General features: G+C 73.3%; 68 protein-coding genes and 1 tRNA gene. 53 read left to right on the forward strand and 16 right to left on the reverse strand.

Translation table 11 applies throughout. From position 1 onward, the window contains the following. Window positions 1–4 precede the first annotated feature (4 nt). Window positions 5–77 (reverse strand) — tRNA-Arg (locus AC4H2G_RS20415). Window positions 78–237: 160 nt separating this feature from the next. Here AC4H2G_RS20415 and argS point away from each other — a divergent pair. The 26 genes from argS to AC4H2G_RS20545 all read left to right on the forward strand — a co-directional run bounded on the left by argS (window position 238) and on the right by AC4H2G_RS20545 (window position 26987). Then, complete coding sequence (argS, locus tag AC4H2G_RS20420; protein ID WP_494367572.1) at window positions 238–1923, forward strand: arginine--tRNA ligase; 1686 nt, start codon at window positions 238–240, stop codon at window positions 1921–1923. Window positions 1924–2009: 86 nt separating this feature from the next. Further along, a complete protein-coding gene (gene lysA / locus AC4H2G_RS20425) occupies window positions 2010–3365 on the forward strand; it encodes a diaminopimelate decarboxylase (protein WP_494367631.1) in 1356 nt (451 codons plus the stop codon). A 143-nt stretch (window positions 3366–3508) separates the two neighbouring features. Then, on the forward strand, window positions 3509–4864 hold the full coding sequence (locus AC4H2G_RS20430; protein ID WP_494367573.1) for a homoserine dehydrogenase: 1356 nt from the start codon (window positions 3509–3511) through the stop codon (window positions 4862–4864). A gap of 13 nt (window positions 4865–4877) precedes the next feature. Continuing rightward, on the forward strand, window positions 4878–5981 hold the full coding sequence (thrC, locus tag AC4H2G_RS20435) for a threonine synthase (RefSeq protein WP_494367632.1): 1104 nt from the start codon (window positions 4878–4880) through the stop codon (window positions 5979–5981). Beyond that, window positions 5981–6916, forward strand: coding sequence for a homoserine kinase (gene thrB / locus AC4H2G_RS20440; RefSeq protein ID WP_494367574.1), 936 nt, complete (start codon window positions 5981–5983; stop codon window positions 6914–6916). The genes thrC and thrB overlap by 1 nt, the downstream gene beginning before the upstream one ends. Before the next feature lie 268 nt (window positions 6917–7184). After that, window positions 7185–9314: a transcription termination factor Rho gene (gene rho / locus AC4H2G_RS20445; RefSeq protein ID WP_494367575.1), complete on the forward strand. Its 2130-nt coding sequence runs from the start codon at window positions 7185–7187 to the stop codon at window positions 9312–9314. A gap of 148 nt (window positions 9315–9462) precedes the next feature. Then, window positions 9463–9681, forward strand: a complete 219-nt coding sequence (rpmE, locus tag AC4H2G_RS20450; RefSeq protein ID WP_494367576.1) for a 50S ribosomal protein L31 — start codon at window positions 9463–9465, stop codon at window positions 9679–9681. A 185-nt stretch (window positions 9682–9866) separates the two neighbouring features. Beyond that, the gene (gene prfA, locus AC4H2G_RS20455) at window positions 9867–10958 is read left to right on the forward strand and encodes a peptide chain release factor 1 (RefSeq protein WP_494367577.1); all 1092 of its coding nucleotides are present in this window, start codon (window positions 9867–9869) and stop codon (window positions 10956–10958) included. Between the two features lie 148 nt (window positions 10959–11106). Then, window positions 11107–12042: a peptide chain release factor N(5)-glutamine methyltransferase gene (gene prmC / locus AC4H2G_RS20460; RefSeq protein ID WP_494367578.1), complete on the forward strand. Its 936-nt coding sequence runs from the start codon at window positions 11107–11109 to the stop codon at window positions 12040–12042. Continuing rightward, window positions 12039–12827 carry an L-threonylcarbamoyladenylate synthase gene (locus AC4H2G_RS20465; protein ID WP_494367579.1) on the forward strand — a complete coding sequence of 263 codons (789 nt, stop codon included), beginning with the start codon at window positions 12039–12041 and terminating at the stop codon, window positions 12825–12827. The genes prmC and AC4H2G_RS20465 overlap by 4 nt, the downstream gene beginning before the upstream one ends. After that, window positions 12824–14038 carry a glycosyltransferase family 4 protein gene (locus AC4H2G_RS20470; protein ID WP_494367580.1) on the forward strand — a complete coding sequence of 405 codons (1215 nt, stop codon included), beginning with the start codon at window positions 12824–12826 and terminating at the stop codon, window positions 14036–14038. The genes AC4H2G_RS20465 and AC4H2G_RS20470 overlap by 4 nt, the downstream gene beginning before the upstream one ends. Window position 14039: 1 nt before the next feature. Continuing rightward, complete coding sequence (locus AC4H2G_RS20475; RefSeq protein ID WP_494367581.1) at window positions 14040–14567, forward strand: Cg1360 family ATP-synthase-associated protein; 528 nt, start codon at window positions 14040–14042, stop codon at window positions 14565–14567. A gap of 218 nt (window positions 14568–14785) precedes the next feature. Beyond that, complete coding sequence (gene atpB / locus AC4H2G_RS20480) at window positions 14786–15580, forward strand: F0F1 ATP synthase subunit A (RefSeq protein WP_494367582.1); 795 nt, start codon at window positions 14786–14788, stop codon at window positions 15578–15580. A gap of 108 nt (window positions 15581–15688) precedes the next feature. Then, on the forward strand, window positions 15689–15919 hold the full coding sequence (locus AC4H2G_RS20485; protein WP_494367583.1) for an ATP synthase F0 subunit C: 231 nt from the start codon (window positions 15689–15691) through the stop codon (window positions 15917–15919). Further along, window positions 15919–16524, forward strand: coding sequence for a F0F1 ATP synthase subunit B (locus tag AC4H2G_RS20490; RefSeq protein ID WP_494367584.1), 606 nt, complete (start codon window positions 15919–15921; stop codon window positions 16522–16524). Before AC4H2G_RS20485 ends, AC4H2G_RS20490 begins: the two co-directional genes overlap by 1 nt. Continuing rightward, entirely contained in the window at window positions 16524–17339 is an 816-nt protein-coding gene (locus AC4H2G_RS20495; RefSeq protein ID WP_494367585.1) for a F0F1 ATP synthase subunit delta, read from the forward strand. The genes AC4H2G_RS20490 and AC4H2G_RS20495 overlap by 1 nt, the downstream gene beginning before the upstream one ends. A 116-nt stretch (window positions 17340–17455) precedes the next feature. After that, window positions 17456–19087 carry a F0F1 ATP synthase subunit alpha gene (gene atpA, locus AC4H2G_RS20500; protein WP_494367586.1) on the forward strand — a complete coding sequence of 544 codons (1632 nt, stop codon included), beginning with the start codon at window positions 17456–17458 and terminating at the stop codon, window positions 19085–19087. A 2-nt stretch (window positions 19088–19089) separates the two neighbouring features. Beyond that, window positions 19090–19986, forward strand: a complete 897-nt coding sequence (locus tag AC4H2G_RS20505) for a F0F1 ATP synthase subunit gamma (protein WP_494367587.1) — start codon at window positions 19090–19092, stop codon at window positions 19984–19986. Between the two features lie 97 nt (window positions 19987–20083). After that, complete coding sequence (atpD, locus tag AC4H2G_RS20510; protein ID WP_494367588.1) at window positions 20084–21568, forward strand: F0F1 ATP synthase subunit beta; 1485 nt, start codon at window positions 20084–20086, stop codon at window positions 21566–21568. Between the two features lie 169 nt (window positions 21569–21737). Further along, window positions 21738–22007, forward strand: a complete 270-nt coding sequence (locus tag AC4H2G_RS20515; RefSeq protein ID WP_494367589.1) for a F0F1 ATP synthase subunit epsilon — start codon at window positions 21738–21740, stop codon at window positions 22005–22007. A 19-nt stretch (window positions 22008–22026) separates the two neighbouring features. Continuing rightward, entirely contained in the window at window positions 22027–22446 is a 420-nt protein-coding gene (locus AC4H2G_RS20520) for a DUF2550 domain-containing protein (protein ID WP_494367590.1), read from the forward strand. Window positions 22447–22488: 42 nt separating this feature from the next. Beyond that, the gene (nucS, locus tag AC4H2G_RS20525; RefSeq protein ID WP_494367591.1) at window positions 22489–23184 is read left to right on the forward strand and encodes an endonuclease NucS; all 696 of its coding nucleotides are present in this window, start codon (window positions 22489–22491) and stop codon (window positions 23182–23184) included. A gap of 333 nt (window positions 23185–23517) precedes the next feature. Then, the gene (locus AC4H2G_RS20530) at window positions 23518–24204 is read left to right on the forward strand and encodes a TetR family transcriptional regulator (protein WP_494367592.1); all 687 of its coding nucleotides are present in this window, start codon (window positions 23518–23520) and stop codon (window positions 24202–24204) included. A gap of 25 nt (window positions 24205–24229) precedes the next feature. Next, entirely contained in the window at window positions 24230–25123 is an 894-nt protein-coding gene (locus AC4H2G_RS20535; protein ID WP_494367593.1) for a YndJ family protein, read from the forward strand. Further along, window positions 25120–25641, forward strand: coding sequence for a DUF1990 domain-containing protein (locus AC4H2G_RS20540; RefSeq protein ID WP_494367594.1), 522 nt, complete (start codon window positions 25120–25122; stop codon window positions 25639–25641). The genes AC4H2G_RS20535 and AC4H2G_RS20540 overlap by 4 nt, the downstream gene beginning before the upstream one ends. A gap of 47 nt (window positions 25642–25688) precedes the next feature. Then, entirely contained in the window at window positions 25689–26987 is a 1299-nt protein-coding gene (locus AC4H2G_RS20545; RefSeq protein WP_494367595.1) for an N-acetylglucosamine-6-phosphate deacetylase, read from the forward strand. Window positions 26988–27072: 85 nt separating this feature from the next. Here AC4H2G_RS20545 and AC4H2G_RS20550 read toward each other — a convergent pair whose 3' ends face one another. Beyond that, entirely contained in the window at window positions 27073–30084 is a 3012-nt protein-coding gene (locus AC4H2G_RS20550; RefSeq protein ID WP_494367596.1) for a glycoside hydrolase family 3 C-terminal domain-containing protein, read from the reverse strand. A gap of 296 nt (window positions 30085–30380) precedes the next feature. Between AC4H2G_RS20550 and AC4H2G_RS20555 the strand changes: the two genes are divergently transcribed. The 3 genes from AC4H2G_RS20555 to AC4H2G_RS20565 all read left to right on the forward strand — a co-directional run bounded on the left by AC4H2G_RS20555 (window position 30381) and on the right by AC4H2G_RS20565 (window position 34079). Beyond that, window positions 30381–32027, forward strand: a complete 1647-nt coding sequence (locus AC4H2G_RS20555; RefSeq protein WP_494367597.1) for an extracellular solute-binding protein — start codon at window positions 30381–30383, stop codon at window positions 32025–32027. 148 nt (window positions 32028–32175) lie between these two features. Further along, entirely contained in the window at window positions 32176–33084 is a 909-nt protein-coding gene (locus tag AC4H2G_RS20560) for an ABC transporter permease (RefSeq protein ID WP_494367633.1), read from the forward strand. After that, a complete protein-coding gene (locus tag AC4H2G_RS20565) occupies window positions 33081–34079 on the forward strand; it encodes a carbohydrate ABC transporter permease (protein ID WP_494367598.1) in 999 nt (332 codons plus the stop codon). Before AC4H2G_RS20560 ends, AC4H2G_RS20565 begins: the two co-directional genes overlap by 4 nt. Before the next feature lie 110 nt (window positions 34080–34189). On the opposite strand, the gene AC4H2G_RS20570 is transcribed toward AC4H2G_RS20565, so the two are convergent. Further along, on the reverse strand, window positions 34190–35191 hold the full coding sequence (locus AC4H2G_RS20570) for a LacI family DNA-binding transcriptional regulator (protein ID WP_494367599.1): 1002 nt from the start codon (window positions 35189–35191) through the stop codon (window positions 34190–34192). Window positions 35192–35689: 498 nt separating this feature from the next. On the opposite strand from AC4H2G_RS20570, the gene AC4H2G_RS20575 reads away from it, so the two are divergent. From AC4H2G_RS20575 to nrdF, 7 genes are all read left to right on the forward strand, one after another. After that, window positions 35690–37720, forward strand: coding sequence for a beta-galactosidase (locus AC4H2G_RS20575; RefSeq protein ID WP_494367634.1), 2031 nt, complete (start codon window positions 35690–35692; stop codon window positions 37718–37720). After that, the gene (yicI, locus tag AC4H2G_RS20580) at window positions 37717–40020 is read left to right on the forward strand and encodes an alpha-xylosidase (protein WP_494367600.1); all 2304 of its coding nucleotides are present in this window, start codon (window positions 37717–37719) and stop codon (window positions 40018–40020) included. The genes AC4H2G_RS20575 and yicI overlap by 4 nt, the downstream gene beginning before the upstream one ends. 101 nt (window positions 40021–40121) lie before the next feature. Further along, window positions 40122–41618 carry a GH1 family beta-glucosidase gene (locus AC4H2G_RS20585; protein ID WP_494367601.1) on the forward strand — a complete coding sequence of 499 codons (1497 nt, stop codon included), beginning with the start codon at window positions 40122–40124 and terminating at the stop codon, window positions 41616–41618. A gap of 911 nt (window positions 41619–42529) precedes the next feature. Continuing rightward, window positions 42530–42775 carry a glutaredoxin-like protein NrdH gene (gene nrdH / locus AC4H2G_RS20590; RefSeq protein WP_154798230.1) on the forward strand — a complete coding sequence of 82 codons (246 nt, stop codon included), beginning with the start codon at window positions 42530–42532 and terminating at the stop codon, window positions 42773–42775. A 112-nt stretch (window positions 42776–42887) separates the two neighbouring features. Continuing rightward, window positions 42888–43319, forward strand: coding sequence for a class Ib ribonucleoside-diphosphate reductase assembly flavoprotein NrdI (gene nrdI, locus AC4H2G_RS20595; protein WP_494367602.1), 432 nt, complete (start codon window positions 42888–42890; stop codon window positions 43317–43319). Between the two features lie 32 nt (window positions 43320–43351). Continuing rightward, entirely contained in the window at window positions 43352–45493 is a 2142-nt protein-coding gene (gene nrdE / locus AC4H2G_RS20600; protein WP_494367635.1) for a class 1b ribonucleoside-diphosphate reductase subunit alpha, read from the forward strand. 107 nt (window positions 45494–45600) lie between these two features. Next, window positions 45601–46581, forward strand: coding sequence for a class 1b ribonucleoside-diphosphate reductase subunit beta (gene nrdF / locus AC4H2G_RS20605; RefSeq protein ID WP_435736603.1), 981 nt, complete (start codon window positions 45601–45603; stop codon window positions 46579–46581). 110 nt (window positions 46582–46691) lie between these two features. On the opposite strand, the gene AC4H2G_RS20610 is transcribed toward nrdF, so the two are convergent. Further along, the gene (locus AC4H2G_RS20610; protein WP_494367603.1) at window positions 46692–47282 is read right to left on the reverse strand and encodes a phosphoribosyltransferase; all 591 of its coding nucleotides are present in this window, start codon (window positions 47280–47282) and stop codon (window positions 46692–46694) included. A gap of 129 nt (window positions 47283–47411) precedes the next feature. After that, a complete protein-coding gene (locus tag AC4H2G_RS20615; RefSeq protein WP_494367604.1) occupies window positions 47412–48359 on the reverse strand; it encodes an FKBP-type peptidyl-prolyl cis-trans isomerase in 948 nt (315 codons plus the stop codon). A gap of 192 nt (window positions 48360–48551) precedes the next feature. On the opposite strand from AC4H2G_RS20615, the gene AC4H2G_RS20620 reads away from it, so the two are divergent. From AC4H2G_RS20620 to AC4H2G_RS20630, 3 genes are all read left to right on the forward strand, one after another. Continuing rightward, window positions 48552–48857, forward strand: coding sequence for an Rv1322 family protein (locus AC4H2G_RS20620; protein WP_494367605.1), 306 nt, complete (start codon window positions 48552–48554; stop codon window positions 48855–48857). A 77-nt stretch (window positions 48858–48934) separates the two neighbouring features. Beyond that, entirely contained in the window at window positions 48935–49831 is an 897-nt protein-coding gene (locus tag AC4H2G_RS20625) for an alpha/beta hydrolase (RefSeq protein ID WP_494367606.1), read from the forward strand. 105 nt (window positions 49832–49936) lie between these two features. Continuing rightward, window positions 49937–50737 (forward strand): alpha/beta fold hydrolase, encoded by an 801-nt coding sequence (locus AC4H2G_RS20630; RefSeq protein WP_494367607.1) that lies wholly within the window; start codon window positions 49937–49939, stop codon window positions 50735–50737. A 31-nt stretch (window positions 50738–50768) separates the two neighbouring features. On the opposite strand, the gene AC4H2G_RS20635 is transcribed toward AC4H2G_RS20630, so the two are convergent. Beyond that, window positions 50769–51221, reverse strand: a complete 453-nt coding sequence (locus tag AC4H2G_RS20635; RefSeq protein WP_494367608.1) for a hypothetical protein — start codon at window positions 51219–51221, stop codon at window positions 50769–50771. 3 nt (window positions 51222–51224) lie between these two features. Further along, on the reverse strand, window positions 51225–52664 hold the full coding sequence (locus AC4H2G_RS20640) for a hypothetical protein (protein WP_494367609.1): 1440 nt from the start codon (window positions 52662–52664) through the stop codon (window positions 51225–51227). 307 nt (window positions 52665–52971) lie between these two features. Between AC4H2G_RS20640 and AC4H2G_RS20645 the strand changes: the two genes are divergently transcribed. From AC4H2G_RS20645 to AC4H2G_RS20655, 3 genes are read left to right on the forward strand one after another with little or no spacing between them, the layout of a single operon-like run. Beyond that, window positions 52972–54171 (forward strand): hypothetical protein, encoded by a 1200-nt coding sequence (locus tag AC4H2G_RS20645; RefSeq protein WP_494367610.1) that lies wholly within the window; start codon window positions 52972–52974, stop codon window positions 54169–54171. Further along, on the forward strand, window positions 54168–55196 hold the full coding sequence (locus tag AC4H2G_RS20650) for a DUF8094 domain-containing protein (RefSeq protein ID WP_494367611.1): 1029 nt from the start codon (window positions 54168–54170) through the stop codon (window positions 55194–55196). The genes AC4H2G_RS20645 and AC4H2G_RS20650 overlap by 4 nt, the downstream gene beginning before the upstream one ends. A gap of 19 nt (window positions 55197–55215) precedes the next feature. Continuing rightward, window positions 55216–56163 (forward strand): tetratricopeptide repeat protein, encoded by a 948-nt coding sequence (locus tag AC4H2G_RS20655; RefSeq protein WP_494367612.1) that lies wholly within the window; start codon window positions 55216–55218, stop codon window positions 56161–56163. Window positions 56164–56458: 295 nt separating this feature from the next. On the opposite strand, the gene glgB is transcribed toward AC4H2G_RS20655, so the two are convergent. Both glgB and AC4H2G_RS20665 read right to left on the reverse strand, forming a co-directional pair. Continuing rightward, window positions 56459–58684, reverse strand: coding sequence for a 1,4-alpha-glucan branching protein GlgB (gene glgB / locus AC4H2G_RS20660; protein WP_494367613.1), 2226 nt, complete (start codon window positions 58682–58684; stop codon window positions 56459–56461). Between the two features lie 77 nt (window positions 58685–58761). Continuing rightward, on the reverse strand, window positions 58762–60162 hold the full coding sequence (locus tag AC4H2G_RS20665; RefSeq protein WP_494367614.1) for a maltokinase N-terminal cap-like domain-containing protein: 1401 nt from the start codon (window positions 60160–60162) through the stop codon (window positions 58762–58764). Window positions 60163–60309: 147 nt separating this feature from the next. On the opposite strand from AC4H2G_RS20665, the gene AC4H2G_RS20670 reads away from it, so the two are divergent. Then, the gene (locus AC4H2G_RS20670) at window positions 60310–60492 is read left to right on the forward strand and encodes a hypothetical protein (RefSeq protein WP_251151858.1); all 183 of its coding nucleotides are present in this window, start codon (window positions 60310–60312) and stop codon (window positions 60490–60492) included. Here the strand turns inward: AC4H2G_RS20670 and treS are convergent. Further along, on the reverse strand, window positions 60453–62165 hold the full coding sequence (treS, locus tag AC4H2G_RS20675) for a maltose alpha-D-glucosyltransferase (RefSeq protein ID WP_494367636.1): 1713 nt from the start codon (window positions 62163–62165) through the stop codon (window positions 60453–60455). The genes AC4H2G_RS20670 and treS overlap by 40 nt on opposite strands. A 119-nt stretch (window positions 62166–62284) precedes the next feature. Further along, on the reverse strand, window positions 62285–64402 hold the full coding sequence (locus AC4H2G_RS20680) for an alpha-1,4-glucan--maltose-1-phosphate maltosyltransferase (RefSeq protein ID WP_494367615.1): 2118 nt from the start codon (window positions 64400–64402) through the stop codon (window positions 62285–62287). Between the two features lie 149 nt (window positions 64403–64551). On the opposite strand from AC4H2G_RS20680, the gene glgP reads away from it, so the two are divergent. Continuing rightward, entirely contained in the window at window positions 64552–67206 is a 2655-nt protein-coding gene (gene glgP / locus AC4H2G_RS20685) for an alpha-glucan family phosphorylase (protein WP_494367616.1), read from the forward strand. Between the two features lie 207 nt (window positions 67207–67413). After that, window positions 67414–68418 (forward strand): hypothetical protein, encoded by a 1005-nt coding sequence (locus tag AC4H2G_RS20690; RefSeq protein ID WP_494367617.1) that lies wholly within the window; start codon window positions 67414–67416, stop codon window positions 68416–68418. Between the two features lie 53 nt (window positions 68419–68471). Here AC4H2G_RS20690 and AC4H2G_RS20695 read toward each other — a convergent pair whose 3' ends face one another. The 3 genes from AC4H2G_RS20695 to AC4H2G_RS20705 all read right to left on the reverse strand — a co-directional run bounded on the left by AC4H2G_RS20695 (window position 68472) and on the right by AC4H2G_RS20705 (window position 74357). After that, window positions 68472–69728, reverse strand: coding sequence for a hypothetical protein (locus AC4H2G_RS20695; RefSeq protein WP_494367618.1), 1257 nt, complete (start codon window positions 69726–69728; stop codon window positions 68472–68474). Window positions 69729–69990: 262 nt separating this feature from the next. Continuing rightward, window positions 69991–71745, reverse strand: coding sequence for an FAD-binding dehydrogenase (locus tag AC4H2G_RS20700; protein ID WP_494367619.1), 1755 nt, complete (start codon window positions 71743–71745; stop codon window positions 69991–69993). 251 nt (window positions 71746–71996) lie between these two features. Then, window positions 71997–74357 (reverse strand): glycogen debranching protein, encoded by a 2361-nt coding sequence (locus AC4H2G_RS20705; protein ID WP_494367620.1) that lies wholly within the window; start codon window positions 74355–74357, stop codon window positions 71997–71999. 110 nt (window positions 74358–74467) lie between these two features. Between AC4H2G_RS20705 and AC4H2G_RS20710 the strand changes: the two genes are divergently transcribed. The 3 genes from AC4H2G_RS20710 (at window position 74468) to AC4H2G_RS20720 (ending at window position 78629) form a co-directional block, all read left to right on the forward strand. Next, the gene (locus AC4H2G_RS20710) at window positions 74468–75283 is read left to right on the forward strand and encodes an electron transfer flavoprotein subunit beta/FixA family protein (protein ID WP_494367621.1); all 816 of its coding nucleotides are present in this window, start codon (window positions 74468–74470) and stop codon (window positions 75281–75283) included. A gap of 12 nt (window positions 75284–75295) precedes the next feature. After that, the gene (locus tag AC4H2G_RS20715) at window positions 75296–76339 is read left to right on the forward strand and encodes an electron transfer flavoprotein subunit alpha/FixB family protein (RefSeq protein ID WP_494367622.1); all 1044 of its coding nucleotides are present in this window, start codon (window positions 75296–75298) and stop codon (window positions 76337–76339) included. Window positions 76340–76499: 160 nt separating this feature from the next. Continuing rightward, window positions 76500–78629, forward strand: a complete 2130-nt coding sequence (locus tag AC4H2G_RS20720; protein ID WP_494367623.1) for a PhoX family protein — start codon at window positions 76500–76502, stop codon at window positions 78627–78629. Window positions 78630–78701: 72 nt separating this feature from the next. Here the strand turns inward: AC4H2G_RS20720 and AC4H2G_RS20725 are convergent, their stop codons facing one another. Further along, on the reverse strand, window positions 78702–79754 hold the full coding sequence (locus AC4H2G_RS20725) for a phosphotransferase (RefSeq protein WP_494367624.1): 1053 nt from the start codon (window positions 79752–79754) through the stop codon (window positions 78702–78704). A 252-nt stretch (window positions 79755–80006) separates the two neighbouring features. On the opposite strand from AC4H2G_RS20725, the gene AC4H2G_RS20730 reads away from it, so the two are divergent. Together AC4H2G_RS20730 and mnmA are read left to right on the forward strand one after the other, a co-directional pair. Then, window positions 80007–81347: a cysteine desulfurase family protein gene (locus AC4H2G_RS20730; protein ID WP_494367625.1), complete on the forward strand. Its 1341-nt coding sequence runs from the start codon at window positions 80007–80009 to the stop codon at window positions 81345–81347. Then, window positions 81344–82594, forward strand: coding sequence for a tRNA 2-thiouridine(34) synthase MnmA (mnmA, locus tag AC4H2G_RS20735; RefSeq protein ID WP_494367626.1), 1251 nt, complete (start codon window positions 81344–81346; stop codon window positions 82592–82594). The genes AC4H2G_RS20730 and mnmA overlap by 4 nt, the downstream gene beginning before the upstream one ends. Here mnmA and AC4H2G_RS20740 read toward each other — a convergent pair. After that, window positions 82564–83028, reverse strand: coding sequence for an ester cyclase (locus AC4H2G_RS20740; protein ID WP_494367627.1), 465 nt, complete (start codon window positions 83026–83028; stop codon window positions 82564–82566). The two genes, mnmA and AC4H2G_RS20740, sit on opposite strands and share 31 nt — an antisense overlap. Window positions 83029–83189: 161 nt before the next feature. Between AC4H2G_RS20740 and AC4H2G_RS20745 the strand changes: the two genes are divergently transcribed. The 3 genes from AC4H2G_RS20745 (at window position 83190) to AC4H2G_RS20755 (ending at window position 87614) form a co-directional block, all read left to right on the forward strand. Next, window positions 83190–84236 (forward strand): uroporphyrinogen decarboxylase/cobalamine-independent methonine synthase family protein, encoded by a 1047-nt coding sequence (locus AC4H2G_RS20745; RefSeq protein ID WP_494367628.1) that lies wholly within the window; start codon window positions 83190–83192, stop codon window positions 84234–84236. Between the two features lie 160 nt (window positions 84237–84396). Continuing rightward, the gene (locus AC4H2G_RS20750) at window positions 84397–85140 is read left to right on the forward strand and encodes an HAD family hydrolase (protein WP_494367629.1); all 744 of its coding nucleotides are present in this window, start codon (window positions 84397–84399) and stop codon (window positions 85138–85140) included. After that, window positions 85137–87614 carry a glycoside hydrolase family 65 protein gene (locus tag AC4H2G_RS20755; RefSeq protein ID WP_494367630.1) on the forward strand — a complete coding sequence of 826 codons (2478 nt, stop codon included), beginning with the start codon at window positions 85137–85139 and terminating at the stop codon, window positions 87612–87614. The genes AC4H2G_RS20750 and AC4H2G_RS20755 overlap by 4 nt, the downstream gene beginning before the upstream one ends. Window positions 87615–87675: the final 61 nt, after the last annotated feature.

Genomic DNA, 87675 nt, shown 5'->3' on the forward strand with positions numbered 1-87675 from the left:
GAGGTGCCCTCGATAGGATTCGAACCTACGACCTTCTGCTCCGGAGGCAGACGCTCTATCCACTGAGCTACGAGGGCGTGCGCCGTGTGCAGGACGACTGCTGGGACGACCCGGCGGCGCGATGCACGAGACTACCAGCCGCCGGAGTGAAGTCGGCAACAGGTTCGCGCGCGCCGGCCGACAGACGCCCATCGCGACGGCGACGGGCGCCGGGTGGCGCGTCGGTAGGATTCTCCCGTGACCCCCGACGAGCTCTCCGAAGCGCTGAGCGCTGCCCTGGCCGCCGCCGTCGCCGACGGCACCCTCGCCCTGCCTGCCGAGGCCGTCCCGGCCTCCGTGCACGTCGAGCGACCCCGCCAGCGCGAGCACGGCGACTGGGCCACCAACGTCGCGCTGCAGCTCGCGAAGAAGGCGGGGACGACGCCGCGCGCGCTCGCCGAGGACCTCGCGACGCGCCTCGCCGCGACGCCGGGCGTCAAGGCGGTCGACGTCGCCGGGCCGGGCTTCCTCAACATCACGCTCGAGGCCGGCGCCGCGGGCGAGCTCGCGCGCACGATCGTCGAGGCGGGCGTCGCGTACGGCCGTGGCGGCTCGGAGGCGGGCAAGCACGTCAACCTCGAGTTCGTCTCCGCGAACCCGACGGGGCCGATCCACATCGGCGGCGTGCGCTGGGCGGCGGTGGGCGACTCGCTCGCGCGCGTGCTCGAGGCGAGCGGCGCCGACGTGACGCGCGAGTACTACTTCAACGACCACGGTGCCCAGATCGACCGGTTCGCCCGCTCGCTGCTGGCCCGGGCGCGCGGTCTGGAGGCCCCGGAGGACGGCTACGGGGGCGAGTACGTCACCGAGATCGCGGACGCGGTGATCGCCGAGGCGCTCGCCGCGGGCGAGCCGGACCCGCGCACGCTGCCCGACGCCGAGGCCCAGGAGGTCTTCCGCTCCCGCGGCGTCGAGCGCATGTTCGGCGAGATCAGGAAGGCCCTGCACGACTTCGGGGTCGACTTCGACGTGTACTTCCACGAGGACTCGCTGCACGAGTCCGGCGCGGTCGAGCGCGCGGTCGAGCGCCTGCGCGAGGCCGGGCAGATGTTCGAGCAGGACGGCGCGACGTGGCTGCGCACGACGGACTTCGGCGACGACAAGGACCGCGTCGTCATCAAGTCCGACGGCGAGGCCGCGTACATCGCGGGCGACATCGCGTACTACCTCGACAAGCGCGAGCGGGGCTTCGACGAGGTCATCATCATGCTCGGCGCCGACCACCACGGGTACGTCGGTCGCATGATGGCGGTGTGCGCGGCGTTCGGCGACACCCCGGGGAAGAACCTCCAGCTCCTCATCGGGCAGATGGTCAACCTCGTCAAGGACGGCCTGCCGGTCCGCATGTCGAAGCGCGCGGGCACGGTCGTCACGCTCGAGGACCTCGTCGACGCGGTCGGCGTCGACGCCGCGCGCTACTCGCTCGCGCGCTCGTCCGTGGACTCGAGCATCGACCTCGACCTCGACCTGCTCACCCGCGCGACCAACGAGAACCCCGTCTACTACGTGCAGTACGCGCACTCGCGCACGTGCGCGGTGGACCGCAACGCGGCCGACCGCGCGGTGGCCCGCGCGGACGGGTTCGAGCCGTCGCTGCTCGACCACCCGACCGAGGCGGCGCTCATCGGGCGCCTCACGGAGTTCCCGCGCATCGTGGCCCAGGCCGCGGAGCTGCGCGAGCCGCACCGCGTCGCGCGCTACCTCGAGGCCCTCGCCGGCGACTACCACACGTGGTACCAGCAGAAGGACCGCCGCGTCCTCCCGTACCCGGACGAGGAGGTCACGGACACGCACCGCACGCGGCTGTGGCTCAACGACGCCGTGCGCCAGGTCCTGGCGAACGGCCTGGGTCTGCTCGGCGTGTCCGCGCCGGAGCGCATGTGACCACCGGCGGCCCGACGGGGCAGCCCGGCCACGCGACGTCGGGCAACTGGGGAGCGGGGCACCCGGGCGAGCCGTGGTCGCGCGGCGTGCGCCGTCGCGACGACGGCGTGGTCGAGGTCGCGGGCCTCGGCGTCCACGAGCTCGCCGCGCAGGTCGGCACGCCCGCCTACGTGCTCGACGAGGCGGACTTCCGTGCCCGCGCCCGGGCCTACCGCACGGCGTTCGAGACGGCCTTCCGCGCGGTCGGGACCGACGTCGACGTGTACTACGCGGGCAAGGCGCTGCTGACCGTCGCCGTCGCGCGCTGGGCGCGCGAGGAGGGCCTGCGCGTCGACACGGCGTCCGGCGGGGAGCTCGCCGTCGCGCTGCGCGCGGGCGTCCCGGGCGCCGAGATCGGCCTGCACGGGAACAACAAGTCCGACGCGGAGCTCGACCGGGCGCTCGAGGTCGGCGTCGGGCGCATCATCGTCGACTCGCTCGTCGAGATCGAGCGCGTCGCGCGCGCCGCCGCTGCCCGCGGCGTCGTCGCGCCCGTCATGGTCCGGGTCACGACGGGCGTGCACGCGGGCGGGCACGAGTACATCTCGACCGCGCACGAGGACCAGAAGTTCGGGCTGTCGATCGCAGCACCGCATCGCGCCGGGGACGCCGCCGAGGAGTCCGACGCGACCGCCGACTCGCCCGCCATGACCGCGCTGCTCGACGTCGTGCGCCGCCCGGAGCTGCACCTGCTCGGCATCCACTCGCACATCGGGTCCCAGATCCTCGACCCGACGGGGTTCGAGGTCGCGGCCCGCGCCGTGCTCGAGCTCCGTGCCGACCTCGCGGCCCGCACCGGCGTGCTCGTCGACGAGGTGGACATCGGCGGTGGGTACGGCATCGCCTACCTCCCGGGGGATGTCGCGCTCGACCCCGAGCGGATCGCGCAGGACGTCGCCGGTGCCGTGAACGCCGTCGCGGCCCGTCTCGGCACGCCGCTCCCGCGGTTCTCCATCGAGCCCGGCCGCGCGATCGTCGGGCCGGCGGGACTGACGCTCTACACGGTCGGCACGGTCAAGCCCGTGACGCTCGACGACGGTCGCGTCCGGACCTACGTGTCCGTCGACGGCGGCATGAGCGACAACATCCGTCCCGCGCTGTACGGCGCGCAGTACCACGCCGAGATCGTGGGTCGATCCTCCGGGGCCGAGCCGGTGCTCGCGCGCGTCGTCGGCAAGCACTGCGAGAGCGGCGACATCGTGGTGCACGAGGTGATGCTGCCGGGCGACGTGCGGGCGGGGGACCTCCTCGCCGTGCCGGCGACCGGTGCCTACGGTCGGTCGATGGCGTCGAACTACAACCTCCTGACGCGGCCACCCGTCGTCGCCGTCGCGGACGGCACGGCACGCGTGCTCGTCCGGCGCGAGACGGTGGACGACCTCCTCGCGCTCGACCTGGGCTGAGCACGCTCGTGCCGGCGCGGTTCCCGACCCGTGGGCGCAGGCGCGCCCGGCGGCCGGGCGCCCGTATCCTGTCGGCGCGGTGCCGGCGCCCGCTCGGTGCGCCGGACCTGCTTCGCCCCCTGACCGCCTGAGGAAGGTCCGTCGTGCCCGCTGCTGCCGTGCCCCACCCGCCCCTGCGCGTCGCCCTCCTGGGCTGCGGCGTCGTCGGGACGCAGGTCGCGCGGCTGCTGACGCAGCAGGCGGACGACCTGGCGTCGCGCGTCGGCGCCCGCCTCGAGCTCGTGGGGATCGCGGTGCGGAACGCGTCCGCGCCGCGCGACCCCGCGATCGACCGGTCGCTGCTCACCGAGGACGCCGTGGCGCTCGTCGAGCGCGCGGACATCGTCGTCGAGGTCGTGGGCGGGATCGAGCCCGCGCGGGACCTGCTGCTCCGCGCGATCGGCGCGGGGGCCGCCGTCGTCACGGCGAACAAGGCGCTGCTCGCCGAGGACGGCCCGACGCTCTACAAGGCCGCCGACGACGCCGGGGTCGACATCTACTTCGAGGCCGCGGTCGCGGGCGCCATCCCCATCGTGCGGCCCGTCCGCGAGTCGCTCGCAGGCGACCACGTGCGTCGCGTGCTCGGCATCGTCAACGGGACCACGAACTACGTGCTCGACCAGATGACGACCACGGGCATGAGCCTCGAGGAGGCGGTCAAGGAGGCGCAGGACCTCGGGTACGCCGAGGCCGACCCGACGGCCGACGTCGAGGGCTACGACGCCGCCGCCAAGGCGGCGATCCTCGCGAGCCTCGCCTTCCACACGCGCGTCGCGCTGGACGACGTCGCGCGCGAGGGCATCATGTCCGTCACCGCCGACGACGTGGCCTGGGCAGCGCAGACCGGCCACGTCATCAAGCTGCTCGCCATCGCGGAGCTGCGCGACGGCGCGACGGCGGCCGGTGCGCCGGGAGTCTCCGTCCGGGTCCACCCCGCCCTCGTGCCCACGTCGCACCCGCTCGCGAACGTGCGGGGCTCGTTCAACGCCGTGTTCGTCGAGGCCGATTCCGCGGGTGAGCTGATGTTCTACGGCCGCGGCGCGGGCGGCGCCCCCACCGCGTCAGCGGTCCTCGGCGACGTCGTCTCCGCCGCGCGCCACCGCGTGCTCGGCGGCAAGGGCCCGCAGGAGTCCACCTACGCCGAGCTCGCGATCCTGCCCCCGAGCGCCGCGCTCACGCGCTACCAGGTGCGGCTCGAGGTCGACGACCGTCCCGGCGTCCTCGCGCAGGTCGCGCACGCGCTCGCCGCGCACGGTGTGTCGATCGAGGCCGTGCGGCAGCCCGGCACGCCGGAGGCCACGGAGACCGTCGAGGGCGGCGAGGCCGAGCCCGCGGTCGCCCAGCTCGTCATCACCACGCACACCGCGCCGGAGTCGGCGCTCGCGGCGACCGTCGAGGCCGTCGCGAGGCTCGAGCCCGTCCGCACCGTCACGTCTGTCCTGAGAGTCGAAGGAGCCTGAGATGACCGGCCGGATGGCCCACCAGTGGGGCGGCATCATCGCCGAGTACGCCGACCGCCTGCCCGCCCACGTGTCGGAGCGCGTCGTGACGCTGGGGGAGGGCGGCACGCCGCTCGTCGAGGCGCCCGCGCTGTCCGACCGCACCGGCGCGCAGGTCTTCGTCAAGGTCGAGGGCATGAACCCGACCGGGTCCTTCAAGGACCGCGGCATGACGACGGCGATCTCGGCAGCGGCCGGGCGCGGCGCGAAGGCGGTCGTGTGCGCGTCGACGGGCAACACGTCGGCGTCGGCCGCGGCGTACGCGACCCGGGCCGGGATGGTCTGCGCGGTCCTCGTGCCGGACGGCAAGATCGCGATGGGCAAGCTCAGCCAGGCGATCGCCCACGGGGCGCGCCTCCTGCAGGTCGACGGCAACTTCGACGACTGCCTCGTCGCGGCGCGCAAGCTCGCCGAGGCGTACCCCATCGAGCTCGTGAACTCCGTGAACCCCGACCGCATCGAGGGCCAGAAGACCGGCGCGTTCGAGATCGTCGACGCCCTCGGCGACGCCCCGGACATCCACGCCCTGCCCGTCGGCAACGCCGGGAACATCACCGCGTACTGGAAGGGCTTCCGGGAGTACGCGGGCCAGGGCGCGCCGGGCCACGCGGGGGAAGGCCTGCCGGCCGTCGCGACGCACGTCCCGCGGATGTGGGGCTTCCAGGCCGCCGGTTCGGCGCCCATCGTCGCCGGCCACCCGATCACCGAGCCCGAGACGATCGCCACGGCGATCCGGATCGGCAACCCGGCGTCGTGGGAGCTCGCCGAGGAGGCGCGCGACCACTCGGGCGGCGTGATCGAGGCCGTCACGGACGAGCAGATCCTCGCGGCCCACCGGGTCCTGTCGAGCGAGGTCGGCGTCTTCGTCGAGCCCGCGTCGGCGGCCGGCGTCGCCGGGATCCTCGCTCGCGCCGAGCGCGGGCTCGTCCCGGCCGGCGCGCGGATCGTCGTCACGGTGACGGGCCACGGACTCAAGGACCCGCAGTGGGCGCTGCGGACGGCCGACGGCGGCGAGGTCGTGCCGACGCGCGTGGGCGCCGACGTCGTGTCCATCGCCGACGCGCTCGGCCTCGGCTGATGCAGCTCGGCGCCGACCACGTGCGGGTCCGCGTCCCTGCGACGAGCGCGAACCTCGGGCCCGGCTTCGACGCGCTCGGCCTCGCGCTCGCGCTCCACGACGTGATCGAGGTGCGGGCGCTCGCGTCCGACGGGGTCGTGGTCGACGTCGTGGGCGAGGGCGCGGGCGAGGTCCCCGGCGACGAGAGCCACCTCGTCGTCCGGGCCCTGCGTGCCGCGCTCGACGTCGCGGGGGCACCGCAGACCGGCCTGCACCTCTCGTGCGTCAACCGGATCCCGCACGGCAGAGGGCTCGGTTCGTCCGCCGCCGCCGCGGTCGCGGGGATCGTCGCGGCACGGGCGCTCGTCGCCGACCCGACCGTGCTCGACGACGCCACCGTCCTCGGCCTCGCGAGCGAGCTCGAGGGCCATCCCGACAACGCCGCGCCCGCTCTCCTGGGCGGGGCGACCGTGGCCTGGCTGGCCGGCGCGACGGGCGGGGCGCGCGCCGCGCGCCTGGACGTGCACCCCGACGTGCGCGCGACGGTGCTCGTCCCCTCGTCGCGCCTCGCGACGAGCCGCGCCCGCGGGGTCCTGCCGCCGACGGTGCCGCACGCCGACGCCGCGTTCAACGCCGGCCGCGCCGCACTCCTCGTCGAGGCGCTCACCCGCAGGCCCGACCTCCTGCTCGAGGCGACCGAGGACCGGCTGCACCAGGGCTACCGGTCCGACGTCATGCCGTCGACACACGAGCTCGTGCAGGCGCTGCGCGCCGAAGGGCTCGCGGCGACGGTCTCCGGGGCGGGGCCCACGGTCCTGGTCCTCGAGGACGCGGCCGGTCCGGACCGCGCAGGCCGGGTCGCGGCCGATCTCGTCGGTGGCGCCGCCGACTGGGAGGTCCGCGCGATCGAGATCGACCAGCGTGGCGTGGTGGCCGAGCGTCTCCGGACGGCGTAGTCCCGGTGCTAGGATGGGGTCAGCCTTCGGTCACGTTCTCCCGTACCGTCGGGTGCCCCGTCAGGTGGCCCGCCGCGCACATCTCGACCGCCATCTCGTGCGGTCGAGGCGAGGACCGTCCGAGAGAAGGCCATCCAGCCCACGTCAGCTGACGTCGTCGTACCACTGACGCGTGGTAACACCTGCGCTCCGGCCGTCACGCGCCGGGCGTCGACCACCCGCGTCCACCCTCTGAGAGGTGGGCGCAAACGAGGGGGAAGGGTCCTTCGTGACAGACACCATCGACACCGCCACGAGCAGCGCGACCGGTACGGCCGCTGCAGGCGGTCAGGCCCGGACCGGCGCGCTGAGCGCGCTGCGTCTCCCGGAGCTCCAGGCGCTCGCCTCGCAGCTCGGGGTCAAGGGCACGTCCAAGATGCGCAAGAGCGATCTCGTGGACGTCATCCGTGCTCGCACCGGCGAGCAGAGCGCCCCCGCGCGTGCCGCGGGCGCGGCGCCCCAGAACGACACGCCTCCGGCTGCAGCGTCCCAGGACGGCGCCGAGGCGCGTCCCGCGCGGAGCCGCAGCCGCCGTGCGGACCGGCCCGCGAGCGCCGCGGCCGAGACCGCCGACGCGCGCTCCGACGCGCCCGCCGCGGCGAGCCGCGAGGACCGCAGCGCCGCCCCGGTGCTCGACCTGCCCGTCCGCGCCGACGCGGCGCGAGCCGACGACGCGCGCACCAACGGCTCGCGCCGTGACCGCTCGCGCGACGTGCGTCCCGAGGCCGCCGCGGCGGTCGCCGAGGCGCTCGGTGAGCAGGGCGTGCGCACGCGGGACGACGGCGAGACGCCCGACGAGCGTGCCGCCCGTGCCGCGGCAGCGGTCGGCCTCGTGACGGGCGAGCGCGGGTCGCGCCGCTCGGGCCGCGGTGCCGGCGCGCCGTCGGGCGACGACCTGGCGGAGCCGACCGGACAGCGCGGCGAGCGCCAGGTCGAGCGGCAGCAGGACCGTCAGCCCGAGCGGCAGCAGGCGTCGCGCCAGGGCGAGCAGGCGCCGCGCCAGGTCGACCAGGCGCAGCGCGGCGAGCGCGCCGCCGACCGTCAGGCTCTGCTCGACGACGAGCGCGGCGGGCGCCGTCGCCGTGGTCGTGACCGTGGCCGGGAGCGGGACCGCAAGCGCGGTCGCGGCCGTCAGGGCCCCGACGTCGCGGGCCTCGACGACATCGAGGTGCACGACGACGACGTGCTGCTCCCCGTGGCCGGCATCCTCGACATCCTCGACAACTACGCGTTCGTCCGGACGAGCGGCTACCTGCCCGGCGCGAACGACGTCTACGTCTCCCTCGGCCAGGTCAAGAAGTCGGGCCTGCGTCGCGGCGACGCGATCGTCGGCGCCGTGCGCCAGCCGGGCGAGGGCGAGAACGCGGGCAACACGGCCCGCCAGAAGTTCAACGCGCTCGTGCGCCTCGACTCGGTGAACGGCATGTCGCCGGACGAGGCGCGCGAGCGCCCCGACTTCACGAAGCTCACGCCGCTGTACCCGCAGGACCGGCTGCGCCTGGAGAACGCGGAGGCCACGCGGCTCACCCCGCGCGTGATCGACATCGTCGCCCCGATCGGCAAGGGTCAGCGCGGCCTCATCGTCGCGCCGCCCAAGGCCGGCAAGACGATCATCATGCAGCAGATCGCGAACGCGATCACGGCGAACAACCCCGAGGTCCACCTCATGGTGGTGCTCGTGGACGAGCGGCCCGAAGAGGTCACGGACATGGAGCGGACGGTCAAGGGCGAGGTCATCGCCTCGACGTTCGACCGCCCCGCGTCCGACCACACGATCGTCGCCGAGCTGGCCATCGAGCGCGCGAAGCGCCTCGTGGAGCTGGGCCAGGACGTCGTCGTGCTGCTCGACTCGCTCACGCGCCTGTCCCGTGCGTACAACCTCGCGGCGCCCGCCTCGGGCCGCATCCTCTCCGGTGGTGTGGACGCCTCGGCGCTCTACCCGCCGAAGCGGTTCTTCGGAGCCGCGCGCAACATCGAGAACGGTGGCTCGCTCACCATCCTCGCGTCCGCGCTCGTCGAGACCGGGTCCAAGATGGACGAGGTCATCTTCGAGGAGTTCAAGGGCACGGGGAACATGGAGCTCCGCCTGTCGCGCAACCTCGCCGACAAGCGCATCTTCCCGGCCGTGGACGTCAACGCCTCCGGCACGCGCCGCGAGGAGGTGCTGCTCTCCCAGGACGAGCTGCGCATCGTCTACAAGCTGCGCCGCGTCATGGGTGCGCTCGACCAGCAGCAGGCGATCGAGCTGCTGCTCGGCCAGCTGAAGAAGACGGCGACCAACGTCGAGTTCCTCCTGCACGTCCAGAAGACGACGCCCAGCGGTCTCGCAGACGACGAGAACGTGGGTCGCACGATCTGATCTCACCGGGACCGTGCCGGGAAGATTTCGGCACGGTCCCGCGTTCTGGCACAATGGTTCGTCGGCCTGCGTCACGCAGGCCCGCCTGCGGTTCACAGGCACGGGGTGTCCCGTCCTGACCCGGAGGCATCTCACCCAAGGAGCAACCGTGAAGTCTGGTATCCACCCCGAGTACGTCGTCACCGAGGTGACGTGCACCTGTGGCAACACCTTCGTGACGCGCAGCACCGAGACGTCCGGCAAGATCGGCTCGGACGTGTGCAGCGCCTGCCACCCGTTCTACACGGGCAAGCAGAAGATCCTGGACACCGGTGGCCGCGTGGCCCGGTTCCAGGCGCGCTACGGCAAGAAGGACGCCGACAAGTAGCACCCCCGCAGCGCCGGTGGTCCGAGCCCGACAACCTCTCCAGGGGCAGTCGACGAGCTCGGACCACCGGCGCTGTCGCGTTGTCCGGGGTCTTCCCGCGATTTCGCTCGCACGCCCGCACGTGCCAGCACGACGTCTGCACGTCTGCACGGCCCTGTACGTACCTGCCGCCCCGAGGAGCCCTCGTGACCGACCAGTTCGCCGCGACGCGGCCGCTCCTCGCCGAGCACGCGGAGATCGAGGCCCAGCTCGCCGACCCGGCCGTGCACGCGGACGCCGCACGCGCCCGCTCCCTCGGCCGGCGGTACGCGGAGCTCAACCAGGTCGTGGGCGCCTACCGGGCGTGGCGCGACGCGTCCGACGACGCCGGGGCCGCGGCCGAGCTCGCCGACGAGGACGAGGGCTTCGCCGCGGAGCTGCCGGCGTTGCGCGAGATGGCCGACGCCGCGGCCGAGCGCCTGCGGCGAGTGCTCGTCCCGCGCGACCCCGACGACGGCCGCGACGTCATCCTCGAGATCAAGGCGGGCGAGGGCGGCGAGGAGTCGGCCCTGTTCGCGGGCGACCTCCTGCGCATGTACCTGCGGTACGCCGAGCGGCGCGGTTGGAAGACCGAGGTCATCGAGGCGACGGAGTCCGACCTCGGTGGCTACAAGGACGTCCAGGTCGCGGTGAAGGCGAAGGGCACGCTCTCCGACCCTGCCGACGGTGTCTGGGCGAACCTCAAGTACGAGGGCGGCGTGCACCGCGTGCAGCGCGTCCCCGTCACGGAGTCCCAGGGGCGCATCCACACGTCCGCCGCCGGCGTGCTCGTGTTCCCCGAGGTGGAGGACGCGGGCGAGGTCGAGATCGACCCGAACGACCTGCGCATCGACGTCTACCGCTCGTCCGGTCCGGGCGGGCAGTCCGTCAACACGACGGACTCCGCGGTGCGCATCACGCACGTGCCCACGGGCATCGTGGTGTCGATGCAGAACGAGAAGTCGCAGCTGCAGAACCGCGAGCAGGCGATGCGCGTCCTGCGGGCGCGGCTGCTCGCCGCGCAGCAGGAGGCGGCCGCGGCCGAGGCTGCGGACCTGCGTCGGTCGCAGGTGCGGACCGTCGACCGCTCGGAGCGCATCCGGACGTACAACTACCCCGAGAACCGCATCGCGGACCACCGGACGGGGTACAAGGCCTACAACCTCGACCACGTGCTCGACGGCGACCTCGACCCCGTCGTCCGCTCGGCGATCGACGCGGACGAGGCCGCGCGCCTCGCCGCCGCCGGCGAGGTCTGAGGTGGTCGAGGGTGGACACGGCGCCGACGGTGGCTCGGACGGACGGGGGCCCGACGGCGGCGGCTCGCCTCGCTCACGCTCGCTGCGCTCGCTCCGCTACGGCTTGACGGCTTCGCCTCCGCCGTCGGACCCCCGTCCTTCTGCGTGGGTGCGCTGGGCGACCGCTCTGCTCACCGACGCGGGGGTGGCGTCGGCGCGCGCTGATGCCGAGATCCTCCTGGCGCACGCTCTTGCGGTGCCCACCGGCGAGGTGCGGCGGCTCGTGGTGCTCGACCGGCCGCTGCCCGACGACGCGGTACGGGCCTTCGCGGACCTCGTCGCCCGGCGTGCGGAGCGCGTGCCGCTCCAGCACCTCACGGGGAGCGCGCCGTTCCGGCACCTCGAGCTCGCCGTCGGGCCGGGCGTCTTCGTGCCGCGGCCCGAGACCGAGCAGGTGGCGCAGGTCGCCGTCGACGAGGCCGCCGCGGTCGTCGCGCGGGAGGGTCGCGCCGTCGTGGTCGACCTGTGCACGGGTTCCGGCGCGATCGCGCTCGCCGTGGCGAGCGAGGTGCCGGGCATCGAGGTGCACGCGGTCGAGCTGGACGCTGCGGCGCACGGGTGGGCCGCGCGCAACGTGGCCGCGGTGCAGGAGGCGACGGGCGCCGTCGTGCACCTCGTGCGGGGCGACGCCCGGCGCGCGCTGGCGGGGGAGCCGGCCCACGGCGGGCTCGACCGCGCGTGCGACGTCGTCGTGTCCAACCCGCCGTACGTGCCGTCCGACGCCGTCCCGCGCGACCCCGAGGTCGCGGAGCACGACCCGGCGGTCGCGCTCTACGGGCTCGGCGCTGACGGGCTCGAGGTGCCGCGCGGGATCACCGCCGCGGCCGCGCGCCTCCTGCGGCCCGGCGGGCTCTACGTGATGGAGCACGCCGAGGTGCAGGCCGCCGCGGCCCGCGCCATGGTCGAGGCGACCGGGGCGTTCGTCGAGGTCCGCACGCTGCCCGATCTCACCGGGCGCGACCGGATGGTCGTCGCCCGCCGGGCGGACACCCCCGTGACCGACGGCACGGAGCGGACCGACCGGCGTGGAACACTGGACCCGTGAGCTCCGTCCACCCCGTGACCGACCCGAACAGCTGGGGACCCGGGATCGACGAGGCGGTCAACGCGGTCTCCCGCGGCGGCCTCGTGGTCCTGCCCACCGACACCGTCTACGGCATCGGCGCCGACGCGTTCGACGCCGACGCCGTCGCCGCGCTCCTCGCGGCGAAGGGCCGCGGCCGGCAGATGCCGCCTCCGGTCCTCGTGCCCGACGCGCGCACGCTCGACGGCCTCGCGACCGAGGTGCCCGACGACGTGCGCCGTCTCGTCGAGGAGCTCTGGCCGGGCGGTCTCACGATCATCCTCAAGGCGCAGCCGTCGCTCGCCTGGGACCTCGGGGAGACGCACGGGACGGTCGCGCTGCGCATGCCCGACCACGAGGCGGCGCTCGCCCTCCTGCGGCGCACGGGGCCGCTCGCGGTGTCGTCCGCGAACAGGACCGGAAGTCCCGCCGCGCTCGACGCCGACGACGCGCGCGCCCAGCTCGGCGATGCGGTCGCCGTCTACCTCGACGGCGGTGTCGTGCCCGGGGGAGTGGCGTCGACGATCGTCGACGCGACGTCGGGCACCCTGCGCGTCGTGCGGGCCGGCGCGGTCTCCCTCGACCGCCTGCGCGAGATCGCGCCCGTCGACGGGCCGGACGACACGGGTCGCGCGACCCCGGAGGCCACGGGCGCCGGGACCCCGGAGGCCACGGGCGCCGGGACCCCGGAGGCCACCGGCGACGAGACCTCGGAGGCCACCGGCGACGAGACCAGCCAGAGCGCGCCGGAGGCGAACGGCGGGTGAGGGTCTACCTGCTCGTCATGCTCGTCGCCGCAGCGGTGACGTTCCTGACGACGCCCTTCGCCCGGTGGGTGGCGATGCGGACGGGCGCGATCACGGCGGTGCGCGCGCGCGACGTGCACACGATCCCGACGCCGCGGCTCGGCGGCGTCGCGATGCTGCTCGGGCTCGTCGTCGCCGTCGTGCTCGCGTCGCAGATGCCGTTCCTCGAGGGTGTTTTCGTGCGCGACGTCGGCGGCGTGCCCTACGTGGACAGCCGCGTGTGGGGGATCCTCGGCGCCGCGGCGATCGTGTGCCTCCTGGGCGTCGCCGACGACATCTGGGACCTCGACTGGATGACCAAGCTGGCCGGGCAGGTGCTCGCCGCAGGACTCATGGCGGCGCAGGGCGTCGTGCTGTACACGCTCCCGACGGGGGACCTCCTCACGCTGCCGTCGTCCCGCATGCAGCTCGCCGTGACGATCCTCGTCGTGGTCGTCGCGATGAACGCGGTGAACTTCGTCGACGGGCTGGACGGTCTCGCCGCCGGCCTCGTCGCGATCGGCGGGACCGCGTTCTTCCTCTACTCCTACGTGCTGACGCTGCGCACCAACCCCGACGACTACTCGAGCCTCGCGACGCTCGTCATGGCGGCCCTGGTGGGCGTGTGCATCGGCTTCCTGCCGCACAACTTCAACCCCGCGCGCATCTTCATGGGGGACTCGGGGTCGATGGTGCTCGGTCTCGTGATGTCCGGCGCGGCCATCGTCGTCACCGGGAACATCGACCCGGGGGTGACGTCCGGGGCCGCGACGCTCCCCGCGTACATCCCGCTCCTCCTGCCGCTCGCCGTGATCCTCCTGCCCCTGCTCGACATGGGCATGGCCGTCGTGCGGCGCGTGCTCGCGGGCAAGTCGCCGTTCCACCCCGACCGCATGCACCTGCACCACCGCATGCTCGCGATCGGGCACTCCCACCGGCGCGCCGTGCTCATCCTCTACGTGTGGACCGCGGTGTTCGCGTTCGGCGCGGTCGCCCTCGTCTACTGGGACGTGCGGACGGTGGCGAGCGGCCTCGGGGTGGCGGCCGTCGTCGCGCTGCTCCTCACGCTCGGCCCGCTGCGCACCCGCGGGCGGTTCCTCGACGACCAGGAGCCGACGACCGCCGCGCAGCCCGCGGTGCCGACCAGCCCGACCCTCCCGACAAGCCCCACCGTCCCCTCGAAGGAAGCCTGAGATGTCCACGAACCTGCCCGAGCCCGCGCGCCCCGACGACGAGACCGCCCGCTCCGCGCAGGGCCCTGCGGCCCCGGGCGCCGAGGCGCAGGGCCGTGACGAGCAGACGGTGGGCCTGCACGGGCAGGCGGTGCGCGCCGTCTTCCGCACGGCGCTGCGCGACGTCCTGGTGCTCCTCGGGGGGCTGACGGTGCTGGGCGTCGCGATCGGCGCGCTGGTCGCGGGCGTGCCGGGGGTCTGGGGCGCTCTGCTCGGCGTCGCGGTGGCCCTCGTCTTCTCGGCCACGACCGTGTGGACCATGCTGCGCACCGTCGACTCGACCCCCGCGACCACGGCGGCCGTCATCATGGGGAGCTGGCTCGCCAAGATGATCGTGCTGATCGCCGTCCTCGTCGTCCTGCGCGGCCAGGACTTCTACGACCGGTGGGTGTTCGCGGGCGTCCTGCTCGTCGGGGTGATCGGTTCCGCGGTGCTGGACTACCGGGCCGTGAACCGCGGTCGCATCCCGTACGTCGAGCCGCGCGCCTGACCGCCGAGAAGCGGCCGGACGTCCCGCCGCACCGGTTGCCCGGGGCGCATGAGCAAAAGGTCACAAGCGGCCCAGGATCGGCGTGAGCACGCCGATCCATACGTTAGGCTAGCCGCGAATCCATGACGGCCAGGTCCGACGGCGTGCCCACGATCGCGTGGTGAGTGCCCGGGCCACACGACCATTGGGAGTCCACCCTGTCCACGCTTGCGACCCCCGTGCTCCTCGCTGCTTCAGAGAGCGAAGGTGGCTTCCACGCGCCGTCCATCGCCGACTTCTTCCCGCCGGCGATCCTCTTCGAGGACACGATCTTCCAGATCGACCGCATCTGGATCCTCCGCATCATCGCGACCGTCGTCCTGCTGACGATCTTCGTCATCGGTGCCCGCCGCGCGCGGCTCGTCCCCGGCCGGTTCCAGAACGCCCTCGAGATGCTCATCGACTTCGTGCGCGTCCAGATCGTCGAGGAGATCATGGGGAAGGAGAACGCGCGCCGGTTCGTCCCGATGATCGCGACGATCTTCTTCGCCGTCCTCGCGTTCAACATCACGAGCGTGATCCCGTTCCTGAACCTGGCCGGGACGTCACGCATCGGCCTCCCGCTCGTGCTCGCCCTCTGGGTGTTCGTCACCTACTGGGCGGTCGGCATCAAGAAGCACGGCCTGGGCGGCTACCTGAAGAACAACCTCTTCCCGCCGGGCATCCCGTGGCCGATCTACCTCATCGTGGCGCCGATCGAGCTGCTGCAGATCCTCATCATCCGGCCCGCGTCCCTGGCGATCCGGCTCGCGGCCAACATGATCGCCGGGCACATCATGCTCGTCCTGTGCTTCGCGGCGACGCAGTACTTCATCTTCGAGGCGGTGCCCGCGATGAAGGCCTTCGGTGCCCTGACGCTCGTCGGCGGGTTCGCGATCACGCTGTTCGAGATCCTCGTGGCGTTCCTGCAGGCCTACATCTTCGCGCTCCTCGCGGCCGTGTACATCAACATGTCGCTCGAGGAGGAGCACTGACCCGCGGGTCCGTGCACCGACTCCGCTCCACCAGACACATCATCAAGCGCAGTACCAACGCGACGCCCGGTCACCCGGTCGGGCGCCCAACGGAAGGAACGAGCAATCGTGGACGTCACCACTCTCGCTGAGGTCACCGGCAACATCGGCACCGTCGGTTACGGCCTCGCCGCCGTCGGCCCGGGCATCGGCCTCGGTATCCTCATCGGCAAGACCATCGAGGGCATCGCCCGCCAGCCCGAGGTCGCCGGGCAGCTCCGCGCCACCATGTTCATCGGTGTCGCGTTCGTCGAGGTGCTCGCGCTGCTCGGTCTCGTCGCCGGCTTCCTGTTCTCGTGATGACGGCGCTGGCTGACGCCGCGCTCGTCGTCGCGGCGGAGACGGGTGAGGAGCACTCCGGCATCGAGCTCTTCCTGCCTGCCGGGTACGACCTGCTCTGGTCGTCCGTGATCATGGTCGTCATCGCGGCCGTGTTCTACAAGGCGATCCTGCCGAAGTTCCAGGCCGTGCTCGACGAGCGCACGGCCAAGATCGAGGGTGGCCTCGCCAAGGCGGAGTCCGCCCAGGCGGAGGCCGCGGCGGCGCTGGCGGAGTACCACCAGCAGCTCCAGGAGGCTCGGGCCGAGGCCGCGAAGATCCGCGAGGAGGCGCGCGCCGAGGGTGGAGCCATCGTGGCCGACCTGCGGGTCAAGGCGTCCGACGACGCCGCGCGCATCGTCGAGACGGCGCACCGCCAGATCGAGGCCGAGCGTCAGCAGGCCGCGATCTCGCTGCGCAACGACGTCGGCCTGCTCGCGACCGAGCTCGCGTCGAAGATCGTCGGCGAGTCGCTCGCCGACTCGGCGCGCCAGAGCCGTGTGGTCGACCGCTTCCTCGACGAGCTCGAGGCCGCGGGTCCCGCGGCGGCGAGCGCCGTCGGCGGTCGGGCCGCAGAGGAGAGCTGATGCGCGGTACCAGCGGAGAGTCCCTGAACCGGGCCCGGGAGCGGTTCGAGCCGGTCCTGCGGTCGGCCGGGGAGGACGGCCTCACCCTCGGTGAGCAGCTGTTCGCGGTCACCGCGGCGCTCGACGCGTCGGCGCCGCTGCGGCGCGGTCTCGCCGACCCCTCGCGCTCGGGCGACGACAAGGCCGCGCTCGTGACGGCGGTGCTCGGCTCCGGTTTCGACGGCCGTGTCGTCGACCTCGTGGCGGGCGTCGTCCGGTCGCGCTGGGCGCACGAACGCGACCTGGGTGACGCGATCGAGCGCCTCGGCCTCGACGCGGTGCTCGCGTCCGCCGAGTCGCGGGGCGCTCTTGAGAAGGTCGAGGACGAGCTCTTCCGCGTGTCGCGCTCGCTCGTCGGGCAGCGCGACGCCCGGCAGGTCCTCTCCGACGCCGCGACCGACCCGGCGCGCCGCGCGGCCTTCGTGGCCGCGCTGCTCGACGGCAAGGTCGACCGCGTGACGGCGGTGCTCGCGCAGCACGCGACGCGCGCCCTGCGCGGGCGGCGGTTCGTGCCGACGCTCGGCTGGTTCGGCGAGATCGCGGCCGAGCGGCGTCAGCGCCTCGTGGCCGCGATCACGTCGGCCGTCGTCCTCGACTCCGCGCAGCTCGAGCGTCTCGGCGGGCTGCTCGAGCGGGCCTACGGCCGCGCGGTGCAGCTCAACGTCACGGTCGACCCGGCCGTGCTCGGCGGGCTGCGCGTGCAGGTGGGCGCCGACGTCGTGGACTCCACCGTCCTGTCCCGTCTCGCCGACGCTCGTCGGCGACTCGTGAGCTGACGCCCGCGAGCCGACGATCTCCCGACCGACGACCGACCGCCGGCCACCGGCCGCACAACCCACACACGTTCGACCGCACCCGAACCACGAGGCGCGGTTACGACAGGAGAAGAGCAATGGCTGAGCTGACGATCCGGCCGGAGGAGATCCGGGCCGCGCTGGACAGCTTCGTGAAGTCCTACGAGCCCGAGGGCGCCGTGTCCGAGGAGGTGGGCAGGGTCACCCTCGCCGCCGACGGCATCGCCAACGTCGAGGGTCTGCCCGGCGCGATGGCCAACGAGCTGCTGCGCTTCGAGGACGGGACCCTCGGTCTCGCCCTGAACCTCGACGTCCGCGAGATCGGTGTGGTCGTCCTCGGCGAGTTCACCGGGATCGAGGAGGGCCAGGAGGTCCGTCGCACGGGCGAGGTCCTGTCGGTCCCGGTCGGTGAGGGCTACCTGGGTCGCGTCGTCGACCCGCTCGGGAACCCGATCGACGGTCTCGGCGAGATCGCGACCGAGGGCCGCCGCGCGCTGGAGCTCCAGGCTCCCGGCGTCATGGACCGCAAGTCGGTCCACGAGCCGCTGCAGACCGGCCTCAAGGCGATCGACTCGATGATCCCGATCGGCCGCGGTCAGCGCCAGCTGATCATCGGCGACCGCCAGACCGGCAAGACGGCGATCGCGACCGACACGATCATCAACCAGAAGGCCAACTGGGAGTCGGGCGACCCCGAGAAGCAGGTCCGCTGCATCTACGTCGCGATCGGCCAGAAGGGCTCGACGATCGCCGCCGTGCGCGGCGCGCTCGAGGAGGCCGGTGCGCTCGAGTACACGACGATCGTCGCGGCTCCCGCGTCCGACCCCGCGGGCTTCAAGTACCTCGCGCCGTACACCGGCTCGGCCATCGGCCAGCACTGGATGTACCAGGGCAAGCACGTCCTCATCGTCTTCGACGACCTGTCGAAGCAGGCCGAGGCGTACCGCGCCGTGTCGCTCCTCCTGCGCCGCCCGCCGGGCCGCGAGGCGTACCCCGGTGACGTCTTCTACCTGCACTCCCGCCTGCTCGAGCGTTGCGCGAAGCTCTCGGACGAGCTCGGCGCGGGCTCGATGACGGGTCTGCCCGTCATCGAGACCAAGGCGAACGACGTCTCGGCGTACATCCCGACGAACGTCATCTCCATCACGGACGGGCAGATCTTCCTCCAGTCCGACCTGTTCAACGCCGACCAGCGCCCGGCCGTCGACGTCGGCATCTCGGTGTCCCGCGTCGGTGGTGCCGCGCAGGTCAAGGCGATGAAGCAGGTCTCGGGCACGCTCAAGCTCGAGCTCGCGCAGTACCGCTCGCTCGAGGCGTTCGCGATGTTCGCGTCCGACCTCGACGCGGCGTCCCGCGGCCAGCTCAAGCGTGGTGCGGTGCTCATGGAGCTGCTCAAGCAGGGCCAGTACTCGCCGTACCCGGTCGAGGAGCAGGTCGCATCCATCTGGTCCGGCACCAAGGGCAAGCTGGACGACGTCCCGGTCGAGGACGTGCGTCGCTTCGAGTCCGAGATGCTCGACCACCTGCGTCGCAACACGGACGTGCTGTCCGTGATCGCCGACACCGGCAAGCTGGCCGAGGACACCGAGGCGCAGCTCGCCTCGGCGGTCGACGCCGTGCGCGCCGGCTTCCTCAAGGCCGACGGCTCGCCGCTCGTGGGCGGGGACGAGGCCGAGGACGAGGGCGTGGACGTCGAGCAGGAGCAGATCGTCCGCCAGAAGAGGTCCTGAGCATGGCCGGATCCCAGCGCGTCTACAAGCAGCGGATCAAGTCGACGCAGTCGCTGAAGAAGATGTTCCGTGCTCAGGAGCTCATCGCGGCGTCGCGCATCGGCAAGGCCCGGGCGCGGACCGCGGCGTCGGTCCCGTACGCGCGCGCCATCACGCGCGCCGTGTCCGCGGTGGCGACGCACTCCTCGACAGCGCACCCGCTGACGAGCGAGCGCAGCGACACGAACCGCGTCGCCGTCCTCGTCGTGGCGTCGGACCGCGGCATGGCCGGCTCCTACTCGGCGTCGATCCTGCGCGAGTCCGAGCGTCTCGTGGAGCGGCTGACGGCGGAGGGCAAGGACGTCGCGCTCTACGCGTCCGGTCGCCGGGCGATCTCGTACTACACGTTCCGCGGGCGCGAGCTCGCCGGGACGTGGTCGTACGGGTCCGACGCGCCGGACGCCGAGGTCGCGGCCGAGATCGCGGACTCGCTCCTCGGGGCGTTCCTCGCCCCGGCCGCCGAGGGTGGTGTGAGCGAGCTGCACATCGTGTACACGCAGTTCGTCAACATGGTGACGCAGCGCCCCCGTGTGGTGCGCATGCTGCCGCTCGAGGTCGTCGAGGGCGTCGCGCCCGCAGGCAAGCACGACGTGCTGCCGCTGTACGACTTCGAGCCCTCGCCCGAGGCCGTGCTCGACGCGCTGCTCCCGCGCTACGTGCGCAGCCGGATCTTCAGCTGCCTCCTCGAGGCGGCGGCGTCCGAGCTGGCAGCCCGCCAGCGCGCGATGCACACGGCGACGGACAACGCGGAGGACCTCATCCGCACCTACACCCGTCTGGCGAACCAGGCGCGGCAGGCCGACATCACCCAGGAGATCAGCGAGATCGTCTCGGGTGCTGACGCGCTGGCGGCTTCATGACAGCGCGCATCGTCGCCCGAGGTGGCGACACCACTCCCCAGACCATCTCCATCGAGACCGCCGGACCCCGCTCCGGCACTGCGAAGCGAGGCAAGCAATGACCGCCACCACCGTGGAAGCAGCACAGGGCGCGGACCCGACTGAGCCGGGAACTGGCCGTGTCGCCCGCGTGATCGGCCCCGTCGTGGACATCGAGTTCCCCGCGGACGCCATCCCCGACATCTACAACGCGCTCCAGGTCGACATCGACCTCTCGGGGCAGGGCGAGGACGAGAACAGCTTCACGCTCATGCTCGAGGTCGCCCAGCACCTCGGCGACTCGCTCGTGCGCGCCATCGCGCTCAAGCCCACGGACGGCCTCGTCCGCGGCGCCCAGGTGACCGACACGGGTGCGCCCATCAGCGTCCCCGTCGGCGACGTCACCAAGGGTCGCGTGTTCAACGTGACCGGCGACATCCTCAACGCCGAGCCGGGCGAGACCATCGAGATCACCGAGCGCTGGCCGATCCACCGCCGGCCCCCGGCGTTCGACCAGCTCGAGTCGAAGACCACGATGTTCGAGACGGGCATCAAGTCGATCGACCTCCTCACCCCGTACGTGCAGGGTGGCAAGATCGGCCTCTTCGGTGGTGCGGGCGTCGGCAAGACGGTCCTCATCCAGGAGATGATCCAGCGCGTCGCTCAGAACCACGGCGGTGTCTCGGTGTTCGCCGGTGTCGGCGAGCGCACGCGTGAGGGCAACGACCTCATCGTCGAGATGGAGGAGGCGGGCGTCTTCGACAAGACGGCCCTCGTCTTCGGCCAGATGGACGAGCCGCCGGGCACGCGTCTGCGCGTCGCGCTCTCCGCGCTCACGATGGCGGAATACTTCCGCGACGTGAAGGGGCAGGACGTGCTCCTGTTCATCGACAACATCTTCCGCTTCACGCAGGCGGGCTCCGAGGTCTCGACGCTGCTCGGCCGCATGCCGTCCGCGGTGGGCTACCAGCCGAACCTCGCCGACGAGATGGGTCTGCTCCAGGAGCGCATCACCTCGACGCGTGGTCACTCGATCACGTCGCTCCAGGCGATCTACGTCCCGGCGGACGACTACACCGACCCCGCCCCGGCGACGACGTTCGCGCACCTCGACGCGACCACGGAGCTCTCCCGCGAGATCGCGTCGCGTGGTCTGTACCCCGCGATCGACCCGCTGGCCTCGACGTCGCGCATCCTCGACCCCCGCTACGTGGGCCAGGATCACTACGACGTCGCGACGCGCGTGAAGTCGATCCTGCAGCGCAACAAGGAGCTCCAGGACATCATCGCGATCCTCGGTGTGGACGAGCTCTCGGAGGAGGACAAGACGGTCGTGGCGCGTGCGCGCCGCATCCAGCAGTTCCTCTCCCAGAACACGTACATGGCGGAGAAGTTCACGGGCGTCGTCGGCTCGACGGTGCCGCTGAGCGAGACCATCGAGGCGTTCAAGAAGATCGCGGACGGCGAGTTCGACCACATCTCCGAGCAGGCGTTCTTCAACATCGGCGGTCTCGAGGACCTCGAGCGCAACTGGGCCCGTATCCAGAAGGAGTACGGCGCCTGACCTGACGTGCGTCACGGGGTCGGGCCGAGCGGCCCGACCCCGTGGCACCGTCATCACACGGTCCGTCCACGGACCGTGGGGAACGTCGACGGACGTCGTCCCGGCCACGGAGCGCCGGGACGACGTCCGGACCCGATCCGGACCGAGTGCCGGGCATGGAGGAGTTGCAGTGGCAGAGCTGAACGTCGACCTCGTGTCGGCAGACCGCAAGATCTGGTCGGGCACCGCACAGCAGGTGAGCGCACCCGCGGCGGACGGCGAGATCGGCATCCTCGCGGACCACTCGCCGTTGCTCTCGGTCCTGCGCGAGGGCCAGGTCCGGATCAAGGGTGGCCAGGGTGCCCCGGTCGAGGTCCACGTCACCGGTGGGTTCATCTCCGTGGACTCGAACCACGTGACGATCGTCGCGGACTCCGTCGAGTCCGTACCGAGCCGCTGACCACCGGGGCCGTACGACCATGACGCTCCCCGCCTGGATCGCTCTCGGACTGCTTCTCGCGGTCCTGGTGGTGGCCGGGCTGGGAGCGTTCCGTCTGCGCGCGCTCTCCCACCGCGTGGGCTCGTTCGAGTGCGGTGCTCGCCCGGCGGGCGGGGACGGGTCGTGGACCCTCGGGATCGCCCACTACGGCGTCGGACGCATCGACTGGTGGCGCTCCTGGTCGCTCTCGCTGCGTCCCGCCCGGACCTGGGCGCGCCACGACCTGCTCATCACCGGCCGGGAGCCCCTGACGACCGCCGAGTCCCGCCCCGACACCTACCTCGTGCGCTGTCGCTACCAGGACCAGGACTTCGAGCTGTCGATGTCCCGCGGTGCATACGAAGGCCTCGCCTCCTGGCTCGAGGCCGCCCCGCCGGGCCGGCGCGACGTCGTCGTCTGACCTCGTCCGTCCTCGCCCCCGACCTGGAGGACCCGCCGTCCCATGCGCCTCGTCGTCGCCCGCTGCTCCGCCCGCTACACGGGCCGGCTGTCGGCCCACCTGCCCCTCGCGACCCGAGTGCTCCTCGTCAAGGCCGACGGGAGCGTGCTCCTGCACTCCGACGGCGGCTCGTACAAGCCGCTGAACTGGATGAGCCCGCCGTGCTCGCTCGCCACGAGCGAGCCCGACGAGGAGGCGCGCGAGCGCGGCGTGAGCGAGATCTGGGCCGTCCAGCACGCCAAGAGCGACGACCGGCTCGAGATCGAGCTGCACGAGGTGCTGCACGACAGCCGGCACGACCTCGGCGTCGACCCCGGGCTCGTCAAGGACGGCGTCGAGGCGCACCTGCAGGAGATGCTCGCGGCGCAGATCGAGCTCCTCGGCGGCGGGCACACCCTCGTGCGCCGTGAGTACCCGACGGCGATCGGGCCGGTCGACATCCTCGCCAAGGACTCCACGGGGGCGACGGTCGCCGTGGAGATCAAGCGCCGCGGCGACATCGACGGCGTCGAGCAGCTCACGCGCTACCTCGAGCTGCTCAACCGCGACCCGTTGCTCGCGCCCGTGCGCGGGGTGTTCGCGGCGCAGGAGATCAAGCCCCAAGCCCGGGTGCTCGCGACGGACCGGGGCATCGGGTGCCTCGTGCTGGACTACGACGCGATGCGCGGTGTCGACGACGTGGACTCACGCCTCTTCTGAGCCGGCGTCGAGCAGTCGGCCGGCAGTCGGGTGAGCCTGTGGCTGGGTGGGCGGACGGGACGGGTCCCGGCGGGTCTACCATCCGGACCCTCGTTCCTCGGGTCCTCCCGCCAGACCCGCCACGACCCGCCGGAACCCGTCCCGTCCGCCCTGCTGCGACCTCACCAGGACGTGCCTCGCCGTTCGCGTCTCATGCCTCGCGCCCTCGCGCCTTCGTCGCCTCGACCGGTCGTTCTCCTTGACGCGAGAGGTGCACTCCCTTCCGCGTGGCGGAAGGGCTTCGTTCGTCTGCTAGATTTTGAACATGTTCAGAAAGATGGTCGGGGTGGGGCGATGAGCGGGTCGACGGCCAAGTCCGAGCGGACGCGGGCGCACGTGCGCGAGGTCGCGATCCGCATGCTGCGTGACGTCGGCTACGAGCGCACGACGATGCGCGCGATCGCCACCGAGGCCGGGGTGAGCACGGGGAACGCGTACTACCACTTCCCGTCGAAGGACGCGCTGGTCCAGGAGCTCTACCTCGACGTGCAGCGCGAGCACGCAGCGCTCGCCGCTCCCGTCCTGGCGGCCGGAGGGACACTCGCCGAGCGGCTGCGCGGTGTCTGGGGCGCGTCGGTGGACGCGTTCGCCCCGTTTCACGCGTTCGGCGCCGAGTTCGTGTCCGTGGCGATCCGGCCCGGTTCCGACGCGAGCCCGTTCTCTGGGGCGTCGACCGCCGCCCGTGAGCAGTCGCGGGAGCTGTTCGAGGAGGTCGTGGCGGGGGCCGAACCTGCGGTCCCGGCGCGGCTGCGGGCGGACCTGCCGGAGATGCTGTGGCTCGCGCAGCTCGGCGTCACGCTCTTCTGGGTCCACGACACCTCGCCAGGCTTCGCCCGCACGCGCCGGCTCGTCGCCGGAGGCTCGGGCCTCGTCGGCAACGTCGTCCGGCTCGCCCGGCTCCCGGTCGCGCGCGGGGTGGTCGACGACGCGCTGCGCCTCGTGCGGTCGGTCCACCCCGGCGTCGCGGGGGACCGGACATGAGCGCCGACGGGCTGGCGGTGAACGAATGAGCGACGGAGGCATGGCGGTGGTCACGGCGCTCGTCGTGCTGGGGATGGTCGTGGTGCTCCCGCTGGGGCTGCGGCTGCTCGGCGCGCCGACGGTGCCCGCGCCCCGCAGCGTCGCGTGGCCGCTCGCCGGACTCGTGGGTGCGGCGAGCCTCGCGCTGCCGCGCGGCCCCGTGGCCGTGGTGCTCGCCGGTGTGTTCGCCGTGGCGACCGCCGTCCTGCTGGGCGCGGCGGCCCGCAAGGCCGTCGGCGGTCGGTCGCGTCGTCTGTCGGCCGTCGGGGCGGACCTCGCGACGGTCGTGGCGCTCGCGACCCCCGCCGTCGGTGCGTGCGCGCTCGTCGCGGAGCGAGGCGGCTGGGGGCTGCTCGGCTTCTCGGGGACCTACCTCGCGCTGACCGTGCCGCACATGCTGTACGCGGGCTTCGGTGCGGCGCTCGTCGCGGGCACGGTCGCGCACCTCGCGCCCGACGACGTCGGCGCCGTCGTCGGCGCCTGGGGCGTCCCCGTCGGCACCCTGTTCGTGCTCGTCGGCTACTTCGTCGGCGACACCGCCGAGCTCGTCGGCGCGCTCGTGCTCACCGTCGCGCTCTGGGCGACCGCCCTCGCCACCGTGCGGTCGCTCGCCCTGGGCCGGCGCGACCGGTCCGCTCGGGCTCTCGTCGGGGTCGGCGCCGTCGTCGTCGCGCTCTCGATGCTGCTCGCCGTGTGGTGGGCCGCGGGCGAGGCGCTCGACCTCCCGCACCCGGGCCTCGACGTCATGGCCGCGACGCACGGGGTCGCGAACGCGCTGGGGTTCGTGCTGTGCAGCCTGCTCGGACTGCGACTTCTCGTCCGCGACCGCGCGACGGACCATCCCGCCCCGGACGGGGCAGATACTCGGAGGACACGATGACCTTCACCTACCCCGAGGTCGGGGCCACACGCACGGGGGACCGTCCCGGGGGCTACCGGCACCTCACCGTGCGCCGACGGCTGTCGCGGCGCGCGCACCCGGCGCAGGACCTCGCGTGGCTGGGTGAGCAGCTCCTCGCGTGGCAGGTCCACGCGGCCGCGCGGGTGCGGGTCGAGGCAGACGCCCCCGTCGCGGCCCCCGGTGGTCGGGTGACCACTCTGCTCGGCGTCGGGCCGCTCGTGCTGCGGGAGTGCTGCGAGGTCGTGTGGGTCGAGCGCGGCCAGGACCGCGTCGCGTTCGGCTACGGGACTCTCCCCGGTCACGCGTTCGTGGGGGAGGAGATGTTCGCCGTCGAGCGCGACGACGCGGGCGACCTGTGGTGGCGGGTCGAGGTGTTCAGCAGGCCGGTGCTGTGGTGGCTGCGTCCGATCTCGTGGGCGGTCCCGACGTTCCAGCGCGTGTTCGCGCGTCACCTCGGACGGGGTGCGGCGCGGCTCCTGCGGTCTCCCGGCGCCTGACCGGAGGGTTTGTGCGCCGGGTGTACGAAGTGCGTCACAATGGCCGCATGGCTCACGAGCATCCCGCGCCGCCTCCCGACGAGCGCCCGGTCCCGATCGTCCTCACCGGCCGCGTCGTCACCCCGGACGGGGTCCTCGACGACGGCGTCGTGGTCGTGGAGGGCGAGCGCATCGCCTGGGTGGGCGCGCGCGCGGACGTCGCGGCGGCCGGGTTCGGAGAGACCGAGCCGGAAGACGGGGTCACGGTCCTGCCCGGCCTCGTCGACCTGCACGACCACGGCGGCGGCGGCGCGAGCTTCCCCGACGCGACGAGCGCCGACGAGGCGCGCGTCGCCGCGCACGAGCACCTGCGCCACGGCACGACGAGCCTGGTCGCGTCGCTCGTCACGGCGCCGCGCGACGTCCTGCTGGAGCGGGTCGCGACGCTCGCGGACCTCGCGGACGCGGGCGAGCTCGCCGGGATTCACCTCGAAGGTCCGTTCCTGTCCGTGGTGCGCTGCGGTGCGCAGAACCCGCACGACATGCTCGACGGCGACCCCGGCCTCGTCCGCGCGCTCGCGGCCGCCGCACGGGGCCACCTGCGGACGATGACGGTCGCGCCCGAGGTGCCGGGCGTCGTCGGGCCGGGCGGGGTGATCCAGACGCTCGTCGAGGTCGGCGCGGTCCCGTCGATCGGGCACACGGACGCGAGCACCGAGCAGACCGATGCCGCGATCGCCGCGGCCCGCGCGGCGTTCGCAGCCGCCGGGCGCCCGACCGCGCGCCTCACCGCGACGCACCTCTTCAACGGCATGCGCCCGCTCCACCACCGCGAGCCCGGCCCCGTCGCCGCGTGCCTCGCGGCCGCGGCCCGGGGGGAGATGGTCGTCGAGCTCGTCGCGGACGGCACGCACCTCGCGCCGGGCACGACCCGCAGCGTCGTGGACCTCGTCGGCGCCGGCGTCGGCGGCGGGACGGCCACGGGTCCGGACGCCGTCGCGCTCGTCACCGACGCCATGGCCGCCGCCGGGATGGCCGACGGCGCGTACGAGCTCGGGCCGATGCACGTCACCGTCGCGGGCGGCGTCGCACGGCTCACCGACGGCGGGGCGATCGCGGGCGGGACCTTCCACCTGCTCGACGTCGTGCGCGAGACGGTCGCGTCGGGCGTGCCCCTCGTCGACGCCGTCCGCGCAGCGTCCTGGACGCCAGCGGGAGTGCTCGGGCTCGACGACGTCGGCGGGCTCGTCGCCGGCCGGCGGGCCGACGTCGTCGTGACCGACGCGGACCTGCGCGTCCGGCGCGTCCTGCGCAGCGGCGCGGACGTCACAGAGGTCACGCACGGCACAGACGTCACCGACCGCTGACCGGAGCGCCAGGAGGGAAGCGGGTCCCTCCCGGCGCATCCTGCTCGTCGGCCGTTCGGCGCGCCGTACGGCTCAGACGGCCGGATCAGGCGTCCGGCGCGGTCTCCGCGAAGCGGACCGCCCCGAGCCGCACGCCCGCGGGCACCACCACGCGCACGTCGTGCACGCCGGCCCGGGCATCGGCATGTCCGGCGACCTCGTGCCACCGGTGGCGCACCGGGGTGTCGCCGTCGTTCCCCGCGACCTGGCCGGGCTCGACGGCGGTGAGCGCGACCCACGCGTCGTCCGTCCCCGACGCCCGCACCTCGACCCGCACCGGACGTGCCGCACCGGGCCCGGTCCGGGCGACGTCGAGCACGACCGTCCCCACGCCCGTGAGGTCCACCCGGTCGAACGCGACCCACCCGTCGCGCCGTCCCGGAGCCACGTCGACGGCCCAGCCCGCCTCGGCCGTCCTCTCGGCGGTCACCACCCCGTCGTACGCGCTGAACGCGTGCGCCGGGAGGCGCAGGTCCGGACCGTGGCGGGGAGCCGGGTCGACCCCGTCGACCCGCAGCGTCGCGCGGACGGGGAGCTCGGCGCTCGACGGGCCCGCGGCGAGGACGTACGTGCCCGCCTGCACGCGGAACGCCCCGACGTGCAGGTCGGGGTCGGCACCGGCGAGCAGGTCGGCGAGCCGGTCGTCGGCCGGGGTCGCCGTGACGTCCCACACCGCGAGGCGCGCGAGGTCGACGGCGAGCGCCACCTCTCGGTGTTCGCCGACGTCGAGCCGAACACGGGTGTGCGCGACGAGCACGCGACGGGGCGCCGGCACCGGCAGGCCTGCCGGTGCGAGGGCGTAGAGCTGGACCAGCTCCTCCGCGGGACGGTCGCCGTCGTTGTGCACGACGACGCGCGCCACCACCCGCCCGGCGTCCGGCACGGTGCGCGCCGACCAGGCGGCCGGGGCGTCGACGCGGTCGCGGTCGAGCGCGACCGCCGCGTACGTCACGTGCGAGTAGGTCAGGCCGTGCCCGAACGCGAACGCCGGCTCGCCGTCCGCGTACCGGTACGTCATCCCCGCACGCTGGACGTCGTACTCCAGCAGGGGGCCGGGCTGGTCCGCGTCGGCGGGCCACGACTGCGCGAGGCGACCCGACGGCTCGGCGTCGCCGGACAGGACGTCGACGAGCCCGAGGCCGAGCTCCTGGCCGCCGTGCGACGACCAGACGACCGCGGCGGCGTCGTGCGTCGCCGGACCGAGCACGTACGGGTAGCTCGAGACGACCACGAGCGCGGCGCGTTCGTTGACGTCCCGCGCGGCGCGCCACACCTCCTCCGCCGCCGATGGCAGCGCGAGGTGGGGGCGGTCCTCGGTCTCGCGGCCCGCGAGGTGCGGGTCGTTGCCCACGACGACGAGGACGGCGTCCGCGTCGCGCGCGGCCTGCGCGACCGCCTCGTGGCCCGCGCGCACCGTGCGCCAGACGAAGCGCTCGGACCCGCCCGGCCCGGACGCCTCCGCGACGAGCAGGCCCGAGCCGTGCTGCACGCGCAGCCACCGGCCCGAGGCGACGTGCTGCAGGGACCACGTGCCGTCGTCGTGCAGGTGGCGCCGGATGCTCTCCTGGACGACCCAGCCGCCCACGCGCTCCGCGTCGGCGGACACGATCCACGACGCCCCGCTCAGCAGGCGGCCGGTCGCCACCGAGCGCAGCGTGAGCACGCCGTCGCCCCAGTCCGTGACGTCGAGGTGGGCGCTCGGGCCGGCGGTCGCGGAGCTCGCGGTGACGACCGCCGGGTCGTCGCCGACCTCGAGGTAGGCCCCGGTGGTGGTCGAGCGCAGCGCGACGCGGTCGGCGCCGTCGGCGACCGCGACCTCGGCGTCCGGGTACCGCGCCGCGACGGCCGCGGCGACCGACGTCGTGTACGGCGGGGTCCCGGAGTACCAGTCGTGCAGCACGCGGTCGGCGAGCGGTCCGACGACCGCGATCCGTGCCGGGGCCGCCGGGAGCGGGAGCACGGGCGCGCCGGTCCCCCCGGGATCGTTGCGCAGCACGGCGACGGAGCGGGCGACGGCCTCGCGCGCGAGCGCCCGGTGGGCCGGCACGTCGATCGCGTCGGCGCCGATCGCGGACCAGGGGTCGTCCGCGACGTCCAGCTCGCCCGTGCGCAGGCGCAGCTCGAGGACGCGCAGCGCCGCCCGGTCGACGTCGTCCTGGGAGATCAGCCCCTGCTCGAGCGCGACCCGCAGGCGCTCGAGCGTGAGGTGCGGGTCGGCGTCGTTGTCCGTGAAGGAGTCCACGCCCGCGCGCAGCGATGCGGCGTGCGAGGCGACGTGGTCGGGGAAGTACCGTTCGCCGACGACGAGGTTCGTGGGAGCCGCGGCGTCGGAGACCACGGCGACCGAACCGTCGGTCCACGAGCGCAGCTCGTCGAGGAGACCGCGCGCGACGTGGTTGGGCCGCCCGTTCGTGAGGTTGTAGCCCGGCATGACCGCGCCGGCCGTGCCGTCGGCGATCGGGCCGCGGAACGCCGGCAGCTCCCACTCGTGCAGGAGGCGCAGCGGGACGTGCGAGCTCGTCACGGCGCGGTCGGTCTCGCTGGAGTAGGCGAGGAAGTGCTTGAGCGTGGGGACCGTCCGCCACACGCGCGGGTGGTCCCCGCGCAGGCCGCGCGCGTAGGCGCTCGCGAGCCAGGCCGTCACGTGCGGGTCCTCGGAGAAGCCCTCCTCGGTGCGGCCCCACCGCGGGTGCCGCAAAGGGTTGACGACGGGGGCCCACACGTTGAGGCTCACGGTCGGGTCCGCCGCGTGCTTGGCGCGCACCTCGGTGCCGACGGCCTCGCCGACCCGGCGCAGCAGCTCGGTGTCCCACGTGGCCGCGAGGCCGACGGGCTGGGGGAAGACCGTCGCCGTGCCCAGCCACGAGACGCCGTGGAGACCCTCGGTGCCGGTGCGGAACGGCGCGAGCGCGAGGCGGTCGACGGCCGGTGCGTGCTGGTGCAGCAGGGCGAGCCGCTCGTCGGGCGAGAGGCGCTCGAGGAGGTCGGCCGCCCGGACCGGGACGGGCAGCTCCTCGCGCAGGTACGGGGGTACGTCGGTGATCGCCTCGGGCGGCACGGCATCGTCCTTCCTGGCAGGGGAGTTCACGTCGAATTCGCGTTCGAAACGGTTCGACGCCGCGTCGCGACCTTGCGACGCATTCGGCCCATGGTGCCACACGTGCCGAGCCGGACGGCGGCGGTGGTACCGAGACCGGACGGTGACCTGGCGAGCCTTGCACTGGGCCGAGCCAGCCCGTACTCTCCGTTGAAGCGCTTCGACATCACCGAGCATGTCGAGGCGGCCCGGGGGCCCGGGCACCGGAGGGCGGCAGAGCGGCAGCCCTCCCGAGGTCACGAAGGAGTGCGACGTCGATGAGGGCATTCAGGCACGGAAACGGCCGGCGCTGGGGCGCCGTCTTCGCGGCTGTGGGAGCGATCTCACTCACGGCAGCGTGCAGCGGCGGAGGGGGCGGCGGCAACGTCGCCGACCCGGACCAGCAGGTGGGCAACGACGCCGCGCTCCCGAACCACGTCCCGGTGGAGTACGTCGAGCCGGACTTCCCGAGCGTCGAGGGCTCGACGGCCGGCTTCGAGACGGTGCCCGACGAGTTCGTGCAGGTCTTCGACTCCCCGCCCGGCTCCGGTGGCTCCTACACCGTGATGACGCCGCTGTGGGGGACCATCCCGCCGACCGAGGGCAACCAGTACTTCGACGCGGTGAACGAGGCGATCGGCACCGACCTCACCTTCCAGATCTCCGACGGCAACACCTACGGGGACAAGCTCGCCGCCGTCCTGGCCTCGCCGAAGGACGTCGCGGACTGGGTCACCATCCCGTCGTGGAACGTCCCGCCGCGCTTCGGCCAGGCCGTCGACACGATCTTCACGGACCTCACGCCGTACCTCGAGGGCGACAAGGTCGAGGACTACCCCAACCTCGCGAACATCCCCACCGACGCCTGGCGCGCGTGCATGTGGAACGGCAAGCTCTACGGCCTGCCGCTCCCGGGCGAGCTCGTCAACGACGCGACGTTCTACCGGGAGGACCTCCTGCCCGAGGGCACCGAGCTCCCGACGAACGCGGACGAGGCGCTCGATTTCGTGTCCTCGCTCACCGACGCCGACGCGCGCCAGTGGGGCAGCAACGACCTGTGGATCCTCGCGACGCAGATGTTCTCCGTCGTGCCGAAGTGGACGCAGGACGAGGAGGGCAACCTCGTGCACCGCGTCGAGACGCAGGAGTACCGCGACGCCCTCGAGTGGATCTCGACGCTCTACGCGTCCGGCGCCGTGCACCCCGACGCGGTCGCGGAGTCTGGCGACGGCAAGGAGCGGTTCGAGTCCGGCCAGGTCCTCGTGACCTCCGACGGCGTGGGTGCGTGGCACGAGGCGCTCGGCCGCAACCTGCCGTCGAACCCCGAGTTCTCCCAGCAGCCCCTCCCGCTCATCGCGGCCGACGGCGGCGAGCCGAAGATCTTCAAGGGCGGCGCCGCGAGCATGTGCTCGTACCTCAAGAAGACCGACACCGAGGGCGCGATCGAGGAGCTCCTCTCCGCAGCCGACTTCCTCGCCTCGCCCTTCGGCACCGCCGAGTACCAGCTCGTCAACTACGGCGTCGAGGACGTGCACTACACGCTCGACGAGAACCGTCTCCCCGTCGCCACCGAGCTCGCGGCGACCGAGGTGCAGCCGTCGTACATCTTCCTCGTCGGCCCGCCCATGGTGAACGCGAAGGTCCAGTACCCGGGCTTCGTCGAGGACTTCACGACGTGGATGGCCGACGCCGCCCCGTACGTCGAGGAGCCGCTCTTCTACGGCATGCAGATCACCGAGCCGGCGCAGTACGCGTCGCTCGGCCAGCCGTTCGAGGACCTGGAGAAGGACATCGCCCGCGGGCGCAAGTCCCTCGACGACCTCGACGCGGCGGTCGAGACCTGGCGGACCTCGGGCGGTGAGGAGCTGCGCGCGTACTACCAGGAGATCCTCGACGGCGGGTCGGCCGAGACCGACGGCGAGTGAGCTCGTCGTGAGCACCAGGATCTCCGACGCCACGGACGCGCCGAGCGCGGACGCGGCGACGAAGGACCCCTCCGGCCCGGCGAGCACGCCGGGCCGGAGGGCCCGCACGGCACGGCCGGACCGACCGGACTCTGCCGGGCAGCGTCGCCTGTCGTGGCGGGCGCGCCTGCGTCGCGATCGGTCGCTGCTCCTCATGACGCTGCCGGGCGTGCTCCTGCTCGTCGTGTTCGCCTACGTCCCGATGCTCGGGAACGTCATCGCGTGGCAGGACTACTCGCCCTACGTCGGCATCCTCGACTCGCCGTTCGTCGGCTGGTGGAACTTCGAGCGGGTCTTCACGAACCCGCTGTTCCTCGAGGCGGTGGGCAACACGCTCGCCATCACGGCGTTCCAGCTCGTGTTCTACTTCCCGATCCCCATCGCGCTCGCGCTCCTGCTCAACAGCGTCATCACGCCCGCGATCCGGACGACGATCCAGTCGATCGTCTACCTGCCCCACTTCTTCTCGTGGGTGCTCGTCGTGACGATCTTCCAGCAGCTCTTCGGCGGCGCGGGGCTCCTGAACTGGGTGCTCGCCGAGCACGGGTACGCCGGGTTCGACCTCATGACGAACCCGGACACCTTCCTCGTCCTCATCACCATGCAGTCGGTGTGGAAGGACGCGGGCTGGGGGATCATCATCTTCCTCGCCGCCCTGAGCACCGTCGACCCGGCGCTCCACGAGGCGGCGGCGATGGACGGTGCGGGCCGGATGCGCCGCACGTGGCACATCACGCTGCCCGCGCTGCGGCCGACGATCATCCTGCTGCTCATCCTGCGCCTGGGCGACTCGCTCACGGTCGGGTTCGAGCAGCTCATCCTCCAGCGGGCCGCCGTCGGCGCCGAGGTGTCCGAGGTCATCGACACGTTCGTCTACTACCAGGGCGTCGTGAACGGCGACTGGGCCTTCGCCGCGGCAGCCGGGCTCGTCAAGGGTCTCGTCTCGCTCGCGCTCGTCCTCGGCGCGAACAAGCTCGCGCACGTCTTCGGTGAGGCAGGGGTGTACAAGAAATCATGAGCATCACCAACGACACGGGGCAGGGGCCCCTGAGCCACCCGGACGCGGTGCCGTTCCCGGCACCGCCGGCATCGGGCCGCCGTCGTCGGCGGCGCCGTTCGCCGCACCGCGCCGCGTGGGAGGGCACACCGAGCCCGATCGGCCAGGCCGGCAAGGGGCTGGCTCTCCTCCTCATCGTGCTGGTCGTCCTCTTCCCCCTCTACACGGTCGTCCTCACGTCGTTCTCGACGCAGGCCGACATCAACCGGTCGGGCGGCATGGTCGTCGTCCCCGGCGACTTCACGACGGCGGCCTACCAGCAGATCCTCTCCGGCGGCATCGTGACGCGCGCCGCGATGGTCTCGATCGTCGTCACGACGATCGGCACCGTCCTCTCCACGGTCGTGTCGGTCCTCGCGGCGTACGGGCTCTCGCGGCCGTCGAGCCTGGGGCACCGGACGATCCTCTTCGTCTTCCTCATCACGATGTTCTTCGGCGCCGGCATGATCCCGACGTACCTGCTCGTGAGCAACCTCGGCCTCATCGACAGCCTGTGGGCGCTCATCCTCCCGGGCGCGGTCTCGGCGTTCAACGTCCTCATCCTGCGCAACTTCTTCATGAACATCGACGCGTCCATCACGGACGCGGCCCGGATCGACGGGGCCGGGGACTGGCGGATCATGGGGCAGATCGTCGCCCCGATGTCGAAGGCGGCGATCGCCGTCGTCGCGCTGTTCTACGGGGTGGGCTACTTCAACGCGTTCTTCAACGCGATGCTCTACATCAACGACAACGCGAAGTGGCCCCTGCAGCTCGTCCTGCGCTCGTACGTCCTGCAGGGCGTCACGCTGCCGGGCAGCGGCACGGGTCAGGTCGACGTCGCGACGGGCGCCGTCACGGGCCTGCCGGTCAAGATGGCGATCATGGTGCTCGCCGTCGTGCCGATCCTGCTCGTCTACCCGTTCGTGCAGCGCCACTTCACCAAGGGCGTGATCTTCGGGGCCATCAAGGGCTGAGCACGGACCGAGAGGCCGACCGGACGGCGCACGCGCTGCGCCGCCCGGTCGGCCCCTCGTCGTGTGGTCCGCCCGCGGCGGCGGCAGCACGCGTCAGGGGGCAGCACGCGTCAGCGGGCCGCGTGTGTCGACCCGCGCTCGGTGAGGACCGGCGTGAGCAGCCGGGTCTCGGCCGGCTCGTCGTCCTCGATGCGCGCCATGACCATGTCGACCGCGACGTGGCCGATGCGCTCCGCGGGGATGTCGATGCCCGTGACGGGGACGACCTGGGCCGCCGCGACGTCGGCCGGGCTGATGGTCACGACCGAGAGGTCGTCGGGCACGCGGCGGCCGCGCTCCGCGAGGCGGGCGAGGACGTGGGGCAGCGCGGCCTCGTTGTGCACGAGAAGGGCGGTGAAATGCGGTTCCTCGTCGAGCAGCGCGTCGACGGACGCGACGACCCCGTCGCGCGTCGTCGGGGTCTCGACCGTGCGGGCGTGCACGTCCTCGTCGCGCGCGGCGACCGTGAACCCGCGCAGCACGCGGTCGGCGTACGAGGTGTGGCGCGCGACGACCTCGGGCGGCGGCCCGAGGAACGCGACCCGGCGGTGGCCCAGGCGGGCCAGGTGCTCGAGGCCGAGCCGACCCGCGGCCTCGAAGTCGAGGTCGACGCAGCTGAGCGTCCCCGGGTCGGCGGGCAGCCCGATGAGGACCGCGGGCTGACGCAGGCGCGCGAGGCTCGGCAGCCGCTCGTCGTGCGCCTCGACGTCCATGACGACGATGCCGTCGACCATCGACCCCGAACCGACGCGCTCGGCACCCGACACGTCGTCCTGGGTCAGCAGGAGGACGTCGTGGGAGTGCTCGCGGGCGCGCAGGAGGACGCCCGAGACGAACTGCATGATGACGTTGACGTCGACCCCGGCGCGCAGCGGCGCCATGAGGGCGAGGACGTTGGTCCGGGACGAGGCGAGGGCGCGGGCGCCCGCGTGGGGGCGGTACCCGAGCTGCTGGATCGCCTTCTCGACGCGGCGGCGCGTGGGGGCGGAGATGCTGCGCTTGCCCGACAGCACGTAGGAGACGGTCGACGCGGAGACCCCGGCCGTCCGTGCGACGTCCTCGATGGTGGCCACTGCTTCTCCTCAGCTGACGGGATCGCGGCGGTCGGGACCGGCTCGACCGCGCGACCGCTCGGGGGACACCGTAGCGCCTGGCGCGGCGCTGGGTGCGCCGGGCCTGGGCCGTCGGCGCGCTCGGACGGTGCGCCGACCGGTACCGATGCCTCCGTGACGGGCGCTGATGGACGCAAGCGCTTCGATGCGCCAGGGGTGCGAGCGTGCCGGAGCGGGCCCGCCGTCCGGGCGCGGCGGCGCATCGTCCGGGCGTGGTGGGAGGTGGTCGGCGACGGCGCCGTTCATGGGGCGGATCCTCTGATGGTCGGGTGATCGCACCGTTCCGGGGTCGGGCCGTGACGACGACGTCGCGGCCGGCAGGGATCCCGGGGGATCGCCCGCCGGTGTCCTGGACAAGCGCGTAGGTCACAGGTTAGCGTGTTGAAACGCTTCGACGATGGCGCCCTGCCGCGTCGTCGCGAGACACGACGGAGGTAGGCGACGGTGCCGACGAACGCGATCCACGCGTCCCCGCGCGACGGGAGGTTCGCGGATCTCACGACGGGCGGGATCCGCTTCGGGGGTGACTACAACCCGGAGCAGTGGCCCGCGCACGTCTGGCGCGAGGACGCGCGGCTCATGCGCGAGGCGCACGTGAACCTCGTGACCGTGGGCGTCTTCTCCTGGGCTCGCTACGAGCCGTCGCCGGGGGTGCGCGACTTCGCGTGGCTCGACGAGGTCCTCGACGTGCTCGGCGAGCACGGCGTCGGCGTCGACCTCGCGACGCCCACGGCCTCGCCGCCACCGTGGCTCGGCGTCCTGCACCCGGACACGCTGCCGGTCGACCCGGACGGCGTGCGGCTCGTGGCAGGGTCGCGCAACCAGTTCAGCCCGGCGTCGCGCGTCTACCGCGAGCACGCGCTCGCGATCACCGACGCGCTCGTCGCCCGGTACGCCGCGCACCCCGCGGTGCGGATGTGGCACGTCGGGAACGAGTTCGGCCAGGTCTGCTACGGCGACGAGTCGGCCGCCGCGTTCCGTGCGTGGCTCGTTGCGCGCTACGGGACCGTCGAGGCGCTCAACGCGGCGTGGGGCACGACCGTGTGGTCGCAGCACTACGCCGACTGGTCCGAGATCGTGCCCCCGCGCCGCACGGTCTACCACGTCAACCCCTCCCAGGCGCTGGACTGGCGCCGGTACTGCTCCGACCAGCTCCGCACGCTCTACCGCGAGCAGCGCGACCTGATCCGCACCTACGACGCCGAGCGGCCCGTGACAACCAACTTCATGGGCTTCTTCCCGGGGATCGACCCGTGGACGTGGGCCGACGACGTCGACGTGGTCGCGGACGACGCGTACCCCGATCCGGGAGACCCGCGCGCACCGGTCGACGCCGCGCTCACGCAGGACCTGATGCGGTCGCTGGGCGACGGCGCGCCCTGGCTGCTCATGGAGTCCGCGACGAGCGCCGTGAGCTGGCGTCCCCACAACCTCCCGAAGTCGCCCGAGCGGTCCCGGCTCGAGTCGCTGCAGGCGGTCGCGCGCGGTGCGGACGGCGTGTGCTTCTTCCAGTGGCGCGCGTCGCGCAGCGGCGCCGAGCGCTTCCACTCGGCGATGCTGCCGCACGCCGGTCCCGAGACCCGCGTGCACCGCGGCGTGCGGCGCCTCGGCGCCGACCTCGCCCGGCTCGCGCCGGTCGTCGGGGGACGGGTCGCGGCGGACGTCGCCGTCGTCGTCGACTGGCCGTCGTGGTGGGCCAGCGGCGAGGTCGCCCGCCCCACGGACCGTCTCGACGCGCTCGAGCAGGTGCGCCGCTGGTACCGCGTGCTGTGGGCGCGCGGCGTCGCGTGCGACCTCGTCCCGGCCGGCCGTGACGTGTCCCGCTACCGCGCGGTGCTCGTCCCGCAGCTCTACCTCCTCGACGAGCCCGGTGCGGAGGCGCTGCGCGCCGCGACGCACGGCGGGGCGACGCTCGTCGTCGGGCCGTTCACCGGCGTCGCGGACGAGAACGCGCACGTGCGCACGGGGCGGTTCCCGACGCTCCTGCGCGACGTCCTCGGCGTCAGCGGCGAGGAGTGGGTCCCGCTGCCCGACGGCGGTGTCGGCCTCGACGTCACGGCACACCCCGATGCCCGCGCCCAGGTGCTCGGCGAGCTCCTCGACGCGGACGGCGCGACGGTGCTCGCGACGTTCGCGGACGGGCACCTCGCCGGCGGGCCCGCGGTGACCCGGCACGCGCACGGGACGGGCGAGGCCTGGTACGTCGCGACCGTCCCCGACGAGGGTCTTCTCGGCGACGTCCTGGGTGCCGCTCTCGACCGCGCCGGCGTCGCGCCCGTCCTCCCGGGGGCGGACGACGCCCCCGGTGTCGAGGTCGTGCGCCGCGGCGACGTGCTCTTCGTCCTCAACCACACCGCCGGGCCGGTCACCGTGCCGGTCGCCGGTCACCACCTCGACCTCCTCACCGGGCGCCCGGTCGACGACGCCGTGCGCCTCGCCGCGCACGACGTCGCCGCGCTGGTCGACCACCCCACCGAAAGGACGCCATGAAGTTCACCGACGGGTACTGGCAGCTGCGACCCGGGGTCAGCATGCTGCGCCCGCGCTCGATCGACGAGGTCGTCGACGACGGCGAGCGTCTCGTCGTGCACGCGCCCACGGCCGTCGTCGCCTCGCGCGGCGACACCCTCAACCAGCCGGTCGTCACCGTGACCTTCGACGCGCCCGCGGAGGGCGTGATCGGCGTCCGGATCGAGCACCACCGCGGGCGCCGCGACCGCGGGCCGCACTTCGGCCTCGAGCGCTCGACGGCTGGCGCCAAGGTCGCGCTCCCCGAGCTCATCGGGGCTCCCGAGGCCACGATCACCTCGGGCGGGCTCACCGCGCGCGTGCGGACCGACGGCCCCTGGCACGTGGACTTCGAGGCCGACGGCACGGTGCTCACGTCGTCGCTCGACCGCAGCATCGGGATCGCGACGACGGCCGACGGGAGCACGCACGTGCACGAGCAGCTCGCCCTCGGCGTGGGGGAGCACCTCTACGGTCTCGGCGAGAGGTTCGGCGCGTTCGTCAAGAACGGCCAGAGCGTCGACGTGTGGAACGAGGACGGCGGGACCGCGAGCGACCTCGCGTACAAGAACGTGCCGTTCTACCTCAGCGACAAGGGCTACGGCGTGCTCGTGGCCCACCCGGAGCGGGTCTCGTTCGAGCTCGGGACCGAGGTCGTCTCGCGTGCCCAGTTCTCCGTCGAGGGCCAGGCCCTGCAGTACTACGTCATCCAGGGCCCGACGCCCAAGGACGTGCTGCGCCGCTACACGGCACTGACCGGGCGGCCCGCGCGCGTCCCGGCCTGGTCGTACGGGCTGTGGCTCTCGACGTCGTTCACGACCGACTACGACGAGGCCACCGTCACGAGCTTCGTCGAGGGCATGTCCGAGCGCGACATCCCGCTGAGCGTCTTCCACTTCGACTGCTTCTGGATGCGCCAGTTCCACTGGTGCGACTTCGTGTGGGACCCGAAGACCTTCCCGGACCCCGAGGGGATGCTCGCGCGCCTGCGGGGGCGCGGCCTGCGCGTCAGCGCGTGGATCAACCCCTACATCGCGCAGCGCTCCCACCTGTTCGACGAGGGCCGCGAGCGCGGCTACCTCGTGACGACCGCGGCGGGCGACGTCTGGCAGTGGGACCTGTGGCAGGCGGGCATGGCCCTGGTCGACTTCACCAACCCCGACGCGCGGGCCTGGTACCAGGAGAAGCTGCGCGGTCTGCTGCGGCAAGGCGTCGACTGCTTCAAGACGGACTTCGGCGAGCGCATCCCGACCGACGTCGTGTGGCACGACGGCTCGGACCCGCAGCGCATGCACAACTACTACTCGCACCTGTACAACGAGGCCGTGTTCGAGGTGCTCGAGCAGGAGCGGGGGAGCGGCGAGGCGGTCCTCTTCGCGCGGTCGGCCACGGCCGGCGGGCAGCAGTTCCCGGTGCACTGGGGCGGCGACTGCGAGTCGACCTTCGTCGCGATGGCGGAGTCGCTGCGCGGCGGTCTGTCGCTCGCGCTGTCCGGCTTCGGGTACTGGAGCCACGACATCGGCGGCTTCGAGGGGACGCCCGACCCGGCGGTGTTCAAGCGCTGGGTCGCGTTCGGCATGCTCTCGTCGCACTCGCGCCTGCACGGCTCCGACTCCTACCGCGTCCCGTGGGCGTTCGACGACGAGGCCGTCGACGTCACACGACGGTTCACGCGGCTCAAGATGTCGCTCATGCCGTACCTCGCGCGGCTCGGCGAGGAGGCGCACACCGACGGCGTGCCCGTCATGCGCCCGATGGTGCTCGAGCACCCCGCGGACCGCACCGCGGCGCTCGTCGACACGCAGTACATGCTCGGGGACGCGCTCCTCGTCGCCCCGGTGTTCCGCGCCGACGGGCAGGTCGAGTACTACGTCCCGGAGGGCACCTGGACGCGGCTCGTCGACGGCGCGCCGGACGGACCCGCCGGGACCCTCCCCGCGACCGTGACGGGCCCGCGCTGGGTCACCGAGACGCACGGCTTCGACTCGCTCCCCGTGCTCGTGCGCGCGGGGTCGGTGCTTCCCGTCGGGGCGCGCGACGACGCGCCCGAGTACGACTGGGCGGACGGGGTCACGCTCCGGGCGTTCGCGCTGCCCGACGGGCACGAGGGCGACGTCGTCGTCCCGCGGCCGGGCGGCGCGTCGGCCACGTTCCGCGTCCGGCGGGAGGGCCGGCTGCTCACTGTCGCGTCCGACGACGCCCCCGGCACCTGGTCCGTCGAGGCGGACGGCGTGACGGCGGCTGCGACCGGCTCCGGGTCGGTGACGCTCGCACTGCCCTGACCGAGGTACCCTGGGGAGGTCGGCGTGGAAGCGCTACCACGCCGACTCCCACCGCCCCCGCACGGGGCCGCCAGGCCCCGCACCCGATCAGCGAGGATCTCGTGACGACCGACACCCCCACCCGTGCCGCCGAGGCGACGCCCGGCACCAGCCCCGAGCCCGCGCCGTCGGGCCGCGCGTTCCCCCCGGACTTCGTCTGGGGCTCGGCCACCGCCTCGTACCAGATCGAGGGGGCCGCCGCCGAGGGCGGGCGCACCCCGTCCATCTGGGACACCTACTCCCACACGCCCGGACGCATCCTCAACGGTGACACCGGCGACGTCGCCGACGACCACTACCACCGGTGGGTCGAGGACGTGCAGCACATCGCCGACCTCGGTCTCGGTGCGTACCGCTTCTCCATCTCCTGGTCGCGCGTGCAGCCCGGCGGCACCGGACCGCTCAACCCCGAGGGCGTCGCGTTCTACTCGCGCCTCGTCGACGCTCTCCTCGAGAAGGGCGTCAAGCCCGTCGTCACGCTCTACCACTGGGACCTCCCGCAGGAGCTCGAGGACGCCGGCGGCTGGGCCAACCGCGACACGGCCTACGCCTTCGCGGAGTACGCCCGCCACATGGCCCGTGAGCTCGGCGACCGCATCGACACGTGGACCACGCTCAACGAGCCCTGGTGCTCCGCCTACCTCGGCTACGGCTCGGGCGTGCACGCCCCCGGCCGCACCGAGCCCGCGGCGGCGCTCGCGGCCGTGCACCACCTCAACCTCGCCCACGGGCTCGCCGTCGCGGCGATCCGCGACGAGCTGGGGGAGGACGCCAAGACGTCCGTCACGCTCAACCTCCACGTGATCCGGCCGGACGACCCCGCGAACGAGAACGACCTCGACGCCGTCCGCAAGATCGACGCGCTCGCCAACCGCGCGTTCCTCGGCCCGATCCTCGACGGCGCGTACCCCGCCGACCTGCTCACCGACACCGCGCACGTCACCGACTGGTCGTTCGTGCACGACGGCGACCTCGAGCTCGTGCGTCAGCCCGTCTCGATCCTCGGCGTCAACTACTACTCGACCGTGCGCGTGCGCCACTACGACGGCACCGGCGAGCGGGCCGAGAACGACGGCCACGGCGCGTCGACCCACAGCCCGTGGATCGGCGTCACCGACGTCGAGTTCGTCCAACAGCCCGGTCCGTACACCGCGATGGGCTGGAACATCGAGCCCGCCGGGATGACCGAGCTCCTCGTGTCCGTCGCGACGACCTACCCCGACCAGCCGCTCATGGTCACCGAGAACGGCGCGGCGTTCGACGACGAGGTGACCGTCGCGCCCGACGGGTCGCAGCGCGTGCACGACGACCGCCGCGTCGCCTACCTGCACGACCACGTCGACGCCGTCGGTGCCGCCGTCGACGCCGGCGCCGACGTGCGCGGGTACTTCGCGTGGTCGCTGCTCGACAACTTCGAGTGGGGCTACGGGTACGACCGCCGCTTCGGGATCATCCGCGTCGACTACGAGACGCTCGAGCGCACGTGGAAGGACTCGGCGCACTGGTACCGCCGGCTCGCGACGTCGAACGTGCTGCCGGGCGTCGACGAGACCGCCTGACCCGTCGTGCAGAGCCCGTCCTCGACGCAGGTCGAGGGCGGGTTCTTTGCGTCCGCGGTCCGCGGGATTGGGTCCGCGGGCGGGCCTCCGCGGGCGGGGTCGCGGGTCTACCATCCGGCCGCTCGTTCCTCGCGGCCTCCCGCCAGACCCACCACGACCCGCGACCCCGCCCGCTCCGGCCCGCCCGCTCCGGCCCGCCCGCTCCGGCCCGCCCGCTCCGGCCCGCCCGCTCCGGCCCGCCCGCTCGTTCCTCGCGACCTCCCGCCAGACCCGCCACGACCCGCGGCCCCGCCCGCTCCGGCCCGCCCGCTCGTCTCTCGGCTCACCAGCCGAGGTAGAGCCGTGGTCGGTGAGGTAGAGCCGTGGTCGGGCAGGGTGCGGTCGCTCGCCGCCTGATCTCGGGCGCGTTCGAGGTGACGTTCGTCGCAGATTCGGGTTGCCGTGCGAGGGAGGGCGCGACACGCCGACGAGCTCTGCGGGCTTCGTGTCCGGATTGAGGCGTTCTGGGGGCCGTTCGGGACGGCGCATCGGGGTCTCGTGCGGGGTGTCCACCGGCCTGCACAGGGTGTGGATCGACGTCGTCCCCACCCTGTGGACGACGGCGCTCAGGCCGCGTCACGACGCGGTTCTCGACCGCGCGGCGCGGTGGACGACGGGGTGCGGAAAGGCGTGTCAGAGGGGCCTGGGACCATGGATCCATGGCTGCTACCACACTCGGCGGGGTGAAGTTCAGACACGACATGTAGTGGGGTGGCAGTGTCCGAACCCCTAGGTATAGTGGTTTCACACCCAGGGGGCGCAGGCTCTCCGGGGAATCACACAGACGTAGTTCCAGCGGTGTCCTTCGAGGTCAGAGACTCTTCTCCCTCCCCGAGGACGAGGCCCCGGACGAGAAGCGAGGAGTCACCACCATGAGCGTCACGGTCTACAGCAAGCCGGCTTGCGTTCAGTGCGACGCGACGTACCGCGCTCTCGACAAGAAGGGCGTCGAGTACACCGTCGTGGACATCAGCCAGGACGCCGAGGCGCTCGAGCTGGTGCGCGGGCTCGGCTACCTGCAGGCGCCCGTCGTCGTGGCCGGCGACGAGCACTGGTCGGGCTTCCGCCCCGACCAGATCAACGCCCTCGCGCAGAAGGTCTCTCCGGTCGTCGCCTGACGACGATCAGCGGGCGGGCCGGCGACGGCCCCGCCCGCAGCGCCGGGCGGCGCGAGCCTCCCGGCAGCACGGCAGCAGGTCGCGAGCACAGCAGGACGGAGGTGCGGTCCCCGTGGGGTCGCTCGTCTACTTCTCCAGCGTCAGCGAGAACACGCACCGGTTCGTCCAGCGGCTCGACCTGCCGGGCATCGGCATCGACGTGCGGCGCATCCCGACGCGACCCACCGAGGGGTTCCTGCGGGTCGACGAGCCGTACGTGCTCATGGTCCCGACCTACGGGGGCGGCAACGAGGGCGGAGCCGTCCCGCGTCAGGTCGTGAAGTTCTTGAACGACGCGCACAACCGGTCGTTGATCCGCGGCGTCATCGCCGCGGGCAACACCAACTTCGGCGAGGCGTACTGCATCGCCGGCGACATCATCTCCGCGAAGTGCCAGGTGCCCTACCTGTACGCCTTCGAACTCCTGGGAACAGCCGAGGACGCCGCGCGCGTCCGCGACGGATTGGGACGATTTTGGCAACGACAGTCACAGATTCCGGCGTGATCTCCGAGAGCGCAGGCACGGGCGACGTCGCGCTGGCGCCGCAGAAGGTGTCGCTGTCGAGCGCGCAGCTCGACTACCACGCGCTCAACGCGATGCTCAACCTCTACGGCCCGGACGGCGAGATCCAGTTCGACAAGGACCGTGAGGCCGCGCGGGCGTACTTCCTGCAGCACGTCAACCAGAACACGGTCTTCTTCCACGACCTGCAGGAGAAGCTCGACTACCTCGTCGAGAACAAGTACTACGACCCCGCGGTCCTCGCGAAGTACGACCGCGCGTTCGTGAAGTCGCTGTTCGAGTTCGCGTACTCCAAGAAGTTCCGGTTCGAGACGTTCCTCGGCGCGTTCAAGTACTACACGTCGTACACGCTCAAGACGTTTGACGGCAAGCGCTACCTCGAGCGCTTCGAGGACCGCGTGTGCATGGTCGCGCTCGGTCTCGCCGACGGCAACGAGCAGCAGGCCCTCGACATCGTCGAGGAGGTCATCTCGGGCCGCTTCCAGCCCGCGACCCCCACGTTCCTCAACGTCGGCAAGGCGCAGCGCGGCGAGCCCGTGTCCTGCTTCCTGCTGCGCATCGAGGACAACATGGAGTCCATCGCGCGCGGCATCAACTCCGCGCTGCAGCTCTCCAAGCGCGGCGGCGGCGTCGCCCTGCTCCTGTCGAACATCCGCGAGCACGGCGCCCCGATCAAGCACATCGAGAACCAGTCGTCCGGCGTCATCCCCGTGATGAAGCTGCTCGAGGACTCCTTCTCCTACGCGAACCAGCTCGGCGCGCGCCAGGGCGCCGGCGCGGTGTACCTGCACGCGCACCACCCGGACATCCTGCGGTTCCTCGACACCAAGCGCGAGAACGCCGACGAGAAGATCCGCATCAAGACGCTGTCGCTCGGCGTCGTGATCCCGGACATCACGTTCGAGCTCGCGAAGAAGAACGAGGACATGTACCTCTTCTCGCCGTACGACGTCGAGCGCGTCTACGGCGTGCCGTTCGCCGACATCTCCGTCACGGAGAAGTACGACGAGATGGTCGACGACTCGCGCATCCGCAAGACGAAGATCAAGGCCCGCGACTTCTTCCAGACCATCGCGGAGCTGCAGTTCGAGTCCGGCTACCCGTACATCATGTTCGAGGACACGGTGAACAGGGCGAACCCGATCAAGGGCCGCATCACCCACTCGAACCTGTGCTCCGAGATCCTCCAGGTCTCGACGCCGTCGACGTTCAACGAGGACCTCTCGTACGAGCACGTCGGCCGCGACATCTCCTGCAACCTCGGCTCGCTGAACATCGCGAAGACGATGGACTCGCCCGACTTCGCGAAGTCGATCGACACCGCGATCCGCGCGCTCACCGCCGTCTCGGACCAGACGAGCATCGAGTCGGTGCCGTCGATCAAGCGCGCCAACGAGGGGGGTCACGCCATCGGCCTCGGGCAGATGAACCTCCACGGCTACCTCGCGCGCGAGCGGATCCACTACGGCTCCACCGAGGGCGTGGACTTCACGAACATCTACTTCTACACGGTCGCGTACCACGCGATCGCGGCCTCCAACCGGCTCGCGATCGAGCGCGGGCGCGCGTTCGCCGGCTTCGAGGACTCGAAGTACGCGACCGGCGAGTACTTCGACAAGTACACCGACGGGGTGTGGGAGCCGGAGACCGACCGCGTGCGTCAGCTCTTCGCCGACGCCGGCGTGCACATCCCGTCGCAGGACGACTGGAAGGCCCTCAAGTCCTCCGTCATGGAGCACGGGATCTACAACCAGAACCTCCAGGCCGTCCCGCCGACCGGCTCGATCTCGTACATCAACAACTCGACGTCGTCGATCCACCCGGTGCCGTCGAAGATCGAGATCCGCAAGGAAGGCAAGATCGGCCGCGTCTACTACCCGGCGCCGTACCTGACGAACGACAACCTCGAGTACTACGAGGACGCGTACGAGATCGGGTACGAGAAGATCATCGACACCTACGCCGCGGCGACGCAGCACGTCGATCAGGGCCTGAGCCTCACGCTGTTCTTCAAGGACACCGTGACGACCCGCGACGTCAACCGCGCGCAGATCTACGCGTGGCGCAAGGGCATCAAGACGCTCTACTACATCCGTCTCCGCCAGATGGCCCTGGAGGGCACTGAGGTGGAGGGTTGCGTCAGCTGCATGCTGTAGTCGCCTGAGGCAACTACTTGCGGTCGTGCAGCAGAGCCCGACGCCGCAGCTCCGTCCCACAGTCATCGTCCCGGTCGGTCCGGGGTCAGCAGGAGAGAAGAAGGCAGATGTCGCCCACCGGGAAGCTCAAGCTCATCGATCGCGTGAGCGCGATCAACTGGAACCGTCTGGAGGACGAGAAGGACCTCGAGGTCTGGGACCGCCTCGTCGGGAACTTCTGGCTCCCCGAGAAGGTGCCGGTGTCCAACGACATCCAGTCGTGGCACACGCTCACCGCGCAGGAGCAGGAGCTCACGATGCGCGTATTCACGGGCCTGACGCTGCTCGACACCATCCAGGGCACCGTCGGCGCCGTGTCGCTCATCCCGGACGCGATCACGCCCCACGAGGAGGCGGTGTACACGAACATCGCGTTCATGGAGTCGGTGCACGCCAAGAGCTACTCGTCGATCTTCTCGACGCTGTGCTCGACGCGCGAGATCGACGACGCGTTCCGCTGGTCGGAGGAGAACCCGAACCTGCAGCGCAAGGCCGAGATCGTCATGGAGTACTACAAGGGCGACTCGCCGCTCAAGCGCAAGGTCGCGAGCACGCTCCTCGAGTCGTTCCTCTTCTACTCGGGCTTCTACCTGCCGATGTACTGGTCGTCGCGCGCCAAGCTGACGAACACGGCCGACCTCATCCGCCTCATCATCCGCGACGAGGCCGTGCACGGGTACTACATCGGCTACAAGTACCAGAAGGGCCTGGAGAAGCTCTCGCCGGCCGAGCGCGAGGAGCTCAAGGGCTACACGTTCGAGCTGCTCTTCGAGCTCTACGACAACGAGGTGCAGTACACGGAGGACCTCTACGACGGCGTCGGGCTGACCGAGGACGTCAAGAAGTTCCTGCGGTACAACGCGAACAAGGCGCTCATGAACCTCGGCTACGAGGCGCTGTTCCCCAAGGACGAGACCGACGTCAACCCGGCGATCCTCTCGGCCCTGTCGCCGAACGCCGACGAGAACCACGACTTCTTCTCCGGGTCGGGCTCGTCGTACGTCATCGGCAAGGCCGTGAACACCGAGGACGACGACTGGGACTTCTGACCCTCCCCGCTCCGTAGCGACGACGACGGCCGCCAACCCGCGAGGGGCGGCGGCCGTCGTCTGTCGGTCGCCGGCCAGGACCGGTCGGCTGCCGAGATCGGTCGACGGACTCAGTCCGCGGGGCGGGGCTGCGCTCCCTCGACGGGCGGGTCCGCCGACCACGGGAACGTGATCCAGAGGTCGGTGTCCTTCCAGGAGAAGTCCGGCTGGATGATCGTGCGCGGCTTCGTGTAGAGCACGGCGGACCGAGCCTCGGCACCGTGGTGCGAGAGCATCTCCATGACCAGGGCGAGCGTCCGGCCCGAGTCCGCGACGTCGTCGACCACGAGGACGTGAGCGCCCGGCAGGTCGGACGTGTCCATGAGGGGCGGGAGCACGCGCGGGTCGTCGAGGGTCTGACCGATGTCCGTGTAGAACTCGACGTTGAGCGTGCCGACGCCCTTCGTCCCGAGCGCGTACGCCACCGCGCCGCCGGGCAGCAGGCCACCGCGCGCGACCGCGACGACGACGTCCGGCCGGAACCCGCTCGCCACGACCTGCTCCGCAAGCTCGCGGGCGGCCACGCCGAACGTCTCCCATGTGAGGACCTCCCGCTCGGGCGGCACACCGGCCACCGGCGGGGCCGAGAACTCGGCGGGCTCAGCAGACACGGCGGGCTCAGCGGGCTCAACGGGAGCGAGGGGCGTCGAGGATTCGGTCATGCGTCGAGCCTACGGCGACCCGCGGTGCCCGACGTCGCTCCGGACACCCGGCACGACGAGGGCCGCCCCCCGTCGGAACGGGTGGCGGCCCTGTGCGTCAGCTCGCGCGGAACGGTCGCGGTGCGGCCGTCACTCCGCCGCGAGGATGTCGACGACGAACACCAGCGGCGAGTCCGGCGGGATGGTGTCGCCGCTGCCCTGCGCGCCGTAGCCGAGCTCGGACGGGATGACGAGCAGCACCTGGCTGCCGACCGTCTGGCCCGCGAGACCCTGGGTCCAGCCGGGGATGACGCCCTGCAGCGAGAAGCTCGTCGGCGTGCCGCGGTCCCACGAGGAGTCGAAGACGGTGCCGTCGAGCAGCATGCCCGTGTAGTGCGCGGTGACCGTCTGGTCCTCGGTGACGACCGGGCCGTCGCCCTTGATGAGCGTCTGCGCGACGAGCTCGGTCGGGGCCTCGTAGCCCTCGGGGATTTCGATCGTCGGCTTGCCGGTGTCGTCGAGCGTCACGGTGGGCAGGCCCTCGGCGGGCGTCACGGCCTCGCCCTCGGCGCGCGAGGGGATCTCCTTGGCGTCGACGACCTCGATGAGGTTGACGACGGTGCCGCCCGACTGGTCCGGTCCGGCGAAGAGGAGGCGGGCGCCGACCTTCTGGCCGAGGAGCGGCTCCGTGAGCAGGTCGAACTGCGGGTCGCCGAGCGTGAAGGACTGCGGTGCGTCGTCCTCCCACGTCGAGCCGGCGCGCGTCGCGTCCGCCCCGTTGTAGGCGACGTACTGCATCGTCACCTGCATGCCCTCCTCCAGCTCGGCGCCCGTGCCTTCGTCCTGCAGGCTCGTGACGGCGGCGGACACCTCGAGAGGCGCCTCGAACTCGAGCGTGGGCTCGGCACCGGGGTCGCCCGTGACGGTGATGGCCTCGAGCGCGGCGAGGTCCTCGGGCGACGCGGAGGGCGCCTCGCTCGCCGAGGCGCTCGGCGACGTCTCGGCGTCCGACCCGCCGTCGCCCGAACCGCAGCCGGCGAGGAGGAGGGAGGCGCCGAGGGTGAGCGCGGCGACGCCGCGCAGGGTGCGGTGCTTCACGTGGGGGAGTCCTTCGGTCGAGGGGACGACGCGCGCGCCGTCGGGGTCTGTGCCACAACCGGACGAACCACGTCACGACGACGTGGTCGATCCTCAGGTGCAGCACCGGCCCGGACACTCTAGCGGTCCGGTCTGGACGCCCGCTGGGAGCCCGAGTTCGGCGCCGGGCGGCCGTCGGGGGATCATGGAGGCGTGCCGTCCCGTCGACCCTCCCGCAAGCGTCCCTGGAGCGCCGAGCCCGCCCCGCTCGACCTCGACCGCGCCCTCGGGGGCGCGCGTCGCGAGTCCGGGTCCGACGGCGAGTGGTCCGTCCGCACGGTGCGCGGCGCCGACAAGTCGTACCTGTGTCCGGGCTGCAACCAGACGATCCCGCCCGGGACGGGGCACGTCGTCGCGTGGCAGGAGGACTCGTTCTTCGGTGAGCAGACCGCCCTGGAGCACCGCCGCCACTGGCACACGGCATGCTGGCAGGCGCGCGGACGCCGTCGTCCCCGCTGACGACGGGCCCCGCTGACGACCGACCGTGCGGCACCCCGTCGGCGAGGTACCGAGGCCGAGCAACTAGGCTCGAACCGATGAGCACCGCACCCGATCCCGCGCCCGCCCAGCTCGCCGGCTCCCGCGGCCCCGAAGGCACCGACGGCACCGACGGCCGTGCCGATGGTGCCACCCCGATCCGTTCGCTCACGGTCCTGCCCGCGCGCCGGGAAGACATCGAGCTCCACACCGCCGACGGACTGACGCTCGTCGGCGAGCTCGCCCTCCCCGAGGAGCGCGACCCCGCGGCGACCCTGCTCACGCTGCACCCGCTGCCGACCCACGGTGGGTACATGGACTCCCACGTCTACCGCAAGGCCGCGTGGCGCCTGCCGGCGCTCGCGGACCTCGCGGTGCTGCGGTTCAACACGCGCGGCACGTCCTCGCCCCGCGGCACGAGCGAGGGCGCGTTCGACGGCGGCGAGTCCGAGCGCTTCGACGTCGCCGCCGCGATCGAGTACGCCGAGTTCCACGACCTGCCCCATCCGTGGCTCGTCGGGTGGTCGTTCGGCACGGAGCTCGCGCTCAAGCACGGCACGGACCCCGCGGTCAAGGGCGCCATCCTGCTCTCACCGCCGCTGCACCGCGCCACGGACGAGGACCTCGACCGCTGGGACGCGTTCGGCAAGCCGCTCGTCGTGCTCGTGCCGGAGCTCGACGACTACCTCCGCCCGGACGAGGCACGCCGCCGCTTCGCACGCGTGCGGCAGGCGGAGGTCATCGGCGTCGACGACGCGAAGCACCTGTGGGTGGGGGAGTCGTCGGTGCGCCGCGTGCTCGACGAGATCGTCGGGCACGTGCTGCCCGGCCACCCGCTGCCGCTGCCGACGACGTGGGCCGGCTCCTCAGGTGCGGCGCGCGCGGCCGAGCAGGACACCGAGGGCACCGATCAGGCGAGCTACGACGCGAGCCGCAGCGACGGCGTCGCGGACTGATCGGCGCCCGCCACAGCAGGGAGGTCCCGTCCGTGGCAGCGTGGAGGGTGGCGCGCCCGGCGTGACAGGGTCTGGGCGATGCACCGACGACACGAGGAAAACGACGTGACGACTGCACGGCCCCAGGGACGACTCGAGACGTTCACCCTCCGCGACGGGTCCGGCCTGCCGCTCGTCCTCCTGCACGGCTTCCCGGTCGATCACCGCATGTGGTCCGACGTCGCCGCCGCCCTCCCCGGTGAGCCGACCGTCGTCGCGGTGGACCTACCCGGTCTCGGGCAGAGCCCGCTCGGGTCGGAGGTGCCGTCGATCGAGGCCGCCGCGGACGCGACGGCCGAGTCCTTGCGCGCGGCGGGCGTCTCGCGGGCGGTCGTCGCCGGGCTGTCCATGGGCGGGTACGTCGCCCTCGCGCTCGCCGAGCGGCACCCGGACCTCGTCGCCGGGCTCGGGCTCGTCGACACGAAGTCCACCGCCGACACCGACGAGGCGCGCGCGAACCGGTTGCGCATCGCCGACCGCGTGACGTCGGAGCAGACCGTCGACGCCGTGCTCGGCATGCCGGGAGTGCTCCTCGGGGAGACGAGCAAGGCGGCGCGAAAGCACCTGACCTCGCGCCTCGAGGAGTGGATCCGGAGCCAGCGAGCCGCCGGCGTCGCGTGGTCGCAGCGGGCCATGGCCGCCCGCCCCGACCGGACGCACGTGCTCGAGGCGTTCGGCGGCCCGGTCGCGGTCGTCGTCGGGGAGGAGGACCAGGTCACGCCGGTCGCCGAGGCGGAGCACATGGCCTCCGCAACACCGCACGCGCAGCTCGTCCAGGTCCAGAGCGCGGGTCACATGAGCGCGCTCGAGGACCCTGCCGCCGTCGCGGACGCGCTCGCCGACCTCCTGGCGCGCGCGTCGTCCTGAGCGGCGGACCGGTCGGCGAGGGCCCCGGGCGTCAGGAGCCGTCGAGGACCAGCGCGAGCGCGTCGGCGAGGTCGATCGACTCGCCGTCCCGGCCGCCCTTGCCGAGCACGAGCGGCGGGTCCGACGGCGTGAGCGCCGCGCCGCGCACGCGCGCACCCAGGCTGGCCGGGACGCCGAGGACGTAGAACTCGCCGTCGGTGTCGACGGCCACAGACCGGTTGCGGCGCAGGTACCACCCGAGCACCGGGGTGCGGTATGTCGCTCGGCCGTCGAACGACCGCGCGCGCAGCGGCTCCGGCTCGAGCCCTCGCTCACGAGCGCGCTCGACGAAGTCGGCGAGGAGGGCGCGCGCCGCCGCCGACTCCTGGGCCCGGCGACGGTCCAGCTCGCGCTGCTGGTGCTCCGCCGCCTCCGTCCGCTGCCGACGCCACGCGTCGGCAGCCGCGTCGGCGTCGGCAGCGGCCGGCGTGCTGCCGTCCGTCACGGGTCAGGCCTTGGCGGGCGCGTCGGTCTCACGGTCCGAGGGTGCCGGGACCTTCGGGGTCCCGCGCCGCGGCGCCTCGACGGTGGCGACGGGCACCGCCGGCTCCTCGGCGGCATCGGGGACCTCGGGGACCTCGGCCGTGACGAGCTGTGCTGCCCGTGCCTGCTGCGCGGGCGTCCCGGCCGGGACGGCGTCGGGCCGGGACGTGGCCTTCGAGCCGGCCTCGGCGTCGCTGGCGAGCAGGCCACGGAGCTCGTCGAGGTACGTGTTGATCGAGTCGTGCTGGCGTGTGAGGTCCTCGAGCTGGCGCTGGGCGACGGCGCGCTGCTGCTCGGCCTCCGCCTTCGCGTCGCCCACCGTCTGCTCCGCGAACTCGCGGGCCTCGGCGACGACCCGGTCCGCGTTGCGCCGGGCGTTCTGCATGAGGTCCTTGACGTACGCGTCGGACTCGGCGCGCACCTTCTCGGCCTGCTCGAGGGCGAGAGCCACGCGCTTCTCGGCCTCGGCGGCGTGCTCCTCGGCGGTCGCGACGAGCTTCTCGGTCTCGGTCTTCGCGGCGACGTGGCGAGCGGCGTTCTCCTGCTCGGCCTCCTCGCGACGACGGACGACCTCGAGCTCCGCGTCGGCCAGCGCGGTCCGGGCCCTGTCGCGCAGCTCCTCCATCTCGGACGTCACGGCGTTCGCCGCCTCCGACGCCTTGCGCTGCGCCTCGTCGACCTGGCGCTGGGCCTCGCGGCGCGCGTTCTCCAGCAGCTCGGACGTCTCGCGGTCCGCCGCCTCGCGCTGGGCCGCGGTCTCGGCCGCGACCCGGGCGCGCAGCTCCGCGGCCTCGCGCTCCGTGCCGACGCGCAGCTCCGTGGTCTCGCGCTCGACGGACGCGCGCAGCGTGCCCAGCTCGCGCTCGAGCGACGCGCGCCGCTCGCTCTCCTCCGTGGCGATCGCGCTCTGGATGCGCGCGGCCTCGCGCTCCGCGGAGCCGACGAGCTCCTCGGCGCGGCGCTGCGCCCCGACGAGCGTGCTCTCGACCTCCGAGGCGCTCGTGCTGCGGATCTCCTCCGCCTCGAGGCGCGCGCTGTTGAGCAGCTCCGCGACCTCGTTCTCCGCGCGCGAGCGCACCTGGCCTGCGGACAGCTTGGCGCGCGCCATGATGTCGGCGGCCTGGGCGTTCGCCTGGGAGAGGATGTCCGCCGACTGCTCCTCCGCGGAGCGCATGAGCTGCTCGATCCGTGAGCCGAGCCCCGCGTACGACGGGCGGTCCGCCTCGCGCAGCTGGCGCTGCGCGTCCCCGAGCTCGGTCGTCAGCTGCATGATCCGACCGTCGGACGCCTCGAGCCGAGCGCGCGTGTCCTCGAGGGCCTTCTCCAGCCTCGCGAGCTGGGCCTCGACCTGGACGCGGTCGTAGCCGCGCATGGTGATGGGGAAGAGCGTGCGCTCGTCGGACACGTCGATGACCTCCGGTGTGGTTCGTCGTGGACTCCACCGCTGGGCGAGGTGCCCTCCAGCGCTGGTCGGCGGGCGGCGGTCGCGCCGCGGCCCCACGTGGTCCGTCCAGGATACGGGCCAGAGCGTGTCCTGAATACCCGGAATGGCTGACCGTGGAATGGCGCGAGGCCGCCGTCGTGACAGGCTGGGACCGGCTCGCGGCCGTGTCGTGAACGGTTGGTGAGGGATCCACAGCGAGTGCCCGCAGGTCGAACCACGAGGGCGTTCGCACCTATCCTGGAACGTCGGTCGACGAAGGGAACACTCGGTGCTGCAACGAATCATCGCCGCCGTCCTGATCGTGGGAGGGCTCGTCGCGGTGGGTCTCGGCGTCGCGTCCGCCACGGTCTGGCGCGACAGCGACACGGTCGCCGCGACCACGGCGTTCGACGGCGACGGCACGGTGCTCGTCACCGAGCCCGGCGTCCTCGACCTCGTGGACGACGGCGTCACGATCCGCGCGACGGTGCCCGACGAGCAGCAGGTGACCCTGGCGATCGGTCGCGAGGTCGACGTCACCGGCTGGGTCGGTGAGGACCCGCACGGGGCCGTGACCGGGCTGTCGGACTGGGACCGCCTCGCCACGAGCGCCGTCGTCCCGGAGGACCCGGAGGCCGAGGCTCCCGCGGACGGCGAGACGTCGACCGAGACTCCTGCCGAGGGCGAGGCAGCAGAGACCGAGACACCTGCGGAGACCGAGGCTCCCGCCGAGGGTGAGACGCCTACCGAGGGCGAGACGCCGGCGGAGGGCGAGACCGCGGCGGCGGAGGAGCCCGTCGTCGGCGTGGACCCTGCCGGCTCCGACATGTGGGTCGCCGAGACCACGGGGACCGGTTCGGTGACCCTGCGCTGGGACGACCAGCCGGGGCGCTGGCAGCTCCTCGCCGCCGGCGTGGGAGAGAGCGCGGTCGCACCGACGATCGAGCTCTCCTGGCCGCGCGAGGTCGAGACGCCCTTCCTGTGGCCGGGCGTGGTCGGCGGGATCGTCCTGATCCTGCTCGGCCTGGGGATCGGTGCTGCCGCGATGCGTCCGAAGCGCAAGACCGCCGGCGGCCGGTCGGCGACCGCCGCGACACCGGTGGCCGGCGCGACCGGCGCCCCCGCGTCGTCGGGCCAGGGACCGGACGACGCACCGGGCGAGGTGCCGACCGACACCGCGCAGGTCCGGATGCTCACGCGTCGCGAGATGCGCGAGCGCGAGGAGGCCGAGCGGCTCGCCGAGCAGCAGGCCAAGGCGCAGAAGCCCCGGCGCGCGTGGCTGACCGGACAGATCCCCGTGGTGCCGCGCGACCGCCGCCCGAAGACGGCGGCCCAGCCCGTGGTCGACGCGGCCGCCGCCCACCCGACGGAGCAGGACAGCGCGGTGACCCGCGCCGACGCCTGGCGTCGCACCTGGGGCTTCACCGCCGGTGCGCCGGCCCCCGAGGTCACGCGCGACGAGGACGAGACGAAGGACGCCACACGATGAGGACGCCGCACCGCACCCCTGCCCGCCCCCACCGTGCCCGCCTCGCGGCGGTCGCGGCGGCCGCCGGCATGGTCCTGCTCGCGGGCTGTGCCGCACCGCTCCCGACGCCGCAGCCCGAGGAGACCCCTGCCACCCCTCCGCCCGTGCTCGACGAGACGCAGCAGGACGACGTCCTCGCCGCGGTCGGGACGACGCTCGAGGAGGCCGGGGCGGCCACCGACCCGGCGCTGCTCGAGGGCCGCGTCTCCGGACCGGCCCTCGCCATCCGCACGAGCCAGCTCAAGGTCGCCAAGGCGCGCGGCAACGCGGACCTGGTCACGGAGCTCCCGACCGACGTCCAGCAGGTCGTCATCCCGACGACGCAGACGTGGCCCCGCACGTCGTACGGCGTCAGCGTGCAGCCGGAGAGCCTCCAGCCGCCGCGCCTCAGCGTCTACGAGCAGGCCGGGGCGCGCGACCAGTACGAGCTGTGGGGATGGGTCCGGCTCTTCCCGAGCACGACCCTGCCCAGCTTCGCGGCGCCGACCATCGGGAGCGAGGCCGTCGCGCCCGACGACGACTCGCTCCTCGTCACGCCGACGGACGCCGTCGCGCAGTACGCGGACGTCCTCAACGTGGGGTCGTCGTCGAGCTTCGCCGCGTCCTTCCCGGACGACTCGTTCCGCGCGCAGCTCGCGGAGCGGGCCAGGGTCTGGACGGATGCGCTCGCCCCGGCAGCGGGGAAGTACACCTTGACCTTCACGCCGGACCCTGACCAGCCCGTCCGATCCGTCCGGACCGCGGACGGCGGCGCGCTCGTCGTCGGCACCATGACCTCGGCCGAGTCCATGACGGCCGAGGAAGGGGCGCAGGTCCCGCCGGACACGGAGTCCGTGAAGGCGCTCTTCGGCTCGGCGGGGACGACCAACGTCCTCAAGGTCGACTACCGCGACGTCGTGGCGATCTACGTGCCGCCGGCGGGCTCGGAGGAGCAGATGCAGGTGCTCGGGACGGAGCACGTCGCGACGTCGGCGGCCAACGCCTGACGCTCCGTAGGATGCACCCATGAGCGAACCCACCCAGCCCACCTTCGACGTGCGCGGCGCGGTCGACCTGTCCGCGCTCACCCGCCCGCAGGCCCCTCCGCCCGGTGCGGAGGGCGGTGCGCCGGCGGCGGGAGGCTACGTCGTCGACGTCACCGACGAGACGTTCCCGCAGCTCGTCCAGGACTCCACGCAGTACCCGGTCGTCGTCCTCCTGTGGATCCCGACCGACCAGGCGAACGCCCAGATCGGCACCGACCTCGGCGCGCTCGCCGACGAGTACGCGGGCCGGTTCCTGCTCGCCCGCGTCGACGCCCAGACGTACCCGCAGGTCGCCGCCGCGTTCCAGGTCCAGGGCGTCCCGACCGTCGTGGCCGTGCTCCAGGGCCAGCCGCTGCCGCTGTTCCAGGGCGCCGCACCCGTGGAGCAGATCCGCGAGGTCCTCGACCAGGTCCTCCAGGCCGCCGAGGCCAACGGCGTCACGGGCCGCGTCCCGTCCCCGGACGGCGCGCCCGCCGACGACGCCGCGGAGCCGGCAGCCGAGCCCGAGCCCGAGCTGCCGCCGCTGCACCAGGAGGCGTACGACGCGATCGAGCGCGACGACCTCGACACCGCCGTCGCCGCCTACGAGAAGGCCATCAAGCAGGACCCGAAGGACGCCCTCGCCGTCGCCGGCCTCGCGCAGGTCCACCTCCTGCGCCGCACGCGCGACGCCGACCTGAACGCCGTGCGCGCCGCCGCGGCCGACGCGCCGTCCGATGTCGACGCCCAGCTCGCCGTCGCCGACCTCGACCTCCTCGGCGGCAAGGTCGACGACGCGCTGGGCCGCCTCCTCGACCTCCTGCCGGGCGCCGACGCCGACGCGAAGGAGAAGATCCGGGTCCGCCTCCTCGACTACTTCGAGGTCGTCGGCCCGGCCGACCCCCGCGTCGGCAAGGCACGCCAGCGCCTCGCGATCAGCCTGTACTGACACCCCAGCAGCCCGACGGCGGCCCGGTCACCTCCCCAGGTGACCGGGCCGCCGTCGTGCACGCGCCGACCTGTCAGCACCCGGCGGACCCAGGGACCCGCCAGACGCTGACAACACCGGGACGCGAGGTGAGGCGACACGGGTGGGTGGGGTGGGGGCGCCGGGTCGTGGTGGGTCTGGCGGGAGCCGCGAGGAACGAGCGGCGGATGGTAGACCCGGCGCCCCCACCCCACCCACCACCCAAGGCGAGCATCAGAAGCAAGCCACCACCCAGGGCGAGCGAGCGACGGGAGACCTACGCAGGCACGAGGTACAGCGCCCCGAGCGGCGGCACGCGCAGCGTGACCGAGTGCGCACGTCCCTTCCACGGCACGGCCTCCGCCTCCACGACGCCGAGGTTCCCCACGCCCGACCCGCCGTACACCTCGGCGTCGGTGTTGAGCACCTCGCGCCACGCCCCGCCGGACGGGAGGGCGACGCGGTAGCCCTCGTGCGGCGTCCCGGCGAAGTTGACGACGACGGCCACCTGACCACCGTCGCGCCCGCGGCGCATGTAGGCGAGCACGTTGTGGCCGGCGTCGTCGGCGTCCAGCCACTCGAAGCCGGAGGGGTCGTGGTCGAGCTCCCACAGCGCGGGCGTCGCACGGTAGAGCGCGTTGAGGTCGCGCACGGCCCGCTGGACCCCGGCCCGGCCCGGGTCGGCCGCGAGGCCGTCCCAGTCGAGCGAGCGTCCCTCGTTCCACTCGGTGTGCTGCCCGATCTCGCTGCCCATGAAGAGCAGCTGCTTGCCGGGGTGGGACCACTGGTAGGCCAAAAAGGCGCGCACGCCCGCCCTCTTCTGCCAGTCGTCGCCGGGCATCTTGCCGTACAGCGACCCCTTGCCGTGCACGACCTCGTCGTGGCTGATCGGCAGCACGAACTGCTCGGAGTACGCGTAGACCATCGAGAACGTGATCTCGTGGTGGTGGTAGCGCCGGTTGATGGGCTCCTCGGCGACGTAGCGCAGGGAGTCGTTCATCCAGCCCATGTTCCACTTGAGACCGAACCCGAGGCCTCCCGCGGACGTGGCCCGCGTGACGCCGGGCCATGCCGTCGACTCCTCGGCGATCATCATGACGCCGGGAGTGCGCCGGTAGGCGGTCGCGTTGGTCTCCTGGAGGAACGCGATGGCTTCGAGGTTCTCGCGACCGCCGTGCACGTTAGGGTGCCACTGCCCGGGGCCGCGCGAGTAGTCGAGGTAGAGCATCGAGGCGACGGCGTCGACGCGCAGCGCGTCCACGTGGAACTCCTCGAACCAGTAGGTCGCGTTCGCGACGAGGAAGTTGCGCACCTCGTTGCGCCCGAAGTCGAAGACGAACGTGCCCCAGTCGGGCTGCTCACCGCGCAGGGGGTCGGCGTGCTCGTACAGGGGCGTGCCGTCGAAGCGGGCGAGCGCCCACTCGTCGCGCGGGAAGTGCGCGGGCACCCAGTCGACGATCACGCCGACGCCCGCGGCGTGCAGGCGGTCGACGAGGTGCCGGAAGTCGTCGGGGTGCCCGAAGCGGGACGTGGGCGCGTAGTAGCCGGTCACCTGGTAGCCCCACGAGCCGCCGAACGGGTGCTCCGCGACGGGCAGGAGCTCGACGTGCGTGAAGCCCTGCTCGACGACGTAGTCCGTGAGCTGTTCCGCGAGGTCCCGGTACGACAGCCCTTGGCGCCACGAGGCCAGGTGGACCTCGTAGACGCTCAGGGGCCCGGCGTGCGGGTCGCGGGACGCGCGGTCGGCGAGCCACGCGTCGTCGGACCACGTGAAGGAGGACTCGACCACGACGCTCGCCGTGGCGGGCGGGACCTCCGTCCCCTTCGCGAGGGGGTCGGCCTTCTGCCGCCACGAGCCGTCCGGGCCCAGGATCTCGTACTTGTACCGGGCGCCTCCGACCACGCCGGGGACGAACAGCTCCCAGACGCCGGTCGAGCCCAGCGAGCGCATGGGGTGCGTGCCGCCCCAGCCGTTGAAGTCGCCGATCACGCGCACCGCGCGGGCGTTCGGCGCCCACACGGCGAACGCGGTGCCGGTCGTCGCGCCGAGGACGCTGGGGAACGACCGCACGTTCGCGCCGAGCGCCGTCCAGAGCTGCTCGTGCCGGCCCTCGCGGATCAGGTGCTGGTCCACCTCGCCGACGGTCGGCAGGAAGCGGTACGGGTCGTCGCCCGTCGTGGTCTCGTCGCCGTACCGGGCCCGGACCCGGTAGTCCGGGGCGTGGCGTGCGCCGTCGTCGCTCACCTGGACCGGCACGACGGCGGCCCACACCCCGTCCTGCTCGTGCACGGCCGGGTGCTCGCCGTCGAGCGTCACGACGACGACCTCGTCCGCGAGGGGACGCAGCACGCGCACGACGGCGCGGGCGTCGTCGGCGTCGGGCGCGAGGTGCGGGCCGAGCACCGCGTGCGGGTCGAACGTCCGTCCGGACGCGGTCGCGGCGAGGGCTTCCGGCGGTGCGACGACGGGAGGCGGGGTGGAGGATGCGGCAGGCCCGGTCATGGCCCAACCTTTCCACGTCCCCGTTTCCCCCACAGGACGGGCTCGCCGGGTGGGACCTCTCGACGTCGTGCCGGGCGTCAGCCGTTCCCGGCGACCAGGCGGTCGACCGCGGCCAGCGGGATGGGTTCCCAGTCGGGCCGGTTGCGCGACTCGTACACGACCTCGTAGAGCGCCTTGTCGAGCGTGAGCGCTCGCACGAGCGCCTCGGACGTGTCGCGGTCGACCCCGGCGGTGTCGGCCCGCGCGTACGCCTCGAGGAACGCGGTCCGCGCCTGCACGGCCCAGCCGGGGTTCGTCGCGCGACCCACCGCCGCGGCGTAGTCGAACGAGCGGACGATCCCGGCGACGTCGCGCAGCGCGAGGTCGGGACGGGTGCGCTCCGCGACGGGACGCAGGGGCTCGCCCTCGAAGTCGAGCACCTTCCAGCCGAAGCGGCGCGCGTGGAGCACCTGCCCGAGGTGCAGGTCGCCGTGCACGGTCTGCAGCCGCGGGAGGGCGTCGGGGACGCGCGTGACGCCCGCGAGGCGCTGGGCCGTGCGGTCCCAGAACGCCGCGACGGCGTCCGCGCGGCGGGCGAGAGCGCGCGAGGACGCGACCGCCTCCTCGGACCGTCGTCGCAGGTCGGCGACGAGCCACGCGGCGTCCACGGGCGACCCGGTGCCGAACGCCTCGCGCAGGGCGGCGTGGAGGTCGGCGAGGACGCGACCGAGGTCGACCGCGAGGTCGGCGAACGACGCGTCCTGCCCCGCGTAGGCGCACGCGAGGTCGAAGCCGTCCCGCGCGCCGTCGACGAACTCGCTGAGGATCGCGAGGTGCGCCGAGCGCTCGGGGGTGGCCTCGGGTGTGCGCCCGGCGGCGTCGTCCTCCGCGCCCCAGGTGACCTCGAGCCACGCGAGCGGCCGCGGCACGCCCGACCACCCCTGGGCGGCGAGCGCGCGCGGGACGGTCAGGTCGGGGTTGGGCCCGATCGCGATGGCGCGCAGGATCTTGAGCATCGTGCCGCCCGCGGTCCCGGGGAGGAGCACCGAGCTGTTCGACTGCTCGACCGCGAGGGCACGGCCGCCCTCGAGGTCGACGGCGGCGGGTGCGGCGCCGTCCCACGTGGACGTCGCGAGCAGGGCGGCCCAGCACGCGGGGTGGGCCGCGCCGTCGTGCACGACCCACGTGCCGCCGTCGTCCACGACCTCGCCGATGCGGGACGGTCCGGCGGTCGCCGCGGCGCCGGCGTGTTCGAGCACGACGGGGACCTGGACCACGAGGTCGACCCCGTCGCCCACGAGCCGGAGCAGGTGGAGCACCACGCGCGGCGTGCCTCCGGTCGGCCCGGGAGCCGCGCCGGCGGCGTCGAGCGCGTACGAGATCCACGGGACGTGCCGCACCTCGACGCCCTTGACCGGGTACCAGCGTCGCGCGGGGAGCCACCCGTCCAGGAGTGCGAGGAGTGCCGGGGAGGGCAGTTCCGTCCGTCGTAGGGCCACGCGTCTCCTTCGGTCGGTCAGGTCGCCTCCCATGGCACCACGGGTCCGCGCTGCGCGCCCCGCGGGCGGTTCCGTGTGTGGGTGGCTCGTGCGACGGTGTGCCGGTCACGGCGGGTGCCGCGACGGGAACCGACCGGAGGACGGACCATGGACTGCGAGCACCACGACGTACGGCTGACGAGCGAGTCGGTGCCCCTGCGGCACGTCGTCTCGATCGTGAACTGGTTCACGTGCGAGGCGTGCGGCGAACGGGCCGCCGTCGTCGAGAAGGCCGCGATGTTCGAGCTCGGTCAGTCGTCGTCGTCCCGCTGGCCCACGACGAGCCAGTAGAAGTCGCGCGAGCCCCAGGTCATCGAGACGGTGCCGTCCTCGTCGACGTCGGGGAAGCGCGCGCCCCCGAAGACGTCGGTCAGGGTCGCCCCGGCGTGGTCGCCCAGCCGGACGGTCGCGGAGCGGGCCGTCGCGGCCAGGTTCGCGACGCACAGCAGGGTCTCGTCCGGGGAGCGGCGCAGGAACGCGAGGATCGACTCGTTGTCGCACTCGAGCGCGACGAAGTCTCCCGTGCCGAACCCCGGGTGGCGACGACGGACCTTGAGCATGCCGTGCACCCAGTGCAGCAGGGACGTCGACTGCTCGAGCTGCGCCTCGACGTTGACGTATCCGTAGTGGTGCACGAGCGACTGGACGAGCGGGAGGTACAGCTTGCCCGGGTCAGCCGTCGAGAAGCCGGCGTTGCGGTCGGGCGTCCACTGCATGGGCGTGCGGACGGCGTCGCGGTCGGGGAGCCAGATGTTGTCGCCCATCCCGATCTCGTCGCCGTAGTACAGGCACGGGCTGCCCGGGAGCGAGAGCAGGAGCGCGTGCGCGAGCTCGACCTCCTTGCGGGAGTTGTCGAGCAGCGTCGCGAGCCGGCGCCGGATGCCGACGTTCGCGCGCATGCGCGGGTCCTGCGCGTACCAGCCGTACATCGACGCGCGCTCCTCGGTCGAGACCATCTCGAGGGTCAGCTCGTCGTGGTTGCGCAGGAACGTGCTCCACTGGGCGCCGGGCGGGATGTCGGGCGTGTCCGCGAGGATCTCCAGGACCTGGTTCGCCCGCTGGTCCCGGATCGCGGAGAAGATGCGCGGCATCACCGGGAAGTGGAAGCACATGTGGCACTCCGGCTCCTCCTCGGTGCCGAAGTAGTCCACCACCTCGCTCGGCCACTGGTTCGCCTCCGCGAGCAGGATCCGGCCGGGCAACTCGGTGTCGACCATCGTCCGCACCCGGCGCAGGAAGTCGTGGGTGCGGGGAAGGTTCTCGCAGTTCGTGCCCTCCTCCTCGTAGAGATAGGGCACGGCGTCGAGCCGGAAACCGTCGACGCCCATCTGCAGCCAGAAGCGCGCGACGTCGAGCATCGAGTCGGCGACGCGAGGGTTCTCGAAGTTGAGGTCCGGCTGGTGGGAGAAGAACCGGTGCCAGAAGAACTGGCGGCGCACGGGGTCGAACGTCCAGTTCGACGTCTCGGTGTCGACGAAGATGATGCGTGCGTCGGGGTAGCGCGAGTCGTCGTCGCTCCACACGTAGAAGTCCCCGTAGGGGCCCTCGGGGTCGGCGCGCGACGCCTGGAACCACGGGTGCTGGTCGCTCGTGTGGTTCATGACGAGGTCGATGACCACGCGGATCCCGCGCGCGTGGGCCTCGCGGACGAGCTCCGCGAAGTCGGACGTCGACCCGTACTGCGGCGCGATGGCGGTGTAGTCCGAGACGTCGTACCCGCCGTCGCGCAACGGCGACGGGAAGAACGGTGGCAGCCAGAGCGCGTCGATGCCGAGCCACTGGAGGTAGTCCAGGCGGTCGACGAGGCCGCGCAGGTCGCCCGTGCCCGAACCGTCCGAGTCGGAGAACGCGCGGACGATGACCTCGTAGAACACCGCGGTGCGGTACCAGTCCGGGTCGTCGGAGAGCCCGGGGCGCGTCTCCGTCGCGGCGACCGGCTGACGACGCGGCGGCAGCGCCGCCATGGGGACCGGAGCGGTGATCGGCGGCACCGGCGCCGGGCCTGCTGAGACCCCGCGGGACGAGACGGGCACGCCCGCGACCCAGGTCGTCCCACCGTCCCTGTGCCCGGAAGCGGGCGGCATCATGCCTGCCTCACGTGCACGACGTGCGCGACCTGGCGCATCGGCTCGAGCCGCACGTACACGTTCTCGCCCCAGCCGTAGCTCTCGCCCGACAGCTCGTCGTGCACGACGAACGACGGCGCCCACGGGTCGTGGCCCTCCGCGGGAGCGGGCAGGCCGAGCGTGACGGGGTCGAGGTGGACGTCGGACTCCTGCGGCGAGTGCGGGTCGAGGTTCACGACGACGACCACGGTGTCGGCCTCGCCCGTCGGGGAGTGCTCGGCCGGCAGGTGCCGGGAGAACGCGAGCACCTGGTCGTTCGTCGTGGGGTGGACCGTGAGGTTGCGCAGCTGGCGCAGCGCGGGATGGTCGCGGCGGATCTCGTTGAGCCGCGTGAGCAGGGTCGAGATGCCGATCTCGTCGGCCGCCGCCCAGTCCCGCGGCTTGTACTCGTACTTCTCGTTGTCGATCTGCTCCTCGACGCCCGGTCGCGGGACGTTCTCGACGAGCTCGTAGCCCGAGTAGATGCCCCACGTCGGCGAGCCGAGCGCCGCGAGCACCGCGCGCACCGCGAACCCGGCCACCCCGCCGTGCTGGAGGTACGGCGGGAGGATGTCGTGCGTCGTCGGCCAGAACGACGGGCGCATGTACGCGGCGCCCTCCCCGGACACCTCCTCGAGGTACTCCGCGAGCTCCTCCCGGGTGTTGCGCCACGTGAAGTACGTGTACGACTGGTGGAACCCGATCCGGGCGAGGGTGTGCATCATCGCGGGCTTGGTGAACGCCTCCGACAGGAAGATCACCTCGGGGTTGGTGCGCCGCACCTCGGCGAGCAGCCACTCCCAGAAGTCGAGCGGCTTCGTGTGCGGGTTGTCGACGCGGAACGCCGTGACGCCCCGTGCGATCCACACGCGCACGACCCGCAGGACCTCGGCGGAGATGCCCTCGGGGTCGTTGTCGAAGTTCAGCGGGTAGATGTCCTGGTACTTCTTCGGCGGGTTCTCCGCGTACGCGATCGAGCCGTCGACGCGCGTCGTGAACCACTCCGGGTGCTCGGTCACCCACGGGTGGTCCGGGGAGCACTGCAGCGCGAGGTCGATCGCGACCTCGAGCCCGTTGCGCCGGGCCTCCTTGACGAAGGCCTTGAACGTGCGCTCGCTGCCCAGCTCCGGATGGATCGCGTCGTGGCCGCCGTCCTTCGAGCCGATCGCGTACGGGCTGCCCGGGTCGCCCGGCAGCGCGGTGAGCGAGTTGTTGCGGCCCTTGCGGTGCGTGGTGCCGATCGGGTGGACGGGCGTGAGGTAGACGACGTCGAAGCCCATCGCCGCGATCGCCGGCAGGCGACGGGCCGCGCTCGTGAACGTGCCCGAGCGCCAGCGCCCGTCCTTGAGCCGGCGCGCACCCTCCGAGCGGGGGAACATCTCGTACCACGCGCCGGCGAGCGCGAGCGGCCGCTCGACGCGCAGGTCGTACGTGGCGGACGCCGTCACGTGGTCGCGCAGCGGAGCGCGGTCCAGGGCCTCGCGGACCTCGGGCGAGGTCCCGGCGGCGAGGCGGGCCAGGGCGGGTCGGCTCGCGTCGGCGAGGGCCGCGGCGGCGTCGGCGAGCGTGCGGGCGTCGTCGGGGTCGCGGCGAGAGCCCGCCGGTGTCGCGGTGGGGGACGCATGCCGCCCGCCCGGCGCCGCGCCGTCGGCCAGGATGCGCTCGTAGAGGCGCACGCCCTCGGCGAGCATGAGGTCGACGTCGACCCCCGCCTCGATCTTGATCGTCGCGTCGTGCAGCCAGGTCCCGTAGGGGTCGCTCCACGCCTCGACGCGCAGCGACCAAGAGCCCTCGACGTCGGGGTGGAGCGTCGCGCGGAACCGGTCGAGCCCGGGCGCGACGTCGACCATGCGCGCGGTGCGCTCCGTCCCGTCGGGGGCGACGAGCACCGCGGTCGCCGCGACGGCGTCGTGACCCTCGCGGAACACCGTGGCCTCGATCGGGACCATCTCGCCCACCACGGCCTTGGCGGGCCAGCGGCCGCCCTCGACGACGGGGGAGACCTCGAGGACGGGGATGCGGCCGATCGGCGTCGCGGGGGCAGGGGAGGGGACGGGCGAGCGGAGGGGGGCGCTGGCCGGCGGGGTCGACGTCACACGGACAACGTAGCGAGGGCTGCGGGGGCCCGGCACCTGGGGAGCGCTCTCGGCGCGCCGGGACGTGCGGCTGAGATTTCATGCAAGCGTTACGCCGAGGTGACACGGACGGGGTGTGCCGGGTCGTCGGGCTGCGTAGTCTCGTCCCCGTGAGAGCGATCCGACGGTTCACCGTCCGCACCCTGCTGCCCGCCGCGCTGCGCGACCTCGACGAGCTGGCCCACAACCTGCGCTGGTCCTGGCACGCCCCGACGCACGACCTGTTCGCCGGGATCGACCCCGAGTGCTGGGCGACCGTCCACGGAGACCCCGTCGCGCTGCTCGGCGTGCTCGGCCCCGAGCGGCTCGCGGAGCTCGCCGGCGACGCGGCGTTCGTCGAGCGCGTGCGCGCCGCCGCCGACGACCTGCGCCACTATCTGCAGGACGACCTGTGGTACCAGCAGCAGGCGGCGACCCGGGTGGCCGGGGCGGACGACGCGTCGGCGAGCGGGGAGGGCGCGCTGCCCGCCGCGATCGCCTACTTCTCGCCCGAGTTCGGCATCACGTCCGTCCTGCCCCAGTACTCGGGCGGCCTCGGCATCCTCGCGGGCGACCACCTCAAGAGCGCGAGCGACCTCGGCGTGCCGATCGTCGGCGTCGGGCTCCTGTACGGCGCCGGGTACTTCAAGCAGTCCCTCACGCGCGACGGCTGGCAGGTCGAGACCTACCCGCTGCTCGACCCGGACGGCCTGCCGCTCACGCTCCTGCGCGAGGACGACGGCACGCCGGCGCGCGTGTCCCTCGCCCTGCCGGGCGGGCGCGCGCTCCACGCGCACGTGTGGGTCGCGGCCGTCGGCCGCGTGCCGCTGCTCCTCCTCGACTCCAACGTGCCCGGCAACGACGAGGCGGCGCGCAAGGTGACCGACCGCCTCTACGGCGGCGGCGGCGAGCACCGCCTCCAGCAGGAGCTGCTCCTCGGCGTGGGCGGCGTCCGGGCGCTGCGCCTGTGGTCGCGTCTCACCGACGCCCCGGCGCCCGAGGTCTACCACACCAACGAGGGCCACGCGGGGTTCCTCGGCGTGGAGCGGATCCGCGAGCTCGTCGAGCAGGGCCTGACGTTCGAGGAGGCGCTCGAGGCGGTCCGCGCCGCGACGGTCTTCACGACGCACACCCCCGTCCCGGCCGGCATCGACCGCTTCGGGCGCGACCTCGTCACGCAGTACTTCGGCGGCGACATGGCGGTCGACGGCCTGCCGGTCGACCGGATCCTCGCGCTCGGAGCCGAGGACTACGACGGCGGCGACCCGACGGTCTTCAACATGGCCGTCATGGGGCTGCGGCTCGGCGGCCGGGCGAACGGCGTCTCGCTCCTGCACGGCGAGGTGTCGCGCGGGATGTTCGAGGGACTGTGGCCGGGCTTCGACGCGCGCGAGGTCCCCATCACCTCGGTGACCAACGGCGTCCACTCGCCCACCTGGGTCGACCCGGCGCTCGCGGCCCTGGAGGCCGAGCGGCTCGGGCTCGACGAGCTCACGGCCGACGCTGCGTCGTCGGGCTGGCTGCGGACCGGTCGCGAGGGCTCGGGCGACGGGGCCGGCGACGGGCCCGCCGTGAGCGACGGCGAGCTGTGGGCGATCCGGCGCGAGATGCGCGGACGCCTCGTCGACGAGGCGCGACGCCGCGTGCGCAAGTCCTGGCGCGAGCGCGGCGCGAGCCCGGCCGAGCTGGGCTGGATCGACGACGTGCTCTCGCCCGACGTGCTCACCATCGGCTTCGCGCGCCGCGTGCCCACGTACAAGCGGCTCACGCTCATGCTGCGCGACCCGGCGCGGCTCAAGGCGCTCCTGCTGCACCCGGAGCGTCCGGTGCAGCTCGTCGTCGCGGGCAAGTCGCACCCCGCCGACGACCAGGGCAAGCGCCTCATCCAGCAGCTCGTCCGGTTCACCGACGACCCCGAGGTGCGGCACCGCATCGTCTTCCTGCCGAACTACGACATCGCCATGGCGCAGTCGCTGTACCCGGGCTGCGACGTGTGGCTCAACAACCCCCTGCGCCCGCTGGAGGCGTCGGGCACGTCGGGCATGAAGTCGGCGCTCAACGGCGGTCTCAACCTGTCGATCCTCGACGGCTGGTGGGACGAGTGGTTCGACGGCGAGAACGGGTGGGCCATCCCCACCGCCGACGGCGTCGACGACCCGGACCGCCGCGACGACCTCGAGGCCGCGGCGCTGTACGACCTCGTCGAGCAGCAGGTCGCGACGCGCTTCTACGACCGCTCCACGGACGGCGTGCCCGAGCGCTGGCTCGAGATGGTGCGGCACACGCTCGCCACCCTCGGCCCCAAGGTCCAGGCGACGCGCATGGTCGGCGAGTACGTGACGCGGCTCTACGCCCCCGCGACCGCCGCGGGGCGTGCTCTGGCTGCCGACGGTCTCGGGCCGGCGCGTGAGCTCGCGCACTGGAAGCGGTCCGTGCGCGACGGCTGGTCGCGCGTGCGCGTCGACCACGTCGACTCGAGCGGCATCAGCGAGGTCCCGCAGGTGGGCGACACGCTGACGGTGCGCGCGTACGTGTCGCTCGGCGACCTGCGGCCGGAGGACATCGAGGTGCAGGTCGTGCACGGTCGCGTCACCGAGGCCGACGTCATCGAGGAGTTCACCGCGGAGCCGCTCGCGCTCGCGGAGACCTACGAGTCGGGCCGGCACGCGTTCGCCGGTGAGGTCGTGCTCGAGTCGTCGGGCCCGTTCGGCTACACGGTGCGCGTGGTGCCGAAGCACGCCGGCCTCCCGAGCGTCGCCGAGCTGGGCCTGGTCGCCAACGCCTGACGCGGTACGCGCCTGACCGCGAGATAGAACCCGCGGTCGCGAGATAGAACTCCTCGCGTTCTACCTCGCGACCGCGGCTTCTACGTCGCGGGATGCCGCCAGGGCGCGGTGGCGACGGCTTCTCCGCTCGTCCACAGGCTTTTCGCTCGTCCACAGGCGCGCCGTCCGTTCTGGCGACGGCGATCCGGCTCGGCCAGGCTGTGCCGCATGGACACGGACGGGCACGAGGTCGAGTCGGCGCGGCGGGCGGCGGGTCGCCCGCGAGGAACACGTCGTCCGGCTGGACGTGTCGACGTGCCGTCGACCATGCCGCTGCCCTCCGTCGTGCGCTTCTCCGCGGAGCGGCGCGCGGAGATCGCCGGGGCCCTCCGCCGCGGCAGGCTCGTGCGGGCACGCCAGGGGATCTACGTGAGCACGCCCTCTGCGACGACGCCTCCGGCGCAGCGCAGGCGGGAGACGGTCGTGGTGCAGGCCGTCGCGCTCGCCGAGCGGCTGACGACGGACTACTGGTTCAGCCACTCGACCGCCGCCGTCCTGCACGGGCTCTGGACGTGGCGCCTCACCGAAGAGGTCCACGTGACGCAGCTCGGGAACCCGTCAGTGCGGCGTCGTTCCGACCCTGGTGTCCGGCGGCACTGGACGGCGCTCCCGGTGGCGGACCGTGACGCGGTCGACGGGCTGCCGGTCACCTCGCTCGAGCGGACGATCGTCGACTGCGCGCGCTGCCTCGCCCCTACGGCCGGGATCGTCGTCGCGGACTCCGGCATCCGTGCCGGCGCAGACATCGGGCGGGTCGCGGCGCTGCTCGAGGCTGCCGCCGGTGCGCGAGGAGTGCGACGAGCGCGACGGGTGCTGGCCGAGGCCGATGGGCGGTCGGAGTCTCCCGGTGAGAGTGTCGTCCGATGGATCGCGGTCGACGGAGGGCTTCCGCGCCCGGTGCCGAACCACGTGGTGTCGACCTGGCGCGGCGAGTACCGGCTCGACCTCGCCTGGACGGAGCAGCGGGTCGCCGTCGAGTTCGACGGCGCGGTCAAGTACTCCGGCGGCGAGTACGGCGACCCGCAGGGCCGGCTGCTCGCGGAGAAGGCACGTCACGACGCGCTGGTGGAGGCCGGGTGGCTCGTGCTGCGTGTCACCTGGGGCGACCTCGCGGACCCGGATCTGCTCGTCCGCCGGATCCGGACGGCTCTCGTCCGGCGCGCCGCGAGATAGAGGTCGCGGTCGCGAGGTAGAGCTCGGCGAGCTCTATCTGGCGACGGGAGGTTCTATCTCGCGGCGAGGAGGTCGAGGTAACGGGCGCGGGTGTGCAGGACGTCGCGGAGTTGGATACCGATGCCCTCGACGAACTCCTCGCGGTACACGGCGTCGACCTGGACGGAGATGGCGTAGTAGAGCCCGGTGAACGTCGCGATCGCGACGGACACGCGCAGCAACGTCTGCGTCACGACGAGCTGCGCGCCCTCGACGCCCGGGCCGCCCGCGAGCGTGAAGGTGCGCTGCCACGTGCCGCCGTCGACGTCCCACAGCGCCATCACCTCGGGCGTGACCGTGAGCGTGCCGAGCGCCATGAAGAACACCCCCATGCCGAGGCTCACGACGAGCACCTGCAGGAGCTGGCTCGTCGCGATCATCGCGGCGAGGTTCGCCATCTGCCTCCGCGTGAACCGCGCAGCCCGCTCACCGTCGGGCACCTCGGCGGCGGCGTCGGCGAGAGCGTCACGTGCCTCGCCGGGCACGCGCAGCGCCACGAAGAGCACGACCAGCAGGAGGAAGAAGCCGCCGAGCACGAGGTCGGCGACGCCGTGCGTGCGGTCGAACACCTGCCACACCTCGGCGTTGTAGAACAGCACGAGCGAGAACACGAGGAGCAGCGGGAGCAGGCGCACGAGTCGCAGCAGCGACGCCCCGAGCTCGTCGACGACGCGCGCCAGTCCCCACCACACCGATGACAGCACGCCGTACCCGACGACCACGCGCACCACCCCCAGGAGCACGAGGTTCCCGACGACGGTGAGCAGCGCGTCGGCCCACTGGCCGCCGAACACGAGGGGGAGCAGGGCCGGCACGAGGACGAAGAACGCGAGCTCGGGGACCCCGACAGACTGCGGGAGCGTGGACCACCGCCGACCACGCAGCACGTTGAGCCCGGCGTAGGCCGCCCCCACGAGCGCCGCGCCTCCGAGCAACGCGAGCACGTTGGCCCACGCGGGCCAGCCCATCCGGACCGCACCCGAGAGCTCTGCGAGCAGCACCAGGAGCAGGAACGGCGCGGAGCGACCGAAGACGTCGCGGTCGAGCGAGTGGCCCTCGACGAGGAGCGGCAGGCCGTTGCGCCGGAAGAACCGCTCGCACGCGGCGGCGTCCCCGCGCTCGACGCCGGTGCTCGTTCCGCGCTCGACGCCGGTGCTCGTTCCGCGCTCGACGCCGGTGCTCGGCCAGGGCTCGTCGTCGCGCCCGGGCGAGGGCGTGCCGGGGGCGACGTCGGGTGCGCGGGTGGGGGACACGTCGTCGGGCACGGTCATGGATGCCGACCCTACCGGCGACACCCGCCGAACCGGTGCCGCAGTTGGCGCCCGCCATGGGCAGGTCGGGCTCCACACGACCGGACCATCTCGCCGACCAGGGCTCTATCCCCCCGACCAGGGGTCTACCTCGGCGACCAGGGGTCTACCTCGGCGACCAGGGCTCTACTTCGGCGACCAGGGCTCTACTTCGGCGACCAGGGCTCTACTTCGGCGACCAGGGCTCTACTTCGGCGACCAGGGTCCTCCCTCCGAGGGGACGTCAGGCGAGGTCGGCCGCGAGCGCCCGGCCGGCGACCCGGCCCGAGAAGAGGCAGCCGCCGAGGAACGTGCCCTCGAGCGCGCGGTGCCCGTGCACGCCGCCGCCGCCGAACCCGGCCGCCTCGCCCGCCGCCCAGAGCCCGGGGAGCACGGAGCCGTCCGCGCGCAGGACGCGCGCCGACGTGTCGGTCCACAGCCCGCCGAGCGTCTTGCGCGTGAGCACCGAGAGCCGCACGGCGAGCAGCGGCCCGTCCTTCGGCGTCGTGAGCGGGCGCGGCGGCGAGACGCGGATGAGGCGGTCGACGCGGTAGCGGCGGGCCATGGCGGTCGCGACGACCTGCGGGTCCTTGCCGAGCCCGGTGCGGACCTGCTCGTCGCGCAGTCGGACGAGCTGCGCGAGGGCGGCGGGGTCGACGTGCCCGCGCGAGCCGGGGGTCGCGTCGACGAGCGCGTTCATCCCGGCGGCGAGCTCCTCCGGCGTGTCCGCCCAGATGAACTCGGGCGACTGCTCCGCGAACCGCGCGACCGGCCCGACGGCGCCCGGCAGCACGCGCTGCGCGAGGAGCCGGACGTCCTTGCCGGTGAGGTCGGGGTTCTGCTCGGAGCCCGAGAGCGCGAACTCGCTGTCCATGATCGCCTTGTTGAGCACGAACCAGGAGTGGTCGTCGCCGCGCTCGGTGACGTGCTGGAGGGCGCCGAGCGCGTCGAACCCGGGGAACAGCGGCGCGGGGAGCCGGTTCCCGTCGGCGTCGAGCCACAGCGAGCTCGGGCCGGGCAGGATGCGGATGCCGTGGTCGGTCCACACGGGGGAGTGGTTGGCGATGCCCTCGGGGTAGTGCCACATGCGGTCCTCGTGCACGAGGGCGGCACCCGCGTCGGCGGCGGTGGTGATCATCAGCCCGTCGGTGGAGTCCGGGACGCCCGAGAGCATGCGCGTCGGCAGCGTCCCCGCGGCCCGCGGCCACCGCGACCGCACGAGCTCGTGGTTCGCCCCGATCCCGCCGGACGTGACGACGACGGCGCTCGCCGCGATCTCGACCTCGCCGACCACGTCCCGCGAGGAGGGCGCGCCGCGCTCGGCGACCGACGGCGCGAGGATCTCCGCGCGCACGCCCGTCACCGCGCCGTCGGTCACGACGAGCGACGTGACGCGGTGCCGGAACCGGACGTCGAGCAGCCCGGCGGCGCGGGCGTCGAGCGCGGCGCGGACGAACGGCTCGAGGACGGCGGGGCCGGTGCCCCACGTGACGTGGAAGCGCGGGACGGAGTTGCCGTGCGCCCCGGAGGCGCCGCCGTCGGCGCCCGAGAGGACCGGGTAGCCGCCCCGCTCGGCCCACTGCACGAGCGGGAACCACCGCACGCCCTGCGCGTGCAGCCACGACCTCATGTCACCCGCCGCGAAGTCGACGAACGCCTGCGCCCACGCGTACCCGTGCCGGTCCGGTCCCTCGCCGCGGTCCGCGCCGGGGGCGAACTGCGCGGACCCGAGCCAGTCGTCGAACGCGAGCTCGGCCGAGTCGGTGACGCCCATGCGACGCTGCTCGGGCGACCCGACGAGGAACAGACCGCCGAACGACCACCACGCCTGACCGCCCAGGCTGGCGGCGGGCTCCTGGTCGAGCAGCACGACGCGACGACCTGCGGCGGTGAGCTCCGTCGCGGCGACGAGCCCGGCGAGCCCGGCCCCCACCACGACCACGTCCGGGTCGTGGATCACGGGGATGCTGACGGAGGAGTCGACCGCGCTGTCACTCATGCCGGAAGAGTAGGGCACGTGTCCACCCCTCGGGCGGCCGGACGCGTACTGGGGCGGGGCGGGGCGGGGCGGGCGCGGGGGCGGCGGCGGTGCTCGGGCTACCATCCGCGCCCTCGTTCCTCGGGCGCTCCCGCCAGGCCCACCACGCCCTTCGCATCCGACGCCGCCCCCGCGCCCTCGGCTTCCGGCTCACCTCGTGCGGCGCTTCCGGCGGGGAGATCGCAGCGCCCGGAACGGACCGGACCAGCTCTTTAGGGTTGCGGGGTGGAGACGTAGACGCGCAGGCTCAGGGCCTCGAGCCCGACGACGTCGCCCGCGCGGGCGGTGTCGTCACCGTTCGTACGGTCCGGGTCGTCGGGGTGCTCCCAGTCCGAGTCCCAGGCGAGCTCCCAGTGCTCGGGCTCGCCGCCGACCGCGAAGCGCGCGCTCGGCAGGGTGACGTCCACAGGGTCGAGCGACCCGGCGAGCACAACGAGCACGTCGCTCGCGCCGGGCTCCCGAGCGGTGCGCAGCATCTGCAGCGTCCTGACGGCCGGGTCGTGCCACGCCGCGTGGTCGAGGAGCTCGCCATCGGCGTCGAACCACACGAGGTCGGGTACTCCGGGGACGTCCGACCCGGGGACGGGGCGTCCGGTGTAGAACGTGTCGGGTCGCAGGGCCGGGTGCGCGCGGCGCAGCGCGAGCAGGTACCGGGCGGTCGCGAGGAGGTCCTTGCGCCACGGCGACAGGTCCCACGAGACCCACGACGTCTCGCCGTCCTGGACGTACGCGTTGTTGTTGCCCCGCTGCGTGCGGCCCATCTCGTCGCCGGCCGTGATCATGGGCGTCCCGGCGGCGAGGACGAGCGTCGCGAAGAGGTTGCGGATCGACCGCCGCCGCAGCGGCGCGATCTCGACCCCCGGGCCGAACGCCCCCGCACCGTGCCCGTCCTCGGGGACCGCGCCCGCGCCGTGACCCGCCGCTCCCGCGGCTTCGGCCGCGACCGTCGCGTCGGGGGACGCGACGGGGCCCTCGAGGCCGTGGTTCCACGACCTGTTGTCGTGGGTGCCGTCCCGGTTGCCCTCGCCGTTGGCGAGGTTGTGCTTGTGGTCGTACGCGACGAGGTCGGCGAGCGTGAACCCGTCGTGCGCCGTCACGTAGCTCACCGACGCGACGGGACCGCGCAGGAGCGGCGGGTCGGTGTGGCCGAACAGGTCCGCCGACCCCGCGAGCCGCGTCGCGAGGTCGCGCACGCCGTGGCCCGGCCGCCCGTGCGAGGCCTCGCGCGCGTCGGCGAGCCAGAACTGGCGGACGGCGTCGCGGAAGCGGTCGTTCCACTCGGCCATCGGCGGCGGGAACTGGCCGGTGCGCCACCCGCCCGGGCCGACGTCCCACGGCTCGGCGACGAGCTTGAGCCCGCTGAGCACCGGATCGGTCTGGAGCGCGACGAGGAACGGGTGGTCGGGGTCGAACCCGCTCTCCCCGCGCCCGAGCGTGACGGCGAGGTCGAACCGGAAGCCGTCCACGCCCACGACCTGCGCCCAGTACCGCAGCGAGTCGAGCGCGGCCCGCACGACGGCGGGCCGGCGGAAGTCGAGCGAGTTGCCCGTCCCGGTGACGTCGGCGAGCCGGGCGGGCGTCGCGCCGTCGTGCAGGTAGTGCACCGCGTTGTCGAGGCCGCGCCACGACAGGTGGTACCCGTCGGCGCCGCCCTCGCACGTGTGGTTGTGCACCACGTCGAGCAGCACCTCGAGCCCGGCCTCGTGCAGGAGATGCACCATGCCGCGCACCTCGTCGAGGACGGCGCCCGGCCCGGCGTCCTGCGCAGCGCGCGTCGCGTACGCGGCGTGCGGGGCGAAGAAGCCGAGCGTCGAGTAGCCCCAGTAGTTCGTGCGCCCGCTCGCCAGCAGGTGCGGCTCCGGGACGTTGGCGTGCACGGGCAGCAGCTCGAGCGTCGTGACGCCGAGCGAGCGCAGGTGCTCGATCGTCACCGGGTGCGCGAGCCCCGCGTAGGTCCCCCGCAGGTGCTCGGGCAGCGCGTCGAGGCGCTGCGTGAGACCGCGCACGTGCGCCTCGTACACGACCGTCTCCGACCAGGGCACGCCGGGCCGAGCGGCGACCGGGCCCGTCGGCGCCGCGACCACCACGGAGTGCGGGACGAACGGCAGCGAGTCGCGGTCGTCCGCCGGGCCGTACGGGTCGTCGCCCGCGTGGCCGCGGATCGACGGGTCGTCGACGAGCTCGCCCACGAGCCCGCGCGCGTACGGGTCGACGAGGAGCTTCGCCGGGTTGTGCCGCAGGCCGGCGGCGGGGTCCCACGGGCCGTGCACGCGGAAGCCGTACCGCTGCCCGGCGCGGACGCCGGGCACGTGCGCGCGCCAGACGCCGAACGCCGGCCCGGCCAGCGGCACGCGGCGCTCGCGGAACCTCGGGGTGTCCGTGCCGCTGCCGGCGTCGTGCGCGTCGCCGCCGCCCTCGTCGACGACGTCCACGAGGCACAGCTCCACGGCGGTCGCGTGGGAGGCCTGCACGGCGACGTCGACCCCGTCGCCGGCGAGGTGGACGCCGAGCAGGGGGAGAGGCGCGTGGCGGTCGACGCGGGCGGGCGTCGGGGAGTCGGACGGAGCGTGCACCCGTCCATTGTGGCGGGTGTCACCGGCCTCGTCGTGCACCCGCCGGTACGCTTCCGTTGCAGGGCGGGCACGCTGCCCGCCCACCGCCCAGCACAGGGAGTGAGCACTCGATGCGGATCGTCGTCGCCGTGAAGTACGTCCCGGACATCCATGCCGACCGGGCCTTCGAGGGCGGGCGCGTCGTCCGTCGCTCCGACGAGGGGACGCTCAACGAGCTCGACGAGAACGCGCTCGAGGCCGCGCTGCGTGTCGTCGAGGCCCTCCCGGAGGACGAGCGCGCCACGAGCGAGGTCGTCGTGGTCACGGTCGCCGGGCCGGATGCCGACGCGGCCGTGAAGAAGGCGTTCCAGCTCGGCGTCGACCGCGGCGTGCGCGTGAGCGACGACGCGATCGCCGGCTCCGACTACTTCGGCACCGCGCGCGTGCTCGCCGCGGCCGTGCGTCGGCTCTCCGAGGAGTCCCCGGTCGACCTCGTGGTGACCGGCATGGCGGCGCTCGACGGGCTGGGCTCGGTCGTCCCGGCGCTGCTGGCCGCCGAGCTCGGCCTGCCGCAGCTCACGCTCGCCGGGAAGCTCGAGCTCGACGGCGAGGCGGGCGCTCGCACCGCGCGCGTCACCCGCGAGCTCGACGGCGTCGACGAGGTGCTCGAGGCGCCGCTGCCCGCCGTCGTGAGCGTCACGGACCACGCCAACGACCCGCGGTTCCCGAACTTCAAGCTCATCATGGCGGCCCGAACGAAGCAGGTGGAGGCGTGGAGCCTCGCCGACCTGGAGGTCGAGCCTGCCGAGGTCGGCGACGCCGGCGCCCGTACGCGGGTGCTCGACGCGTCGCCGCGCCCGCCGCGGCCCGAGGTCGAGATCGTCGTCGACAAGGGGGAGGGCGGCCGCGCGCTCGCCGAGTACCTCATCCGCAACGAGCTGGTCTGAGAGGACGCCACCATGACCGCCACCACCTCCGCGACCGCCCCCACGGGCAACCGCACCGTCCTCGTCCTGCTCGACAGCCCCGGCACCGAGCTGCGCTCGCCCGGGCTCGAGCTCCTCACTCACGCGCGCGCCGTCGGCCGCGTCGAGGCCGTCGCGCTCGAGGCACCGAGCCTCGACGTGCTCGCCCAGCTCGGCGCGTACGGCGTCGAGACCGTCCGTCAGGCCGAGCTCTCGGCCGACGGCCACGGCGTGGGCGGCGACGTCGCGCACCTCACGCCCGTCGTCGCCGAGGCGCTCGCCGCGGCAGCCCGGGCGACCGACGCCGACGTCGTGCTGCTCACCTCGTCGTTCCCCAACAAGGAGGCGGCGGCGCGCCTCGCGTTCCTCACGGGCTCCGGTCTCGTCGTCGACGCGACCGCCATGGACGTGGCCGAGGACGGCCCCGACGCCGGGCACGTCGTGGCGGGCAAGAGCGTCTTCGCCGGGTCGTGGGACGTGCGCAGCGCCGTGACCACGGAGCTCGCGGTGCTCACCGTCCGCGCCAACTCGGCCGCGCCCGAACCCGCGGCCGAGACCGTCGCCACGGACGTCGTCGGGTTCTCCGTCGAGCTGTCCGCCGTTGCGACGTCGGCCCGCGTCGTGTCGCGGACCGTCCACCCGACGTCCGCCGCGGGTCGCCCCGCGCTCGGCGAGGCCGCGGTCGTCGTCACCGGCGGGCGCGGAACGAACGGCGACTTCGAGCCCGTCCTCGAGCTCGCGGACGCCCTCGGCGCGGCGGTCGGCGCGACGCGCGACGCCGTCTACGAGGGCTGGCACGACCAGTTCGTGGGCCAGACCGGGGTCACCGTCGCGCCGCGCCTGTACATCGGCGCGGGCGTCTCGGGCGCCCCGCACCACCGCGGCGGCATGCAGGCGTCGCAGGTCGTCGTCGCGGTGAACAACGACCCGGAGTGCCCGCTCTTCGAGATCTCGGACTTCGCGGTCGTCGGCGACCTCGCCGACGTGCTGCCGCAGGCGGCGCAGGTCATCCGGGAGCACCGGGCGGCCCAGGGCTGACCGCGGCCCGGTGCCCGCACAGCGCGCACCGGGCCACCACCCGGTGGGCATCCAGAGTTCACCCGCTCGCCACCCGCCGGCACACCGGTCGTCACGGACTGTTCCTAGCGTCGGGCCGACTCCTCGCCACGAGGAGGCCCCCCGACCCGTGGAGACCCCGATGACGATCACTCCCGCCCCCGAGCAACGCACGATGCTGCCTCTCGCGCCCTACGTGCGCGGCAAGCGCAGCCCGGTGACGTGCCGACTGAAGTGCGCCGACGCGTGCTCGCACGCCGCGCCCAACGCGAGCGACAACGAGTACTTCCGCGACGTCGCCGGCCAGGCGCTCTCGCGCCGCGCGCTGCTCGGCGGGCTCGCCGTCGGGGCCGCCGTCGTCGTGGTCGGCGCGCAGACGGCGACCGCGCCCTCCGCGCAGGCCGCGGTGCCCGCGCACGGCGGATGGGGCGGGGGCCACGGCGCAGGCAAGGGTCTGTCGTTCGGCCCGATCGCCCCGCAGGCCGCGGCGACGGACGCGTTCGTCGTGCCCGACGGCTACGCGTGGCGCCCGATCATCCGCTGGGGCGACCCGATCCTGCGCGGCGGCCGCGCGTTCGACCCGGCGAACCAGTCGCCCGAGCAGCAGGCGCTGCAGTTCGGTTACAACAACGACTACCTCGACATCCTGCCGTACGAGCGCCAGCGCGGGCTGTGGTGGTGGGGCCGTCACAAGGACGACGGCCGCGGCACGCGCGGTCTGCTCGTGACGAACCACGAGTACACCAACCCCGGCGTGATGTTCGACGAGTCGTACGACTCCGCGACGCGTCGGGCGATCGAGCGGGCCGCGCACGGCATGTCGGTCGTGGAGGTCCGCCGTCGTCGTACGGGAGAGCCCTGGGAGTACGTGGCCGACAGCCGCTCGAACCGCCGCGTCCACATCGGCACGGAGTTCCGCGTCGACGGTCCGGCCGCGGGCTCCGAGCTGCTGCGGACGGTGGCCGACCCGTCGGGCACGCGCGTCCTCGGAACGCTCAACAACTGCGCGGGCGGCACGACGCCCTGGGGCACGGTCCTCTCCGGCGAGGAGAACTTCCACGGCTACTTCCGCACGGCGGGCACCGGGCACGACGCGCGCTACGGCCTGCGCGACGCGGCGACCGGCTACGGCTGGGAGCTCGACGACCCGCGCTTCGACGCCCGCAACGCGGGATACGAGAACGAGCCGAACCGGTTCGGCTGGATCGTCGAGATCGACCCCTACGCGCCGGACGAGGCGCCCGTGAAGCACACCGCGCTGGGGCGCTTCAAGCACGAGGGCGCGAACGTCATCCTGTCCCGCCGCGGCCACGCGGTCGCGTACATGGGCGACGACGAGCGCTTCGACTACGTCTACAAGTTCGTCTCCTCGCGCACGATGCGTCCGGGCAACAGCGACTGGGCGCGTCGCCACAACAAGACGCTCCTCAGCGAGGGGTCGCTCTACGTCGCGCGGTTCACCGGGGACTCGCCGGCTGCCGAGATCGACGGCTCGGGCGCCCTGCCGTCCGACGGCGCGTTCGACGGTCGCGGCGAGTGGCTGCCGCTCGTGGTCGACGGGCGCAGCACCGTCGAGGGCATGTCGGTCGAGGAGGTGCTCGTCTACACGCGCGTCGCGGCCGACAAGGTCGGCGCGACGAAGATGGACCGCCCCGAGGACGTCGAGCCGAACCCGGTGACGGGCCGCGTCTACGTGGCGTGCACGAACAACACCTCGCGCGGCCCGTCGGGCACGGAGGCGGCGACGGAGCCGAACCCGCGCAACACCAACCGCGACGGGCACGTCGTGGAGATCGTCGAGGACCGGGACGACGCCGCGGCCCTCTCGTTCCGGTGGAACCTCCTCCTCGTCGCGGGCGACCCCGCGACGAACGCCTCGACGTACTTCGCGGGCTACCCGAAGGACAAGGTGTCTCCGATCTCGTGCCCCGACAACCTCGCGTTCGACGCCGAGGGCAACCTCTGGATCTCCACGGACGGCCAGCCGAGCACGATCCAGAAGTGCGACGGGCTGTTCAAGGTGCCGCTCAGCGGTCGCGAGCGCGGCCGCGTCCAGCAGTTCCTGTCCGTCCCCGCCGGTGGCGAGACCTGCGGTCCCGTCATCGACTCCGAGGACCGGATGGTCTACGTCGCGGTCCAGCACCCGGGCGAGGACGGTTCGTTCGCGAGCCCGCAGTCGCGGTTCCCGGACTACGTGACCCCGGGTGCGCCCGTGCCGGCCGGTGCGTTCGCCGGCCCGCGGCCGGCGATCGTGCAGGTCTGGAAGGACTGAGCGAGGACCCGTCGTGCCCGACGGCGCCGGTCACCCTCGCGGGGGACCGGCGCCGTCGGCGCGTCGCGGGGATCAGTGGTCGCAGAGGCCGACGTGCTCGAGCCACGCGACCGCCGCGACGCCCTGCGCGCGCTGGAACGGTCGCAGGTTCGGGATGCTCGGTATGTCCGGCTTGCGCGCCGAGTGGAGGAAGTATCCGGCGATGCCGGCGACGACCGCGCGCAGGTCGGCGGGATGCACGTCGCCGGTGAGCGGGTGCGCGGCGAACGTCGACGCCGCCCACGCGCCGCCGCGCGCGCGCCGCGCGGCGTCGGCGTGCGGCGTCACAGGCTCGACGACGCCCACGACGCCCTGCATGACGACGCTCGGCAGGAACATCGCGAGGTCCAGCCACCCCGCGCCGCGCGAGGCGTACGGCCAGTCGACGAGGTAGACGGTCGACGGCGTGAGGAGGACGTTGTCGGCGCGCAGGTCGCCGTGCACGAACGACTCGCCCTCGCACGCCACGAGCGCGCTGCGCTCCGCCTCTGCCAGCGCGTCGAGGTGCTCGGCCGCCCACGGCACGAGCCTCGCGAGCCCCGGGTCGGGGTCGTCGCGCAGGGCGCGCCACCCGGTGGACATGTTGGAGAAGTCCGGCCCGGTGGGGGGCAGGCGCATCGCGCGCGCACCCGGGACGGCCGCCAGGGCCTCGAGCGCCGCGAGGACGCGGTCCAGCTCGTCGGGCACCCAGGGCGTGGCGGGGACGTGCCCGTCGACCACCTCGAACGCGAGGACGATCCAGTCGCCGTCGCCGTGCCCCCACGAGAACCGGGGCGTCGGGATCTGGCGCGGCAGCCGCATGGCGATCTTCGCCTCCGCGCGGTGCAGGTCGGCGGCGACCGGCTCGTCCGCCGAGCGGGCCGCCTTGACGAAGAGCCGCTGGCCGTCGTCGAGCTCGAGCACGGACGCCAGGCCGGGGCTGAACCCGGACAGCACCGAGGTCTCCGCGACGACGCGTCCTCCGGCGACCGCCTCGAGCTCGTCACGAAGAGCGAGCGGCAGGTCGCCCCAGCGCAGCCTTCGTCCGCCGGCGGCGACGGGCACGTGGGAGGTCTCGTCCACGGCAGGTGCGACGTCGTCGGGCATCGTGGTGCCATTTCCCCTGGTCGGCTCACGGGTGTGCCGGCAGGTGCTGCCCGTGCCGCACGGCCGCACGGGCTGTCCTGCCGGGGTGCCGGGCCTGCGACGGAACGGTTGGCGCGTGGCCCGGTTCGATGGTCGGGGACCGGCCGACGGCCGGGCACAGACCTCAGACAAAATAGCGCGTCCGGGACGTTTGTCCAGCGACGGACCACAGGGTGAACGGCAGGACGCCGATGCTTCGTAGACTGGGTGACCGTGACCCAGCCATCCGGCGCCCCGTCCGGGACGTCCCCAGCCACCGTCCGAGGAGTCGCGTACCTCGACCACGCCGCCACGACGCCTCTCTCGGCGGCCGCTCGGGACGCCCTCGTCGACGAGCTGTCGCGCACGGGCAACCCGTCCTCGCTGCACGCCGCCGGCCGCGCCGCGCGGCGCACGGTCGAGGAGGCGCGCGAGGCGGTCGCGACGGCGCTCGGCGCCCGGCCGAGCGAGGTCGTGCTCACGGCGGGGGGCACCGAGGCCGACAACCTCGCGATCAAGGGCCTGTTCTGGGGTCGGCGCACCACCGACCCGGGCCGGCGCCGCATCGTCGTCTCCGCGGTCGAGCACCACGCGGTCCTCGACCCGGCGTTCTGGATGGCGGAGCACGCGGGCGCGGAGATCGTGCTCCTACCCGTCGACGCGCAGGGCCGTGTCGAGCTCGACGCGCTGCGGTCCGAGCTCGCGCAGCACGCCGACGAGATCGCGCTCGTCTCGGTCATGTGGGCGAACAACGAGGTCGGCACGCTGCAGCCCGTGCACGAGGTCGTCCAGCTCGCGCGCCCGCACGGCATCCCTGTGCACTCGGACGCCGTGCAGGCCGTCGGCCAGGTCCCGGTCGACTTCGCGGCGAGCGGTCTCGACGCGATGACGGTCTCGGCGCACAAGCTCGGGGGGCCGGTGGGCGTGGGTGCGCTCGTCGCTCGGCGCGACGCGCCGCTGACTCCCGTGCTGCACGGCGGCGGCCAGGAGCGCGGCGTGCGGTCCGGCACGCTCGACGCCCCTGCGATCCGCGCGTTCGGCGTCGCGGTCGCCGAGGCGGTCGAGCGCCGCGCGGAGCGGGCGCAGCACCTGGAGTCGCTGCGCGACGAGCTCGTCGCGGGCGTGCGCCGGGTCGTCCCGGACGCCGTCCTCAGCGGTCCCGAGCCCGGCCGCGGCACGGGCGACGATGACGGGGAGGACATCATGAGGCTGCCCGGGAACGCGCACTTCACCTTCCCCGGCGCCGAGGGCGACTCGCTGCTCTACCTGCTCGACTCCGCCGGGGTGCAGGCGTCCACCGGTTCCGCGTGCCAGGCGGGAGTCCCGCAGCCGTCCCACGTCCTGCTCGCGATGGGCGTCCCGGAGAACGACGCGCGCGGCGCCCTGCGCTTCTCGCTCGGGGCCACGTCCACGTCCGACGACGTCGCGCACCTCCTCGACGCGCTGCCCGCCGCGGTGGACCGCGCCCGGGCGGCGGGGCTCGCGTCGTCGCCCGCCCGGACCCGCCCGGCGGCCCCGCCGCCACAAAGGTCGGTGACGACGAGCGCGCCCGTCGCGAGCGGGGGTGCGGCATGAGGGTGCTCGCCGCGATGTCCGGCGGCGTCGACTCCGCGGTCGCCGCAGCCCTCGCCGTCGACGCGGGGCACGACGTCGTCGGCGTCCACATGGCCCTGTCGCGCAACCGCGACCAGTTCCGGACCGGGTCGCGCGGCTGCTGCTCGATCGAGGACGCGGGCGACGCGCGGCGCGCCGCCGACGTGCTCGGTATCCCGTACTACGTGTGGGACCTCTCGGAGCGGTTCGAGGACACCGTCGTCGCCGACTTCCTCGCCGAGTACGAGGCCGGCCGCACGCCCAACCCGTGCGTGCGCTGCAACGAGCACATCAAGTTCGAGGCGCTGCTCGACAAGGCGACCGCGCTCGGCTTCGACGCCGTCGCGACGGGCCACTACGCGCGTGTCGTGACGCGCGGGGCGGCCTCGGACGGCACGGGCGGTGTCCGCGAGCTGCACCGCTCGCCGAACGCGGGAAAGGACCAGTCCTACGTGCTCGCGGTCATGGGGCCCGAGCGGCTCGCCCGTGCGATGTTCCCGCTCGGCGACTTCGCGTCGAAGGACGAGGTCCGCGCGGAGGCCGCGCGCCGGGGGCTCTCGGTCTCGGCGAAGCCCGACTCGTACGACATCTGCTTCGTCGCCGACGGTGACACGCAGGGGTTCCTGCGCGACCGGCTCGGCGCGCGCCCGGGCGAGGTGGTCGACACCGACGGCCGCGTCCTGGGCGAGCACGACGGCGCGTACGCGTACACGGTCGGTCAGCGCAAGGGGCTCGGGATCGACCGCCCCGCACCCGACGGGCAGCCTCGCTACGTGCTCGACGTGCAGCCCGCCACGAACCGGGTGGTCGTCGGACCGGCCGAGCTGCTGAGCGTCGACCGGATCGAGGCCGGGGGAGCGGTCTGGTTCGACGGCGTCCTCGACGGCCCCGCACCGCTCGCCGGACCGGGCGAGGCGTTCGACGCCGAGGTGCAGGTCCGCGCGCACGGCGCGCCGGTGCCCGCGCGCGTACGGGCCACCGGCGGCGGCTCCGGCGGCGCGGGGGACACGGCGGCGACGACCGTCGAGCTCACGGGCACGCCGCTGCGCGGCGTCGCGGCAGGGCAGTCGCTCGTCGTCTACGCGGGCACGCGCGTCCTCGGCCAGGCGACGGTCGACCGCGCCTTCCGGGCCTCCCGTGCCTCCCGTGCCGACCGTGTCGCTGCCGCCCCCGTGGCCACCCCCGTCACAGCGTCCGCTCAGCCCACCCGCGCGGGGGTGTCGTCCTGAGCGAGGGCCCGCGCGAGCGCCGGCTCGTCGCGCACGCACCAGTGCTCGACCTCGCGGCCCTCGGCGAAGCGCAGGACGTGCATCTCGCGCACGCGGAAGCGCCGCCCCGTCGGCGCCAGCCCGCGGTAGAAGCCCGTGTGGCGAGCGCTCACCTCGACGTGCAGCGCGACGAGGTCGCCCTCGGCGACGGCGTGCAGCACGTCGACGCGCTGGTCGTCGAACGCGTCGGCGTGCCAGTGCATCGTCGCGACGAGCGAGTCGATCCCGCCGTCCCCGCCGGCGTCGTGGTCGCGGAACCCTGGCGCGAGCAGCGCGGCGAGGACGTCGGCGTGGTTGCCCGGGATGGCCTGCGTGTGCACGGTGATCGCGACGGCCTTGTTGGCCGCCGTGGCGAGCGGTGCCGCCGTGCGACGGGCGTCGTCGTGGACCCTCATGTCGGTCGTGTCCTCCGGTCGGTACCGTCCCGGACAGAGGTGCTCCCCCGGGCCTCGGCGAGGTCTCGGCACGGCTCCGTCCTTCGAGTACTCCTGGAGAGAGGTGACGGACGCATGGTCCGTGACGTGGAACGCATCTTGGCGTCCGAGGGGCGGGTCCGATGACGGCCGTCTCGGGTCTCGGACCCTGGCCCGGCGGCGAGGGCGAGGTCCTCGAGGCGCAGCTCACGGTGCTCGGCGATCTCGCCGCGGTGCCCACGGGGGTGCGCGGGATCCCGTTCCTCGCGCAGCTGTCCGGGCGCGGTCCGGGCGCGGACGCGACCGGCCGCACCACCGCGCTCCTGCCGGGCCTGCCGGTCGAGCTCGGTCCGCACGGGTGGCGGCTCGCCGACCACCCGGGTGCCGACGAGCGCCGCGCGGAGGCGCTGGTCCGCGAGGACGTGGAGGCGCTCGCGATCGCGGCGTCCGGGTACACCGGGCCGCTCGCCGTGACGGTGCTGGGTCCGTGGACCCTCGCGGCGGAGCTCTACCTCGCGCGCGGGGACCGCGTGCTGTCCGACCGGGGCGCCGTCCACGACCTCGTCGAGGCGCTCGCGGCCGGGGTGGGGGAGCACGTCGCCGAGGTGCGGCGCCAGGTTCCCGGGGCCGACGTCGTCGTGCAGCTCGACGAGCCACTGCTCGCCGCGGTCGGCGCGGGCGCCCTGCCCACCTTCTCGGGGTTCTCGCGGCTGCGCGCGGTCGCGGGGCCGGACCTCGTCGACGGTCTGCGCACGGTGCTCGACGCCGCGCGCGGTGCCGGCGCGACGACGGTCGTGCACGTGGGGCCGGCACGCGTCGGGATCGCGCCGGTCGTGCTGGCGGGCGCGGACGCCGTCGGGCTGGCCCTGGGCGCCTGGGACGAGCGCCTGTGGGAGACGGTCGCGCGCGCGGTCGAGCGGGACGTAGGGCTGTGGGCCGCGCTGCCGCCGGCAAGGGTCTCGCAGTGCGCCGGCCCGGCGCTCGGCGAGCTCGCGGACCTCGTCGCGACGCCCTGGCGTCGCGTCGGTCTCCCGCTCACCGCGCTCGACGACGTGACGCTCCTCGGCGCGTCGCGCACGCACGCCGCGGGGCTCGGTCGGACGGTCGGGGGGACGCCCGACGAGCACCGTGCGCTCCTCGCGAACCTCGGCCGCGTCGCGGAGGTGCTCGCGGAGCGCGCGCACGCCTGAGCGGCTTCTCGCGATCGTCCCCACGTGCGTAGGCTGGTCCTCGGCGCGGGCGCCACCCGCCCGGGTGGTCCTCGCACGTCACGACCTGTCATGATCCTGCACGCCCGGACCGTTCCGGGACCGTGCCGCTCCCCGCCCCGCCCCACCGCGAAGGACCCTCATGCCCGTCCTGCGAGCCGTGCTCTTCGACCTCGACGGCGTCCTCACCCCGACCGCCGAGCTCCACATGCGCGCCTGGGAGCGCCTGTTCGCCCCGTTCAGCGCGGAGCGCGGTCTGGCGCCCTACACGTCCGCCGACTACTTCGCCCACATCGACGGCAAGCCGCGCTACGACGGCGTCGCGACGTACCTCGCGTCGCGGGGCGTCGGGCTGCCGCGCGGCACGACGGACGACGCACCGGGCGAGGACACCGTGTGCGCGCTCGGCAACCGCAAGGACGAGATCGTCAACCGCATGTTCACCGAGGAGGGCATCGCGCCCTACCCGGGCTCGGTCCGGTTCCTCGACGCCGTGACGGCGGCGGGCGCGGCCGTCGCGGTCGTGTCGTCGTCGCGCAACACGCCGACCGTGCTTGCCGCGGCCGGCCTCGCGGACCGCTTCGAGGTGGTCGTCGACGGCAACGTCGCGGCGCGCGAGGGCATCCCCGGCAAGCCGGCCCCCGACACCTACCTGCGGGCGGCAGACCTCCTCGGCGTGCCCGCCGCGGCGGCGGTCGTCGTCGAGGACGCGCTCTCGGGGGTCCAGGCCGGATCGGCCGGCGACTTCGGCCTGGTGCTCGGCGTCGACCGCGGCGTGGGCCCCGACGCGCTGCGCGCGCACGGCGCGGACCTCGTCGTGGCGGACCTGGGCGACCTCGACGCGTCGGTGCTCGACGCCCCGGCCCGCCAGGGGGGTGCCGCATGATCCGCAAGACCTCCGACGAGCAGAACACCATCGACCGGCTCCGGTTCCCCGCCGACCCGTGGCGCCTCGTCGAGGCGCGGTTCTCCGCCCAGGACATCGGGGTCACCGAGACCCTGTTCGCCACCGCCAACGGCTACCTCGGCATGCGGGGCAACGTCGAGGAGGGGCGCGAGTCCCACGCGCACGGGACGTTCATCAACGGCTTCCACGAGACCTGGTCGATCCACCACGCCGAGGAGGCGTACGGCTTCGCGAAGGTCGGGCAGACCATCGTCAACGTGCCCGACGCCAAGGTGATCCGCCTCTACGTCGACGACGAGCCGCTCCTGCTGCCGGTCGCGGACCTCGTCGACTACGAGCGCTCGCTCGACCTGCGCGACGGCGTGCTGCGCCGCGAGCTGCTGTGGCGCACGCCGTCGGGCAAGCGCGTGCGGATCCGGTCGGAGCGCATGGTGTCGTTCGTCGAGCGGCACCTCGCCGTCATGACGTTCGAGGTGACGATGCTCGACGACGCGGCCCCCGTCGCCATCTCGTCGCAGGTGCTCAACCGGCAGGACGGGCAGGACGAGTACCACGTGCGGTCGGCGTCGCTCGGGGAGGGGTTCGACCCGCGCAAGGCCGAGCAGTTCGCCGGGCGGGTGCTCCAGCCGCAGACGCAGTGGGGGGACGACGAGCGCCTCGTGCTGTCGTACCGGTGCACGAACTCGGGCATGACGCTCGCCGTCGCGGCGGACGACCACCTCGAGACCGAGAACGAGTGGGACGTGCGCACGCAGGTCGACGAGGACCTCGCCAAGCACGTGTTCCGCGTGCACGCCGAGCCGGGGCGGCCGATCCGGCTCACGAAGACCGTCGCGTACCACACGTCGCGCGGCGTCCCGTCGCGCGAGCTCGTGGACCGCTGCCGGCGCTCTCTCGACCGGGTCCGGGACCGCGGCGTCGCGGCGGAGATGGCCGACCAGCGCGCGTGGCTCGACGACTTCTGGGCGCGCTCGGACGTCGAGGTCGCGGGCCGTCCGGAGATCCAGCAGGCCGTGCGCTGGAACCTGTTCCAGCTCGCCCAGGCGACGGCGCGCGCGGAGGGTAACGGCGTCCCGGCGAAGGGTCTGACCGGCTCCGGCTACAGCGGGCACTACTTCTGGGACACCGAGATCTACGTCCTGCCCTTCCTCACGTACACGAGCCCTCGCTACGCGCGCAACGCGCTGCGGTTCCGCTACCAGATGCTCGACGCCGCGCGGCGCCGGGCGCAGGAGCTCTCCCAGAAGGGCGCGCTCTTCCCGTGGCGCACGATCAACGGCGAGGAGGCGTCGGCCTACTACGCGGCCGGCACCGCGCAGTACCACATTGACGCCGACGTCAGCTATGCCCTGGTGCAGTACGTGCGCGCCACGGGCGACACGGACTTCCTGCGGCGCGAGGCCGTCGACATCCTCGTCGAGACGGCCCGGATGTGGGAGGACCTCGGGTTCTGGCGCGTCAACGGGGACGACAACTTCCACATCCACGGTGTCACCGGTCCGGACGAGTACACGACCGTCGTCAACGACAACCTCTTCACGAACGTCATGGCACGCTTCAACCTGCGCGCGGCGGCGTTCGTCGTCGAGCGCATGCGCGTGGAGTTCCCCGACGACTACGCCCAGATGGTCGACCGGCTCGGCCTCGGGATCACCGAGCCCACGGAGTGGGAGCGGGCCGCCGACCAGATGTCGATCCCGTTCGCCGAGGGCATCGGCATCCACCCGCAGGACTCGCACTTCCTCGAGCGCGAGATCTGGGACCTCGCCCACACCCCCGCGGACAAGCGTCCGCTCCTGCTGCACTACCACCCGCTCGTCATCTACCGCTACCAGGTGCTCAAGCAGGCCGACGTCGTGCTCGCGCTCTTCCTCCAGGGCCAGAACTTCACGGCCGAGGAGAAGCTCGCCGACTTCGAGTACTACGACCCGTTGACGACCGGCGACTCGACCCTCTCGGGCGTCGTGCAGTCGATCATCGCGGCCGAGGTCGGCTACCACGAGCTCGCGATCGAGTACTTCCTCTCGTCGCTGTTCGTGGACCTCGCGAACCTCCACGCCAACGCGGCCGACGGCGTGCACGTCGCCTCCGCGGGCGGCACGTGGACGGCGCTCGTGTGCGGGTTCGGCGGCATGCGGGACCACAACGGCGAGCTGACGTTCGACCCGCGCCTGCCGCAGGGCTGGGACTCGCTCGCGTACCGCCTCGCGTGGCAGGGGTCGCGGCTCAAGGTCACCGTGCTGCCCGACGCGATCGAGCTCGTCGTCGAGACGGGCGACGCGGTGCAGGTCGCGGTGCGGGGCAAGCAGGTCGACGTCGCGCCGGGCGAGGTCACGAGGGTGCCCCTGGAGGACCAGGGCCCCGTACGGCCCGGTCGCCCGAGCCTGCGCGCGCTCTCCGGCAACCGCCGCGAGGACGGCACTCTCATCACCGCGACGGTCCCGCACTCGTAGGGTCGGCAGCACCCCAGGCGACCGCATGGGGTGTGCGGTCGCCTGGGGTGTCGGGGTGGGT

The sequence above is a fragment of the Cellulosimicrobium sp. BMG9.23 genome (assembly GCF_059159985.1).

What these genes read in the sequence shown, in the direction of transcription:
- thrC (WP_494367632.1), top strand. Translation starts at nt 4,878, where the DNA reads ATGGCCCACCAGTGGGGCGGCATCATCGCCGAGTACGCCGACCGCCTG.
- thrB (WP_494367574.1), top strand. Translation starts at nt 5,981, where the DNA reads ATGCAGCTCGGCGCCGACCACGTGCGGGTCCGCGTCCCTGCGACGAGC.
- AC4H2G_RS20475 (WP_494367581.1), top strand. Translation starts at nt 14,040, where the DNA reads ATGTCCACGAACCTGCCCGAGCCCGCGCGCCCCGACGACGAGACCGCC.
- AC4H2G_RS20490 (WP_494367584.1), top strand. Translation starts at nt 15,919, where the DNA reads ATGACGGCGCTGGCTGACGCCGCGCTCGTCGTCGCGGCGGAGACGGGT.
- AC4H2G_RS20495 (WP_494367585.1), top strand. Translation starts at nt 16,524, where the DNA reads ATGCGCGGTACCAGCGGAGAGTCCCTGAACCGGGCCCGGGAGCGGTTC.
- atpA (WP_494367586.1), top strand. Translation starts at nt 17,456, where the DNA reads ATGGCTGAGCTGACGATCCGGCCGGAGGAGATCCGGGCCGCGCTGGAC.
- AC4H2G_RS20505 (WP_494367587.1), top strand. Translation starts at nt 19,090, where the DNA reads ATGGCCGGATCCCAGCGCGTCTACAAGCAGCGGATCAAGTCGACGCAG.
- atpD (WP_494367588.1), top strand. Translation starts at nt 20,084, where the DNA reads ATGACCGCCACCACCGTGGAAGCAGCACAGGGCGCGGACCCGACTGAG.
- AC4H2G_RS20520 (WP_494367590.1), top strand. Translation starts at nt 22,027, where the DNA reads ATGACGCTCCCCGCCTGGATCGCTCTCGGACTGCTTCTCGCGGTCCTG.
- nucS (WP_494367591.1), top strand. Translation starts at nt 22,489, where the DNA reads ATGCGCCTCGTCGTCGCCCGCTGCTCCGCCCGCTACACGGGCCGGCTG.
- AC4H2G_RS20530 (WP_494367592.1), top strand. Translation starts at nt 23,518, where the DNA reads ATGAGCGGGTCGACGGCCAAGTCCGAGCGGACGCGGGCGCACGTGCGC.
- AC4H2G_RS20535 (WP_494367593.1), top strand. Translation starts at nt 24,230, where the DNA reads ATGAGCGACGGAGGCATGGCGGTGGTCACGGCGCTCGTCGTGCTGGGG.
- AC4H2G_RS20540 (WP_494367594.1), top strand. Translation starts at nt 25,120, where the DNA reads ATGACCTTCACCTACCCCGAGGTCGGGGCCACACGCACGGGGGACCGT.
- AC4H2G_RS20545 (WP_494367595.1), top strand. Translation starts at nt 25,689, where the DNA reads ATGGCTCACGAGCATCCCGCGCCGCCTCCCGACGAGCGCCCGGTCCCG.
- AC4H2G_RS20555 (WP_494367597.1), top strand. Translation starts at nt 30,381, where the DNA reads ATGAGGGCATTCAGGCACGGAAACGGCCGGCGCTGGGGCGCCGTCTTC.
- AC4H2G_RS20565 (WP_494367598.1), top strand. Translation starts at nt 33,081, where the DNA reads ATGAGCATCACCAACGACACGGGGCAGGGGCCCCTGAGCCACCCGGAC.
- yicI (WP_494367600.1), top strand. Translation starts at nt 37,717, where the DNA reads ATGAAGTTCACCGACGGGTACTGGCAGCTGCGACCCGGGGTCAGCATG.
- nrdH (WP_154798230.1), top strand. Translation starts at nt 42,530, where the DNA reads ATGAGCGTCACGGTCTACAGCAAGCCGGCTTGCGTTCAGTGCGACGCG.
- nrdF (WP_435736603.1), top strand. Translation starts at nt 45,601, where the DNA reads ATGTCGCCCACCGGGAAGCTCAAGCTCATCGATCGCGTGAGCGCGATC.
- AC4H2G_RS20610 (WP_494367603.1), bottom strand. Translation starts at nt 47,282, where the DNA reads ATGACCGAATCCTCGACGCCCCTCGCTCCCGTTGAGCCCGCTGAGCCC.
- AC4H2G_RS20625 (WP_494367606.1), top strand. Translation starts at nt 48,935, where the DNA reads ATGAGCACCGCACCCGATCCCGCGCCCGCCCAGCTCGCCGGCTCCCGC.
- AC4H2G_RS20650 (WP_494367611.1), top strand. Translation starts at nt 54,168, where the DNA reads ATGAGGACGCCGCACCGCACCCCTGCCCGCCCCCACCGTGCCCGCCTC.
- AC4H2G_RS20655 (WP_494367612.1), top strand. Translation starts at nt 55,216, where the DNA reads ATGAGCGAACCCACCCAGCCCACCTTCGACGTGCGCGGCGCGGTCGAC.
- glgB (WP_494367613.1), bottom strand. Translation starts at nt 58,684, where the DNA reads ATGACCGGGCCTGCCGCATCCTCCACCCCGCCTCCCGTCGTCGCACCG.
- AC4H2G_RS20670 (WP_251151858.1), top strand. Translation starts at nt 60,310, where the DNA reads ATGGACTGCGAGCACCACGACGTACGGCTGACGAGCGAGTCGGTGCCC.
- treS (WP_494367636.1), bottom strand. Translation starts at nt 62,165, where the DNA reads ATGGCGGCGCTGCCGCCGCGTCGTCAGCCGGTCGCCGCGACGGAGACG.
- AC4H2G_RS20690 (WP_494367617.1), top strand. Translation starts at nt 67,414, where the DNA reads ATGGACACGGACGGGCACGAGGTCGAGTCGGCGCGGCGGGCGGCGGGT.
- AC4H2G_RS20695 (WP_494367618.1), bottom strand. Translation starts at nt 69,728, where the DNA reads ATGACCGTGCCCGACGACGTGTCCCCCACCCGCGCACCCGACGTCGCC.
- AC4H2G_RS20700 (WP_494367619.1), bottom strand. Translation starts at nt 71,745, where the DNA reads ATGAGTGACAGCGCGGTCGACTCCTCCGTCAGCATCCCCGTGATCCAC.
- AC4H2G_RS20710 (WP_494367621.1), top strand. Translation starts at nt 74,468, where the DNA reads ATGCGGATCGTCGTCGCCGTGAAGTACGTCCCGGACATCCATGCCGAC.
- AC4H2G_RS20715 (WP_494367622.1), top strand. Translation starts at nt 75,296, where the DNA reads ATGACCGCCACCACCTCCGCGACCGCCCCCACGGGCAACCGCACCGTC.
- AC4H2G_RS20720 (WP_494367623.1), top strand. Translation starts at nt 76,500, where the DNA reads ATGACGATCACTCCCGCCCCCGAGCAACGCACGATGCTGCCTCTCGCG.
- AC4H2G_RS20725 (WP_494367624.1), bottom strand. Translation starts at nt 79,754, where the DNA reads ATGCCCGACGACGTCGCACCTGCCGTGGACGAGACCTCCCACGTGCCC.
- mnmA (WP_494367626.1), top strand. Translation starts at nt 81,344, where the DNA reads ATGAGGGTGCTCGCCGCGATGTCCGGCGGCGTCGACTCCGCGGTCGCC.
- AC4H2G_RS20740 (WP_494367627.1), bottom strand. Translation starts at nt 83,028, where the DNA reads ATGAGGGTCCACGACGACGCCCGTCGCACGGCGGCACCGCTCGCCACG.
- AC4H2G_RS20745 (WP_494367628.1), top strand. Translation starts at nt 83,190, where the DNA reads ATGACGGCCGTCTCGGGTCTCGGACCCTGGCCCGGCGGCGAGGGCGAG.
- AC4H2G_RS20750 (WP_494367629.1), top strand. Translation starts at nt 84,397, where the DNA reads ATGCCCGTCCTGCGAGCCGTGCTCTTCGACCTCGACGGCGTCCTCACC.
- AC4H2G_RS20755 (WP_494367630.1), top strand. Translation starts at nt 85,137, where the DNA reads ATGATCCGCAAGACCTCCGACGAGCAGAACACCATCGACCGGCTCCGG.